Source organism: Brachybacterium sp. AG952, assembly GCF_004362645.1.
GTDB classification, from domain to species: Bacteria; Actinomycetota; Actinomycetes; order Actinomycetales; family Dermabacteraceae; genus Brachybacterium; species Brachybacterium conglomeratum.
Genome location: NZ_SNXV01000002.1, coordinates 510,024 through 620,278, shown reverse-complemented (window position 1 = coordinate 620,278; position 110,255 = coordinate 510,024). Strand labels below are relative to the sequence as shown.

Annotated in this window: 97 protein-coding genes and 2 pseudogenes (1 of these 99 only partly in view); 64 read left to right on the top strand and 35 right to left on the bottom strand. The window is 72.3% G+C overall.

Annotation, left to right across the window (positions count from 1 at the left end; all coding sequences use genetic code 11):
• Positions 1–90 precede the first annotated feature (90 nt).
• Positions 91–1,080 (bottom strand): annotated as a pseudogene (locus tag DEU31_RS08235) (IS481 family transposase).
• 285 nt (positions 1,081–1,365) lie between these two features.
• Here DEU31_RS08235 and DEU31_RS08230 point away from each other — a divergent pair.
• Positions 1,366–2,514, top strand: coding sequence for a hypothetical protein (locus DEU31_RS08230; RefSeq protein WP_133676763.1), 1,149 nt, complete (start codon positions 1,366–1,368; stop codon positions 2,512–2,514).
• 177 nt (positions 2,515–2,691) lie between these two features.
• Complete coding sequence (locus DEU31_RS08225; protein WP_208109974.1) at positions 2,692–3,450, top strand: hypothetical protein; 759 nt, start codon at positions 2,692–2,694, stop codon at positions 3,448–3,450.
• A 611-nt stretch (positions 3,451–4,061) separates the two neighbouring features.
• Here DEU31_RS08225 and DEU31_RS08220 read toward each other — a convergent pair.
• The gene (locus DEU31_RS08220) at positions 4,062–5,912 is read right to left on the bottom strand and encodes a DUF262 domain-containing protein (protein WP_133676762.1); all 1,851 of its coding nucleotides are present in this window, start codon (positions 5,910–5,912) and stop codon (positions 4,062–4,064) included.
• Between DEU31_RS08220 and DEU31_RS08215 the strand changes: the two genes are divergently transcribed.
• The 3 genes and pseudogenes from DEU31_RS08215 to DEU31_RS08205 all read left to right on the top strand — a co-directional run bounded on the left by DEU31_RS08215 (position 5,890) and on the right by DEU31_RS08205 (position 9,075).
• On the top strand, positions 5,890–7,662 hold the full coding sequence (locus DEU31_RS08215; RefSeq protein WP_133676761.1) for a sigma factor-like helix-turn-helix DNA-binding protein: 1,773 nt from the start codon (positions 5,890–5,892) through the stop codon (positions 7,660–7,662). The genes DEU31_RS08220 and DEU31_RS08215 overlap by 23 nt on opposite strands.
• Positions 7,663–7,690: 28 nt before the next feature.
• Positions 7,691–7,984, top strand: a pseudogene (locus DEU31_RS17315) (hypothetical protein); the annotation flags it as partial.
• 98 nt (positions 7,985–8,082) lie between these two features.
• Positions 8,083–9,075 carry a plasmid pRiA4b ORF-3 family protein gene (locus tag DEU31_RS08205; RefSeq protein ID WP_133676784.1) on the top strand — a complete coding sequence of 331 codons (993 nt, stop codon included), beginning with the start codon at positions 8,083–8,085 and terminating at the stop codon, positions 9,073–9,075.
• A gap of 100 nt (positions 9,076–9,175) precedes the next feature.
• Here DEU31_RS08205 and DEU31_RS16790 read toward each other — a convergent pair whose 3' ends face one another.
• The 4 genes from DEU31_RS16790 to DEU31_RS08190 form a co-directional block, all read right to left on the bottom strand.
• On the bottom strand, positions 9,176–9,340 hold the full coding sequence (locus DEU31_RS16790) for a hypothetical protein (RefSeq protein WP_166649429.1): 165 nt from the start codon (positions 9,338–9,340) through the stop codon (positions 9,176–9,178).
• A 131-nt stretch (positions 9,341–9,471) separates the two neighbouring features.
• Positions 9,472–10,062, bottom strand: a complete 591-nt coding sequence (locus DEU31_RS08200; protein WP_133676759.1) for a rhodanese-like domain-containing protein — start codon at positions 10,060–10,062, stop codon at positions 9,472–9,474.
• The gene (locus DEU31_RS08195) at positions 10,059–11,501 is read right to left on the bottom strand and encodes an MBL fold metallo-hydrolase (RefSeq protein ID WP_133676758.1); all 1,443 of its coding nucleotides are present in this window, start codon (positions 11,499–11,501) and stop codon (positions 10,059–10,061) included. Before DEU31_RS08195 ends, DEU31_RS08200 begins: the two co-directional genes overlap by 4 nt.
• A gap of 54 nt (positions 11,502–11,555) precedes the next feature.
• Complete coding sequence (locus tag DEU31_RS08190; RefSeq protein ID WP_133676757.1) at positions 11,556–12,443, bottom strand: sulfite exporter TauE/SafE family protein; 888 nt, start codon at positions 12,441–12,443, stop codon at positions 11,556–11,558.
• A gap of 141 nt (positions 12,444–12,584) precedes the next feature.
• On the opposite strand from DEU31_RS08190, the gene DEU31_RS08185 reads away from it, so the two are divergent.
• Positions 12,585–12,842, top strand: a complete 258-nt coding sequence (locus DEU31_RS08185) for a metal-sensitive transcriptional regulator (protein ID WP_133676756.1) — start codon at positions 12,585–12,587, stop codon at positions 12,840–12,842.
• A gap of 164 nt (positions 12,843–13,006) precedes the next feature.
• On the opposite strand, the gene DEU31_RS08180 is transcribed toward DEU31_RS08185, so the two are convergent.
• Complete coding sequence (locus DEU31_RS08180) at positions 13,007–13,246, bottom strand: hypothetical protein (RefSeq protein ID WP_133676755.1); 240 nt, start codon at positions 13,244–13,246, stop codon at positions 13,007–13,009.
• A 238-nt stretch (positions 13,247–13,484) separates the two neighbouring features.
• Between DEU31_RS08180 and DEU31_RS08175 the strand changes: the two genes are divergently transcribed.
• Complete coding sequence (locus DEU31_RS08175; protein ID WP_133676754.1) at positions 13,485–14,789, top strand: MFS transporter; 1,305 nt, start codon at positions 13,485–13,487, stop codon at positions 14,787–14,789.
• On the opposite strand, the gene DEU31_RS08170 is transcribed toward DEU31_RS08175, so the two are convergent.
• Positions 14,776–15,801: an NAD(P)H-binding protein gene (locus DEU31_RS08170; protein WP_133676753.1), complete on the bottom strand. Its 1,026-nt coding sequence runs from the start codon at positions 15,799–15,801 to the stop codon at positions 14,776–14,778. The two genes, DEU31_RS08175 and DEU31_RS08170, sit on opposite strands and share 14 nt — an antisense overlap.
• Positions 15,802–15,921: 120 nt before the next feature.
• On the opposite strand from DEU31_RS08170, the gene DEU31_RS08165 reads away from it, so the two are divergent.
• Positions 15,922–16,584, top strand: coding sequence for a CPBP family intramembrane glutamic endopeptidase (locus DEU31_RS08165; RefSeq protein WP_133676752.1), 663 nt, complete (start codon positions 15,922–15,924; stop codon positions 16,582–16,584).
• A 329-nt stretch (positions 16,585–16,913) separates the two neighbouring features.
• Here DEU31_RS08165 and DEU31_RS08155 read toward each other — a convergent pair whose 3' ends face one another.
• The gene (locus DEU31_RS08155; RefSeq protein ID WP_133676751.1) at positions 16,914–20,288 is read right to left on the bottom strand and encodes an exonuclease domain-containing protein; all 3,375 of its coding nucleotides are present in this window, start codon (positions 20,286–20,288) and stop codon (positions 16,914–16,916) included.
• A gap of 172 nt (positions 20,289–20,460) precedes the next feature.
• Here DEU31_RS08155 and DEU31_RS08150 point away from each other — a divergent pair, with 172 nt between their 5' ends.
• The 6 genes from DEU31_RS08150 (at position 20,461) to DEU31_RS08130 (ending at position 25,226) form a co-directional block, all read left to right on the top strand.
• On the top strand, positions 20,461–20,838 hold the full coding sequence (locus DEU31_RS08150) for a PH domain-containing protein (protein WP_062948362.1): 378 nt from the start codon (positions 20,461–20,463) through the stop codon (positions 20,836–20,838).
• 17 nt (positions 20,839–20,855) lie between these two features.
• Positions 20,856–21,032: a hypothetical protein gene (locus tag DEU31_RS16785; RefSeq protein WP_157998635.1), complete on the top strand. Its 177-nt coding sequence runs from the start codon at positions 20,856–20,858 to the stop codon at positions 21,030–21,032.
• A 64-nt stretch (positions 21,033–21,096) separates the two neighbouring features.
• A complete protein-coding gene (locus DEU31_RS08145; protein WP_133676750.1) occupies positions 21,097–22,173 on the top strand; it encodes an XRE family transcriptional regulator in 1,077 nt (358 codons plus the stop codon).
• A gap of 6 nt (positions 22,174–22,179) precedes the next feature.
• On the top strand, positions 22,180–22,725 hold the full coding sequence (locus DEU31_RS08140) for a hypothetical protein (protein WP_133676749.1): 546 nt from the start codon (positions 22,180–22,182) through the stop codon (positions 22,723–22,725).
• A gap of 101 nt (positions 22,726–22,826) precedes the next feature.
• The gene (locus tag DEU31_RS08135) at positions 22,827–23,279 is read left to right on the top strand and encodes a hypothetical protein (RefSeq protein ID WP_133676748.1); all 453 of its coding nucleotides are present in this window, start codon (positions 22,827–22,829) and stop codon (positions 23,277–23,279) included.
• A gap of 273 nt (positions 23,280–23,552) precedes the next feature.
• Complete coding sequence (locus DEU31_RS08130) at positions 23,553–25,226, top strand: ABC-ATPase domain-containing protein (protein ID WP_133676747.1); 1,674 nt, start codon at positions 23,553–23,555, stop codon at positions 25,224–25,226.
• A gap of 3 nt (positions 25,227–25,229) precedes the next feature.
• Here DEU31_RS08130 and DEU31_RS08125 read toward each other — a convergent pair whose 3' ends face one another.
• On the bottom strand, positions 25,230–26,642 hold the full coding sequence (locus DEU31_RS08125) for an FAD-binding oxidoreductase (RefSeq protein ID WP_133676746.1): 1,413 nt from the start codon (positions 26,640–26,642) through the stop codon (positions 25,230–25,232).
• A gap of 301 nt (positions 26,643–26,943) precedes the next feature.
• Here DEU31_RS08125 and DEU31_RS08120 point away from each other — a divergent pair, with 301 nt between their 5' ends.
• The 4 genes from DEU31_RS08120 to DEU31_RS08105 all read left to right on the top strand — a co-directional run bounded on the left by DEU31_RS08120 (position 26,944) and on the right by DEU31_RS08105 (position 30,567).
• Positions 26,944–27,594 (top strand): VOC family protein, encoded by a 651-nt coding sequence (locus DEU31_RS08120; protein ID WP_133676745.1) that lies wholly within the window; start codon positions 26,944–26,946, stop codon positions 27,592–27,594.
• 505 nt (positions 27,595–28,099) lie between these two features.
• On the top strand, positions 28,100–28,630 hold the full coding sequence (locus DEU31_RS08115) for a DNA starvation/stationary phase protection protein (protein ID WP_126985007.1): 531 nt from the start codon (positions 28,100–28,102) through the stop codon (positions 28,628–28,630).
• Between the two features lie 54 nt (positions 28,631–28,684).
• Entirely contained in the window at positions 28,685–29,569 is an 885-nt protein-coding gene (locus DEU31_RS08110) for a hypothetical protein (protein WP_133676744.1), read from the top strand.
• A 152-nt stretch (positions 29,570–29,721) separates the two neighbouring features.
• On the top strand, positions 29,722–30,567 hold the full coding sequence (locus tag DEU31_RS08105) for a hypothetical protein (protein ID WP_133676743.1): 846 nt from the start codon (positions 29,722–29,724) through the stop codon (positions 30,565–30,567).
• Positions 30,568–30,596: 29 nt separating this feature from the next.
• On the opposite strand, the gene DEU31_RS08100 is transcribed toward DEU31_RS08105, so the two are convergent.
• Positions 30,597–31,241 (bottom strand): dihydrofolate reductase family protein, encoded by a 645-nt coding sequence (locus DEU31_RS08100; protein ID WP_133676742.1) that lies wholly within the window; start codon positions 31,239–31,241, stop codon positions 30,597–30,599.
• A 173-nt stretch (positions 31,242–31,414) separates the two neighbouring features.
• On the opposite strand from DEU31_RS08100, the gene DEU31_RS08095 reads away from it, so the two are divergent.
• Positions 31,415–32,056, top strand: coding sequence for a dihydrofolate reductase family protein (locus tag DEU31_RS08095; protein ID WP_133676741.1), 642 nt, complete (start codon positions 31,415–31,417; stop codon positions 32,054–32,056).
• A gap of 101 nt (positions 32,057–32,157) precedes the next feature.
• Here the strand turns inward: DEU31_RS08095 and DEU31_RS08090 are convergent, their stop codons facing one another.
• Entirely contained in the window at positions 32,158–32,367 is a 210-nt protein-coding gene (locus DEU31_RS08090) for a CsbD family protein (RefSeq protein WP_133676740.1), read from the bottom strand.
• A gap of 108 nt (positions 32,368–32,475) precedes the next feature.
• A complete protein-coding gene (locus tag DEU31_RS08085) occupies positions 32,476–34,419 on the bottom strand; it encodes an aconitate hydratase (protein ID WP_133676739.1) in 1,944 nt (647 codons plus the stop codon).
• A gap of 309 nt (positions 34,420–34,728) precedes the next feature.
• Between DEU31_RS08085 and DEU31_RS08080 the strand changes: the two genes are divergently transcribed.
• The gene (locus DEU31_RS08080; RefSeq protein ID WP_133676738.1) at positions 34,729–35,826 is read left to right on the top strand and encodes a 3-deoxy-7-phosphoheptulonate synthase; all 1,098 of its coding nucleotides are present in this window, start codon (positions 34,729–34,731) and stop codon (positions 35,824–35,826) included.
• 21 nt (positions 35,827–35,847) lie between these two features.
• On the opposite strand, the gene DEU31_RS08075 is transcribed toward DEU31_RS08080, so the two are convergent.
• The gene (locus DEU31_RS08075) at positions 35,848–36,603 is read right to left on the bottom strand and encodes an NAD(P)H-binding protein (RefSeq protein WP_133676737.1); all 756 of its coding nucleotides are present in this window, start codon (positions 36,601–36,603) and stop codon (positions 35,848–35,850) included.
• A gap of 151 nt (positions 36,604–36,754) precedes the next feature.
• On the opposite strand from DEU31_RS08075, the gene DEU31_RS08070 reads away from it, so the two are divergent.
• The 6 genes from DEU31_RS08070 (at position 36,755) to DEU31_RS08045 (ending at position 43,258) form a co-directional block, all read left to right on the top strand.
• Positions 36,755–37,516, top strand: a complete 762-nt coding sequence (locus DEU31_RS08070; RefSeq protein ID WP_208109973.1) for a DUF5701 family protein — start codon at positions 36,755–36,757, stop codon at positions 37,514–37,516.
• A gap of 42 nt (positions 37,517–37,558) precedes the next feature.
• On the top strand, positions 37,559–38,992 hold the full coding sequence (locus tag DEU31_RS17150) for a DUF1990 domain-containing protein (protein WP_133676736.1): 1,434 nt from the start codon (positions 37,559–37,561) through the stop codon (positions 38,990–38,992).
• Positions 38,993–39,146: 154 nt separating this feature from the next.
• Positions 39,147–40,850: a carbon starvation protein A gene (locus DEU31_RS08060; protein ID WP_133676735.1), complete on the top strand. Its 1,704-nt coding sequence runs from the start codon at positions 39,147–39,149 to the stop codon at positions 40,848–40,850.
• Positions 40,847–41,110: a cory-CC-star protein gene (locus DEU31_RS08055; RefSeq protein WP_010549912.1), complete on the top strand. Its 264-nt coding sequence runs from the start codon at positions 40,847–40,849 to the stop codon at positions 41,108–41,110. The genes DEU31_RS08060 and DEU31_RS08055 overlap by 4 nt, the downstream gene beginning before the upstream one ends.
• Positions 41,101–42,162, top strand: coding sequence for an ArsA family ATPase (locus DEU31_RS08050; RefSeq protein ID WP_133676734.1), 1,062 nt, complete (start codon positions 41,101–41,103; stop codon positions 42,160–42,162). The genes DEU31_RS08055 and DEU31_RS08050 overlap by 10 nt, the downstream gene beginning before the upstream one ends.
• Before the next feature lie 55 nt (positions 42,163–42,217).
• Positions 42,218–43,258 (top strand): LacI family DNA-binding transcriptional regulator, encoded by a 1,041-nt coding sequence (locus tag DEU31_RS08045; protein WP_133676733.1) that lies wholly within the window; start codon positions 42,218–42,220, stop codon positions 43,256–43,258.
• Between the two features lie 4 nt (positions 43,259–43,262).
• Here the strand turns inward: DEU31_RS08045 and DEU31_RS08040 are convergent, their stop codons facing one another.
• From DEU31_RS08040 to DEU31_RS08030, 3 genes are all read right to left on the bottom strand, one after another.
• Positions 43,263–44,747: a DHA2 family efflux MFS transporter permease subunit gene (locus DEU31_RS08040; RefSeq protein ID WP_133676732.1), complete on the bottom strand. Its 1,485-nt coding sequence runs from the start codon at positions 44,745–44,747 to the stop codon at positions 43,263–43,265.
• A gap of 128 nt (positions 44,748–44,875) precedes the next feature.
• Positions 44,876–45,550 (bottom strand): response regulator transcription factor, encoded by a 675-nt coding sequence (locus tag DEU31_RS08035; RefSeq protein WP_133676731.1) that lies wholly within the window; start codon positions 45,548–45,550, stop codon positions 44,876–44,878.
• Positions 45,547–46,740, bottom strand: a complete 1,194-nt coding sequence (locus tag DEU31_RS08030) for a sensor histidine kinase (protein ID WP_243733776.1) — start codon at positions 46,738–46,740, stop codon at positions 45,547–45,549. The genes DEU31_RS08035 and DEU31_RS08030 overlap by 4 nt, the downstream gene beginning before the upstream one ends.
• 131 nt (positions 46,741–46,871) lie before the next feature.
• On the opposite strand from DEU31_RS08030, the gene DEU31_RS08025 reads away from it, so the two are divergent.
• Positions 46,872–47,366: a hypothetical protein gene (locus DEU31_RS08025; protein WP_208109972.1), complete on the top strand. Its 495-nt coding sequence runs from the start codon at positions 46,872–46,874 to the stop codon at positions 47,364–47,366.
• Here DEU31_RS08025 and DEU31_RS08020 read toward each other — a convergent pair.
• Together DEU31_RS08020 and DEU31_RS08015 are read right to left on the bottom strand one after the other, a co-directional pair.
• Positions 47,266–47,955: a response regulator transcription factor gene (locus DEU31_RS08020; protein ID WP_133676730.1), complete on the bottom strand. Its 690-nt coding sequence runs from the start codon at positions 47,953–47,955 to the stop codon at positions 47,266–47,268. The two genes, DEU31_RS08025 and DEU31_RS08020, sit on opposite strands and share 101 nt — an antisense overlap.
• A complete protein-coding gene (locus DEU31_RS08015; protein WP_133676729.1) occupies positions 47,952–49,226 on the bottom strand; it encodes a histidine kinase in 1,275 nt (424 codons plus the stop codon). Before DEU31_RS08015 ends, DEU31_RS08020 begins: the two co-directional genes overlap by 4 nt.
• A gap of 102 nt (positions 49,227–49,328) precedes the next feature.
• Here DEU31_RS08015 and DEU31_RS08010 point away from each other — a divergent pair, with 102 nt between their 5' ends.
• The 8 genes from DEU31_RS08010 (at position 49,329) to DEU31_RS07975 (ending at position 59,028) form a co-directional block, all read left to right on the top strand.
• On the top strand, positions 49,329–50,078 hold the full coding sequence (locus DEU31_RS08010; protein WP_133676728.1) for a GAP family protein: 750 nt from the start codon (positions 49,329–49,331) through the stop codon (positions 50,076–50,078).
• Positions 50,079–50,191: 113 nt separating this feature from the next.
• Entirely contained in the window at positions 50,192–51,091 is a 900-nt protein-coding gene (locus tag DEU31_RS08005) for a substrate-binding domain-containing protein (protein ID WP_133676727.1), read from the top strand.
• Positions 51,081–52,388 carry an alpha/beta fold hydrolase gene (locus tag DEU31_RS08000; protein WP_133676726.1) on the top strand — a complete coding sequence of 436 codons (1,308 nt, stop codon included), beginning with the start codon at positions 51,081–51,083 and terminating at the stop codon, positions 52,386–52,388. The genes DEU31_RS08005 and DEU31_RS08000 overlap by 11 nt, the downstream gene beginning before the upstream one ends.
• 182 nt (positions 52,389–52,570) lie before the next feature.
• A complete protein-coding gene (locus DEU31_RS07995) occupies positions 52,571–53,464 on the top strand; it encodes a hypothetical protein (protein ID WP_133676725.1) in 894 nt (297 codons plus the stop codon).
• Between the two features lie 283 nt (positions 53,465–53,747).
• On the top strand, positions 53,748–55,088 hold the full coding sequence (locus DEU31_RS07990; RefSeq protein WP_133676724.1) for an MFS transporter: 1,341 nt from the start codon (positions 53,748–53,750) through the stop codon (positions 55,086–55,088).
• A 72-nt stretch (positions 55,089–55,160) separates the two neighbouring features.
• Complete coding sequence (locus tag DEU31_RS07985) at positions 55,161–55,802, top strand: TetR/AcrR family transcriptional regulator (RefSeq protein ID WP_133676723.1); 642 nt, start codon at positions 55,161–55,163, stop codon at positions 55,800–55,802.
• A gap of 107 nt (positions 55,803–55,909) precedes the next feature.
• Complete coding sequence (locus tag DEU31_RS07980; RefSeq protein WP_133676722.1) at positions 55,910–57,247, top strand: DUF1343 domain-containing protein; 1,338 nt, start codon at positions 55,910–55,912, stop codon at positions 57,245–57,247.
• A 35-nt stretch (positions 57,248–57,282) separates the two neighbouring features.
• On the top strand, positions 57,283–59,028 hold the full coding sequence (locus DEU31_RS07975) for a glycoside hydrolase family 3 protein (RefSeq protein WP_133676721.1): 1,746 nt from the start codon (positions 57,283–57,285) through the stop codon (positions 59,026–59,028).
• Between the two features lie 62 nt (positions 59,029–59,090).
• Here the strand turns inward: DEU31_RS07975 and DEU31_RS07970 are convergent, their stop codons facing one another.
• Positions 59,091–60,353, bottom strand: coding sequence for an MFS transporter (locus DEU31_RS07970; protein WP_133676720.1), 1,263 nt, complete (start codon positions 60,351–60,353; stop codon positions 59,091–59,093).
• A 161-nt stretch (positions 60,354–60,514) separates the two neighbouring features.
• On the opposite strand from DEU31_RS07970, the gene DEU31_RS07965 reads away from it, so the two are divergent.
• From DEU31_RS07965 to DEU31_RS07920, 10 genes are all read left to right on the top strand, one after another.
• Positions 60,515–61,084 carry an XRE family transcriptional regulator gene (locus DEU31_RS07965; protein WP_029360294.1) on the top strand — a complete coding sequence of 190 codons (570 nt, stop codon included), beginning with the start codon at positions 60,515–60,517 and terminating at the stop codon, positions 61,082–61,084.
• A 97-nt stretch (positions 61,085–61,181) separates the two neighbouring features.
• Positions 61,182–61,739 carry a DUF488 domain-containing protein gene (locus DEU31_RS07960; RefSeq protein WP_133676719.1) on the top strand — a complete coding sequence of 186 codons (558 nt, stop codon included), beginning with the start codon at positions 61,182–61,184 and terminating at the stop codon, positions 61,737–61,739.
• The gene (locus DEU31_RS07955; RefSeq protein WP_133676718.1) at positions 61,736–61,951 is read left to right on the top strand and encodes a DUF2945 domain-containing protein; all 216 of its coding nucleotides are present in this window, start codon (positions 61,736–61,738) and stop codon (positions 61,949–61,951) included. The genes DEU31_RS07960 and DEU31_RS07955 overlap by 4 nt, the downstream gene beginning before the upstream one ends.
• A gap of 425 nt (positions 61,952–62,376) precedes the next feature.
• Positions 62,377–64,050 (top strand): hypothetical protein, encoded by a 1,674-nt coding sequence (locus DEU31_RS07950; RefSeq protein WP_133676717.1) that lies wholly within the window; start codon positions 62,377–62,379, stop codon positions 64,048–64,050.
• A gap of 6 nt (positions 64,051–64,056) precedes the next feature.
• Positions 64,057–64,359 (top strand): urease subunit gamma, encoded by a 303-nt coding sequence (locus DEU31_RS07945; RefSeq protein ID WP_010549931.1) that lies wholly within the window; start codon positions 64,057–64,059, stop codon positions 64,357–64,359.
• 9 nt (positions 64,360–64,368) lie between these two features.
• On the top strand, positions 64,369–64,716 hold the full coding sequence (locus DEU31_RS07940) for an urease subunit beta (protein ID WP_010549932.1): 348 nt from the start codon (positions 64,369–64,371) through the stop codon (positions 64,714–64,716).
• Positions 64,716–66,419 carry an urease subunit alpha gene (locus DEU31_RS07935; RefSeq protein ID WP_133676716.1) on the top strand — a complete coding sequence of 568 codons (1,704 nt, stop codon included), beginning with the start codon at positions 64,716–64,718 and terminating at the stop codon, positions 66,417–66,419. The genes DEU31_RS07940 and DEU31_RS07935 overlap by 1 nt, the downstream gene beginning before the upstream one ends.
• Before the next feature lie 5 nt (positions 66,420–66,424).
• A complete protein-coding gene (locus DEU31_RS07930; RefSeq protein ID WP_010549934.1) occupies positions 66,425–67,093 on the top strand; it encodes an urease accessory UreF family protein in 669 nt (222 codons plus the stop codon).
• On the top strand, positions 67,086–67,820 hold the full coding sequence (gene ureG, locus DEU31_RS07925; RefSeq protein ID WP_133676715.1) for an urease accessory protein UreG: 735 nt from the start codon (positions 67,086–67,088) through the stop codon (positions 67,818–67,820). Before DEU31_RS07930 ends, ureG begins: the two co-directional genes overlap by 8 nt.
• A complete protein-coding gene (locus tag DEU31_RS07920; RefSeq protein ID WP_133676714.1) occupies positions 67,817–68,515 on the top strand; it encodes an urease accessory protein UreD in 699 nt (232 codons plus the stop codon). The genes ureG and DEU31_RS07920 overlap by 4 nt, the downstream gene beginning before the upstream one ends.
• 7 nt (positions 68,516–68,522) lie before the next feature.
• Here the strand turns inward: DEU31_RS07920 and DEU31_RS07915 are convergent, their stop codons facing one another.
• A complete protein-coding gene (locus tag DEU31_RS07915; RefSeq protein WP_166649427.1) occupies positions 68,523–70,022 on the bottom strand; it encodes a PucR family transcriptional regulator in 1,500 nt (499 codons plus the stop codon).
• A gap of 152 nt (positions 70,023–70,174) precedes the next feature.
• Here DEU31_RS07915 and DEU31_RS07910 point away from each other — a divergent pair, with 152 nt between their 5' ends.
• The 5 genes from DEU31_RS07910 (at position 70,175) to DEU31_RS07890 (ending at position 77,727) form a co-directional block, all read left to right on the top strand.
• Positions 70,175–71,530 carry an MFS transporter gene (locus DEU31_RS07910; RefSeq protein ID WP_133676712.1) on the top strand — a complete coding sequence of 452 codons (1,356 nt, stop codon included), beginning with the start codon at positions 70,175–70,177 and terminating at the stop codon, positions 71,528–71,530.
• A 9-nt stretch (positions 71,531–71,539) separates the two neighbouring features.
• Positions 71,540–72,517: an agmatinase gene (gene speB / locus DEU31_RS07905; protein WP_133676711.1), complete on the top strand. Its 978-nt coding sequence runs from the start codon at positions 71,540–71,542 to the stop codon at positions 72,515–72,517.
• A gap of 75 nt (positions 72,518–72,592) precedes the next feature.
• The gene (locus DEU31_RS17310) at positions 72,593–76,075 is read left to right on the top strand and encodes a beta-galactosidase (RefSeq protein WP_166649426.1); all 3,483 of its coding nucleotides are present in this window, start codon (positions 72,593–72,595) and stop codon (positions 76,073–76,075) included.
• Between the two features lie 32 nt (positions 76,076–76,107).
• On the top strand, positions 76,108–76,995 hold the full coding sequence (locus DEU31_RS07895) for an aldo/keto reductase (RefSeq protein ID WP_133676709.1): 888 nt from the start codon (positions 76,108–76,110) through the stop codon (positions 76,993–76,995).
• A 231-nt stretch (positions 76,996–77,226) separates the two neighbouring features.
• Positions 77,227–77,727 carry an FBP domain-containing protein gene (locus DEU31_RS07890; RefSeq protein WP_133676708.1) on the top strand — a complete coding sequence of 167 codons (501 nt, stop codon included), beginning with the start codon at positions 77,227–77,229 and terminating at the stop codon, positions 77,725–77,727.
• On the opposite strand, the gene DEU31_RS07885 is transcribed toward DEU31_RS07890, so the two are convergent.
• The 8 genes from DEU31_RS07885 to DEU31_RS07850 all read right to left on the bottom strand — a co-directional run bounded on the left by DEU31_RS07885 (position 77,711) and on the right by DEU31_RS07850 (position 88,515).
• A complete protein-coding gene (locus DEU31_RS07885) occupies positions 77,711–78,346 on the bottom strand; it encodes a nucleoside/nucleotide kinase family protein (protein ID WP_010549938.1) in 636 nt (211 codons plus the stop codon). The genes DEU31_RS07890 and DEU31_RS07885 overlap by 17 nt on opposite strands.
• Positions 78,336–81,569 carry a UvrD-helicase domain-containing protein gene (locus DEU31_RS07880; RefSeq protein WP_133676707.1) on the bottom strand — a complete coding sequence of 1,078 codons (3,234 nt, stop codon included), beginning with the start codon at positions 81,567–81,569 and terminating at the stop codon, positions 78,336–78,338. The genes DEU31_RS07885 and DEU31_RS07880 overlap by 11 nt, the downstream gene beginning before the upstream one ends.
• Positions 81,566–84,244: a PD-(D/E)XK nuclease family protein gene (locus DEU31_RS07875; protein WP_133676706.1), complete on the bottom strand. Its 2,679-nt coding sequence runs from the start codon at positions 84,242–84,244 to the stop codon at positions 81,566–81,568. The genes DEU31_RS07880 and DEU31_RS07875 overlap by 4 nt, the downstream gene beginning before the upstream one ends.
• Before the next feature lie 4 nt (positions 84,245–84,248).
• Positions 84,249–84,725, bottom strand: coding sequence for a hypothetical protein (locus DEU31_RS07870; RefSeq protein ID WP_010549941.1), 477 nt, complete (start codon positions 84,723–84,725; stop codon positions 84,249–84,251).
• A gap of 18 nt (positions 84,726–84,743) precedes the next feature.
• Entirely contained in the window at positions 84,744–85,805 is a 1,062-nt protein-coding gene (locus tag DEU31_RS07865; RefSeq protein WP_010549942.1) for a hypothetical protein, read from the bottom strand.
• Positions 85,806–85,885: 80 nt separating this feature from the next.
• Entirely contained in the window at positions 85,886–87,031 is a 1,146-nt protein-coding gene (locus DEU31_RS07860) for an SPFH domain-containing protein (RefSeq protein WP_010549943.1), read from the bottom strand.
• Between the two features lie 46 nt (positions 87,032–87,077).
• The gene (locus DEU31_RS07855) at positions 87,078–87,566 is read right to left on the bottom strand and encodes a glutathione peroxidase (RefSeq protein WP_133676705.1); all 489 of its coding nucleotides are present in this window, start codon (positions 87,564–87,566) and stop codon (positions 87,078–87,080) included.
• A gap of 37 nt (positions 87,567–87,603) precedes the next feature.
• Entirely contained in the window at positions 87,604–88,515 is a 912-nt protein-coding gene (locus DEU31_RS07850) for a PfkB family carbohydrate kinase (protein ID WP_133676704.1), read from the bottom strand.
• A gap of 29 nt (positions 88,516–88,544) precedes the next feature.
• Between DEU31_RS07850 and DEU31_RS07845 the strand changes: the two genes are divergently transcribed.
• Positions 88,545–90,419: a penicillin-binding transpeptidase domain-containing protein gene (locus tag DEU31_RS07845; RefSeq protein ID WP_133676703.1), complete on the top strand. Its 1,875-nt coding sequence runs from the start codon at positions 88,545–88,547 to the stop codon at positions 90,417–90,419.
• On the opposite strand, the gene DEU31_RS07840 is transcribed toward DEU31_RS07845, so the two are convergent.
• Positions 90,413–90,889, bottom strand: coding sequence for a nucleoside deaminase (locus DEU31_RS07840; RefSeq protein ID WP_010549947.1), 477 nt, complete (start codon positions 90,887–90,889; stop codon positions 90,413–90,415). The two genes, DEU31_RS07845 and DEU31_RS07840, sit on opposite strands and share 7 nt — an antisense overlap.
• Positions 90,890–90,921: 32 nt before the next feature.
• A complete protein-coding gene (locus DEU31_RS07835) occupies positions 90,922–92,976 on the bottom strand; it encodes an NADPH-dependent 2,4-dienoyl-CoA reductase (protein WP_133676702.1) in 2,055 nt (684 codons plus the stop codon).
• A 71-nt stretch (positions 92,977–93,047) separates the two neighbouring features.
• Between DEU31_RS07835 and DEU31_RS07830 the strand changes: the two genes are divergently transcribed.
• Entirely contained in the window at positions 93,048–93,668 is a 621-nt protein-coding gene (locus DEU31_RS07830; protein WP_133676701.1) for an isochorismatase family protein, read from the top strand.
• Here the strand turns inward: DEU31_RS07830 and DEU31_RS07825 are convergent.
• Entirely contained in the window at positions 93,619–95,298 is a 1,680-nt protein-coding gene (locus tag DEU31_RS07825; RefSeq protein WP_133676700.1) for an HNH endonuclease signature motif containing protein, read from the bottom strand. The genes DEU31_RS07830 and DEU31_RS07825 overlap by 50 nt on opposite strands.
• 531 nt (positions 95,299–95,829) lie before the next feature.
• Between DEU31_RS07825 and DEU31_RS07820 the strand changes: the two genes are divergently transcribed.
• Together DEU31_RS07820 and DEU31_RS07815 are read left to right on the top strand one after the other, a co-directional pair.
• Entirely contained in the window at positions 95,830–97,002 is a 1,173-nt protein-coding gene (locus DEU31_RS07820; protein WP_133676699.1) for an AAA family ATPase, read from the top strand.
• An 8-nt stretch (positions 97,003–97,010) separates the two neighbouring features.
• Positions 97,011–97,508: a DUF1648 domain-containing protein gene (locus DEU31_RS07815; RefSeq protein WP_243733775.1), complete on the top strand. Its 498-nt coding sequence runs from the start codon at positions 97,011–97,013 to the stop codon at positions 97,506–97,508.
• 7 nt (positions 97,509–97,515) lie between these two features.
• Here DEU31_RS07815 and DEU31_RS07810 read toward each other — a convergent pair whose 3' ends face one another.
• Complete coding sequence (locus DEU31_RS07810) at positions 97,516–98,589, bottom strand: MerR family transcriptional regulator (RefSeq protein WP_010549953.1); 1,074 nt, start codon at positions 98,587–98,589, stop codon at positions 97,516–97,518.
• A gap of 145 nt (positions 98,590–98,734) precedes the next feature.
• On the opposite strand from DEU31_RS07810, the gene DEU31_RS07805 reads away from it, so the two are divergent.
• The 4 genes from DEU31_RS07805 (at position 98,735) to DEU31_RS07790 (ending at position 102,056) form a co-directional block, all read left to right on the top strand.
• Positions 98,735–99,775, top strand: coding sequence for a GNAT family N-acetyltransferase (locus DEU31_RS07805; RefSeq protein ID WP_133676697.1), 1,041 nt, complete (start codon positions 98,735–98,737; stop codon positions 99,773–99,775).
• A 93-nt stretch (positions 99,776–99,868) separates the two neighbouring features.
• A complete protein-coding gene (locus DEU31_RS07800) occupies positions 99,869–101,089 on the top strand; it encodes a beta-propeller fold lactonase family protein (protein ID WP_010549955.1) in 1,221 nt (406 codons plus the stop codon).
• On the top strand, positions 101,086–101,538 hold the full coding sequence (locus DEU31_RS07795) for an SRPBCC family protein (protein WP_133676696.1): 453 nt from the start codon (positions 101,086–101,088) through the stop codon (positions 101,536–101,538). The genes DEU31_RS07800 and DEU31_RS07795 overlap by 4 nt, the downstream gene beginning before the upstream one ends.
• A 44-nt stretch (positions 101,539–101,582) precedes the next feature.
• Complete coding sequence (locus DEU31_RS07790) at positions 101,583–102,056, top strand: DUF1992 domain-containing protein (RefSeq protein WP_133676695.1); 474 nt, start codon at positions 101,583–101,585, stop codon at positions 102,054–102,056.
• A 4-nt stretch (positions 102,057–102,060) separates the two neighbouring features.
• Here the strand turns inward: DEU31_RS07790 and DEU31_RS07785 are convergent, their stop codons facing one another.
• Entirely contained in the window at positions 102,061–102,954 is an 894-nt protein-coding gene (locus tag DEU31_RS07785; protein ID WP_133676694.1) for an RIO1 family regulatory kinase/ATPase, read from the bottom strand.
• 251 nt (positions 102,955–103,205) lie between these two features.
• On the opposite strand from DEU31_RS07785, the gene DEU31_RS07780 reads away from it, so the two are divergent.
• The 6 genes from DEU31_RS07780 to DEU31_RS07755 are packed head-to-tail and all read left to right on the top strand — an operon-like array spanning position 103,206 to position 109,778.
• Positions 103,206–105,560 (top strand): hypothetical protein, encoded by a 2,355-nt coding sequence (locus DEU31_RS07780; protein WP_133676693.1) that lies wholly within the window; start codon positions 103,206–103,208, stop codon positions 105,558–105,560.
• 59 nt (positions 105,561–105,619) lie between these two features.
• Positions 105,620–106,351 (top strand): VOC family protein, encoded by a 732-nt coding sequence (locus DEU31_RS07775; RefSeq protein WP_010549960.1) that lies wholly within the window; start codon positions 105,620–105,622, stop codon positions 106,349–106,351.
• The gene (locus DEU31_RS07770; RefSeq protein ID WP_010549961.1) at positions 106,348–106,719 is read left to right on the top strand and encodes a MauE/DoxX family redox-associated membrane protein; all 372 of its coding nucleotides are present in this window, start codon (positions 106,348–106,350) and stop codon (positions 106,717–106,719) included. The genes DEU31_RS07775 and DEU31_RS07770 overlap by 4 nt, the downstream gene beginning before the upstream one ends.
• Positions 106,720–106,767: 48 nt before the next feature.
• Positions 106,768–108,048: a sugar ABC transporter substrate-binding protein gene (locus DEU31_RS07765; RefSeq protein WP_133676692.1), complete on the top strand. Its 1,281-nt coding sequence runs from the start codon at positions 106,768–106,770 to the stop codon at positions 108,046–108,048.
• The gene (locus DEU31_RS07760) at positions 108,038–108,949 is read left to right on the top strand and encodes a sugar ABC transporter permease (RefSeq protein ID WP_133676691.1); all 912 of its coding nucleotides are present in this window, start codon (positions 108,038–108,040) and stop codon (positions 108,947–108,949) included. Before DEU31_RS07765 ends, DEU31_RS07760 begins: the two co-directional genes overlap by 11 nt.
• Positions 108,942–109,778, top strand: a complete 837-nt coding sequence (locus DEU31_RS07755; RefSeq protein ID WP_010549964.1) for a carbohydrate ABC transporter permease — start codon at positions 108,942–108,944, stop codon at positions 109,776–109,778. Before DEU31_RS07760 ends, DEU31_RS07755 begins: the two co-directional genes overlap by 8 nt.
• A 28-nt stretch (positions 109,779–109,806) precedes the next feature.
• On the opposite strand, the gene DEU31_RS07750 is transcribed toward DEU31_RS07755, so the two are convergent.
• Positions 109,807–110,255, bottom strand: the 3' end of a protein-coding gene (locus DEU31_RS07750) for an amidohydrolase family protein (RefSeq protein ID WP_133676690.1). Its footprint extends 1,051 nt past the window's final position; the window shows 449 of its 1,500 coding nt (coding positions 1,052–1,500); its start codon lies beyond the right edge, outside the window — the gene reads right to left on this strand; the stop codon is at positions 109,807–109,809.

Below are 110,255 nucleotides of genomic sequence, written 5' to 3'. Positions count from 1 at the left end.
GAACGCGCTGTTCGACGCGCACCGTGACGATCCCGAGTTCGGCTACCGGTTCCTCGCCGGCGAAGCCGCTGAAGCGGGCGAAGTGATGTGCTAGCTGTATGAGGTCATGACGTTGTCGACACGTTCGTGGACTCGGGTGGCCGGGGGCTGATCGGCGCAGGCGGTGTGCGGCCGATGATAGTTGTAATGGTGGACCCAGACGTTGATCGCTTCGCGCCACTCGTTCTCGGAATAGAAGGCGTGGGCGTAGAGGCATTCCTCAGAGAGGATCCGCTGGTAACGCTCGACTTTCCCGTTGTGCCTGGGCGTGTAGGGCCGGGTCCGCTGATGCCGCGACGCATGCGCGGTCATGGTGCGGACGAAGGTCTTCGCGCGGTAGTTGGAGCCGTTGTCTGTGACCACCCGGACCAGACGGGTGATGCCGTGCGCAGCGAAGAACGCCCTCGCCCGGCTGAAGAAGGCGATGGTGGTTGCTGCGGTCTCGTTCTCCAGAGCCTCGGTGTAGGCGAGGCGGGAGTAGCCGTCGATCGCGGAGTGCAGGTAGGTGTAGCCCACGCGCTTCTGACGCGCCCGTTTGCTGCCACGGCCGTGGAGTCGCCAGCCGCCACCGGCGGGGATCTGTCCGACCTTCTTCACGTCCAGGTGGAGCATGTGGCCAGGGAAGCGGGCGATGATCTTTCCCGGCTCGCGATTGTTCTCCCCGGTCGGGTCGAGGTCACGGCGGCGAGAGATCCCCAGCCGCTGCAGCCAGCGCCCGATGGTCCGGACGCAGTAGTGGTGACCGCGAGAGGCGAGCTCGAGGGTGATGCGACGGGCCGACTATTTGCGGTCTCGCCCCCAGGTGTCGATGAGCTCGAGGACCTCGATCGGCAGTCGCGAGGGTCGCCGCGCTGGGGCGCTGGCGCGGTCTTCCAAGGCTTCGGCACCGTCGTCGCGGTAGCGGTGGATCCACTTCGTCAGAGTCGAGCGGGCGATGCCAGCTTCGGCGGCGACGTGGGCGATGGGTCGGCCATCATCTTCGACACGTTGGACCAGGCGGAGTCTTCCTGCAGGAGTCAGCGGCGAATTACGGTGGGTCATGGAACGGGTCTCTTCCAGCAGATGGACGGCTTCAGCACCACCCATCGTGCCGGTCAGGGACCCGTTCCTTCATCCCGACCCCGTGACTACAACGTCATGACCCGCAACAATTAGAGCTGATCCAGAGGGCGCATGCGCTCGAACCGCGGTGCGCTGACGACGAGACGTATCAGCTCGGCGTCGTCCTCGCCGAGCTGGACGGGAGGGCGCCGTGATGGCAGTTGCGGCAGTAGCGCCACCGAACTGGGGAGATGCACCGGGAAGAAAGTCGCGAATCACGGTCGAATGTCCGCCCCTACCGGCATACTTCGAGACACCATCGCAGAACGAAGAAACAGAGGTGTGGAGATGGACGGGCTCGGCAGGATCCTCGCGAGCGAGACCAACGTCAGCGATCTGCTTGCCTACTTCACGGAGGAAGACCCGTCGCCCTGGGTTGAGCTCATTGGGAAGGCTCCTGCCCGGGTCATCCGAGAAGGTCGCGCCAGTACGGCGAAGCGGGCCGATCTCCTCCTGCAGGACGAGTCGGGCGCGACCGTCGGGGCGGTGGAAGTCAAGCTCGGCCACCACCTCAGCCAGGAGCAGTCCGACTGGTACACCACGACGTTCGAAGCGGACGTCCCGCTGCTGCTCGCATCGCTCGACCCAGTGGACGAGCGTGTCGAGCTCCCGGACCCGCGATGGTCCGCGCTCCTCCTTTCCGACCTCATGGGCCGGTGGACGGGCTCTTCGGTGCACGAGGTGGCAGTGCTTGCTGCTTCCGTGACAGCAATACTCACTGCCTGGTCGACTCAAGTCGCCGCGGTGAGCACGGGGATGGGGGGACGCGCGGAGGAACCGCTCGCAACGATCTCTGATCCCTTCCTAGGGCGCGTGCTGACCCGAGCTCTGGTGCCTGGCGTCCGCTCAGAGGGAGCCGAGGCGGTCTACACGGGCGTCACCTCAGGAGGAGGTAACCCCCTGCTCGCCGCGTGGCGCACCTTCCGGAACAGGCCCTCGGAGCATTGCGTCATCGCCGAAGTGCGCTGGCAACCCGAGCATCAGAACATGGTTCTCCGGTTCGGCGTCGACGTCGACGGCACGGGGCGTGAGGCCCGGGAAGCTGCCTGGCAGCTCGCGACCACCCTCGATTCGGCGATTCGCGCCGACGAGTTCGCCGCTCACCTCCATGAGATCGATCCGGAGCGCGCGGAACTGCTCGTCCTCGCAAAGCGGTCTGGGCGTCCGACGGCGAAGGGTGATTGGGGCGAGATTGTTCAAAAGGGGTTCGAGCGCGGTGACGGATCGCGCTACAACCCGGGCTTCCATCGCGACGGTGACACGCGCTTCGAAGCATCTCTGCGGATCGACACCACACGTGCTACCGGTCCCGACGTCGTGGCACTGCTCGGCCATGCGCTGGCGTACCTCAGGGAGAGGGAGGAACGGGCTTAGTGCACGGTGGCGCGGCCGGCCCATTGGGGTGGAGCCTCGTCGGCGGCCGGTACGGGCGCGGGCAGTGTGCCCGCATCACGTCAATTTCACCCTGCTCAGGGGGCAGGGACTCGCACTTCGACAGTCGGACTATGCAGTGCGGCGCCGAACGTCGGCCCCAGGTGCAACACTGGGTGCATGGCGAAACTTGCGAGGCCGGATGCGAAGTCGTTGGTGAAGTCGGTCTTCTCCGCAGCTGTGGATAAGCAGTACCCGGCAGCTGCTGCGAACGTCGCCCGCCTGCGTCGTGTACACCCGGACAAGTCTCCGTCCGAGCTGATCGCCCACTTGGACAAGTACTATCTGGGCGCCGTCACCACGACCGGGGCTGGTGCCGGCGCTGCCGCGATCGTCCCCAACGGTTGGGTGCAGTTTCCAGTTGCGGCTGCAGAACTCGTCACTTTCCTCGAAGCTTCCGTTCTGTACACACTGTCTGTCGCGGAGATCCATGATGTCCACGCGGAGGACGTAGAGCGGCGACGCCTGCTCGTGATGTCAGTGCTTCTAGGTGATGCGGCCGTGAAGAAGGCCGTGGAGCCGATCATCGGGCGCAGCGTTCCGTACTGGGGCCGTGCGATCGTGAATGTCATTCCGATGAGCGCCATTACGCGAGCGAACAAGGTGCTGGGCCCTCGCTTCATCACGAAGTACGGGACGAAGCAGGGCGTGCTCGTGCTGGGAAAGCAGATGCCCATGATGCTGGGCGTCGGCATCGGTGCTGCGGGGAACGGAGCATTCGGCTGGTTCGTCATCCGCTCTGCCCGAAAGATCCTCGGACCGCCGCCAGAGGAATGGCGACACGACGCCGGCGCGAGCGAAGATCTGGGCCCTGAGGAGCCCGTTGTGGGCGAGAGAGACAGCCTGATCGATGAGCCCCGTCAGACCGGGGAGAAGTAGGGAGACCAATGAGCGTGATGTGGGGAATCCACAACGACAGAATCCCGGCCGATGCACTGGTCGCCGGCAAGTTCATCTCCATCGGATGGGACGAGGTCGGTGACGCCCGCGAGATCGGAAACGAGGGCTGTTAAGGTAGGCTTGACTCTAGTGCAGTTGTACAACCAGAGAAATGTCGCCTTCTTTGATTCGAAAAAGAAGGCGCCTGGATCGGATGTGTGGGCCGCCGCGTTGGGTGCGTTTGTCGAAGCTGCGCGAGCCGACCTGCGGCTGAAGTCTATTGACGGTAGCTTATCTCGATAATTGTCGGAGACGTCGTGCATTCTTGAGAATTTCATGATGTCTCTGACCAAAAGGGCGTGCTGGCTATCGATCGCTTGCCAGGACCACTCACCTGGTCGGATTTAGGGGTGATGGAGGGTGATGCCGGCACCTCCGTCGGGTGGAAGACTACTGAGCGGGGGACGCGACGGTGCCTGGGTGAGGATCGGAAAGCTTGAACTGAAGATTGGCTGACGCGTTGACGAGGCCGCGAGAACGGGGGCGCTCTCCTTGACAGCTGGCCCGGCCGAGGAGTGTGGCGTCGTGCCGCTTGCCAGGGGTGCTGCCATTCAATCGTCCAGCAGTTCCACCCCGGAAGCTTCGATGCTCTCGTCGAGCGGAGGGATCGTCTCCGCTTGCGTCGCACTGGCGTGCGGTGCCTTCTCTGGCGGCTCGCTGAGACCGAATGCGCGCAGAATCCGCGTACGCAACAGACTGCGTCGCGTCTCGTAGAACATGAGGTAGTCCGCCGGGTCGTAGATCAGCTCAGGAAGGGCATTGCGGTCGAGATAGGCCGAGTATGCCTCTGGCGAGGTGTAGACCTCCTGAGCCCAGTCGAGCGGCATCTTCGCGCTTTTCGAGACGTTCTCCGACCCCTCGAGGAGTTCGAGGTTCGACAGGCCGTCGCGCTTCGCGAGGATCTCCTCGATCGTCCCGTCGTCAACGCCCGCGGTGCGCAGGGAGGCGCGGTTGAGACGGGCGCGGGGCACGATGTGATCGACGTGATGGATGTTCCGGGTGTTGACATGCGGGAACATGATCGCGAGGACGCCGAATGTCTCGCCGTCGCCGAACTCATAGTCCAGGATGGTCTCGATCAGCTCATCGGTGACGGTCAGCGACTTGCCCCGCCCAGCCATCATCGTGTCGATCTCGTCCACCGGGAATCCTGCATCGCCGTGTTCGAGGATCGTATTCCGCAAGGACTGGAGCAGCTGATCGAGACCGGATCCCCAGATGCCGGGGACGATCAGTGCACGAAGCACCCAGTTCTTCAACGCGGCGCGGTCTCCGGCGGCTGAGGCCGCTTCGCGATAGCTCTGGTCGAGACCGCGATGATGAACGTACTGCGCCAGGGGGATGACGATGCTGCTCGCCGTGAGCGATGTTCCGGAGAGGCCGAAGTCGCTCAGCAGCCCTACGGTGAGCCGGAGCGAGGCCGCGATCTCGTCCCACATCGCGTCGAGACGTGCCATGTTCGCGGCCGTGAAGTTCTTGACCTTGAATGCCACGTCCGGGACCCCGCTGAGCACGAGTCCGGTCTTGAGGATGAGGTCCTTGGAGAAGCGGAAGCCGATGCCGGTGGCATTCAGCTCATCCACCAGCCCATGGACCTCCTTGCGGGCATCACGGTTCTTCCACTGTGCAGTCGCGATGCTGAGCAGGAGGTCGCTGTAGGAGAGGACAGTCCCTCCGGAGTTCACTCGGATGAAGATGTCCAGCACACGCTCGATGTCCTGGTCGGCCTCCTCGAAGAAGTGCACCGAGTGCTCGGAGTGGACCTTCTCCGCCAGCAAGGACGCGATTTCCATCGCGTCGGTATCGTTCCCGAGGTCGCGCTCTGCGAGGACGCGCCACAGTCCCATGCCAGGTCCGGCTGAGAGCACGGCAGGCACCGGGAGCCAGTAGCGCGCTTCCTCCGGGTCGAGCGCAGCGAGTTGTGCCTCTGAGAGGAAGCGGAGGTCGTACAGCAGGCCTGCGGCATTCCCCGGGGCATGGCCATGAAGACTGACGTGGAGTGTCCGTGCTGGGTAGTTCTCGGGTATCCCGCTCCAGGCGTATTTCTTCTTCATGGCGTAGGTCCCGCGCAAGCCGATGTTGAGCGAAGTGAGGCGTTGCTGCCCGTCGAGCACGGCCACCACAGGCTGGTTCGGAGGCACCGCCCGCTCGGGATTGTGCCGCATGTCCAACTCGTTGTAGCTGTTGAGGAAGTCGTAGAAGCGGAACTCCTGTGCCGTGGCCTGCTCCACTCGCCACGAGAGGAAGCTGCCGATCGGATACCCCCGCATGATGCTGTCGAACAGGGCGACGACCTGCTGAGGCTTCCAGACATATTCGCGTTGGATCGCGGGCAGGATGAGATCCTTCCGCTCGATCTGAGCGAGGATCGCAGCGATCGTGGTTGCGGGCAAGTACGGCATCGGGCCTCCACGGGAGTTGGAATGCCCTCAGGCTATGGGGAGCAGAGCCACAAGGGGGCATCAAGAGAAGGATCCATTGCTTTCAGCATTTCATCGGTCCCGTCTGTCACACCCCGCCGACACACTCGTGGTACCACCTCGTGCAGTGCCACCGGAAGGGGATCCGATGTCCATCGACGCGCATGACGTTCCGCTCGCTCCTGCGAGCGCCGTTCCGCATCCGCAGCTCACTGAGATGGAAGTGCACCGGGCACTGGACCTCGCTCAGCAGGGCTTCGTCCCCAGCGAGATCGGGGAGATCCTCGATGTATACCCCGATTCGGTGGAGACCGCGATCGAGGAAGCCGTGCCGGGCGGGACTGCCGCGATTGCCGCCGCACTGAGGCGTCGGCTTCGGGCCTGGCGGCGTGAGCACGAGGACAGCGCCTGGTGGGAGGCCGAGGCCGTGTTCGGCATCCCGCATGCACACGTACTGCGGCTGGTGCGGGTGCCACGGGATCAGGAGCTCGGGATCGTCGCGCCGGGGGAGCCGGGCTATCTCGACACTGTCCTCGCAGGTATCGGGTGCAAAGACCTTCGTGCGATCCGCAGTGCTCGTCTCTACGCCTTCGGCGCGACCCTTCAGGAGATCGGAGACCTCTTCGGCGTCACCCGGGAGCGGATCCGCCAGATCCTCTCCCGGGACACGCCCTGGTCCAGCACAGACCTCAGTGCCGCCGCGAAGGTCCTCGCGCGAGCCCGGCGCGCCGAGCACGAGTCCGTCGCGGAGCTGTGGTCCCTGTCGAATCCTGTTGCGCCGCTCGACGAGGCGCCGGCAGCCCTTGGTCTCTCCGTGGAGCAGATGCGACAGCTCCTTGGTCGCCGGCGCTCCCGGCACGAGCCTGCCTTCGGTGCGCCCTGTGAAGCGACGCGGCGTACCGAGGAGGAGATCATCGAGGACCTCCGTGCCTTCCATGCCGAGACCGGCCGCACGACCTGCCAGGCGTTCACCGACTGGGCGCGAGAGCACGACGTCCCCGGTCACCAGACCGCCGCGATCCGCTTCGGCACCTGGAACGAAGCCCTGAAAGCCGCGGGGCTCAGCACCGACAAGGGGGCTCCGCGCAGTTCCTTCCGCGACGAGGACCTCTGGGCGGCGGTGATCACCGCCGTCCAGGCGCCCGATGGAGGGACCACTTTCCGAGCCGTCGAGGAGTGGCTGGCTCGGCACCCTGCAGCACCGTCGGGGGCGCTGGTACGGCAGCGGCTGTGCGGTCACGAGGGAGGCAGCTGGACCGAGACCGTCGCCACCGCCCTCGCCGTGCTCCACACGCCCAAGGGCTTCGACCCCGCCTGGGTCGAGGAGATCACCGCGCCCCGCGACTGGGAGACCCCGACCGACGACCCCGACCCCCTCGACCACGTGCGCGCGGCGATCGATGCCCTCGGCCCGAGGATCACCACCTCTCGGTATAGAGCCTGGGCCCGAGCAGAGGGCCGCCCCACCTTCATGACTCTGCAGCGACGCTCCGGGAAGCTGTGGAGCGAGCTCCTCGCTGAGGCGGGCGGCGAGCCCAACGCACCGAAGGTCAAGAACCGCAGCCGCGCCGAGGTGGGGGAGTACATGACCCGCTTCCTGGCCGAGTACCCCGAGGGCAGCTCAACCGACTATGGCACCTGGTCACGGGCGAACGCGGCCCCCTCTCGCTCCACCGTCGTCGACCGATTCGGGACCTGGAACTTGGCGGTCGAGTCCTGCCGGGCGCGCTGACTGAACCCGTCCTCTCTAGGATCACCCCATGCCATCCACCGAGGACACCGAGGACGACATCCTCGCCCGCTTCCGCGAGATGACCGCAGGCCTGAACCACGAGGTGTTCGGCGACGCGACGACACCCGTCGACCGCCGCCGCCCGCAACCGTCCACGGGCAAGGTCCTCACGGTCCGCGTCGACCTCCACCGCTCCTCTCCGCCGATCTGGCGGCGCCTCGAGCTGCGCAGCGACCTCTCCCTCGAGGACGTGCACACCGTACTCCAGACCGCCTTCGACTGGGCGGGCTACCACTCGTGGCGCTTCGCGGCCGGCGGCGCCCCGTTCGACGACGGGGCTCAGCAGTTCCTGTGCGAGTTCGACGTCGAGGACGGTGAGGACCCGGATGGGATCCCCGCCGGCGAGGGCCGCTCGGCGAGCTGCTCCAAGCCGCAGGCGACACCCTGGAGTACCTCTACGACTACGGCGACGGCTGGGATCTCGGGATCGTCGTCGAGTCCGTGCGAGAGGCGGGGGAGGGCGACGCCCCGGCCCGGGCCACGGGCGGGAGCCGCGCAGCACCGCCCGAGGACTGCGGCGGCCTGCGGGACGAGGAGGACCTGAAGACCCTCCTGGAGGACCCGGCGTTCTTCGACGTCGCGGCCCTGGACCTGGAGCTCTGGTCGGGCACGACGATGCTGACCGTCCCGGAAGACGACGTCGTGCCCGCGCTCCTCGTCGAGCCGTTGACGTTGGTCGGCCGCGCCCGCGCCGGCCAGGACCTGATGGACCGAGCTCTGCTGCTCGGCGCCCCGCTCGCCCTGCTCCCGGACAGCGCAGTCGAGTCGGCCTTGCGTGCCCTGACCTGGTTCCTCGATCGGGCCGGCGCCGAGGGCGGCCTCCCGCTGACCGGCGCCGGCTATCTCCGTCCTGCCGACGTCGAGGCCGCGAGCGCGGTCCTGCCGCAGATGGCGGACTGGATCGGCATGAACGACCGCGAGGTCCACGCCGTTCCGCTGCAGATGTTCCGGACCTCCCTGCAGCGCGCCGGGATCCTGCGGAAGCACAAGGGCGCCCTCCTGCTCCCCCGACGCGCCAGGGCGTACTACCGGGCCGGCAATGTGCGAGAGCTCTTCCTGGGCTCCCTCGTCCCGAGTAGGTACGAGACCGAGGAGCTCGCCCAGGTGGTGCTCCTGACCTACGTCGCGACGATGAAACCGGGACTGCCGCTGCCGATGGTCGAGATCGCGCGCGTCCTCACCGCGATCATCGGACCGAGCGAGTCCGGCCCCGTCACGGCCGGCGAGATCCTCGACCTGCCTGCCTGGCATCTGCTCGCCAACACCGGCACCGTGACCTCGCGGCTCAGCGAGCGGGGCTTCTGCTTCTCCCCGGAGGCGACTTCCCTTGCCCGTGAGGCGCTGACCCGCTGAGCCGCGGTGTCGGGTCAGGGGGCCGGCGAAGCGGATCGTGTAGATGCAGGTCAACGGCCAGAACGCGGTCGCCCTGCGAGAGGGCGAAGCGGTGGCGGCCTCAGCGACCCAGCAGCCGGGCGAAGAAGCCCTTCTCCGGGGCCGCCTCGGCGTGGCCGGGGCAGCGGTCGGCGGGGCGGACGTCCTTCATGACCTGGTCGACGTGCTGGCCGCAGCCGGCCCAGGTGGTCTTGCCGCAGGTGTTGCAGGTGGTGGCTCGGCACATGGCGTGCTCCTTCGGTGAGAGGGGTGTGAGCGGGGTGCGGGGCACGGTCCGGCGCGCCCCGCGGAGGGGGAGGCCGCCCGGCACCGGAGCGGCGGGCTCCGGCGCTGGGCGGGTGACCTCGGCGGGTGGCCTCAGCGCGCCGCGACGACGCCGGGCACCAGGGCGGTCTCGACGGTGGGGGAGTCGGCCGTGCGGTTCCACGGCATCCTGGCGAGCACCGCGGCCATGGCGCAGGTGTCGCTGAGCGCCGAGTAGGTGAGCCCTGCGCCGATCGCGCCCGCGACCAGGCCCAGGCGCCGGTGGACCAGCTGCCCGGCGAGGGTGCCGGCGAGCACCAGGGTGCCTGCCGTCATCCGCACCTGGCGGTCCATCGCCCAGCGGCCGCCGCTGCGGTTCACGCCGCCCACGGCGTCCTGGTAGGCGGCGATGCCGCCGTCGAGCACGTCGATGCCCTCCAGGCCGGACTGCTGCAGCGCCTCACAGGCCTTCCCGGCGCGGGCGCCGGAGCGGCACACCAGCACCACGTGCTCGCCCATGCGGCCGGCGAGCGTGTCGGTGTGGGCGGTGAGCAGATCCAGCGGCACGTTGTGGGAGCCGGGGATGTGGACGGTCTCGAACTCGCCGGGGGTGCGCACGTCGATCACCATCAGCTCGGGGTCCGTGCTGAGGCGGTGGGCGAGCTCGGCAGGGGTCACGGTGCGCGTGGTGGGGGTGGCGGTCATCGGGCGTCCTCTCCGGCGGTCCCCAGGTCGTTCTGTGCGGCGGCCCAGCGGGACCAGCCGGCGTAGCTGCCCTCCAGCTCCACCACGTCGTAGCCGGCGCGGCGCAGAGCGGCCGCGGCCACGGAGTTGCGCAGCCCGGACTGGCAGAAGGTGATCAGGCGCCCGGCGTCCTTCGCGGGCAGGTCGCCGGGGTGGAAGAGCACCTTGCCGGCGGAGAGCTGGTCGGCGTCGTCCACCGTGCCGGCGGCGTGCTCGGTGCGCGTGCGCACGTCCAGCAGGTGCGCATCCGGCTCCTGCGCGCGCAGCGCGGCGAGGTCCGCCGGGGCCACGGTGGCGGGGGCGGACAGCTCCAGTCCGTCCAGGGAAGGGATGTAGCCGGTGAGCGCGTCCACGCCCACCCGCACGAAGTGGTCGCCGTAGGCGGCGGCGGTGGCCGCGTCGGGCGCGAGCACCACCAGCTGGGCGTCGTCGGCCTCGGGGTCGAAGGCCCAGCCGATGTGGGTGGCGGCCTTGCCGAGGGAGGGGATCGACAGCGCGCCGGGCACCGTGCCCGCATGCACCTCCGCCACGGGACGGGTGTCCACCAGGGCGAGGGAGCCGTCGGCGAGGCCGCCGGAGAGCTCCTCGGTCGCCACCTCGCGCGGGGCGGGGCGCTCGCCCAGCAGGGCGGGGCCGTCGGTGTTCTGCCGCTTCATGCGGGCGAAGTAGGCGTGGGCGTCGGGCTGGCCGTCCAGCAGCTCGTCGATGAAGCCCTGCTCGTCGTCGTTCTCCAGGAACGGACCCCACCAGGCGAACCTCCGCTCGTAGCCCACCGTGGTGGAGGGCAGCGCGCCCAGCGCCTTCCCGCAGGCGGAGCCGGCGCCGTGGCCGGGGAACACCTGCACGTGATCGGGGAGGGTGAGGAACGCGCTCTTCAGGGAGGCGAACAACTGCTTCGCGCCGGCGAAGCGGGTGTCCTCCATCCCCACGGCCTCGTCCAGCAGGTCCGGGCGGCCCAGGTCCCCGGAGAACACGAAGTCGCCGGTGAGGAAGTAGCCGGGCTCGTCGGCGAAGGCGCCGTCGGTGACCAGGTAGCTGAGGTGCTCGGGGGTGTGCCCCGGGGTGTGGCGGGCAGTGACGGTGATGTTGCCCAGCCGGATCGACTCGCCGTCGTGCAGGCGCTCGGCCTCGAAGCCGTACTGCCAGTCCTCGCCGCCCTCGCCGGAGACGTACGCGGTGGCGTCGGTGGCGGCGGCGAGCTCGCGGGTGCCGGAGAGGAAGTCGGCGTGGATGTGGGTCTCGGCCACGGCCGTGATCGTCATGCCGTGGTGGGCGGCGAGATCGAGGTAGACCTGGATGTCGCGCCGCGGATCGACCACCAGCGCTTCCTTCTGCGCCTGACAGCCGATGAAGTAGCCAGCCTGGGACAGGTCCTCGTCATAGATCCGTTCGAGAAGCATCGTTCCTCCAGTGGGTGTGCGGGATGGACAGCGGATGGGATACCCCCGAGGGTATCAGGTACCCCGGGGGGTATGCGAGGCGGGTCGGGCGGTGCGCAGCGGACAGGACGACACCGGCATCCAGCATCCGGCGGCGAGCAGGGCGAGAAGCGCCACGACTCCGCCGACGACGGCGCCGGCGGCGCCCGGGAGCTCCTGCACGAGGACGAGAGCCCCCATCGCGAGCACGAACACCCCGAAGCCCGTGCGCAGCGCCCGCTCGGGGAGATGGCCTGCCGCTCGCGCGCCGAGCAGGGAGCCGAGCACGGCCGCCAGCGTCACCCCGCCCACCAGGGCCCAGTCCAGCGAGACGGAGGTGAGATAGCCGGCGAGTCCTGCGAACGACTTCATCGCGATGACCACCAGCGACGTGCCCACGGCGACCGGCATCGGCAGTCCGGCCAGCAGCGCCAGCGCGGGCACCACCAGGAAGCCGCCGCCCGCGCCGACGAGCCCGGTGGCCAGGCCCACCGCGAGCCCCTCGAGCACGATCCTGCCCGCGGACGGCTCCCGGCTCGGCCCCTCCTCCGCGGGCGCGCCCCGCCGGCCCCGGAGCATCGCGACCGACGTCGCGATCATCATCAGTGCGAACGCGACCATCAGCACCGTGCTCGGGATGTGTCCGCCGAGGAGCCCGCCCAGGAAGGCCCCGGCCGTCCCGGCGGCCCCGAAGCTCACCCCGGTGCGCCACCGCACCCGGCCGGCGCGGGCGTGACTGACGGCGCCGACGGCCGAGGTCACGCCGACCACGACGAGCGAGGCGGCGATCGCCTCCTTGGCCGGAAGCCCCGCCACGTAGGCGAGGATCGGCACCGTCAGGATCGAGCCCCCGCCGCCGAGCAGCCCCAGGGAGACTCCGATGAGCACGGCCAGCAGCAGGGTGAGCGCGAGGGTGGGTGTCACGAGGGGCCTTTCGGGAGGTGGGTCGGAGGCTCGCGGCGCGACCGCCTCCGTCGCCGAGACTGCCATATACCCCGGGGGGGGTATGCAAGACACCCCTGGGGGTATAATCTGGGGTGTGTGGACCGACCCGAGGAGAGCGCCATGGACCTGAACCCCGATGACATGACACCTGTGATCAACCGCCTCAAGCGCGCCCAGGGGCAGCTCGCGGCCGTCACCCGGATGATCGAGGAGGGCAAGGACTGCAAGGCCGTCGTCACGCAGCTCTCCGCCGTCTCCAAGGCGCTGGACCGCGCCGGCTTCGCGATCATCGCCAGCGGCATGGAGCAGTGCATGACCAGCCCGGAGAAGGACCTGGACCGCAAGGAGCTCGAGAAGCTGTTCCTCACGCTCGCATGAGAGGCGGGGCGCGGCGCGCAGTCGCCCGGTGCCCCGCAACGCCCCATCGGCAGCCGCTCCGGGATCGCCTCGCCGTCCTCCCGCTGTGCCGGATGCCGACATCGCCTCGGAGCGCCGCGTCGGGGAGCGGCGGCCGACGTGCTCTCCCCGGGATCAGCCCTCCCTCACTCCTCCTCGTCCTCGTCGCTCTCCACGTTCCACCAGGCGCCGCAGTCCTCGCACGCCCGGTCGCTGAAGACCAGGACGCACCCCTGCCAGTGGACCCACGGCGGATCCTCCTCGGCGAGGCGCGGGTCCGGACCGCCGAGCGGATGGTGGGTCACCTGGCCCGACCCGCACACGGGGCAGGTGCCGCGCGGCTGGTCGTACGGCTCCGGCGGCTCGTCGCCGAGGATCGTGATCATGGGGTGAGAGTAGGGCGGGGATCCGACAGATCATCGTCCCCCACCCGACCGGCGCACTTCCCGACGAGAACGGGAACACGGCGAACCACACCGCGGCCCGCACGATTCCGGACGAGGGTTGCATATCCGCCAACCAAGAGGCGTAGATTGCAACGGGCGATCGACTCCCGGCGCCCCGCAGTGCAGCGGCCCGCCGGGGCCGGCATCCCTGTCATCTCCTCGTGATCGGCTAGGCCCCATGACGACCGGCTCCACGGAGACCGCCGCGGAGGATACGTTCCCCGTCCCCACCGGCGCGCCGCCCGCCCCCGCGGAGGTGCGCGAGCCCGCCGAGAGGCCCCTCGGCCGCGCAGCCCTGCTGCTGCACGGCGTCGGACTGATCCTGATCGGGCTGAACCTGCGCATCGGCGTCGCCGCGATCGGACCGGTGATCGGCGAGATCCGTGCCTCGCTGGGCCTGTCGGCGACCGTCGTGAGCCTGCTGACCACGATCCCCGTGTTCGTGTTCGGGGCGTTCGCGTTCCTCACCCCGGGCCTGACCCGGCGGCTCGGCATGCACCGACTGCTCGGGCTCGTGCTGCTGGTCCTCGCGACGGGGAACCTGCTGCGGCACGAGCCGAGCATGACCGCCCTGTTCGCCGGCACCGTGCTCGTCGGCTCCGCGATCGCGGTGGGGAACGTCGTGATGCCCGCGGCGATCAAGCAGGACTTCGCCCACCGCGCCGGGCTGATGATGGGCCTGTACACGATGTCGCTGTTCGTCGGCGCGGCCTTCGCCTCCGGGCTGACCGCGCCGCTGCTGCCGGTCCTCGGCGGCAGCTGGCGCGCTGCGCTGGCGATCTGGGCGCTCCCGGCCGGACTGGCCCTTCTCGTGTGGCTGCCGCAGCTGCTCCGCTCGCCCGGACGCCTGCGCTCCGGCAGCGCGGTCGCCGACGCCCCGGTCGACCACGGCCGCTCGCCGCTGCGAGCGCTCCTCACCGACCCCACCGCCATCGCCGTCACCGGGTTCATGGGGCTGCAGAGCGTCAGCTACTACACGACGGTGACCTGGGTGCCGACCATCCTGCAGGACGCCGGGATGGACGTCACCGCCGCCGGCGGCATGATCGCCTTCTCCGCGTTCCCGGCAGCGCTCGCCGCCCTGCTCGCGCCGACCCTCGCGGCGCGGATGCGGCCGACGTGGCTGCCGCCCGTCGTGGCCGTGCTGCTCCTCGCCGCCGCCTATCTCGGGCTGATCATCGCACCCGCGAGCGGAGCCGTGGCGTGGATGACGGTGCTGGGCCTCGGGCTCGGCGCCTCGATCAGCCTCTCGCTGACGTACATCGTGTGGCGCTCGCCGACCACGCACCTCACCGGCCAGCTCTCGACGGTGTCGCAGGGCTTCGGGTATCTGGTCGCCGGGTTCGGCCCGCTCGGCATCGGCGCGCTCCACGGCGCGACCGACAGCTGGACCCTGCCGCTGATCGTGCTGTGCGTGGTGCTGGTCGGGCAGCTCGTCGCCGGGGTCGTCGCCAGCCGGCCCGTGCACATCAGCCCTGCTTGAACTCCAGCACTCGCTCCTGACCCTCGCCGTTGGTCGCCCAGGAGGGATCGCCGGGCATGACCGCGAGCGGATCCCGTTCCCGGGGGCTGCGGCTCACGTCCGGTGCGGCCAGGCTGCGGCGCAGGGCCTCGTCGATCGTCACCCGCGTCGCATGGCCGTCCGGCAGCAGCTCGGAAAGCCATCGCTCGTCCCGCGCGACCATGTCTTCGCGCAGGCTCTCCATCAGCGCGGTGACCGTGGGGGCGGGGATGTCGGAGAGCCACGATCCCACCGCCGTGACCAGGGCCTGGGGCATCACCGGTACCGAGAACCCGGGCCGTTCCTGGTCCGTGAGCTCGAGGACCTTCTGGACGAGCTGCGGATAGGCGATGACCTCGCCCCCGCCGATGTCGTACACGCCGTGGGCGCTCTCGGTGGTCACGGCCGCCCGGATCGCGGCGACGGCGTCGACTACGGCGATCGGCTCGACCAGATGGTCCATCCAGTCCGGGAACACGGTCACCGGGAGGCGGTGGGCCAGCTGGGTCATCAGCTCGAAGCTGGTCGAGGCCGCGCCGAGCACCACTGCGGCCCGCAGGCCCACGAAGCGGCACCGCGCCGCGGAGAGCTCCTCCTCGACCTCGAGACGGGAGGCCAGGTGCTCGGAGAGCTCCTCGCGGGGGATGTCCGGGATGATGCCCGAGAGGTAGACCAGGGCCTTCACCTCGGACGCGTCGACGGCGGCGCGCACGCGCCGGGCGGCGGCGCGATCCACCTTCCGGAAGTCGTCTCCTCCCATGCCGTGGACCAGGTAGACCACTGCCTCCAGCGCCGGGTCCGCGGCGATCGCGGCACGCACGGAGTCGTCCTCGGTCGCATCCAGCTCGACCCTGTCAACGGCGTCGCCCCACCAGAAGGCGTCGAGCTTGTGCAGATCCCGGGCCCCGGCGACCACCTGGTGTCCGTCCTCCAGCAGTGCGGGGATCAGCCGGCTCCCCACATACCCCCCGGCTCCGATGACGAGAACGCGCATGATCTACCTCCGTGTCCGTGCTCCCGTGCCGCGAGCCGTGCCTCAGGTGTATACGAGCCGGCGCCCTCGAGCAAGACCCGCCTCGCCCCGGCGCGGCGAGCGGCCTCGTACGCTAGGCGCATGAGCCCCGATCGTCCCGCCTCCCGTCCCGGCGCGTGGTGGGTGGCCGGCCTCGCCGTCGTGGTGGCTGCGCCGCTCCTGGCCGCGTCGCTGCGCGCCGAGGGCGGGGGGCCGGGGACCGTCGCCGGCTGGGCACTGGGAATCGCCCTGACCTGGACCGTCGGCGGGCTGCTGATCATGCGCCTGGCACCTTCGGATCTCGCCGGCCGGGCCCCGGGGCGCGCACCGAGGGTCGCGGTGGCCGCCGCGGGCGTCGGCCTGGCCGCGGCCTCGCTGGCGGGCGGTCTGGTCCTGGCCGGTATCCCGGCCACTGCCCCGTCGGTGGCCGGCCCCGTCGCCGCAGCGGCCGACGGACGCTGGGGTGTGCTCGCGGTCGCGCTGGTGGCGGGCGCCGCCGAAGAGGTGTTCTTCCGCGGCGCGCTGCCTCGGCTGCTCACCGGCTCGGCCCGCTGGGTGGTCCCGACCGCGGTGTACGCCCTCGTCACGCTGTGCACCGGCAGCCCTGCTCTCGCGGTGATGGCCCTTCTGCTGGGACCGGTGGCGATGTGGGCCCGCGAGACCTCCGGCTCACTCGCCGGGGCGCTCTTCGTCCACGCCCTCTGGACGCTCACCATGGTGGGACTGTTCCCCGCCGTCGTCGTCCGTGTCGGCATCGCGGGCTGAGGCGTCCAGCCGCTCGAGGCGAGCGAGTCGGTCCGCGGCCTGACGGCGGCGCTCGTCCTCGGGGCGCTCCCACCATGCGGGGCCGCGCTCTCCGAGGCCTTCCTTCGCGAGCTGGACGCGGTCTCGAGCTGAGCGGACGCTCGCCGGGTCGTCGTCGTGGCCGGCGCGCCCGATCTGGGAGCGGGCTCTGCCCAGATGGCTCTTCAGCGCCCGGACCACGTCGGCGTCCAGCGCCGGGTCCGTGCGTCGCCATCTCCGTCCCCGGATGACCAGGTAACGGTCGTCGTCCTCCGTATCGTCCACGTCAGGCCTCGCCTCGTCGCTGCGGTTCATCCCACCCACTCCAGGAACTCCTCCGCCGTGATCACCGGCTTCTCCCACCTCGCCGCGTTCTTCGCCTTGCTCGACTGCGAGCCGGCCTCGGCGACGACCAGCACGTCCGTCCGGGTCTTGGTGAGGGTCGGGACGGCCCGGAGCCCGCGCGCCTCGGCCATGGCGTGCAGCTGCTCCTTCTCCAGCCAGCCGTGCCGGGGCGAGTGGACGGTGCCGGAGAAGCACACCCGCGCCCCCGGCACGAGCACGTCGGCCGCAATGGTCGGGCCTGTCGCCTCGAAGCCCTCGGGCAGCACCCGCACCCCGAAATGCTCCTCGACCCCGCGCAGGCGCTCGAGGACCTCCTGATCGGGGGAGAGGACCCGCTGCCAGGTCCCCTCGAGCAGGTGGGCGAGCACCTCGGCGGCGTCGTCCTGCGCGCCGAGGTTCCCGCCGACGACGAAGCCCGTCGGGGCGCTGGTCCCCGTCGGCCCCGTCGTGCGGGCGAGCAGATAGCCGTGCCCCGCCACGACCTGCCGGAACGCCATCCCGTTGCCGGGCAGCTCCTGTCCCGCGGCCCGCACGCGCCGCACCGCGTCGCGCACCGCCCGGGCCCGCTCGAGCGCTGTCGGCGCGTTCAACCGGGCGCGCTCGCCGGCGCCGAGCAGACTGCCCGGGACCTCGAGCCCGAGCGGCACCGGCTCGACGATCCCGTTGCGCTTGAGCTCGAAGTCGACGTGGGCGAGCTGACGGTCGATGTGCACGCCGACGGGCACCCGCCCGGCCAGCAGCGCCGACAGCGCCGGCCACGCCTCCGTCAGCAGCGGCGCGAGCTGCACGTCCCGCGTGGTGATCCCGAACTCGTCCCGTGCGGAGAACAGGTCGGAGGTGGGGTTCACGACGGTGGAGACCTCGTCGCCGTCGTCGGTGACCACCGCGATCTCCACCGGCCGTGGCCGCCAGCGGTCCCCGGTCGTGCCGACCGTCAGCACCGACAGGTACGCCTCGCCGAGCGTCTCGGTCCCGGACGTGCCGCTCGCGAGATAGCGCCGCACGCGCTGATCGGTCTTCAGGTCCCGCGGGAGCACCTCGCGCTTCAGCACCAGCCCCTCGAGGCTCGTGCACCGCGACAGCGCCACGTACAGCTGGCCGTTGGCGAAGGTGCCGCCGGTGAGGTCCACGACCACCCGGTCCAGGGTCTGTCCCTGCGACTTGTGGATCGTGATCGCCCAGGCCAGCTTCATCGGCAGCTGCGTGAACGTGCCGATCACCTGATGCACCAGCGCACCGCCCTCGACGCTGGGGCGCGTGATCTCCCAGGTGTGCTCGCGCACCTGCTCGGTGCGGCCGTCGCGCAGCAGCACGGTGACCACGGTCCCGTCGGAGTCGGCGCCGATCGCGGTGATCCGGCCGAGCGTCCCGTTGACCCAGCGATCGAGAGGGTCGTTGTTCAGCAGCATCACCTGCGCGCCCACCGCGATCCGCAGCGTCTCCTCGGTGGGCTTCTCGAATCCGTCGGTGTCCCCGCTGGTCTGCGCGGTGAAGGTCTGCACCGGGGCGGGCAGGCGCTCGAGCATCTGCCGGTTCCGCGCGCCGACGATCCGGTTGGTGGTGGCGAGGGTCAGCCAGAACTCGTCCAGCCCGGGCTCGAAATCGGGATGCGTCCGACGGTTCAGCTCGCCCCGCGCCTCCTCCAGCAGCGTCCCTTCCCGCACCGCGTTCAGCAGGTCCACGAGCTGGTCATCGCCCTGCTGGCGGAACACGGTCGACAGCTCCACCACTGGGAAGGTGTCCTCGTCGAAGGAGTGGGCGGAGAAGAAGAACGGGGTGCCGTAGCGCTCCTCGATCCAGCCCGCTTCGTGATCGGTCACCACCGGCGGCAGCTGGTACAGGTCGCCGACGAGCACCAGCTGCACCCCGCCGAAGGGCGTGCCGGGCCGGGGTCCGTACAGCTCGAGCGCCGCGGTGAGCGCATCGAAGAGGTCCGCCCGCACCATCGACGCCTCGTCGATGATCAGCGTGTCCAGCTCCTTCAGCGCCTTCGCGAAGCGTCCCGGGTAGTAGGAGCCGCCGCGCACCTGCTCCTCGGTGACCCCGAGCGGGAAGGAGAACAGGCGGTGGATCGTGTACCCGTCCACGTTCAGCGCCGCGATGCCGGTGGGTGCGACGGTGATCGTGGAGCGGTCGGTCTGCTCGAGATAGTGCCTGATCAGCGTCGACTTGCCGGTGCCGGCCTTGCCGGTGAGGAACAGGTGATGGCCGGCGTGCAGATGCTCGAGCGCGGCGGCGAACTCGTCGGTGATCACCAGCGGGGGCGACGACGTCTCGGCGGATGCGGAGGCTGCCGACGGGGTAGCGGGCGCGGGCTGCGCCGGCGGCTCAGTGATCATGGGAGGGGCCGGTGCCGCGGAGGGCGCGGGCCGGGCCGACGAAGCGCAGGGTGCCGCCGATGCCTCGGCCTCCAGCCCCATCGCCGCTCGGTACTGCGCCACGAGCTCGGCCTTCAACCGCCCACGGTCGCCGACGGGGATGCCCTGCTCGCGCGCCCACGCCCGGATCGCGGTGGGGGATAGGTCCACCTCCGGGGCAGCCGGCACCGCTCGGCGCGGCATCGCCGCAGACGATGACGTGGGCCTGAGCGCACTGCTGGGCGAGGACGGGACCGGCGGGGAGGCCTGCGCTGCGGGAGCCGGGCGCGCAGACTGCGGCATCGCAGTCCCCGTCGGCCCCTGCGGAGGAGCCGGCGCCGGGGGCGTCCGGCCCGCCACTCCACCCCGCAACGCCCGCGAGGCGGTCAGCGGGGCGTCGTACCCCGTCTGCCGGTCCATCGCGAGATACCGCTCGAGCAGCCCGGCCGCCGCATAGGCGTCACCGAGCGCGGAGTGCGCCTGCTGATGCGTCACCCCGAGCGCCGCGCAGCACTCGGCGAGCGTGCGCCGCCGCAGGTGGGGAAGGTAGACGGTGCTGCCCTGCAGCGTGCAGTAGGTGGACACCTGCGGCATCGGCAGCGAGGCCCGGGCGAACTCCGCCTGGAGGAAGGCGAGGTCGAACTCGGCGTTGTGCGCGACGAGCACCAGTCCCTGCAGTGCGGTGCCGATCTGGACGGCGAGGTCCGCGAAGCGCGGGGCGCCGGCGACGTCCGCGTCGGTGATGCCGTGGATGTGCGTGGCGCGCACCGGCCCGCCCGGGTGGAAGCGCGTCACCCACTGGTCGATCGGCCGGCCCTGCTCGTCGGCGCGCAGGATCGCGAGCTCCAGGACTCGCTCACGCTCCGGATCCAGTCCCGTCGTCTCCACGTCGATCACCGCGAAACGAGGAGCCCCCGACGGGGTGGGAGGCGGCGTCGCGGACGACGCCGAGGCGCGGCCGCGGAAGCGATCGAGCAGTCCCACGAGGATCCTCTCCGGGCAGGGATGGTGATCGCTCGATCATCTCAGGGACCAGGGACAGAGGAGGCGCTGTCCGTGTGGGGACCATCGATGATTCGTCCGTCCCCACCTGGCGCTATCTTCGATCTCGTCACCGCGGCGCACCGGCGCCGCCGGGGGAGATGAGGAGAAGAAGTTGGACGCATCGGTATCGGCGATCACGTCGTGGACCTTCGTCGAGGAGTGCCCGATCCCGCAGGACGTCACCGCCCTGCTCGTGCCCGAGGAGCGGGCGATCGCGGCGTACAAGACGTTCCGCGACTCGGCCGTGTTCACCACGAAGCGGCTGATCGTGCGCGACGCCCAGGGGATCCGAGGCAAGAAGGTCGAGATCTACTCGCTGCCCTACTCCGCGATCAACATGTGGTCCTCGGAGAACGCCGGCACCCTCGACCTCAACGCCGAGATCGAGCTGTGGACCCGCGCGGGCCGGATCAAGATCGCCGTCGGCAAGCACATCGACGTGCGCCGACTCGACCTGCTGATCGCGAACGCGGTGCTGCGCTCGTCCTGAGCGCGGCGGGACGGTCGGTGGGTCGAGGCCCGGCTCGCCGCCCGTCGAAGGGAACGCCGTCGCTGGCGCGAGAGCTGCTGGGAGTGGTCGAGGTCGAGCGCACCAGGGGTTCCGGGGAGACGTACACCGTCATCGAGTACTCGGCGCAGGTGCAGGAGCTTCTTCTGGCGCTGTACCGGGACGGGAACCTCTGACCCCCCGCGTGGCCTCGTCCACATAGCGATTGGGATAATCCCAATCGGGGCGTACGGTAGAGGCATGACGACGATCGGCGGCCGTGTCGGTGCGGCGATGCACGGCGCAGGGATGCAGCAGAAGGAGCTCGCCCAGCGCGTCGGGATGACTCCCGACGCGCTCTCCCGTGCGCTCCGCGACCAGCGAGGCTTCGCTGCTGTCGAGCTCGCCGCCATCGCAGAGGTGCTGGATGCGGACGTGCACGAGCTGATCACCGGGGCGCCGGATCCTCATCGCCTTGTGCTCGCCGCGCGCCATTCCTTCGACCACGACACGGGGGCGCGCAGCGTCGCCGGCCTCGACGAGGACCACTCCCTGCTCGCCGACGTGCGGCTCGCCTACGCGCAGATCTCGCCGGTGCGAGCGCCTCTCGAGCTCCCGTCGGACGTCGAGGGGATCCGGCGCCTTCTCCATCCCGATTTCGTGCGGCCGTTCGTCGATCGTCTGGCGGAGATCGAGGTCGACGTGGTCCGGATCGATGGCCCCAGTACCGCCTATTCGTTCCTCGTCGAGGAGCGGGCGGTCATTCTGCTGCCCGAGAGCGGCAACTGGTTCCACGAGAACTGGTCGCTCGCCCATGAGCTGGGACATCTCGCGCTCAGGCACGAGGGCGTCGTCCCGGGCACCGCGCTCGCCGATGTGAAGGAGCGTGAGGCGAACGCCTTCGCCGCCGAGCTGCTGCTGCCTGCCGTCACACTGCAGCAGATCGACTGGGCAGAGATCCGTCCTGCAGAGGTCGCCGAGCTCGTCTGGACCTGGGGCATCTCCACCGGTGCTCTGTCACGGAGGCTGAAGAAGCTGGAGCTCACCCCGTCGGCCGAGGTCGCCGAGGTCCTGACGTGGAGCACGCAGAAGCTGCTGCGCCGACATTGGACCGGGGCGAAGGTCGGCGATCCCATCACCCGGCGCATGCGGGACGCGGGGGAGCGACACTTCCCGACCTGGCTCCAGGAGGCGCACCTCGAGCAGATCGCGGAGGGTGCTGTCGGCAAGGGGACGCTCGCGTGGATGCTCGGCGTCCCCGTGACGTCCCTCGAGGTGGACGAACCGGCGGCCGCCGAGGAGCTCTCCGACGACGCGCTCGCCGCGCTGATCGGCTGATCACCGGTGACCGACGCGCCCCTGCTGTTCTTCCACGACACGTCGGTCCTCGTGAACTTCCATCGCCCAGGGCTGATCCCTGTGCTCGGACCGCTCCTGCGCGAGAACGTCCGCTGGACGGGGTCGATTCGCACCGAGTGTGCGAGGAAGGAGCAACAGCTGGAGCTGCCCGGACTGGTCGACGCTGCGGATCGCCTCCTGGGAGAGCCGCTCCTGCCTGAACCCTCCGAGCACCTCTCGATCCGACAGCTCCGCCGCCAGATGGCATCGCCGGGAGACCACCCCCAAGAGCATCTGGGCGAGGCCGAGTCGATCACGCTCATCCAGAAACGGAGGCTCCGCGCGGTATTCGTGACGGACGACCGCGCGGCCATGTCCTGGGCGAAGCCGATCGAGTGCGTCGGAACATGGCGTCTGCTCCGTCTGGCTCGCAGGAGGGGCCTCGTCACGATGGAAGAGGCGAAGGCGCTCTGGCAGGAGTTCGTCGGCGCGGGCGGGACGCCACCGTCGACGATCCGTACGCTGAGTCAGTTCGTCGCCACGTACGAGTGACCACGAGCGATGCGCGGCGTTTGTACAGCCCGTCGCCGGCCTCCCGGATCCCGTCGGTCCCACGCCGTATCGTGACGCTGTACTCGACGAGGGGAGCAGCGATGGCGGCGAAGAAGAGCGCACAGGTGGAGACCAAGGGCGGCGGGCTGAAGAAGGCGATCTCCTTCCTCGGCATGGCCACGCCGTTCGTGATCCGGCTGGTTCAGATACTGAGGGACAACCCCGAGGTCTGGGACTACGTGAAGGAGCAGCTCGAGAAGCTGAGGCGCCACGACAAGGCCACGCCCGAGGCGATGCTCGCGACGCTCGATGCCCTCCGCGAGCAGGTCACGCTGCTGACCGAGTCGGCCGATGACGAGCAGGAGGCCGCGAAGGCGGCCGCTTGGTCCGCGAAGCTCGACTCCGCCTCGCGCGCTGCGCAGCTCCTGGCCGCTCCGGGCTCGACCGCCAAGCAGCGCAAGACCCTGAAGAAGCAGATCGACTCGCTGCGCCAGGACATCTTCGCCGCCTACGTCACCGAACTCGACGAGGACGCCAAGTCCGCGAAGAAGTGACGGCCCCCGGGCCGGAGACGCAGCCGTCTCGAGAGGCAGCAGCGTCCCGGTCTCCTCGTGCACCGAATTCCCGCACAGGAACGGGAAGTTCAGGGTGCGCTGATAGTCCTTGAGCTGCTCGAACTCGCCGCGGAGGAACAGGTCGCCGCCGTCGAGGACGAGCACGTTCTCCTCCTCGGCCCGGGACTGGTCGGTGAGCGTCGAGTACGTCGCGACGTTGTTCTCGTGACGACGGCCGTCGGCGGGGCATGCGCACCCCTAGCATGGCCGGCGATGACCTCCGACTCCGCCCGCCTCTCCCAGCTCCTCGCCTCGCTCGACGGCCGCGGCTACGGCTCCTACAAGCAGCTGCGCGGCAGCTACGATCTGGGATCGTGCCGGCTCGTGATCGACCACGTGCAGGCCGACCCCTTCGCGCCGCCCTCGCTGATGCGCCTGGTCGTGGACCGGGCCGCGGCAGGCTTCCCGGAGGACCTCCTCGCCGACCGGCACGGACGCGTCGCGACCTCTGACTTCCTGGCGCGGGCGCTCGCCGAGGCCGCCTCGCACAGCGGCGAGCGGGTCAGCGTCGGCGCCCCGGGGCAGGAGGTGCTCGAGCGCACCACCATCGCCTTCACCGAGGACGGGATCGAGGCGCGCCTCGCGGCCGAGCTGCCCGCCTCCGGTCGCCGCATCCAGGGCCGACGCGCCGCGCGCCTGCTGACCGAGGACCTGCCCCGGGTCGCCGAGGCCGTCCTGTTCCACGCCCGCCACGACGCGGAGGCGCTGCGCGCCCATGTCGCCCTCCACCGCGACCAGGAGGCGCTGCGCGACCGGCTCGCCGCACGGGGGCTCGTCGCCTTCGTCGGCGACGGCGCGATCCTGCCCCGCCGTGCCGGGGACTCCGACCTGCCGCTCACCGAGGGCGCGATCCCCTTCGAGAGTCCGGCCTCGCTGCGCGTCGAGATCGACCTGCCCAGCGGCCGACGGGTCAGCGGGATGGGCATCCCCGAGGGGGTCACCGTCATCGTCGGCGGCGGTTTCCACGGCAAGTCCACGCTGCTGCGCGCCCTCGAGCGCGGCATCCACCCGCACGTGGCGGGCGACGGCCGCGAGTGGGTGATCACCCGGGCCGATGCCGCGGCGATCCGCGCCGAGGATGGCCGCGCCGTGACCGGCGTCGACATCTCTCCGTTCATCAGCGGGCTGCCCTCGGGGACCGACACCCGCTCTTTCACCACCTCGAACGCCTCGGGCTCCACCTCGCAGGCCGCGTCCCTCGTCGAAGCGGCCGACGCCGGCGCGTCGGCGCTGCTGATCGACGAGGACACCTCCGCCACGAACTTCATGCTCCGCGACGCGAGGATGCGCGCGCTGATCCCCGCCGAGCGCGAGCCGATCACCCCGTTCGTGGACCGCGTCCGGCCCCTGCGCACCGAGCGCGGGGTCTCCACCGTGCTCGTCGCGGGCGGCTCCGGCGCCTTCTTCGACGTCGCCGACCACGTGATCGCGATGGACTCCTACGTCCCCCGCAACGTCACCGCCGAGGCCCGCGCCCTCGCCGAGGAGGCACCGCGCGCGACCGGTCCGGTGTTCACCGCGCCGCGGCCCCGGATCCCGGACCCGGCCTCCCTCCGCCCGGCGGGCGCCCGCAGGCCCGCCTCCGCTCGCGGCCGCGACACGATCCGGCTCGGCCGCGAGCACCTCGACCTCTCCGCCGTCTCCCAGCTGCTCGCTCCCGCGCAGACCCAGGCCGTCGCCCACGCTCTGGACCGCCTTGCGGACCTGCTCGCCGAGGACGGCCCGCTCCCGCTCGAGGACGCGGTCCAGGTGCTCGTCGACCGGATCGAGCACGGCGGCCTCGAGACCCTCTCGCCCCACCGGGGCCACCCCGGACATCTCGCCCGGCCCCGCGCGCTCGAGATCCACGCCGCAGTGAACCGGTGGCGGCAGCTGCGGCTGGCCTGACCGCTACGGCGCCACGTTGAGGGTGCGGCGGAACATGTTCCCCGGGTCGTAGACCTGCTTGACCCGCTGCAGGCGCCGGTAGGTCTCCGCCCCGTACGCCTCGCGGGTCACCTCGGGCACGGGCCGGGTCCGCTCGATGGAGCGGAAGTTGACGTACTCGCCGCGCTCCCGCAGCCGGGCGAGCTCGGCCGCGGCCCGCTCGGCGAAGGCGCGGAAGCGGGCGTCCTCCCCGGGGTCCTGCCAGGCGAGATGGATCGAGACCATGAGGCGCCCGCCGCGGTGCGGGAAGGCGGTCGCCCCCTCCGGCACGCGGGCGAACGCCCCGCCGAGCAGATGCAGTTCCAGGCTTGCGCCCGGCCCGGGCAGCGCCTCGGCGACGGCGGCGAGAGCGTCGAGCACCTCCTCGTCCAGGCGGCGGAAGCTCGCGTTGCGCCACAGCCCGCGCGCCCCCGTCGGCACCGCCTCGCTGCGCGCACCCTGCCAGGCCTCCCAGCTGACAGGCCCGCTGAGCTCGCGGTCCGGCGGCAGCGCGCGGCGCAGCGCACCGATCAGCGTCTCGCCGCGGGCGTGGTCCTCGTCGATCCAGACGCTGTGGATCGCGAGCCACGGGTCGTCCCCGAGCCCGTCCTCGGGCGGAGGCGACGCGATCGAGACCACCGCGGCGAGCTCGTCGGGCAGGTCGCGGCTCCAGCGCTCGAAGGCGCCGAGCGCGCGCCGCCACTGCGCCCGTCGGTAGTACAGGCTCGCTCCGAGCACCGTCTCCGGCGTCGGCACGGCCCGGTAGGTGAACGCGGTGACCACGCCGAAGTTCCCGCCCCCGCCGCGCAGGGCCCAGAACAGGTCCCGGTGCTCCTCCTCGCTCGCGCGCACTCGTCGGCCGTCGGCGAGGAGCACGTCGGCGGCCTCGAGCCGGTCCAGGCTGAGCCCGGCCTTCCGCGACAGCCAGCCCACCCCGCCGCCGAGGGTCATCCCGGCGATGCCGGGGGAGGGGACGGTGCCCAGCGGCACCGCGAGCCGGTGCGGCGCGGTCGCGGCGTCTACGTCCCCGACCCGCGCCCCGGGCGCGGCCGTGACCAGGTGCGTCGCGGGGTCGATGGCGACCTCCCGCAGCGCGCCGAGATCCAGCACGATCCCATCGTCGACGGTGCCGAGCCCCGCGACGGAGTGCCCGCCGCCGCGCACTGCGAGCGGCAGCCCCGTCTCCCGCACGGCCTCCAGCACGGGCAGGGCGTCGTCGATCGTCGCGGCGCGCACCACCAGATAGGGGAAGCGCTCCTCGCGTCCGTTCCACACCGCCCGCGCCGCGTCGTAGTCCGGATGGCCGGGCACCACCACCTCGCCCGCGACCCGGTCGCGCAGCCGGTCCAGGGCCGCGCGCGATTCCGGGATCGGATCCTCGCCCGTCTTCCATGTCATGGCTTGGCGACCTCCTGGAATGGTGGGCGAACAGGCCGCCCACGACCAAGGAAGGGTGCCGGGACGCATCGCCCGGGCACCCTCCGTGGACTGTGCCTGACCAGCGGGCGTGCCGCCCGTCGGCAGGCGGGTGGAGCTGATCTCGACGGTACTGCGCGGCGAGGAGTAGGGCAACGGGCCTCCCGCTCGTGGTGCCTGGGCACGTCGACGCCTATGACCGCGCCGACGCGGCCGATGCTCATCCCGGCCGCGCGAGGTGGCAGGCTGGGCACACCCGCCCCACCCCGGACGAAGGAGCACCATGTCCGTCCCCCATCTGCTCGACCACATCGTCATCGCCGGCCCCGACCTCGCCGAGACCGTCGAGTGGTTCCGCGAGCTCACCGGCGTCACCCCCGCACCCGGCGGCAGTCACCCCACCGGCACCGCGAACGCCCTGGTCGCCCTCACCGTCGGCGGCGAGCGACGCCCGCACTACATCGAGCTGATCGGCCCCGACCCGGAGCGCGAGGGGGAGGAGCTGCCGAAGACCTTCAGCATCAACCGGCTGAAGCACCCCACCCTGATCACCTACGCCGTGCACCCCGAGGGCATCGACCAGGTCGCCGAGCGCTCCCGCGCCGCCGGCGTCGATCCCGGCCCCGTGGAGGACCTCTCTCGCACCACCGCCGACGGCGAGCTCCTGCAGTGGCGGCTCACGCAGGCCCGCGCCCCGCGCAACTACGGCGTGCCCTTCCTCATCGACTGGGGCACCACCGAGCAGTCCGGCCTCACCGACCTGCCCACGATCGAGCTGGTCTCCTTCGAGCGCATCGAGGTGAGGCCCGAGCCGCTGCAGAAGGCGCTGGCCGCGCTCGACCTCGGCGACGGCGTCGCTCCGGTCCACGAGGGTCCCGGCTCCCGCTTCGTGCTGCAGCTGCGCACCGAGGACGGGCGCGAGATCGAGATCTGAGACGGTCGACGGCCGCCCCGGCATCGTCCCGCCGCGGGTACGTGCCGCATCTGGTCAGGTGATGGCGTATGGCGTACCGCTACGCCTATATAGGCGTACTGGTACGCCACACGCCAGTACTCGACCATGGCTCGAGGACCAGGGCGCGAGGAACGGGGCTCGAGGCCCAGGGTGCGAGGACCGGGGCTCGAGGCCCAGGGTGCGAGGCGCCGGGCTCGCAGCTGCGGCCACGAGCCGAGGCGCGCGCGGCACCGGAAGCACAGGCACGCGGCTCGGAAGCAGTGGGCCGGGCCTGCACGGCACTGCCCCCCCCGCCCGATCAGGACGCGCCGTCATTCCTGCCGTGCCGGATCTCGGCCCTCCTGCGGCGCCCGCCGGCGGGCGCCACCTCGACCGCTCGGCCCGGAATCTTGCCGTCCCCGGTGCCTCTGATTAGCGTGCCGAGCAGTGACCGCGGTCCGCGGACCTCGCGGATCGCACAGGTCATCGACAAGGAGGACCTCTCATGAACGACACCGTCACCGTCCCCGATCCGGCCGGATCCACGCGCACCGGGCGCGAGAACGCCGAGCAGGGCTTCCTCGCCCCCGCCGCACTCACCAAGAATCTCCAGGCCGTCCTGGTGGACCTCACGGCCCTGCACCTGGTGGGCAAGCAGGCGCACTGGAACATCGTGGGCCCGAACTTCCGTGACCTGCACCTGAACCTCGACGAGGTGGTCGCCATCGCCCGCACGAGCGCCGACGACGTCGCCGAGCGCATGCGCGCCCTCCACGCCGCGCCCGATGCCCGCCCGGCGGTGGTCGCCGAGCAGAGCACGCTGCCCGAGTTCCCCCAGGGCGAGGTGCTCACGCACGATGCGATCGACCTGATGACTGCGTCCATCGAGGGGACCGTGGGCACGATGCGCTCGGTCCACGACGAGGTGGACGAGGCGGATCCCACCTCCGCGGACATCCTGCACGGGATCATCGAGAAGCTCGAGCAGCAGGCCTGGTTCCTCAGCGCGGAGACCCGCACCCCGAAGGAGCGCTGACCCTCACGTAGTCGGCGATCGCCACCGGCACGGCGCGCCGTCATCATGGACGTCATGAGGGAGACGCACAGCTCGCGAGACGACCACCCGGTTCCCGACGACCTGTCGGTCGTCTTCTCCGCCGCCCCGGCACCGGAGGCCGAGGACGCCGCGCCCGCCGACGCCGCCGCGCTCACCGGCTGGCCGTGGTTCCTCCCCCAGGACGGGCTGCGGCACGAGGACCTGGTCCATGCGGTCGACGAGGACCCGCGGGACGCGGCCGAGTCGCTCGCACGGATCCCGCTGGTGCGCAGGGCTGTGACCCTGCTCGAGCACATCGGCTCCGGCCGTCCGCTCACCTCGGAGGGCGAGCTCGACCCGGCCGACGTGCGCGCCCTCGCCGTGGCCATGGACCTCGACCTCGACGAGCAGGAGCCGGTCTCGATGCGCGAGATCGGGGCGATCGTCGGCCCCTGGAACTCTCTGATCGCCGGGAAGTGGCTGAGCGTCAGCGGCGGCGAGGTCGTGCCGGGAGAGGGGATGGTGCCCGCGGCGGCACGGTCCGAGGACCCGGCGGCCTTCGTCCGCTTCGCCCGCGCCGTGATCGTGCTGCTGGTCCTGGAGAGCCTCGGCCAGGGCGGCGAGGAGGGTGGGCTGTTCGGCGGCTCGGACACGTTCACCGCCCTGCTGCACACGGTCGCGCCCGACGGGCTCCTGCTCCCGGCCACGATCCGCATCGCCCTAGATCAGGGCCTGGTGCCGGCCGATCCCGCCGGCGACCCGGACATGGACGAGATCAACCGGTACTGGCAGGCGGAGCGCGACCTCGGCACGCTCGCCGCCTACGGGCTGCTGCACCGGGAGCCGCTCCCGGACTGGCAGGCGGTCCGGTATCTCGGCACCGTCGAGGTCCTGGTCGAGGCGTACGGCGCGCTGGAGATGTTCGAGGAACTCGACTGAGCGTCGACGTGGCCGTGCGCCCCGTCCCCGGTCGGCGTCGGCGGGCATGGGGACCTCTCCCCATCGCCAACTCGCTCGGCGCTCCCTAGCATCGACCCTGATCGCGCTCGGAACTGCGCGACCATGACGGAGCAGGGGAGAGGAACGCGGCGATGAACGCCTTCTGGGGTGCGGACACCGATCAGCTGGAGCAGCACGCGACGGCGATGCACACCGCCGCGCAGCGGCTCGTGGAGCTCCAGGAGCAGCTCTCCTCCCTGGTGATGGACGAGGCGATCTGGCGCGGCAGCGACGCGGACTCCTTCCGTGAGCGCTGGCAGTCCGACGCGCTGCAGGCCTCCGAGCGGGTAGCGGGGGACATCGACACGAAGGCGGACGAGGTCCAAGGGCACGCCTCCGAGCAGGACGGCGCCTCCGGCGAGGGAGGCATCGGTGGTGCTGTCGGCGCAGCCGGTGGTGCGGTCGGTGGCGGATTCGGTGGTGCTGTCGGTGGTGTGGCCGGCGGCGCGGTCGGCGGTGGCATCGGTGCCGGTCTCGGCAGTGCGCTCGGCGGCGCTGCGGGGGAAGCCGTCGTCGGCCTCGGGGGCGGCGGCATCGGCGAGATCCTCGGCGGCCCGGCCGGAGGCCTCGAGGGCGGCCCCGCGTTCCCGCCCATCGGCGGTCCGATCTCCGCCCCGCTCCCGGAGGGCGGCCTGAGCGGCGGTCCCGCCTGGGGGCCGGTCGACGGCGGCTTCCTCGAGGGTCTGGGGGATCCGCTGGCGGGGGGTCCGGCATTCGGTCCGATCTCGGCTCCGCTTCCCGACGGTGACTCCATCGAGGTTCCGGAGATCCCGCTGCCGGATGGTCCGGTGTTCGGTCCGATCTCGGCTCCGCTTCCCGACGGTGACTCCATCGAGGTTCCGGAGATCCCGCTGCCGGATGGTCCGGCATTCGGTCCGATCTCCGCCCCGCTCACGGGCGGACCCATCGGCGACGCGATCGGGTACCCCCAGGACTGACGCCGACGGCGTGACGACGCGGGGCGCCGTCACCGCCGCCAGAGGAAGCAGTGCTCGACGCCGCTCGGCGCCATGACCTTCTCCAGGTGGAAGCGGTCCTCGAGCTCCTCGGGTCGCTCCCACAGACGCAGCCCGTGCCCGTACTCGACCGGCGCGATCGAGACGTGCAGCTCGTCGATCAGGTCCGCGTCGAGGAACTCCCGCACGGTGGTGACCCCGCCGCCGATCCGCACGTCGAGCCCGCCCGCGAGCTCCTTCGCCCGCGCGAGGGCCTCCGCAGGCGAGGCGTTCACGAAGTGGAAGGTCGTCTCGCCGACCACCAGCGGCTCCCGCTCGTAGTGGGTGAGCACCACGACAGGGGTGTGGAACGGCGGCTCCTCGCCCCACCAGCCGATCCACCCGTCGTCGGTCCAGGGGCCGCGCTGGTGGCCGAACTTGTGCCGTCCCATGATCTCGACCCCGATCCCGTGGTCGAAGTCCCGGGTCAAGCGGTCCTCGAAGCCGCGGGTGCCGACGCCGGGCTCATGGGAGGGGAAGCTGGCGGTGGCGAAGCCCCAGCCCAGCAGCGCCATGGGGTCGACGTGCCCGAAGGGCTGCTCGAAGGTCTGGTCCTCGCCGGCGCCGATGCCGTCGCGGGAGATGCCGAAGTTCTGCACACGCACACTCTGGGTCATGGGGGAGTCCTCTCGGAGGCGGTCTCCATGGTGCGCCTCGCAGCGCCGCCTGTCACCGGTCCCGGCCCGTCGATCCTCACGAGCCTGCGAAGAAGGTTCCGTCCCCGCCCTGGCCCCTGCCGCCCTGTCGGCGGAGACTCGACCTCCACCATCCCGCCTCGAGAGGACCGATGATGAGACTGACCGTGAACACCTTCCTCACCCTCGACGGGGTGATGCAGGCGTCGGGAGCCGCCGACGAGGACCCCTCGGACGGGTTCACCGCCGGCGGCTGGCAGGTGCCGTACACCGCCGACGCCGACTTCGGCGAGATCGTCACCTCCTGGCTCGAGACCCCGCACACGGCGCTGCTGGGCCGGACCACCTTCGAGATGTTCCGTGCCTTCTGGCCGCAGGTCGACGACAGCGACCCCGTGGCACGGGCCATCAACCACACGCGGCGCTATGTGGTCGCCCATGCCGGCTACGAGCCGGACTGGGGCGAGACCACCGTGATCGACAGCGCCGACCCGCTGCCCGCGATCGCCCGGCTGAAGGCGGAGGGGGAGGGGGAGCTGAAGATCAGCGGCAGCGCGCAGCTCGCCGCTGCCCTCCACGAGGCCGGGATGATCGACGAGTACCACCTGATCGTCTTCCCGGTCGTGGTCGGCGGCGGCAAGCGCCTCTTCGCCGACGGGTCACCGCCGCGCGGCTTCGCGGTGCGCAGCACCCGCACCACCGCGAGCGGCGCCGTCCATCTCGTGCTCACCCCCGAGCCGTTCCGGACCGGCGAGTACGCGGTCGAGGACGGGCAGGAGGTCACCCGGCTGGAATGATGCGCCCGCGGCGTCGACGCCGGAGCGCACGACGAGGGCGGCCCCACCAGGTGGGGCCGCCCTCGGTGACTGCCGCGCGTCGGGCCGCGGCCCGGCGCCGATCAGTCCTTCTTGTCCTGGCCGCGCAGGCCGTCGAGCGCGCCCTTGGCGGTGTCGCGGGCGTCCTGGAGCTTGTCCTTGGCGTCGGCCTTGCCCTGCTGGGCCTGGCCCTCGGCCTCGGTCTCCTTGTCGCCGGTCAGCTTGCCGAGGCCCTCCTTGGCCTGGCCGCCCAGCTTGTCCTTGCTGTTCTCGAACTTCTCGTCGGTGCTCATCGCGGACCTCCTCGGTCGAGTGGACGCACGGCTCCCGTGCGATGCCTCGAGCCTACGCGCCGACCCTGCGCGCCGTCCGACCCTCCGGTCGATCGGCCCGGCCCGGCCTCACAGGTCCTGCGCGGTCAGCGGGATCCGCCCTCCGGCGAGCACCATGTCCACCTGCCGCGGCGAGAGCCGGTGGTGCAGCCCTACGTCCTTCCCGCCGATCCGTGCGGTGAGCGCGGTGCCGGCCCGCAGCGCCGCATGGATCCCCTCGAGCACCACCTCGGCACCGACCTCGATCCCGTCGTGGTCGGCGGGGTCGTCGAACTCGAGGGCGAGGATCCCGAAGTTCGCGAGGTTCTGCCAGTGGATGCGGGCGAAGGACGTCGCGATCACCGCGCGCAGCCCCAGGTGGCGGGGCGCGATCACGGCGTGCTCGCGGGAGGAGCGCTGTCCGTAGTTCTCCCCGGCGATCACTACGTGCCCTGCCTCCGCCTCCTTCGCCCGCTGCGGATAGGTCTCGTCGATCCGGGTGAAGGAGAACTCGGCGATCCTCGGGATGTTGCTGCGGAAGGGCAGCACTCGGGATCCGGCCGGCATGATCTCGTCGGTCGAGACGTCATCGCCCATCACCAGCAGCGCCGGCACCCGCAGATCGTCCTCGATCGGCGTGAACTCCGGCAGCGTGGAGATGTTCGGGCCCTTGACGAGCGCGACCTGCGCGGCCTCCTCGGGCGGCAGCGGCGCCTGCAGCATGTCGTCGATCCGCGCGAAGCGCTCCGGCATCGCCGGGCGCGGAGACGTGATGCCGTGGCTGTCCTCGAGGGTGCGCGGATCGGTGATCACGCCGGTCAGCGCCGCGGCGGCCGCGGTCTCGGGCGAGCACAGCCACACGGAGTCCTCCTCGGTGCCGGAGCGCCCGGGGAAGTTCCGCGGCATGGTGCGCAGGGAGTTGCGGCCGGTCGCGGGGGCCTGCCCCATCCCGATGCAGCCCATGCAGCCGGACTGGTGGATGCGGGCCCCGGCGGTGACCAGCGAGGTGAGCCAGCCGCCGGTGATCAGATCCGCGAGCACCTCGCGGGAGGTGGGGTTGATGTCGAGGGACATCCCGGGCGCGGCCTGCCGCCCCTCGAGGATCTCGGCCACCACGGCGACGTCCCGCAGCCCCGGGTTCGCCGAGGAGCCGACGACGACCTGCGAGACCTCCTCCCCGGCCACCGACGCGACGGGCACGACGTTCCCGGGGGAGGAGGGCCGGGCGATCAGCGGCTCGAGGGCGGAGAGGTCGATGTGCTCGGTGCGGTCGTAGCCCGCGCCGTCGTCGGCCTCGATCCGCGTGAACTCGCCGCCGCGGCCGACGGAGTCGAGATAGTCGCGCGCCGCGTCGTCGGCCGGGAACACGGTCGCGGTCGCGCCGAGCTCCGCTCCCATGTTCGCGATGACGTGGCGGTCCATCGCGGTCAGCTGCGCGAGCCCCTCGCCGTGGTACTCGATGATGCGGCCCACCCCGCCCTTCACGCCGTGACGGCGCAGCATCTCCAGGACCACGTCCTTGGCGCTGACCCAGGCGGGCAGCTCGCCGGTGAGCTCCACGCCCCAGATCTCCGGCATGGTCACGTACAGCGGCTGGCCGGCCATCGCCATCGCGATCTCCAGACCGCCCACGCCGATCGCGAGCATCCCCAGCGCCCCGGCCGCGCAGGTGTGCGAGTCCGAGCCGATCAGGACCGCTCCGGGGCGGCCGAAGTGCGCCTGGTGCACGGGATGGGAGACACCGTTGCCGGCCTTCGAGAACCACAGCCCGAACCGCCGGGCCGCCGACTCGAGGAAGAGGTGGTCGTCGGGGTTCTTCCAGTCCGTCTGCAGCAGGTTGTGGTCCACGTACTGCACGGACAGCTCGGTGCGGATCCGGTCCAGGCCCATCGCCTCGAGCTCGAGCATCACCATGGTGCCGGTCGCGTCCTGGGTGAGGGTCTGGTCCACCCGCAGCCCGATCTCCTGCCCGGGATCGGCGCCGCCCTCGACGAGATGGTCGGCGATCAGCTTCTGGGCGACGTTGCGCGGCATGGATCCGTCCTCCTCACGGGTCGGACCGCCGGCGAGGCCCGTCGGCGGACCTGCCCCCACCGTACGCGGGACCCGCGCTGCTGTCCGCTCCTCGACTCCCGGGATGGCGCGGGCGCCGGAGACGTGTATGGTCCCTCCCATGCAGAAGCGTTGGCAGTTCTATGCGAAGTCGGCTCCGGAGGGGCCGGCCGCCGTATAGCGCCACCGACCCTCTCCAGAGCCGACAAGGGCAGAGCATCCGCTCTGCCCTTCGCCATTCCCGGCGGGCTCTGCAGCAGCGGGTCCGCCCCCACCCGGAGGACAGGACCCATGACCCTTCTCGCCACCACCCCCGCCCCTGCCGACACCGACGTCGCCCCCGACCGCCACGTCGCGGGCTTCACCGCGCTCCCCACCCCCGCCGAGCTCCGCGCCGAGATGCCGCTGACCGGCGTCTCCGCCGCCCAGGTCGCCGCGCACCGCGAGCAGATCCGCGACGTGCTCACCGGCGCCGACGACCGCCTGCTGGCCGTCGTCGGCCCCTGCTCGATCCACGACCCGGAGGCGGGGCTCGACTACGCGCGACGCCTCGCGGACCTGCGCGCCGAGATGCAGGACGACCTGCTGCTGGTGATGCGCACCTACTTCGAGAAGCCGCGCACCACCGTCGGCTGGAAGGGCCTGATCAACGACCCGCACCTGGACGGCTCCCACGACATCGCCGCGGGCCTGCGCACCGCCCGCGCCTTTCTCCGCGACGTCACCGCGCTCGGCCTGCCCGCCGCGACCGAGTTCCTCGAGCCGATCAGCCCCCAGTACATCGCCGACCTCGTCAGCTGGGGCGCGATCGGGGCTCGCACCACCGAGTCGCAGATCCACCGCCAGCTCGCCTCGGGACTGTCGATGCCGATCGGGTTCAAGAACGGCACCGACGGCGGGATCCAGGTCGCGCTCGACGCGCTCAGCGCGGCGTCCGCGCCGCAGTCCTTCCTCGGCATCGACGCCGACGGGAAGGCGGCGCTGGTCGCGACGACCGGGAACCCCGACCTCTCCCTCATCCTGCGCGGCGGGTCGGGCGGGCCGAACTTCGCCCCCGCCCAGGTTGCGGAGGCCGCGGGTCGGCTGGAGGCGGCGGGACTGCCGCAGCGCCTGATCATCGACGCCTCCCACGCCAACAGCGGCAAGGACCACGTGCGTCAGCGGGAGGTGGCAGAGCTGCTGGCCGAGCAGGTCGCGGCAGGCGGTGCCGCGATCGCCGGGATCATGCTCGAGAGCAACCTGCTCGGCGGTGCGCAGAAGCTCGATCCCGAGGTCGGCCCCGTCGGGCTCGTCCGCGGCCGCTCGGTGACCGACGCCTGCATGGGCTGGGACGCGACCGAGGAGGCGCTGCGCGAGCTCGCCGCCGGGGCGCGCCGCCGACGGGGCTGAGCGCCTCGGCCTCCCGGCCCCTCAGCCGCGGCGGTCCTCCGAGCCCAGCCACTGCGCGAACGTCATCTCGCCGACCCTCGCGGTCGCGGGATCGCCGCGCAGCGCCCCGGAGGCCAGTCCGCGCCAGTAGGTGCCGGGCAGGCGCAGCTCGAGCACGCGCCGGGAGATCCTGTCGTGCGCGTACTGGCGGCGGATCATGCCGGTGAGGGTCTCCTCCTCGGGGCCGATCAGGTCCGGGGCGCGCCGGGAGGGGCCGTCCTCCGCGAGATCCACCAGGTGGTGCCCGACCTCGCGGGCGGCGACCGGCCGGGAGAGCATCCGCGGGGCGAGGGTCAGCGGGCCGAGCGTGGTCTGCGCGATGATCTGGCCGGCGAACTCGTGGAACTGGGCGGCGCGGGCGATGGTGTGCGGCAGCGCGGAGGCCTCGACCAGCCGCTCCTGGGCGAGCTTGCCCGCGTAGTAGGCGGCATCGGCCGCCTCGAGTCCCACGATCGAGAGCACGATGTGGTGGCGGGTGCCGGAGCGATCCTCGGCCTCGAGCAGGTTCCTGCTGGTGGCGGTGAAGAACTCGGTCGCCTTCCGTGCGTTCTGGGTGCCGATGTTGAGGGCGTCGATGACGACGTCGGACCCCTCGAGCGCGGCGTCCAGCCCCTTCCCTGTGAGCACGTCGACGCCCTCGCGGCGGCTCAGCACCGCCGTGTCATGGCCGCGCTCGTGGGCGGCTTCGGTGATGCGTCGTCCGACCATGCCGGTGCCCCCGGCGATCGCGATCCTCATCCTGACCCTCTCCTCGGTCCCGGCGCTGCCGCCCACTCTTCCCTACCCGGCCCCGCCCGTCGAGGGGACCGAACCCCCGCGCGCACACTTCGGCGTCCTGTGCGTGACCTCAGACCGCCAGAGGCGCTGAGGTCACGCAGGGAGCGCAGAAGTGTGCACCGCCTCCCGCCGACCACTGCCCGGCAGCATCGCGGCGGGGAACATTCCCGTCAACGCCCGCGTTGTCCCTGGCCCGTCTCATCCCGCCCGCCGCGTCCTCCGAGGAGCTCCCATCACCGCCTCCACAGCCCTGCCTACCCTCGCCGCCCAGGCCGAGCGCCTGATCGACCTGGGCCTCCACACCCTCGCAGGGCTCCCTGCCGAGGCCCTGACCGATGCCGCGACCCGCGCCGGCGCCGACCGCACCGACGCGCTGCTCGCGATCGACCCCGCCCTCGCCCCGCCCTCGTCCCTCGCCCCGCTCATGCAGCGCGGCGAAAAGCTGGGCTTCGTCGTCGAGGACATGACCGACGTCGACGCCTTCGCCCCGACCGGCTTCGACCTGCCCGACGCACCGCTCTATCTCGTCCAGGCCCCGGACCGCGGCGACGAGTTCGAGAACGTCTCCCCGGCCGAGGCGCTCGACTCGATCACCGCCGCCGGCCGCAGCCCGCTGCTGCTCACCGAGGGGCTGCTCTGGGTGCTGCAGGTCCCCGAGGTCCTCGAGCGGAACCACTGCTTCATGACGATCGGCTCCCGGATCCGCACGGCGAGCGGCCGGCTCGACTCGCGCACCCCCGCGCTGTGGATCAGCAACGGCACCGGCCGTGACGGGAAGGAGCGGAAGGATGCGCCGAAGCTCGGCTGGTGCTGGTGGAACAACCGCCACACCTGGCTCGGCATCGCCTCGGCGGGTGGACGCACGGCCGGCTGAAAGACCTGGAGCCCGCCAGGCGCCGCGAGTAGCCTCCGCATCATGGACGACGACGAGACGCCCACCTGGTGGCAGGAGCATCACGCCTTCCTGCAGCAATGCGCCGAGGAGGGCGAGGTCGATGCCGGCCCGCCCTTCTCCCCGCAGCTGCTCGACCTGCTCGCCGACGTGGAGCGCACCTTCGCCGTGACCGGCGCCGACACCCCGCCCTGGCCCGACCCGCATCTCGGGCCCGACGGGCAGGACCTCCCCGTGCGCGAGGAGGAGTACAGCCGTTGCCTCGACCCCGGCAAGCACAGGATCCTCGCCGCGCGCGCCGAGGCCTGGGCCCAGGTGCTCGTCGCGAAGGGCTGGGCCGAGCGCGAGGAGATCGCGGACAGCGCTGCCCTGACCTGGCTGACCGACCCGCTGGTCACCACTCACCGAGCGACGGTTCTGCGCCCGCACCGACCGGGCGCGCAGCCCCTGCTGCTGGTCCGCACCGCGCCCGAGGAGGCGCCGGGGAGCGTCGACCTCACCTCCGGCGACGCGGTGCTGCACAGCGTCGTCGTCGGCCTAGGCGATCCGCCGCTGGCGGTGGAGACCGTTCCGGACTGCGGCTGCGACGCCTGCGACACCGGCTCCCGCGACCTTCTCCAGCAGCTCGACCAGTCGATCCTCTCGATCGTCGACGGCTCCTACGAGGTCGAGATCTCCCCGCGCGGACGCAGCGACCGCTCCTCCTTCGGCGCCTCGGCCGGCGCCGGCGTCGACCAGCCCGAGGCGAACGCCGTCCTCAGCGCCGACCCCTGGGCCGAGGGGTGGTTGCCGCGACCGATGGATCCGATGCTGGACCCGGAGGACGCCGCATGGGCGGAGGAGATGCTCCGCGAACCCTGGCCCTCCCGTCTGCTGGACGCGGTGATCTGGGCGCTCCCTATCCCGCTCGCCCGGCGGCTCGACGCGCTCCGCCCGGGCCGCGCGGGGACCGTCACCTCCCGCGCGTACATCGCCCTCGCGGAGGAGCCCGTCACCGTCCCCCTCGACGCTCTGGAGAACCCGCCGCCGGGGTTCCGCCGCCTGCACCGCAGCACCGTGCTCGTCGGCGCGGACCTCGAGGACGCGCGGGCGCGACTCTTCCGCTGGGACCTGCACCGACGCGCCGGGCTCGGGGTCTCCGCGTCGCACACCCCGCTGCGCGAGGGCGCCGAGGTGCATCTCCGGATCGGGGCGGGACCGCTGCAGGTCACGGCACCGTGCCGCGTGCTGCGGGTGATCGACGAGCCGGACCGCGCCGGCTTCGCCTACGGCACCCTGCCCGGCCATCCCGAGGCCGGCATCGAGCAGTTCCTGCTGACCCGCAGCCCGACGGGCCTGGTGCGCCTCCATCTCGACGCGGTCTCGCGTCCTGCCGCCTGGTACGCGCGTCTCGGCGCCCCCGCGGCCCGACTCGTCCAGGCCCTCGTCACGACGCGGTACCTGCGCGCGCTGACCTGATCGCCGCTCGAGCTCCACCCGTTGGACGGGCCCCTGCCCTAAAGTGGACCCACGCGCTCGACGAGGACGCGGAGGAGCCGGGGACGAGGCCGCCCCCGTCCCCGCACCACGGCGGACGCGCTTCCCCGCCCCCCGCCCCGAAGGACGACTCCTCGTGAACTCCCTGGTACTCGCCATCGTGGGAGTCGGCATGATGATCGCCGGCTACCTGCTGTACTCGCGCTATCTCTCCAAGAAGGTGTATCGGCTCGACGCCGGCTTCCGCACCCCCGCCCATGAGCTGCAGGACGGGGTCGACTACGTCCCCACCAACAAGTTCGTGCTGTGGGGCCACCACTTCACCTCCGTCGCCGGCGCCTCGCCGATCGTCGGCCCCGCCGTCGCCGTGATCTGGGGCTGGGGCCCCGCCTTCCTCTGGGTCACCCTCGGCACCGTGTTCTTCGCGGGCATGCACGACCTCGGCGCCCTGTGGGCCTCGACCCGCAACCGCGGCCAGTCCATCGGCACGCTCGCCGCGAAGTACATCGGCCGCCGCGGCAGCCGGCTGTTCCTCGTGGTGATCTTCCTGCTGCTGCTCATGGTCAACACGGTCTTCGCCGTGGTGATCTCGGGGCTGCTCGTCTCCACCCCGTCGGCCGTGATCCCCACCTGGGGCGCGCTCGTGGTCGCGGTGCTGGTGGGGCAGGCGATCTACCGCCTGAAGTGGAACCTGCCGATCGTGTCCGTGGTGGGCGTGGTCGCCCTGTACAGCCTGATCCTGCTCGGCGACCGGTTCCCCGTCGCGCTGCCGGAGGGCTTCCTCGGCATCGGCGCGGAGCCGTTCTGGATCCTGGTGCTGTTCCTCTACGCGGGCATCGCCTCGATGCTGCCGGTGTGGGTGCTGCTGCAGCCGCGCGACTACATCAACGGCCTGCAGCTGTTCGTCGGCCTGTTCCTGCTGTACGGCGCGGTGCTGATCTTCCGCCCCGAGGTCGTCGCCCCCATGCTCAACCAGGCCGTGCCCGAGGGGACCCCGGGCATGATGCCGCTGCTGTTCGTCACCGTCGCCTGCGGCGCGATCTCCGGATTCCACGGCATCGTCTCCTCCGGCACCTCCTCCAAGCAGCTGGACAAGGAGACCGACGCGCGGTTCGTGGGCTACTTCGGCGCGGTGGGCGAGGGCCTGCTGGCGCTCGGCGCGATCATCGCGACCACCGCCGGCTTCCGCACCCTCGCCGACTGGGAGGCGGTCTACTCCGCGTTCAACGAGGGCGGGGTCGAGGCGTTCGTCGCCGGCGGCGGCTCCATCCTGAACGCGGGCTTGGGCATCCCGACCTCCCTGTCCGCGACGATCCTCGCCACCATGGCGGTGCTCTTCGCCGCCACCACCATGGACACCGGCGTGCGCCTGCAGCGCTTCGTGGTCCAGGAGATCGGGCAGATCCTGGGCCTGCGGCTCGGCACCTTGGTCGCGACCGCGATCGTGCTCGTGGTGTGCCTGGCGCTCGCCTTCGGCGCCGGTTCCGGGGGCACCGGTGGCATGGTGATCTGGCCGCTGTTCGGCACCACGAACCAGATCCTCGCGGCGCTGACCCTGGCGATCCTCGCCGTGATGCTCACCCGCAAGCGTCGCCCGGTGCTGCCGGTCCTGCTGCCGCTGCTGTTCGTGCTCTTCGTGAGCGTGTTCGCGCTGCTGGTGCAGGTGGGGCAGTACGCGGCCGAGGGCAGCTGGCTGCTGCTGGTGCTCGACGTCATCATCCTCATCGCCGCGGTGTGGGTGATCGTCGAGTCCGCGATCGCGCTGACCCGCGCCCGGACGGAGCCGCCCGAGGTCGAGGGCGCCGACGAGGAGCCGCTCGAGGACTCCTCGGTCCGATGACGGCCTCGTCCCGCCTGCGCGCCCTGGCCGAGGGGCTGCACGAGTTCTACGTCGGCCCCTACCGGCGCACCTTCGCCCGCGCGCAGCGGGACGAGGACGACCTGTTCCGCATGCTCGTGATGAGCGAGATGCTCGGCGTCCCGAACCCCGCGTCCTATTACACGGCCGAGCTGCTCCCGGTCCTCTACGACGGCTTCCACGACTGGCACCGCAGGATGGGGATGGAGCGCTCGCCGCTGGAGGAGTACCGATGCTGCTGAGCCTCGCGCAGTCCCGCCGCGTGCTGTTCCTCGGCGGGAAGGGCGGGGTCGGCAAGACGACCATCGCCTCGGCGGTCGCCCTCGACGCCGCCCGGTCCGGCAGGCGCGTCCTGGTCGTCTCCACCGACCCCGCCCACAACCTGGGCCATCTGTGGGAGCGGCGCATCGGCGACCGGGTCACGCCGCTGGCCGACGGGGCGGGCGGCGGAGCGGTCCACGGCATCGAGATCGACCCCGACGCGACCACCGACCAGCACCTGCGAGACGTCGCCACGACCCTCAAGCGGCTGATGCCTCGCACCCTCCACGGCGAGGTCGACAAGCACATGGACCTCTCCCGCCGCTCCCCGGGCACCCACGAGGCGGCGGTGCTCGAGCGGATGACCGAGCTGGTCGAGCGGGGGCGGGAGGAGTTCGACCTGGTCGTCCTCGACACCGCCCCGAGCGGCCACACCGCCCGCCTGATGGCGCTGCCGGAGGTGATGACCGCCTGGACCGACGGGCTGCTCGCCCGGCGGGAGAAGTCCGCCCGGCTGGGCGCGGCACGGCGTGGACTGGAGCGGCGCGGACCCGGCCGACGAGGGGAGGGCGACCTCGGCGCCTCCGTGCTCGGCTCCACCGCGCCGCGGGACCCGCTCGAGGAGCGGGACGAGGAGATCCGTGCGATCCTGCTGCGCCGCCGCGACCGGCTCGCAGCGCTGCGCGAGACCCTCACCGACCCCTCCACGACCTCCTTCGCCATCGTGCTGGCCGCCGAGCGGCTGCCGGTGCTCGAGACGATCGAGCTGCACGAGGAGCTCACCCGGACCGGCGTCCACGTCGGCGCGCTCGTGGTGAACAAGCGCTCGCCCTCGGACCGCGGGGACTTCCTCGCCCGCCGCCGCGCGGTGGAGGGGGAGCATCTCGCCACCCTCCACTCCGCGCTGCCCGAGGTGCCGTGCCAGGAGGTCCCGCTGGGGGAGGAGGACGTCGTCGGCCCCGCGGCACTCGCCCGCTTCGCCGGGCTGCTCGCCCCCGCGACCGCCGACGGCCCCGGGCCGCGCCGCGGCTAGACTCGCGGGACCCGCGCCGGACGGCGCGAGGAGACGTGCCGAGGAGGACCGCCGCATGACCAGTGACGACGGCGGTCGGCCGCCGCGCGGCCCCGTGACCCTCGCGGACGTCGCCCGCGAGGCCGGCGTCTCGATCGCGACCGCGTCCTTCGTGCTCTCGGGCCGCGGCGGACTGCGCTCGGCGGGCTCCGCCGAGACGAAGGCGAAGGTGCGCGCCGCCGCGGAGCAGCTCGGCTACGTCCCCAACCGGCACGCGCAGGCCATGCGCACCGGCCGCGGCGGCGGGATCGTGCTGGCGCTGGGCACTCTGGAGGACCCCTGGGGCGTGCAGCTCGCCACCCGGGTCCGCGACCGGGCCCTGGCGCACGAGCTGTCCACCCTGGTCCTCGCCGACGAGCGCTGGTACGAGTACCTCCTCGGTGCCTCCGCCGACGCCGCCCTCGTCACCAGCATCGACTTCGTCCCCGAGGGGCCCGAGCAGATGCGGCGCCTGGCCGGCTCGACCCAGACGGGGCTGGTGGCGTTCAGCGCACAGATGGAGCCCGAGGGCTTCGACGTGGTCTCCTCCTCGCCGCTGCCGGCCATCGCCCGCGCCTACGCGCGGCTGCGCTCACGGCACGAGCGGGTGCACCTGCTCGCCCCGGAGGTCGACCGGCCCGGCGGCGTCCTCGCCCATCAGCGCACCCGCGCCTTCCTCGAGGCGGCCCGCGCCCACGGCGACGACGCCGAGGCGCTCGTGCACGTCGTGCCCGAGGGCAGCCACGACACCTACCGCGCGGCGCTCGACTGGCTCGCGGACCCGGACCGGCCGGGCGCGGTCGTCTGCTTCACCGGCTACCAGGCGGTGGCGCTGCAGCTCGCGGCCGAGCGGGCGGGCCTGTCGGTCCCGGACGACCTCGAGTTCGTCGCGATCGGCGACATCCCCGCCGGCTCGGAGTTCTTCGGCCCGATCAGCGTCTACGGCGTCGAGGACGTCTTCTCGCGGCTGGCCGGGATCCTGGTGGACCGGGCGGTGGACCGCACCGACCGGCCCGGGACCAAGCACGTCTTCGACTGGCGCTTCTTCCCCGGCACCACCACGGCCGACGACGCCTGAGCGGTCAGGCGGCCTGCGGCCGCCGCAGCGTCGTCGCGAGCAGCGCCGCGATCGAGCACATCACGCCGCCGGCGACGAAGGCCCAGGTCGCGCCCGAGGCCTGGGCGAGCTCGGCGCCCGCCCCGGACTCCGCCGCGACCGCCGCGCCGAGGGTCAGCAGCGCGATGAACACCGCGGTGCCGAGCGCCCCGGCGAGCTGCTGCAGGGTGTTGAGGATCGCGGACCCGTGGCCGTACAGCTCCTTCGGCAGCGCACCGAGGGACAGCGCCATCAGCGGCGTCATCACCATGGACATGCCGATCCCGAGCGGCACGTTCAGCGCGATGACCAGCCCCTGTGTGGCGTCGCCGTCCAGCAGCAGCATCGACGCCCAGCTCACCAGCGCCATCAGCGCCGCGCCGGGCAGCACCAGCGGCAGCGGGCCGACCCGGTCGTAGAGCGCGCCGACCAACGGCCCGAGCAGCCCCGACGCCGCCGCGCCGGGCAGCATCGTCAGCCCCACGGCGAGGGTCGACATGCCGAGCGCCCCGGTCATGTACAGCGGCAGCGCCACGACGGTGCCGAGCATCGTGGCGAAGCACAGCAGGATCACCAGCAGGGAGACCAGGTAGGTGCGCACGGTCAGCGGGCGCAGGTCCAGCAGCGGCTCCTGGCCCCGCGCGCGCATCCGCACCTGCCGCGCGGCGAACACCGCGAGAGAGAGCAGGCCCGCGGCGGCGGCGAGCAGCGGCACCAGGCGCGCATGCCCGTCGACGATCGCGCTGATCGAGGCGAGGGCGTAGATCACGCCGCCGAAGCCGATCGCGGAGAGCACCACGGAGAGCACGTCCAGGCGCACCGCGCGCGGCTCGGTGTAGTTGCGGATGAACAGCAGCCCGATCACCAGTGCGACCACGATGATCGGCAGCATCATCACGAACAGGTGGTGCCAGGTGCCGTGGGCGAGGATGGCGCCGGAGATCGTCGGCCCGAGCGCGGGCGCCGCTGAGATCACCACGCCCACCAGACCCATCACGAGGCCGCGGGAGCGCAGCGGGACGAGCGCGAGGACGGTGGTCATCAGCAGCGGCAGCACCATCGCGGTGCCCGCCGCCTGGATCACGCGCGCCCCGAGCAGCACGGGGAAGCTCGGCGCGAGGACGGCCAGCGCCGTCCCGGCGAGGAACAGCGCCATCGCCAGGAGGAACACCGAGCGCACCGACAGGCGCGTCATGAGGAAGCCGGTGGTCGGGATGACCACGGCCATGGTGAGCATGAAGCCGGTGGAGAGCCACTGCGCGGTCACGGCGGTGATCGACAGATCCTCCATCAGCACCGGCAGCGCGACCGAGAGCAGCGTCTCGTTGAGGATCATGACGAAGGCGGAGACCACGAGCACGGCGATGATCGGCGTGACCCGAGTCGTCGCGGCGGGCTCGGGGGCGGAGGTCGAGGGGCCGGCGTCCACGGCGGGCAGCTCACCGGTCGGGGTGGGGGAGGGGGCGTGCATGGCTGGCGCGCTTTCGTCGAGTGCGGTCCGACGGGCCGGGACCGGAGGCCACCCGTCGGAGGGGCGGCGGACGAGGTCCGGGCCCGCATAGATCGTCCCATGCGGCCCTGCTTCTCGTCACCGTGATATCAGGGACAGGGAGGCGGCTCGCCGGGGCGGACCAGACCCGACTCGTAGGCGAGGACCACCAGGCGGGAGCGGTCCCTCGCGGCGAGCTTCGCCAGCAGGCGGCTGACGTAGGTGCGGGCGGTGGCGGGGGAGAGGAACAGGGCCTGCCCGATCTCGTCGTTGCTCATCCCGCGACCCACCAGCGCGAGCACCTCCCGCTCCCGCGGCGTGAGGCCGTCGAGCAGCCCCGGCGAGACCCGGGAGGCGAGGCGCTCGCCGAGCTGGGCGAGCACGGTGGTGGTCACGGCGGGGGAGAGGAGGGAGTCCCCGCCCGCGACCACCCGGATCGCCTCGCGCAGCGCCGAGGGGGCGACGTCCTTGAGCAGGTACCCGGCAGCGCCCGCCCGGATCGCGGCCAGCACGTCCTCGTCCTCGTCGAAGGTGGTCAGCACCACCACCCGCACCGCGTCCAGCGTCGGGTCGGCGGTGATCCGCGCGGTCGCGGCGATGCCGTCGAGCTGCGGCATGCGCAGGTCCATGAGCACCACGTCGGGTCGCAGCTCCCGCACCCGGGACAGCCCCGAGCGCCCGTCGGACGCCTCGCCCACCACCTCGATGTCGCCGTCGCGCTCGGCGAGGGCACGCAGTCCGGTGCGCACCAGCTCCTGGTCGTCGACCAGCACGATCCGGATCATCGCTCCTCCTCCAGACGTGCGGGCAGCTCGGCGCGCAGTGCGAAGCCCTCCCCGGGAGCGGTCCGCACCTCGAGGGAACCGCCCAGCAGCCGCACCCGCTCCCGCATCCCCTCGAGGCCCACGCCGCCGTGCGCGAGGTCCGCGGCGCCGCGGCCGTCGTCGGCGATCTCGAGCCGCAGGCTCCCCGCCTCGAGGCGCGCGGAGACCGCGAGCTCGCCCGCCCCGGCATGGCGCAGCGCATTGGTCACCGCCTCCTGCACGATCCGGTGGGCGGCGGCGTCCACGGCGGGGGAGAGCGCCCCGCCGGGCACGTCGACCTGCGCGTCGACGGCGAGCCCCGCGGCGCGGGCGGGGGCCAGCAGCACGGGCACGTCGGCGAGGGAGCCGACGAGCCTCCCCGCCGACGCGGCGCCGTCCTCCTCGCGCAGCAGGCGCACCATCGCCCGCAGCTCCTGCAGCGAGCGGCCGGCCTGTGCGCGCACCTCTCCCACAGCCTGCGCCGCCGGTGCCTCCTCCTCGCCGAGCGCATCGGCGGCGACCCCGGCGTGCAGGGAGATCACCGCCAGGGAGTGGCCGACGGTGTCGTGCAGCTCGCGGGAGATCCGCTCCCGTTCGGCGCGCAAGCGCAGCTCGGCCTCGGCCCGGGTGCGCTCCTCGTGCAGTCGCGAGATCTCCTCCTGCTGCGCGGCCTGCTCCCGCAGCGAGCGCACGGCGACGCCGAGCGCGACCGCCGTCGCGAGCAGGCCCAGGTTCGTCATCGCGTCGGTGCCCAGGATCGTGCCCAGCGGCTGCGGGTCGTCCCGCACCCGGAACAGCACCGAGACCGCGAGCACCACGGCCCCGGTGCCGATCGCCCAGCGCGCCCGCCCCTGCTCCGCGGCGGAGAACAGCGCCCCGACCACGGGCAGGGCGATCCCGATCGTGGGCAGCCCGGCCGTGTAGTACGCGAAGGTGCCCAGCGCGCTCAGCAGCAGCACCGGCACCGGCAGGGGCCGACGCAGCAGGAGCACCGCCCCGAACCCGGCCGCGAACAGGTGCGCGAGCGGGGTCGGGTCCTGGCCCGCGGTCGCCTGGACGATCGCGATCACGGAGGAGAGCACCAGCCACACCCCGAGCGCGAGCAGCGCGTCGCCGCTCCGCGGCGCGAGGGGGCGCCGCGTGCCGGTCAGGTCCTTCGGGGGCTGGGCCACGACCCCAGCCTAGGAGCGCCGCCGCCGACGCACCTCCTCCCCCGGGCGCAGTCCGCTGTCGCCTGACGACGTACCCCTCTCGCGCCGCCGGGCCGATGCCGCGGCCGCGGCCCCGGGGCGAGCATCGAGGCATGAATCTGTCGCACGTCCGTCCTGTCCTCGTCCTGGTCCTCGGCCTGATCGCCCTCGCCCGCCCGCTCGCGAGCATGGTCGTCGAGCAGTCGGGCCACGATCTCGGCGCCGCACCCCGCCTCCTGCTCACCGCCGCGATCACGCTGGTCTGGGTGGCGGCGGTGGGTCTCTCCCGCGCACCCCGCCCGGTCCTGACCCTGGTGCTCGCCGGCCTCGTCTACGCCGTCGCGGCGATCGTGCTCAGCGGGATCCTCTCCCCGCTGCTGCTCGGGCACCTGGCCGGCCCGCTCGCCCAGCCCCTCGCGATCGTGCCGATGCTCGTGGTCAACGCACTGTGGGGTCTGGTCGCCGGCCTGCTCGCCCTCGGCGTGCGGCACCTGCGCGGCGCAGGGATCAGGAGCCCCGGTGCTGCTGCCACCACAGCGCCGCCTGCACCCGGGAGTCCAGGCCCAGCTTCATCAGCGCATGGGAGAGATGGGACTTCACGGTCGTGATCTCGACGAACAGCTCGCGGGCGATCTGCTGGTTCGTCAGCCCCTGCGCGACCAGCGCCAGCACGTCCTCCTCCCGCCCGGTGAGCGCGGGCTCCGGGGTGGCGGGCGCCGGGCCGACGGGCGGGGCCTCGTCGGCTGCGCCGCCCTCCCGGCCCCGCAGCGCCGAGAGCACGGTGCGGGTCGCGGCCGCCGAGAGCACCGCGTCGCCGCGGTGCACATCCCGCACCGCAGCGAGGATCCGCTGCGGGTCCTCGGACTTCACGAGATAGCCGTCGGCCCCCGCCGCGAGCGCGCCGAGCACGAACTCGTCGAGGTCGAAGCCGGAGATCACCAGCACGCTCGCCCCGGTCTCCCGCAGCCGCGGCGTGATCTCGATGCCGGTCGCGCCGGGCATCCGCACGTCGGTGAGCACCACGTCGGGGCGGTGGGCGCGGGCGGCCTCGAGGGCGGCGGGCCCGTCGGCCGCCTCCGCGACCACGGTGATGTCCGGGGCGGAGCCCAGCAGCGCGACCATCCCCGAGCGCACGGCGGGATGGTCCTCGGCGACGACCACCCGGATCGGTGCGGCGGGGGCGGAGGAGGTGTTCATCGTCCGATCATCTCCGTCCGCGGGGCCTCGTCGGCGGATCCGCCGCTCGACTCCCCGAGCCCGTGCAGCGGAAGCACCGCCTCCACCCGCCACCCCGGGGACCCGTCGGCACCCGGCTCCGGACCTGAGCTCGCCGTCCCGCCGACCGCGAGCGCCCGGTGCGCCAGAGCCGCACGACCCAACCCGGCGCCCAGCGCCTCTGCGCCGTCCCGGGCGTTGACCAGCTCGATCCGCACTGCGCCCTCCCGAATTCCCGCCGTGAGCCGGATCGGCGCTCGGCCGTGCCGCACCGCATTGGTCACCGCCTCCGCCCCGATCCGCAGCGCCGCGGCCTGCACCGCGGGCCCCACCCGGGCGGGATCGGTGAGCGCGGGCGCGATCTCGACCTGGGCCGATGGGTCTCGCGCCCGCAGCCGTGCGGCGAGGGAGGGCCAGTCCAGGGTGGCGCTCGGCAGGGTGCCGGTGCCCTCGTCGGCGAGCACCCCGATCATCGAGCGCAGGTCTCGCAGCGCGGCCTGGGCGGAGGAGCGGGAGGCGGTCAGGGAGCTCTCCCGCGCCTCGCGGTCCTCGAGCGAGGCGGCGAGGGAGGAGTGGAGGGCGACGGCGCTGAGATGTCCGGCGATGACGTCGTGCAGGTCGTGGGCGATCGAGCGCCGCTCCGCCTCGACGGCCTGGGCGGCCCGGCTCGCGGCGAGCTCGTGCTCGAGGCCTGCCAGGCGCTCGGCCGCGCCGCGCGCCTCCCGGTGGTGGCGCACCTCCCAGCCCCACAGCAGCGGCGTGCTCGCCATCAGCCCCGCGATCATCGCCACGAGGAACACCGCCGGTCCCGGCAGGCCCCCGAGCAGCGCCGCGAGCATGGCGGTCCCCGCGGCGGCGAGCGCGATCACGGTGCAGGTGCGCGCCACCCGTCGCGAGCCGTGCATGACCGGCACGAACAGCGCCTCGAACAGCAGGAAGTAGGCGGAGATCTGCCCGCCGCCGATGATCTCCGCGGTCGCGAGCGGCCCGGCGACGACGAAGGGCACCAGCGGGCGGCTGCGTCGCCAGCACAGGCTCGCGCAGGCCGCCAGCAGCAGCGCGGCCGAGACCCCGCGCGACCACTGCGCGCCCTCGCCGAGGAACCCTGAGTTCGAGACCCCGGAGAGGGCCAGCCCGACGACGAGCGCCGCATAGATCCCCGCGGTCAGCAGGTCGCGCCCCGTGATGCGCGGCGCACCGACGGCGGCGGTGACGGGGGCGGCGGAGGCGTCGGCGCGGACGTCGGCGGGCATGGGGCGAGCCTACGCGGCCCCGCCCGCCCGGCCCCCGGCCTCCGCCGGGTCTCGTCCCAAGGGAGGAGGACCGGCGCGCTCCCCGCCGCGCACGATGGAGCCATGGACCAGCTCGCCTCCCTCGCCGGCCCGCTCGGGCTCGTGGTGCTCGCCCTCGTCGACTCGACCTCGATGGGCACCCTCGTCATCCCCCTCATCCTGCTCGTGGTGGGGGAGGGCGGGGCCCGCCGCGTCGCCGGGCGCACCCTGCTGTACCTCGCGGTGATCGGGGTGTTCTACCTGCTGCTCGGTGTGGCGCTGCTCGCCGGCCTGCTCCCGCTCATGGAGCGCCTCGGCCACCTGCTCGCGGCCCCGCAGACCATGGTGCTGCTCGCCGCCGCCGGGGCGGCCCTGCTGTGGTGGTCCTTCCGACTCGACCCGAAGGCCATCGCCAAGCGCGGCGGGGACCCGGAGGCGTCCGCGCGGCGATGGACCGCCCGCGCCCGCCGCGCCTCGGGACGGCCCTCCGCGCTGGTCCCCCTCGCCCTCGGAGCGGGCCTGATCGAGGCGGCCTCGATGATCCCCTATCTCGCAGCGCTCGGGATCATCGCGGACATGGGCATCGGCCTGCCCCGCGGGGCGCTCGTGCTCCTCGGCTACTGCGCGGTGATGATCCTGCCGGCGCTCCTGCTGTGCGGTGCGCGGGTGCTGCTGGGGGAGCGCGGCGACCGATTCCTCGAGCGGGTCCACGACGGGGCGGTGCGCCACGCGAGCGGCGCCTTCTCCTGGACGGTGGGGATCATCGGTGTGATCCTGCTGCTGAACACCGCAGGTCCGGCGATCGGCTGGCTGACCGGGGGAGCCATCGCCTGACCTCGTGCGAGGGCTCTGCGACGAAGAACGGGACATCGCTGTGACCAGCGTGTACTCTGCTACCTTGTGGTCATTTCGGCCGCAATGCCCGTTTCTCACGGAGGTGCCTGCCGATGGTCGCAGCGAACTACGACGACGCCGCACCTCCGGTCGCCGCGAGCCGGGGCGGGGGCGTCGTCCTGGCGCTCAGCAGCCTGGGTGATCCGTGGGGCGTCCAGCTCACCAGCCAGGTGCGCCAGGACGCGCTGTGCACGGGCCTGTCCACGCTGGTCCTCACCGACCCGCGCTGGTACGAGCACCTCCTCGGCGCCGAGGCCGACGCCGCGCTGCTCACCGCGATCGATCTCGAGCAGGACGGTCCGCGCCGCGTGCGCAGCCTCTCCGACCGCACCCGCAGCGGCCTCGTCGCCTTCAGCGCGCAGATGGAGCCCGAGCGCTTCGACGTGGTCAGCTCCAGCCCCGTCCCCGCCGTGCATCACGCCTATGCCCGCCTCCGCGCCCGCCACGACCGCGTCCACCTCCTCGCCCCCGATCTGCGCTCCCGGCCCGGCGGCGTGCTCAGCATGCCCCGCGTCGCCGCCTTCGTCGACGCCGTCGCGGTTCACGACGACGCTCCGGCCGAGCAGCACATGCGCCTGACCCCCGAGGGAACCCGCGGCACCTTCGAGATCGCCCTGGACTGGCTGAACGGCCCCGACCGCCCCTCCGCCGTCCTCTGCTACACCGGCTACCAGGCCGTCGCGCTCCGTCTCGCCGCGGCGCGGGCCGGGGTGGAGGTCCCGGAGGAGCTCGAGATCATCGCCATCGGCGACATCCCCGCCGAGGCCGAGCTTCTCGGCCCGATCAGCTACTACGGCGTCGACGACGTCTTCGCACGCCTGTCCGGGGTGGTCGTGGACCGCGCCGTCGAGCGCGGCGACCGCCCCGGTCGCCTGCACCGCTTCGACTGGGAGTACTTCCCCGGCACCACCACCCGCGACGACGAGACCCCCAGGAGACCCGATGACCGCTGAGACCGCCCGCCCCGCACGCACCGACTGGACCCTGCCCGGCCTCGCGCTCGCCGACCTCACCCTCCCCGTCCCGCTGGACCACGCCGACCCCGCCGGGCCCCGGATCGAGCTCTTCGCTCGCCTCGTCGCCCGGCCCGGCGGCGAGGACCTCCCCGTCCTCGTCTACCTCCAGGGCGGGCCCGGCTCCGAGGCGCCGAGGCCCCTGGACCCCGCCTCCCCGCCCTGGCTGCCGCGCGCCCTGCGTGAGCACCGCGTGCTCATGCTCGACCAGCGCGGCACCGGCCGCTCCACCCCCGTCGGGCCCGACGTCCCGCTGCCCGAGGGCACGATCCCCGGCGCCCGCACGCTGCGCGAGGCGAGCCCCGCTCAGCAGGCCCGCTATCTCACCTTCTTCCGCGCCGACGCGATCGTGGCCGACGCCGAGCTGCTGCGCGAGGCGCTGGACCTTCCGCGCTGGTCGCTGCTGGGGCAGTCCTTCGGCGGGTTCACCACCCTGCGCTATCTCTCCGCCGCCGCGGACAGCGTCGAGAAGGCCCTGTTCACGGGCGGTCTCCCCACCGTCGGCCCTCACATGGACCAGGTCTACGCCACGACGTGGGAGGGCATGATCGCCCGCTCCGAGAGGTACTGGGCCCGCTTCCCCGGCGACCGCGACCGCTTCCGCCGCCTGGCCGACGAGGCCGCCGCGGGCCGGCTGCGCGCCCCGGGCGGGAGGCACATCGGCGTCGAGTCCCTGCGCCGTCTCGGCCACCTGCTCGGGGCCTCCCAGGGCGCCGAGCGCCTCCACCTCCTGCTGGACCTCGACCCCGCCTCGCCGGCCTTCGCCCACGACCTCGCCGCGGCCCTGCCCTTCTCCGGCCGGAACCCGCTGTACGCCGTGATCCACGAGAGCTGCTGGGCCGACGGGGTCGCCACCCGCTGGGCCGCGGACCGCACCATGCCCGCCGCGGTCGCGGAGGACCCGACGCTCCTGGCCGGCGAGCACATCCACCGCGACCTGTTCGCCGAGGACCCCGAGCTCGCCGTGTGGGCCGAGGCCGCGGACGTGCTCGCCGAGCACGAATGGCCCCGCCTCTACGACGAGCAGGCCCTGCGCGCGGCCGAGGTGCCCGGCGCCGCCGCCGTCTACTACGACGACGCCTACGTCCCGCGCGGTCATTCGATGACCACCGCCGCGCTGCTGCCCGGTGTGCGCACCTGGGTCACCAGCGAGTACGAGCACAACGGCCTGCGCGCGAGCGGCGAGGGCGTGCTCGACCACCTCCTCGACCTCGCCACGGGGCTGCGCGCCGCCTGACCTCCGCCCTCACCCCCTGATCGGCAGAAAGGGGACTCCACCGGCACGCCGCGGCGCTGAGCTCCTCGCCGTGCCGCTGGAATCCCCTTTCTGCAGGGGCCCGCCGTTCCTCCCCACGCCGCCCCGTCCACCTCTCTCGCCTGCCGGCCCCGTCGAGATCGAGATCCGGGGACGCTCCGGGAATGGATCCGCGCTCCCCGCTCCGTCGACGCCTGCATGTCTGGACCACCGCCGACCTGCGCGCGGCCGGTGTCTCCCGGCACCGGCAGCGGCGCCTCGTCGCCGACGGGGCGCTGCGCGGATACGGCGGCGGCTGGTTCGGCGTCGCCGAGACCCCGGACGACGTGGCCGGTGCGCTCTCCCGGGGCAATCGCCTGACCTGTCTCTCGGCGGCGCGGATCCTCGGGCTGTGGACGCCGGACCTCGGTCCCGACGTGCACGAGACCTCCCGCCGCCCCACGAGCGAGGAGCATGCAGGGGTGGTCTCGAGGCACCGTCCAGCGCTTCGTCGCTGGCCGGACGACGAGCCGGTGCTGCCGCTGGATGCGGCTCTCTCCCACGCCCTCACCTGCCTCGATGCCGACTCCGCTGCGGTGCTCCTCGAATCGGCCCTCGAGCGCAGGCTGCTCGTCCCCTCGCAGGTCGACCTCCTGCTCGCCGAGGCGCCCGCCCGTCGACGGCGTGCGATCGGTCGGGTCAGCGCGCTCGCGGGCTCCGGGTCCGAGACCCGGGTGCGTCGGTACCTCGAGCGGCGCGGGGTGCGCGTGCGGGAGCAGGTGGCCGTGTTCCGGGGAGGGCGGGTGGATCTGCTCGTCGGCGACCGTCTCGTCATCGAGTGCGACAGCGTGCGCCACCACGGAGAGCGGTCCCGGTATTACGCGGACCGGTCGAGGGATCGGGAATCCCTGATCGAAGGCTGCCTGGTGCTGCGGCTGACCTGGGAGGACATCTGGCTCCGCTGGGAGGAGACCAAGGGAGCGCTGGACACGCTGATCAGGCGGCGCGTGCATCGGGGGCAGCGCATCGGCGGGGCCGGCCTGCAGGAAGGGGACTCTCACGGCACGCCGCGGCGCTGAGCTCCTCGCCGTGCCGCTGGAGTCCCCCTTCTGCCGACGCCACCCCGCCGGGCTCCTCGCCGTGCCGCTGCACGCCCGATCCTCCGACGCCGCCTCTGTGATCTCCCGCACGCCGTCCAGGAGTCTGCCCAGGCGACGACTTCTCGTCAGCCACACAAAACAACCACTGGTCAAGATCTGGTCGACGTATTAGAAGGCGTCCACTAATAATGTCCGGCACGGCCACGCCACGATCCCGCACAGCAGCGCGGACGGCGGGCCTCGACCAGACGAAGGAGTCCGCGTGAGCACACAGGCGCCCGCCCCGGGATTCGCCCCCGACCCGACGATCGACCCCGTCGGCAGCCCGAACCTGATCGGCCCGAAGCTGCCGATCCCGCATCTCGGGATCGCCTTCGACAAGCCGCGCCCCTGGTGGTTCGTGCTCGGGATCATGCTGGGCCAGCTCGGCATCTTCATCGCCCTGATCGGGCCGGCGACCGTGTCGATCCAGATCAAGGCGAGCCAGCTCGCGAGCAGCCCGGCGGAGGCCGCCTCGATCACCGCCTTCGCCGTCGCGCCCGGGGCGCTGGCCGCGGTGATCTTCAACGCCCTCGGCGGCCGCATCTCCGACCGCTCCACCAGCCGCTTCGGCCGCCGTCGCCCCTGGCTGATCATCGGCGCCCTCGGCATGCTCGTCGGCCTCGCGCTGATCGCCCTGGCGCCCGGTGCGGCGCTGATGGCAGTGGGCTGGTTCCTCGCCCAGGCCGCCGGCAACCTGGCGCTCGCCGCTTACGTCGCCTCGATCGCCGATCAGCTCTCGCCCGCGCAGTACGGCCGCGCCTCCGGCCTGGTCGGCATCGCCGGCAACCTCGCCGTGATGATCGCAACCTGGCTCGCCTCCGCCTTCGCCGGGAACATGCTCGCCCTGTTCCTCGTGCCGGGCCTGATCGGCATGGTCCTCGTGCTGGTCTTCGCCTTCATGCTCCCCGAGCCCGTGCTGCGCGAGAACCGCCTGCCCTTCAATCTGCGCGAGCTCGTCCTCACCTTCTGGCGCAACCCCGTGAAGTTCCCCGACTTCGGCCTCGCCTGGGGCGGCCGCTTCACGATCATCCTCGCCTCCTTCATGTTCACCACCTTCCGGGTGCTGTACATGGAGAACCACCTCGGGCTCGAGCCCGGCGACGCCGTCCGCGCCGTCGCCACCGGCGTGACCATCTACACCGTCACCTCGATGGTCGCGAGCCTGCTGGCCGGCTGGCTCTCGGACGTGCTGGGCCGGCGCAAGATCCTCGTCGCGGCCTCGATCCTCATCTTCGGCCTGGCCACCTACCTGCTCCTGCACGCCGACACCGTCACCGCCTTCTACGTGGTCGAGGCGATCATGGGCCTCGCGTACGGGACCTACATCGCCGTCGACCTCGCGCTCGTCCTCGAGGTGCTGCCCGACCGCGAGCAGGCCGGGAAGGACATGGGCGTGTTCAACATCGCCAACGCCCTCCCGCAGTCCCTCGCCCCCGCCTTCGGCGGCTTCCTGCTGGCGAACCTCGGCGGCGGCACCGACTTCACGGCGCTGCTGGTCGCCGCGCTGGTCGCCGCAGTGATCGGTGCCGTGCTGACGATGTTCATCCGCGGCGTGAAGTGACGGCCGGCCTCTGAGGGCGGGGCTCCTCCCGGCTCGTGGAACACTGTCCTTCGACCCTCTCGAAGGAGCGCCATGAGCACGACGGAGCCCCGCCCCGGCCGCCGACGACCCGGCAGGCCCCGCGGCCAGGACTCCTCCGTGGTGCGTGAGGCGGCGCTGGGCGCCGCGATCGACCTCATCGCCGAGCACGGCTACGCCGCCACCTCCATGGCGCAGGTCGCCGAGACCGCCGGGATCTCCCCCTCCGGCCTCGCCCACCACTTCCCCTCGAAGGCCGCGCTGCTGGGCGCAGTCCTCGACCATCGCGACTCCATCGACACCCTCCCCGCTGCGGAGGGCGCCGGTGCCTGGGCCGTCTTCGACGGGCTGGTCGAGCTGGCCCGCGTCAACGCCGGACGCCGCCAGCTCGTCGCCCTGTACACCACCGTGATCGGGGAGGCCGTCGGCCCGGACCATCCGGCCCACGACTGGATGCTCCGCCACTTCGAGGTCTCGCTCGCACTGCTCGAGGACGCCGTGCGCGAGGGGCAGCGCACCGGCGAGATCGCCGCCGACGCCCCGGCCCGCCACATCGCCCGCACCACCATCTCCCTGATGGACGGGCTCCAGGTGCAGTGGCTCCTGGACCCCTCGGTGGACATGCCCGCCGAGCTCGGACGCTATGTCGAGGAGCTCCGACGCCGCTGGGGGACGGGCCCCGCCGAGCTCTCCTGACACCTGCAGCGGACCTCCCCGAATCGGTTGTGACCCGCACCACGCCCCGGTAGCGTGGTTGATCGCGCCTGTGCGCCACGATCCGACGACGACGACGGAGGTCCCCCGTGAACCCTGCACCCTCGCCCCATCCCGCCGCGCAGTCGGCCCGTCCGGGACGACGCCGCGTGCTCGCCTCCCTCGGCGCGCTCCCCGCCGGCGCCGTCCTCGCCGGTGCGGCCTCCGCCCAGGCCGCCCCCTCCCGGGGGAAGAGGGTCGACGGGGACTTCCGCCTGGGCGTCGAGAACCTCCTCGAGCCCGCCGCCCTCGAGACCCTGCGCGACCAGCGCGTCGGCCTGATCACGAATCCCACCGGCGCGGACCGCGCGCTGCGCTCCACGATCGACCTCCTGGTCGAGGCGCAGGGGACCGGCGGCTTCACCATGGCCGCCCTGTTCGGGCCCGAGCACGGGGTGCGCGGCGCGGAGCCCGCCGGAGGCGCCGTCGGCGACTACATCGACGAGAAGACCGGACTGCCGGTCCGCTCCCTGTACGGCGCGACCCAGAAGCCCACCCCGGAGATGCTCGCCGACGTCGACGTGCTCGTCTTCGACATCCAGGACATCGGCGCCCGCTTCTACACCTATATCTGGACCCTCTACTACGCGATGCAGGCCGCGGGCGAGAACGACAAGCGGTTCGTGGTGCTGGACCGGCCGAACCCGCTGGGCACCGACATCGAGGGATTCGTGCTCGAGCCGGAGCTGTCCTCCTTCGTGGGGCTGCGCGAGATCCCCCAGACCCACGGCCTCACCGTCGGCGAGCTCGCCCGCCTGTTCAACGGCGAGTTCCTGAACGGCGAGGTCACCCTCGAGGTGGTCGAGATGAGCGGCTACGACCCGGAGGCGCCGCCCGTCCAGGAGCTGCCCTGGGTGCTGCCCTCCCCGAACATCCCCACCCCGGACACCGCCGTGGTCTACGCCGGCACGGGGCTGATCGAGTCGCTGAACATCTCCGAGGGCCGCGGCACGACCACGCCCTTCCTCTGGTTCGGCGCCCCCTTCATCACCGAGGCCCAGGTCGACCAGATCATGGAGACCCTCCGCGCCGCCGAGCTGCCCGGCGTGCTCTACCGGCCGATGTTCGCCACCCCCACCACCTCCAAGCACGCGGGCGTCTTCTGCGGCGGCCTGCAGCTGCACGTCACCGATGCCGCCGCCTACGAGCCCGTCCGCACCGGCATCCACGTGATCGCCGCGCTGCTGCGCACGGTGGAGGAGGTCGACTGGCGCGAGGGCGAGGACTGCCGCACCGAGGACGACGTGTGCTGGATCGACAAGCTCACCGGCACCAAGCGCACCCGTCAGATGCTCGAGGACGGCGAATCCCCCGAGGCGATCGTCGCGGCCTGGCGCCGCGAGGCGAGGCGCTTCGAGGTCACCACCAAGCGCTACCGCCTGTACTGAGCACGCCGACGTCCCGAGAACCCCAGGAGATCCCCATGTCATCCCTCTCCCGCCGCGCCTTCACCGCGGCCCTCGCCGGCACCGGCGCCGCCGTCGCTCTGCCCGTCGCCGCCCAGGCCGCGCCCTCGAAGGGCCAGGCCGACCGGATCGAGGAGATCCTCGCCGGCATGAGCGTCGAGCAGAAGATCGGCCAGCTCTTCGTCGCCGTCGGCTACGGCTCCCGCGCCGACCAGCCTCATGCCTCGAACACCTCCACCACCGGCGTGGACACGATCGCGGAGATCGTCCGCACCCACCACGTGGGCGGGCTGATCTACTTCGTGTGGAGCGAGAACCTCCAGAGCATCGAGCAGGTCGCGACGCTCTCCAACGACGCGCAGGACGCGGCGCTCGAGAGCGGCGGGATCCCGCTGATCATCAGCGCCGACGAGGAGCGCGGCGTCGTCTACCGCCTGCCCGCCCCCGCGACCCCGCTTCCCGGGCAGATGGCGCTCGGGGCGACCGGCTCCCGCGCCCATGCCCGCAAGGCGGGGGAGATCGTCGGCGGCGAGATGCGCGCCGCCGGCCTCCACCAGGCCTTCTCCCCGGTGGTCGACGTGAACGTCGAGGCGCAGAACCCCGTGATCGGGGTGCGCTCCCTCGGCGCCGACCCCCGCGCGGTCTCCCGCCTCGCCGCCGCCCAGATCAAGGGCCTGCAGGGCGCGGACTGCTCCGCCGCCGCCAAGCACTTCCCCGGCCACGGCGACACCGCGACCGACTCCCACCTGGGCCTGCCGGTCATCGACCACACCCGCGAGGAGCTCGACACCCTCGACCTGCCGCCCTTCGTCGCCGCGATCGACGAGGGCATCGACTCGATCATGACCGCGCACATCGTCGTGCCCGTGCTCGACGACTCCGGCGTCCCCGCCACGCTCTCCCGCCCGATCCTCACCGGGCTGCTGCGCGAGGAGCTCGGCTTCGAGGGCGTGATCGTCACGGACTCCCTCGCGATGGAGGGCGTGCGCACCCTGTTCGGCGACGACCGCGTCCCGGTCGAGGCGATCCTCGCCGGCGCCGACCAGATGCTCATGCCGCCGGACCTCGTCGTCGCGATCGGCGGGGTGCGCGACGCGGTCGCGAGCAGGGAGATCACCGAGGAGCGGCTGGATCAGTCGGTGCGGCGCATCCTGGCCCAGAAGCTGCGCCGCGGCCTGTTCGACGACGTGCACGTGGACGCCGCCCGGGCCGAAGGCGCGATCGGCACCTCCCGCGCGCTCGCGACCGCGGAGCGCATCGCCGAGGACTCGATCACCCTGGTCACCGCCGAGGACGGCGCGCTCCCGCTCGCGGACGGAGCGACGGTGCTGGTCACCGGCTCCGCCACCGCAGCGAAGCTCGAGGTGGTGGTCGACGCGCTGACCTCGCTGGGCCATGCCGCGACAGCGCTCGCCGGCGCGACGCCCGAGCAGGCCGCCGAGGCCGCGTCCGCGGTCGACACGGTCCTCGTGCTCACCTCGTCCTCCGGCTTCACCACCCCGGCCGCCCAGGTCGCGCTGGTCGAGGCGCTCGCCGCGACCGGCACGCCCGTCGTGCACGCCTCCCTGCGCAATCCCTACGACGTGGTGCACGTGGGGGAGGTGGCCGCCTCGCTCGCGGCCTACGGCAACGCCGACGCCTCCCTGCGCGCGCTCGCCGGCGTGCTCGCGGGCGAGGTCAAGGCGCGGGGGAAGCTGCCGGTCGCGATCCCCACGGCCGACGGGACGGGGGAGGCCTTCCCGCTCGGCCACGGGCTCGGCTGAGCCGGCCCTCGGCCCTCCTTCTGCAGAATCGGAACTCCAGCGGCACGGCGCGGCGCTGAGCCTCAGCGCGTGCCGCTGGAGGCCCCCTTCTGCTGATCCATCGTGTCGGCGGCCTCGCCGTGCGCCCGCGCCTCGGCGGCCTCGCGCGCCAGGCGCCGGCGGCGGGCCTTCACCCAGCCGGAGGTGAAGACCGCCCCCGTCACCGCCAGCACCACGACCATCACCGCGATCACCACGGTGAAAGTCGCCTGCAGGGAGACCAGCGAGATCAGCGCCGAGGAGGTGATGATCCCCAGCGCGTTCGCGGTGCGGAGCAGCGCGAACACCTCGGCGCGGTGCTCGGGCGCGACGAGCCGGTCCAGCACCAGGGAGTAGTAGGTCGCCAGCGGTGCGAGCACCGCGCCGACCAGCAGCGCGCCGACGATGGTCGCGGCGACCGAGTGGCCGAAGCCGACGATCGCGACGCCGAGCGCGGTCACGCCCAGCCACACCAGCACGGTGCGGCGGCGCGGCTCCCGGTTGTGGATGCTCACCCACACGCCGCCCGCGACCGAGGTCACGCAGATCGCGACGGGGAACAGCGCACCCCAGGCGGCCGGCATGCCGAAGGAGACAGCGAGGGAGACCGCACCGATCTCGATCGCGGCGATCGCGGCGGCACTCGCCCCGCCGCACACCAGCCACAGCACGATCATCGGGCTCAGGCGCAGCGCGCTGCCGCGCTGCTCGGGGCCCGGTGCGGTGGCCGAGGGGATCGACGGCAGCAGGAGCAGCGGCGCCGCGCCCAGCAGCACCATCGCCCAGGCGGCGAGCTGCGGGGAGATCCCGCCGAGAGCGGCGGCGATCACCGGCGAGGCCACGAAGGTGACCTCGTTCAGCGTGGCAGCGATGCCGAGGGAGCGGGGAAGGCGGCTGGCGGGCACGAGGTGGTTGAGCACCGCGCGCAGCGTGCCGTAGGCCGCGCCGTTGACGAGCCCCGCGAGCGCCGCGCCCGCGACGACCAGGGCGAAGGGGGCGCCGAGCCCGGCGAGCACCGCGATCGCGATCAGCGCGAGGGTGCGCAGGCCGATGAGCGCGCGGACGAAGGGGACCGGGGCGAAGCGTCGGCCGAGCCGGGAGAGCGGGACCGCGCCGAGGACCTGCGCGATCGTCATCGCGAGCATCATCGCGGCGCCGGCAGAGGCGCTGCCGGTCAGCGGCAGGGCGATGAGGGAGAAGGCGATGGGCGCGGCGGCCTGCGGCACCGCGAAGGTCCCGTACGAGCCGAACCAGCGCAGCAGACGAGCCTCGGGCCGGGCGGTCGCGGGGGTCACGGGCGCGGTCATGGGGAACCTCCTTCAGGGCGCAGGGGAGAGGGGCGGCAGGGCACACCGGCCGCTACTGCGCAACATAGTGCGCAACGCCGAGAATGCGCAATATAGTTCCCGTCACCCCGGTCGGCGATAGGCTTCCGGGCACGGAACGCCCGAGCGACCAGGAGGCCCCGATGAGCGGTGGGATGCGCCCGGCCGTGGTCGAGCGACTCGGCGAGCGGATCCGCGCCGCCCGCCAGGAGCTGGACCTCTCCGTCGGCGCGCTCGCGGAGGCCAGCGAGGTCTCCCGCCGCATGCTCACCCAGATCGAGCTCGGCCAGGCGAACCCCTCCGTCGCGATCCTCGACCGCATCGCCGCCGGGCTCGGCACCACCTTCGCCGCGCTGATGGGCGTCGGCGCCGACGACGCCCCCGACGGCGTGGAGATCTGGTCCACCGACGCCGGCAGCTGGGCCGTGCTGCTGGGCGCCGTGGACACCGACGCGCTGTCGGTCGAGACCTGGAAGTGGAAGCTGGTGGGCGAGGACTGCTACGAGGGCGGCTCCGGCATCGCCCTGCCCGGGATCATGCACCACGTCATCGAGGGCGCCCTCGAGATCGACGACGCCGACGGGCTGCAGGTGATCGAGGCGGGCGGCTCCGCCCGGATCGCCTCCCCGGGGCCCTACCGCTACCGCGCCCGCGACGCGCAGGCGGCCGTGTTCTTCTCCGTCGCCCTGCTGCCGCGGCCCGGGCGGGGCTGAGCCGATCACCGGCGGCGGCCGGGGCAGGGGAGGGCTCACGATCCGCCCGCTGGAGAGCCGCGCCGAGGCATGATGGAGGCAGACGAAAGGAGGCGCGATGGCCGGCACGATCTGGACGATCGGGCATTGGACCTGCCCCGAGGAGGTCGTGCTCGAGACCCTCGGCGGCGCCGGGATCGACGAGCTGGTCGACGTGCGCCGCCTCCCCGGCTCCCGCCGCAGCCCACAGTTCGACGCCGAGGAGATGACCCGCTGGCTGGGTGAGGCGGGCATCGGCTACCGGCGCCTGGCCGAGCTCACCGGGCGCCGTCCGAAACAGCGGGACGTGGACCCGGAGCTGAACGCGGGCTGGCAGAACACGAGCTTCCGCAACTACGCCGACCACACCCTCGGTGAGGAGTACGAGGCCGGGATCGCGCAGCTCACCGCGCTCGCCGCGGAGCATCACGTGGCAGTGATGTGCGGTGAGCCGATGCCCTGGCGCTGCCACCGGCTGCTGATCTCGAACACCCTCGTCGCACGCGGCTGGGAGGTCGTGCACCTGCGCGCCGGCGCCGCCACCGTCGAGCACGAGCTGGGCGCCTGGGGCGCCCGACCCATCGTCCGCGAGGACGGTACCGTGATCTATCCACCGGAAGCACAGGAGGAATCATGAGCACCGAGTTCGCCGTCGGCGACCACGTCAGCTGGGACTCCGAGGCCGGCCGTGTCACCGGCACGATCACGAAGGTCCACACCGCAGATTTCGACTACAAGGGGCATCGACGCCGCGCGAGCGAGGACGAGCCCCAGTACGAGATCGCGAGCGACAAGACCGACCACATCGCCGCGCACAAGGAGTCGGCCCTGCGCCCCCTCGCGGGCTGAGCTCAGCCAGCGAGCCGCCGACCCGGTACTGCCGGGCCCAGCACGGCCAGTGCGTGCCGGTGTTCCGCTGCCTGACCAGCAGGTGGAGATCCTCCAGCGTCGAACCTGGCACGAGGCAGCCGCCATAGAGCTCTGGGCGACCCCGGTCCAGCTCTCGCAGCCCCAGGGCACTTGGTGCAGCACCGCGCGTCGCCTGCACGAGCGCGGGTTCTGCGCCCCCGAGGAGGAGCCTTCGACCACACGCTGCTGCGCTCGGAGCTCATCGAACGGGAGTCGACGCGGGCCCGCTGATCCAGGCTGAGACGACCGGTCACGGAACGGTCACGGGTACCCCGGGGTGCCGAGCGCGACGCAGCGCTCTCCTACGGTGCCGATGTCCCTCGCAGGCGGCCCTTCGCCTGCGTCCCGCGGAGATCGGAGAGCACATGAGCGTCGATGCCGGACCGAGCACCTTGACCCCCGCGGTCGACCCGCAGGCGGCCTCCGCGCAGGCCGCGACCCGCGAGAGCCTCGAGGACTACACCCTGCGCTTCGCGCCCCGCTCCTATCGGCGCTGGGGGCCTGGCGTGGTCGCCACGAGCGCGCTGGGCGGGATCGCGTATCTCGCGGACTTCTCCATCGGCGCCAACATCGCGCTCGCCCACGGCACCCTGAACGGTCTGATCGGCATCGGCGTCGCAGCCGGGATCATCTTCCTGACCGGGTTCCCGCTGGCCTACTACGCCGCTCGGTACAACCTCGACCTCGATCTCATCACCCGAGGATCCGGCTTCGGCTATCACGGCTCGGTGATCACCAACCTGATCTTCGCGTCCTTCACCTCCATCCTCTTCGCGCTGGAGGGGGCGATCATGGCGCAGGGCCTGTACCTGGGCCTCGGGATCCCGCGCTGGCTCGGCTACCTGATCTCCACCGTGATGATCTTCCCGCTGGTCATCTACGGCATGAAGACGCTCGCCCGGCTGCAGGTCGCCACGACCCCCGTGTGGCTGGTCCTGATGGTGATCCCGGTGATCTACCTGGTGATCTCCCATCCGGAGTCGGTGGAGACCTTCTTCGCCCACACCGGCGAGGCGGGCGCGGGCATCTCCTTCGCCTCCGCGATGCTCGCCGCCGGCGTCTGCCTGTCGCTGATCGTCCAGATCGCCGAGCAGATCGACTACCTGCGATTCATGCCCCCTCGCACCGCGGCGAACCGGCGCGCGTGGTGGACGGCGACGATCCTGGGCGGGCCCGGCTGGGTGCTGTTCGGAGCCGCCAAGCAGATCCTGGGCATGTTCCTGGCCGTCTACCTGATCTCCACCGTGCCCGGGGCCCGGGAGATCGCCAACGAGCCCGTCCAGCAGTTCCTCGTCACCTACGAGCAGCTGATCCCCGCGTGGCTCGCGCTCGTCCTGGCCGTGGTGCTGGTGGTCATCTCGCAGGTGAAGATCAATGTCACCAACGCCTATTCGGGTTCGCTGGCCTGGACCAACGCCTTCACCCGCGTCACGCGCCGCTATCCCGGGCGCCTGGTGTTCCTGGGCGTGAACCTCGCCATCTCCCTGGCGCTGATGGAGGCGAACATGTTCTCCGTCCTCAACGGGATCCTCTCCTTCTACGCGAACCTCGGAATGTCCTGGATCTGCGTGGTCGCGGCGGACATCGCGATCAACAAGTACCTGCTGAAGCTCTCCCCGAAGCATCCCGAGTTCCGACGGGGCATGATCCACGACTGGAATCCCGTCGGGGTGGTCTCGATGATGCTCTCCGGGGGCATCTCCATCGCGATCTACTTCGGGGTGTTCGGGGAGGCGGTCCAGCCCTTCTCCCCGCTGTTCGCCGTCGGGATCGCCGTGGTGGCCACACCGCTGATGGCGATCCTCACCCAGGGCCGCTACTACCTGCGTCGCACCGACGACGGCATCGACCTGCCGATGTACGACGAGGACGGCAATCCGTCGGGCGAGACGCTCGAGTGCGCGGTGACCGGGATGGAGTTCGAGCGCCCGGACATGATCGCCTCCGCGGTCCCTGGGCCGGACGGGAAGGTGCAGTACGTCAGCTCCCTGGCGCTGGCCACCGACCGCACCGGCGAGCACGTCCTGCCGAAGGAGTGAGGCCGCGTGCGCTTCACCCCCGGTGACACCGAGAAGCTGCTCCTCGCCACGGCCGGAATGATCGCCCGTGAGCGTCTCGCGCGGGGCGTGCTCCTGAACCATCCGGAGACGGTGGCGCTGCTGTCCTGCTGGGTGATCGAGAGGGCCCGCGACGGTGCGTCGGTCGAGGAGCTGATGGTCGCCGGACGTGAGGTGCTGCGCCGCGACCAGGTCATGGACGGCGTCGCCGACATGCTCGCCGACGTCCAGGTCGAAGCCACCTTCCCCGACGGCCGCAAGCTCGTCACCCTCCACCACCCCATCGCCTGAAGGAGCCCGATGAGCCCGCACGACCCCGACCTCGTCGGCCCCACCGGCCCCGGCGCGATCCGCGTCCGCCCCGGGACGAGGGTCCTCAACGAGCGCCCCGACCCCGCGGACCGTGCCGAGCTCGTCCTCGAGAACACCGGCGACCGCCCCGTGCAGATCGGCTCCCACCTGCATCTCCCGGACGCCAACGCGGCACTGGTCATGGACCGTGAGGCCGCCCGCGGCTTCCGCCTCGACATCGCCGCCGGCACGTCGCTGCGCTTCGAGCCGGGGGCCTCCCGACGGGTCGCGGTCGTGCGCCTGGGCGGGCGGGGCCGGGTCCCCGGCCTGCAGATCCGCGTCGGGAGTGCGCGCTGATGGCCCGGATCAGCGCGGAGCGCTACGCCGCCCTGTACGGCCCGACGGTCGGGGACCAGGTGCGCCTGGGCGACACCGATCTGTGGATCGAGATCGAGGAGGACCGCACCGTCGGCGGGGAGGAGGCAGTGTTCGGCGGCGGCAAGTCGATCCGCGAGTCCATGGCCCAGGGCATCTCCACGCGGGCCGACGGCGCGCCGGACACCGTCATCACCAACGCGATCGTGCTGGACCACTGGGGCGTGGTGCGGGCCGACGTGGGGCTGCGCGACGGTCGCATCGTCGCGCTCGGCAAGGCCGGCAACCCCGACGTGCAGGACGGCATCCATCCCGCCCTCCGCATCGGCCCCTCGACGGACGTCATCGCGGGGGAGGGGCGGATCCTCACCGCAGGCGCCTTCGACACGCACGTGCACCTGCTCTCGCCGTCCCAGATCCACGAGGCCCTGGCCACCGGGATCACCACGATCGGCGGCGGCGGCACGGGCCCGTCGGAGGGCTCCCGCGCCACCACCGTCACGCCCGGCGCCTGGCACCTGGGACGCATGCACCAGGGCCTGGACCACCTGCCGGTCAACGTGCTGCTGCTGGGGAAGGGGAACACCGTCTCCGCCCCAGCGCTCGCCGAGCAGGCGCTCGCCGGGGCCGCTGGGTACAAGGTCCACGAGGACTGGGGCGCCACCCCTGCTGCGATCGACGCCTCCCTGCGCGCGGCCGACGAGCACGGGCTGCAGGTAGCGCTGCACTCCGACTCCCTGAACGAGGCCGGGTTCGTCGAATCGACGATCGGCGCGATCAGCGGCCGCACGATCCACGCCTTCCACATCGAGGGGGCCGGCGGCGGCCACGCCCCGGACATCCTCGAGATCGCCGCGCTGCCCCACGTGCTGCCCGGCTCGACGAACCCCACCCTCCCGCACACCGTGAACACCGTCGCCGAGCACCTGGACATGCTCATGGTGTGCCACCACCTCAAGGCCTCGGTGCCCGAGGACCTCGCCTTCGCCGAGTCACGGATCCGTGCCACCACGATCGCGGCCGAGGATCTCCTGCACGACATGGGCGCCCTGTCGATCACCTCCTCGGACGCGCAGGCCATGGGGCGCATCGGCGAGGTGATCACGCGCACCTGGCAGGTCGCGCACGTCATGAAGCACCGGGTCGGGCCGCTCGGCGGCTCCCTCCCCGCGGACAACCAGCGTGCCCGCCGCTACATCGCGAAGTACACGATCAACCCCGCGATAGCCCACGGCGTCGACGCGCACATCGGCTCCGTGGAGCCTGGCAAGCTCGCCGACCTCGTGCTGTGGGATCCGCGCTTCTTCGGGGTGCGCCCGGAGCTGGTGCTCAAGGGCGGGATGATCGCCTGGGCGGCCCTCGGCGACCCCAACGCCTCGATCCCCACCCCGCAGCCGGTGCTGCAGCGCCCCGCCTTCGGCGATGCCCTCGGGGCGCACCTCTCGGTCTCCTTCGTCGCGCCCGCCGCGGTCGAGGACGGCCTGCGCGAGCGACTGGGCCTTGTCCGCGACCTGCTGCCCGTCGCCGACACCCGCGAGGTCACCAAGGCGGACCTGGTGAACAACGACGCCCTGCCCCGCATCGACATCCGCCCCGACACCTTCGAGATCCGCATCGACGGGGAGCGGGTCGAGCCCGCCCCCGCGAGCACGCTGCCGCTCGCCCGGCTCTACCAGATGTTCTGAGCCCGATGAGCATCCTCGCCTCCACGACGATCGCCATGCTGCTGGCGGACTCCCGCCTGCCCGCCGGGGCCCACGTCAGCTCCGGCGCGCTCGAAGCCGCCCTGCGCCACGGTCTGGACCCCGCCGCGACCGGTGACTACCTGAGCGGGCGCATGGCCACGATCGTCCCCGTCGAGGCGGGCACCGCCGTCGTCGCGCGCCACCTGGCCCGGCACGGCGGCGACCTCGACCGCCTCCACCGAGAATGGGCCGCCCGCACGCCCAGCCGCGCCCAGCGCGAGGTGACCCTCGCCCTCGGCGACGGGCTGCGGCGCCTGGCGGACCAGCTCTGGCCCTCCTCGATACCTGCGCCGCCGCCGGGCGCCGCCCGTCGGCCCCGCCCGATCGTGCTGGGCCTGATCGCCGCGGCCGCCGGTCTCGACGCCGAGGACCTGGTGCGCCTGGTCGCCTACGACGACGCGCAGACCGTCGCGGCCGCCCTGCTGAAGCTCGAACCCGGCGACCCCCGTGAGGCGACCGCCCTCGTGATCGCGGCCTGCGCACGACTGGAACCGCGCGTGGCGGAGCTCGCCGCGCTCACCGACCCGGCGCGCATCCCGTGCGCCGGGGCACCCCTGATCGACGGCTGGGCGGAGGCCCAGTCGCAGCTGCCGAGGAGGCTCTTCCGTGCCTGACACCACTCCCCACCGCTCTCTCCGCCTCGGGATCGCCGGCCCCGTCGGCACGGGCAAGAGCTCCCTGATCGCGACGATCTGCCGGGCGCTCGCCGAGGAGATCCGCCTGGGCGTGATCACCAACGACATCTACACCGACGAGGACGCCCGCTTCCTCCGCTCCGCCGGGGTGCTCGACGCCGAGCGGATCCGTGCCGTGGAGACCGGCGCGTGCCCCCACACCGCGATCCGCGACGACGTCACCGCCAACCTCGCCGCCGTCGAGCAGCTCGAGGCGGATTTCGACCCGCTGGACGTGGTGCTCGTCGAGTCCGGCGGCGACAACCTCACCGCGACCTTCTCCCCGGCGCTGGTGGATGCGCAGATCTTCGTGCTCGACGTGGCCGGCGGCGGCGATGTCGCTCGCAAGGGTGGGCCCGGCATCGGCCGCGCGGACCTTCTCGTGGTCAACAAGATCGACCTCGCCCCGCACGTCGGCGTCGACGTGGTGCAGATGGTCGCCGATGCGACCGAGGCACGCGAGGGGCGCGCGGTGCTGGCGCTGTCCCGTCACCGGGAGGACACCGTCGCGCAGCTGCGCGACTGGGTGCTGGAGGTCCTCGCCGCCCACACCGCCGGCCACCACGTCCCCCAGGACCCGGGCCCGATGGCCCCGCACTTCCACGCCGACGGCCAGAAGCACACCCACGACCACGACCACCCGCACGAGCACGCCCACGCCCGATGACCCGCATCGCCGTCTCCAGCGCAGGCGACGGCCCGGTCCGGGTCACGACGACGCCCGGTCTGCTCCAGGCCCGCACGGTCTCCCGCGGCCCGGACCGGGCGCACGTCGCGCTCGTCGCCGGCGGCGCGATGCTCGTCGGCGGTGACCGCCTCTCGGTCGAGATCGAGGTGGGGGAGGGGTGCGCGCTCGAGCTCGAGGACGTGGGCGGCACCCTCGCCTACCCCGGCGAGGGACGGCGCAGCACCTTCGACGTGACGATCCGCCTCTCGGCCCGTGCGCGACTGGTCTGGCGCTCCCACCCCTTCGTCGTCGCGGACGGAGCGGCCGTGGAACGCACCGTCGCGATCACGCTCGGCGACGGCGCGGTGCTGTGCCTGCGCGAGACCCTGGTGCTCGGCCGCACGGGGGAGCGCGGCGGGGCGCTCCGCTCCCGGCTCCACGCCCGCTCCGCCGACGGCGATCCGCTCCTGCTCGAGGACCTGGACCTCGACGGCGCACGGCCCGTCGCCGGCGTGATGGGACCGCACCGGGTGCTCGACAGCGTGCTGATGCTCGGCGCGCGGCCGGAGGCTGCTCGGACCGACGGCGCCGTGGTCCTCGACCTGGGGACGCCCGGCGCCCTCGCCCGCGCCCTCGCCCGCGACGCCCACTCCACCGGGCTGGACGCGTTGATGGAGGACTGGGCCTCGCCATGACCGGCCCTCAGGGCATCCCCTCCAGCGCGCGCCGCGCCTGCAGGGCGAGCCACACCTGGGCCAGATCACCGCTCTCACCCAGGTCCGCGTCGATCAGCTCCTCGATGCGGCGCACCCGGTAGTGGACCGTCTGGCGGTGGACCTGCAGCGCCTCGGCGGTGCGCTGCCACGAGCGGCGGTGCTCGAGGAAGGACTCCAGAGTCGGCACGAGGGTCCCATCGTGCTCGGCGTCGTAGCGCAGCAGCGCCCCCAGCCGGTGCTCGACGAGAGCCCGGGCGTCGTCGCGGTCCGTCGGTCCCAACGCCGGGCTGGTCTCGCCGTAGCGCACCAGGGAGGTGCCCGACCGTCGGGCCATCCCCAGCGACCATGCCGCCTCGTGCGCCGCGTCCGCATAGCGCTGGTCGCGGAGCACCGGCCTGCTCGCCCCGATCGCCGCGGTGCTGCCCAGCGAGTCGCCGACCGCGCGCAGCGCGTGGGTGCCCCGGGGGACGATCGCGAACGTGAGCCCCGCCCGGGTGACGGTCGCATTCGTGATCTCCCGTCGCCACAGTCCGATGTGCAGATCGTGGATCCTCTGCGGGTCCTCGCAGGTCACCGCGATGACCTGGGTCCGAGCCGCATGCAGGCCGTGCTCCGCCAGCGCCCGTGCGGAGGCGGCGGCGCGGGAGTTCCCGTCCAGCACGCTCGCGGCGTGGTCCGACCGGGTGCGACGCCGGCTTTCCAGCGCGAGATGCGTGTGGGACAGCTCGAGCGCGACCACCGTCGCCGCGTGCTGGAGCAAGGTCGTGTCCGGCAGGAAGGCGGAGGTGCCGGTGACGGCGAGGCTGGCCGACTCCCGGGTCGGGACCGGGACGACGTGCACCGCGCCCCCGTCCTCGAGCGGCACGATCCGGTTCCCGGAGGACAGCAGGCCGCGGCGGGACCGGATCGCGGCGGTGACCTCGGCCGGCGGTGCGTCGTCGCGAGGGTAGTAGGCCCAGCCCGTGAACGAGTCGCAGACGTCCACCCGGCACTGCAGCACCGACGAGAGCGTCTCGCGGGTGGAGGAGCGCTCCACCTCCGTGCCCGGAGCGCGACGGATCGCCTCGTAGATCCGCGCGGTGCGCATGATCCGCTGCGCCTGCTCGGGCTGGTTCGACTCCGCGACGGTGCGGGAGATCGCCGCGAACGGCATCGGGTACCGGATCCACAGCACCGGCAGCCCCAGACGGTCGGCGGCCTCGACGAACCCTGCGGTCAGCGGAGGGCAGTGCATCTGCTCGCCGATCGCGAGCGCGCTGATCCCCACCTGTGCGAGCCGTTCGAGGACCTCGATCTGCTCGTCCTCCGCTGCGGGGAAGCTCATCCCGTTGGTCATCATCAGGTCGCCGTGGGAGACCCAGCGCCAGGGCTCGGGGAGGTCGGTGGTGTGGGTCCAGACGATCCTGCGCTCGAGCCCGGACGCCCCGGCGTGGACGCGCAGGGTCAGGTGCGGGATCTGCACGAGCTCCTCGACGGAAAGCGGCATGGGGGCTCCTCGCGAACGACGTCGGTGTTCATACATTCACACGAACCGGTCCGGTCGGCATCGTGCGATCGCCACCTGGGCGTGGCCGCCGTCACGGAGCAGGATCTCTCCCACCGCCGGGTACCTCCCGGCCTCTCCCTCAGGAGGACCCGATGGCCACGTCCCCAGGCCTGATCGACGACGCACCCCTGACGTCCTTCCACAAGCGTCTGACCTTGTACTCGTCCGGCGGGCCGTTCATCGACGGCTACGCCATCGCCATGATCGGCTTCACCTGGGCCAGCATGGGCACGGCGTTCCCCGTCAGCACGGCCGAGAAGGGCCTCGTGGCCGCTGCCGTGCTGGTCGGCATCTTCGTCGGCGGCGCCGTCTTCGGCTGGGTCACCGACCGCGTCGGCCGCCATGTCATGTACATCGTCGACCTCCTGGCCCTCGCCCTTTTCTCGGTCCTCACCCTCTGGGTGACCGACGTCTGGCAGCTGATCGCGCTGCGCTTCGCTATCGGCATCGCCATCGGCGCCGACTACCCGATCGCGACCTCGCTGCTGGCCGAGTACCTGCCCAGGAAGCACCGCGGGAAGATGCTCGGCGCCACCTTCGTGGTCTGGGCGATCGGCGCCACCGCCGCTCCGATCGTCGCCATCGCCTGCGGCGCCCTGTTCGGGGGCGACGCCTGGCGGTGGATGCTCGCCAGCACGGCGCTGTTCGCGATCGTGACACTCCTGTTCCGCCTCGGCACTCCCGAGTCGCCGCGCTGGCTGATGAGCAAGGGGCGCGTCGCCGAGGCCGACGCCGCGATCAAGAAGGTCTTCGGCCCCCAGTACTCCACAGCGGATCTCGGCGACGGGGAGCAGGACGGCCATGTCCCGCTGCGAGCCCTCCTGCGCGCCCCGTACCTGCGCCGGCTGGTGTTCGTCTGCGTGTTCTGGATGTGCCAGGTCATCCCCATGCTGTCGATCTACTCCTTCTCCTTCGACGTGCTCGCCACCGTCGGACTCGAGGGCAACGGCGCCGAGGTGTTCCTCGCCGCGCTCTTCGTGGTCGGCGGCATCCCCGGCCTGCTGCTGGTGGACCGCATCGGTCGCAAGGCGCTGCTGGTCTACTCCTTCGCCGGCATCGCCGTGATCTGGGGGATGGCCGGGCTCGTGCCGGGACTTCCGATGATGGTGATCTTCGCGGCGGTCTGCCTGTTCGCCTTCCTCTCCGGGTCCTCGAACTTCCTCGAGATCGTTATCCCCAACGAGCTGTTCCCCACCCAGGTGCGTGCCACCGCCGTCGGCATCGGCACCGCCGCCAGCCGCATCGGCGCCGCCATCGCCGTCTATCTCATGCCGTTCCTGCTGGCGTTCGGGATCAACTGGGTGCTGCTCGCCGGCGCCGCGGTCTCCGTGGTGGGCCTGGTGGTCACGCTCTGGCTCGGCGAGGAGACGGCCGGGCGCAGCCTGAACGACACCTCGACCGGCGCGATCCCCGCCGTTCCCGTATCCACTCCCCGCACCTCTGCCTGAGGAGGCACCATGTCCATCCGCGTCCCCGAGCCCGTCGGCCCCGTCGACGGCACCCTCGTCCCCCGCTTCGCCGGCGAGTCCACCTTCGCCCGCATCCCGCGCCTCGACGCGGTCAGCGACTACGACATCGCCGTGTTCGGCGTCCCGTTCGACGGCGGCACCTCGTACCGTCCCGGTGCACGCTTCGGCCCGCTCGAGGTGCGCACCTCCTCCCGCCACCTCCGGCCGGCCTTCCACGTCGAGCTCGACGTCGCCCCGTTCGGTGCGTTGCAGGTCGTCGACGGCGGCGACGTCGCCTGCACCCCCTTCGACATCACCACCGCCATGGGGCAGGTCGAGACCTTCGCGAACGAGCTGCGCGGGGAGGCCGACGACCGCCGTCTCATCGCGATCGGCGGCGACCACACCATCGCCCACCCCCTGCTGCGCAGCGCCGTGGCCAAGCACGGCCCGGTCGCGCTGATCCACTTCGACGCCCACCTCGACACCTGGGACACCTACTTCCACACGCCCCTCACCCACGGCACCGTCTTCCGCCGTGCCTTCGAGGAGGGCCTCCTGCTCGAAGACAAGTCCATCCACGTGGGGATCCGCGGCCCGATCTACGACCGCATCGATCTGAAGCAGGACGCCGACTTCGGCTTCAAGGCGATCCGCTGCAGCGACCTCGACCGGATCGGCGTCGAGGCCGCGGTGGATCAGGTGCGCACGCGCGTCGGTGACGCCCCCGTGTACCTCTCCCTCGACATCGACGTGCTCGACCCGGCGTTCGCCCCCGGCACCGGCACTCCGGAGGCGGGCGGGCTGAACAGCCGCGAGCTGCTCGCCATGCTGCGCGCCCTGGACGGACTGAACATCGTCGGCGCCGACGTGGTCGAGGTGGCTCCGGCCTACGACCATGCCGAGACCACCACCGTCGCCGCCGCGACCGTCGTCTACGACCTCATCGCGCTGATGACCAACCACGAGCTCGGCCGCACCGCGTGACGGACGCACCTGCTGTGAACCGCTTCACAACCTGCTAGCGTCGGAGGCTCCCCGAGCTCGATGAGGAGCCCTCCCATGACGTCGTCCCGCCCCGACACCTCCGCCCGCCCCGGCCTGACGAGGAAGTCCTTCCTCCAGCTCAGCGCCGGGGCGACGGCGGCGCTCGCCGCCGCCTCCGCCCTCCCGCCGCGTGCCGCGGCCGCACCTGCCGCCCCGGCCGCCCCGTCGGCCGGCGATCTCGTCTTCCCCGGCAACGACGGCCGCGCGCACACCGTGACCTGGGACGATCGCTCGTTCCGCGTCGACGGGGAGCGGCTGCTGATCTTCTCCGGCGAGATCCACCACTGGCGCGTGCCCGCCCCCGCGCAGTGGCGCGGGCTGCTGCAGGTGCTGCGTGCCGCGGGCTTCAACGCCGTCTCCTTCTACTTCTTCTGGGGGCTGCACCAGTCCGAGCAGGGCGGGCCCTTCGACTTCTCTGGCATCCGCGACCTCGACCTGCTGCTGACGATGGCGGAGGAGGAGGGGCTGTACGTCATCGCGCGCCCCGGTCCGTACGTGAACGCCGAGATCTCCATGGGCGGCCTGCCCGCCTACATGACCAAACGCGAGGCCGGCCTGCGCTCGACGGACCCGGAGAACCTCGCCGACTCCCTCGCCTGGTTGAGTGCGATCAACGAGATCATCGCGAAGCACCAGGTCACCGACGGCGGCGGCAGCGTGCTGATGTACCAGGTGGAGAACGAGCTGATCGCCGAGGACCCGGCCCGCTCGGAGTTCCTGCGCACCCTCGCCGACCACGTGCGCACCACCGGCATCACCGTGCCGCTGTTCCACAACGACTACAACCTCGGCGGCCGCTTCGCGGACGTCGAGGCGCACCACCTGGACTTCTACGCCTACGACCACTACCCGCTGGGCTTCAACGCCGCCGGCGCCCGCGCCGTGATCGGGGAGTCCGAGGCGCAGTACCGCGAGATCAGCCCCGACTCGCCGCAGTTCATCACCGAGTCGCAGGGCGGCGCCTTCACCCCCTGGGGCGCGCAGTTCGACGCGACGAAGGCCTACGAGTTCACCGATCCCGCGTTCACCCGGCAGTGGGGCGTGCGCAACCTCGGCAACGGCGTGACGGCCTTCAACTACTACATGGCCTTCGGCGGCACGAACTGGGGCTGGACCGGTTCGCCGTCCTCCGGCTTCACCAGCTACGACTACGGCGCCGCGATCACCGAGGACCGCGCCCTCACCGAGAAGCTCGCCGTGCAGAAGGAGGTCGGGGCGCTGCAGCAGGCCGTGCCCCAGATCGCCTCGATGACCCCGGTGGCCGCCCCTGCCGTCGCCGAGCTCGAGGGCGGCGCGGTCCGCGCCTACCAGCGCATCGCGATCGACGGGGAGGCCTCCGCGACCGACGACGGCGCCCCGCGCCTGCTCGCCTTCCGCCTCGCCGACTCCAACGACGAGACCGACACCCGCTTCACCACCGCGATCGTGCTCGGCGACCCCGGCGACGCCCCGGAGGAGGGCCCGACCGTCGACGACCGCGACGCGGCGATCACCTACGAGGGCGCCTGGGAACAGGTCGAGGACGCCACCGCCTCCGGCGCCACCCTCACCCGCACGACGACCGCCGGCGCCCGCGCCACCTGGACCTTCACCGGCACCGGCGTCGACGTCATCACCGCCACCGGCACCGACCACGGCACGGCCCGCGTGCTCGTGGACGGGACCGAGCACGGCACCTTCACCTCCCACGTCGACACCGAGCAGAACAAGCCCGCCCAGGTCGTCTCCTACGAGGTCCGCGACCTGTCGGGCGGCGAGCACACGATCACGATCGAGGCGACGGGCGAGCCCGCGGACGGCGGCACCGGCACCGTCGTCACCCTCGACGCCTTCGACCTGCCCGGCACCGGCGGCGACGGCGGCACCGACATCCCCGAGGGCGTCACCGGCTGGGCGCGCGTCCCCCAGCAGGAGGGGGAGTTCCTCCGCCTCCACGGCCGCGACGCCCTCGCCCTCGTCGCCGACGCCGTGATCGGCGGGCACGGACTGCTCTACTCGACCCTCGCCCCCTTCGGGCCGACGCTCTCCCGCCGCGGCGGCCACCTCCAGCACCTGATCGGCCACGAGGACGACCCGGCCGAGCTGGTGCTCCGCTACGCCGCGGAGCCCTCCGTCACCGCCCCGGCCGTGGTGGCGACCACCTGGGACGAGGCGGCCGGCCAGCTGCGCCTGAACCTCCGCCCCGGCGCATCACCCCTCCAGATCGACATCACCGGCACCCCGCTCACCTCCGACGGCCCCGGCGCGGAGAGCCTCCTGGCCCTGCGGGTCCTGGGCCGCAGGGCCGCGGCGACGACCTGGTTGCTCCCCGCCGGCGAGGGGGAGCACGTGGCGATCGAGGGCGCCCCGCTCGCCCGCACGGCGCGCCTCGAGCGCGCCCATGCGGAGCTCGTGCTCGGCACGACGGAGCGGGCCGAGGTGCGCATCGACGCCCCGGACCGTATCCGCCAGGTGCGCGTCGGCGGCCGCTCGCATCCGGCGCACGACGGCATCGCGGAGCTCACCCTCCCTGCCGCCCCGACGCCCGCCGTCCCCGACCTGCACCTCCGCATGGCCGAGGAGGCGCCCGAGGTCGAGCCCGGCTACGACGACTCGGGATGGACGCCCGCCGACTCCACCGCCGGCAGCACCCGCTTCCAAGGGCCGGGCCGGGGCGGCGTGGTCCTGGACTGCAACCACTACGGCTTCCACGAGGGCTCCATCTGGTACCGGGCCCGCTTCACCGCCGGCGAGGGCCGCGAGCTGGTGCTGCGCGGCAACGGCGGCACCGGCCAGCCCGCACAGGGGAAGGCGCCCGCCTTCGGCCAGGTCTGGGCCGACGGCGCCTACGTCGGCGCCTTCCCCGCGAACGGCGCCGACCAGACCCTGACCCTCCCGGACGGCGTCGCCGCCCCCGGCGAGGAGACGGTCCTCGCTGTCGTCGTCCACACCCTCGGCCAGAACCTCGACTGGTCCGACGACGGCCTGTCCAAGCAGAACCGCGGCCTGTTCGACGCGGTGCTGCCCGCCGACGGCCCGATCGCCTGGCGGATCCGCGGCGCCGGCGCCGTCGATCCCGAACGCACCCTCTACAACGTCGGCGGCCTCCACGGCGAGCGGCACGGCTGGCACCTCCCGGAGCACGACGACGCGGAATGGGAGGAGGCCGCGACCCTCGTCGCCGACGCCCCCGGCATCCGCTGGTACCGCGCCCGCTTCACCCTCTCGACGCCCGACGGTGTGGACGTCGGCCGGCGCCTCGCGCTGCGCTCGCCGCGCTTCGAGGACGGCCGCACCGATCACTGCCAGGCGGTGCTCTACGTCAATGGCTGGAACACGGGGGTGTACATCGGCGACATCGGCCCGCAGAGCGAGTTCACGATCCCCGCCGGGTTCCTCGAGCCGAACGGGAAGAACACCCTCGCCCTGTGGGTCGCGGCGAAGGAGGCCGGCGCCGGCCCCGAGTCGATCGAGCTGGTCACGGCCTTCAGCCGAACCGGGGCGGCGGTCGAGCGCTGACGCCGGGGCCGGGTGGGCATACGCTTGCTCGCATGAGCGCACCCACCCGCCGCCTCGGCTCCCTCACCGTCTCCGCCCTCGGCCTCGGCGCCATGCCCCTGTCGCAGGGGCGGGGAGAGCCCGCCCCGCACGACCGCGCCATGGCGACGATCCACGCCGCCCTCGACGCCGGCATCACCCTGCTCGACACGGCGGACATCTACGCCCCGTCCTGGGACACGATGGGCCACAACGAGCAGTTCGTCGGCGAGGCGCTGCGCAGCTGGGACGGCGACGCCTCCCAGGTCGTCGTCGCGACGAAGGGCGGCATCACCCGCTCCTCGGGCGAGACCTGGGGCCGCGACGGCTCGCCCGCCTACCTGCGCCGGGCCCTGGAGAACTCCCTCACCGCGCTCGGCATGGACAGCGTGGACCTCTACTACTGGCACCGACCCGACCGCAGCCTCCGCTACGCCGAGGCCGTCGAGACCCTCGCCGGCTTCCAGCAGGAGGGGCTGATCCGCGAGATCGGCATCTCCAACGCGAACGTCGAGGAGATCGACGTGGCCCGGGAGGTGCTCGGCGAGGGAGGGCTCGCGGCCGTGCAGAACGAGTTCTCGCCCACCTTCTTCCACACCAGCCGGCGCGAGCTCGCCCACTGCGGCGAGCACGGCATCGGCTTCGTGCCCTGGTCGCCCCTGGGCGGAACGGGCGGCGGCGCGGCCGCGGTGGGGGAGCGGTTCCCGCAGATCGCCCGGATCGCCGCGGAGCACGGCGTGAGCCCCCAGCAGGTGGTCCTCGCGTGGGAGATCGGTCTCGGCGAGCATGTCCTGCCGATCCCGGGCGCGAGCCGCCCCGAGTCGATCACCGACTCCGCCGGGGCGCTCTCCCTCGAGCTGTCCGACGAGGAGCGCGCGGAGCTCGACCGGATCATCGCCTGAGGACGATCGGGTGACCTGACAGATATCCCCTCGCGCCGGGCCGACGAGGGGCGTACGGTGGCGACCGTCCACGTACGGAGAGGAGTCGGCATGCCCACCGCGCATGCAGGGAGCGAGGCGGCCCGAGCGGCCTGCTCGGTCTGAGCCCGCGCGCCCTCGAGCGCGCCGTGACGACCACCCCCGACTTCAGCACGCCCCGATGCGGGAGCGTGCCCTCTGCGAGGACACCGCATGAACACCCTCACCGAATCCCAGCTCCGCGACGCCTTCGTCAACGCCTCCAAGGGCGAGGCGAAGCGCGCGATGATCCCCGACCTCGACCAGGTCGACTTCTCCCGCCTCGACTACTTCGGTTGGCAGGACGCGAAGAAGCCGCGCCATCACTACGTCGCCCTCGAGCTCGACGAGGAGGTGGCGGTGCTGCTGCTGCGCGGCCCGGAGAACCCGCCGGCGAAGAAGATGCTGTGCGCATGGTGCGAGGACATCGTCGACGGCGTGCACGCGGCGAGCTTCGTCGCCCCGCTCGCCGGCGCGTCCGGCCGACGCGGCAACACCGTTGGCACCGCCATCTGCGCGGACTTCCGCTGCTCGCGCAACGTGCGCCGCGAGCCGAGCTCCTTCGAGGTCCGCTCCGAGGACCCGGCGCTGCTGGCGTATCACCGCGAGCAGAAGATCGCCGGCCTGCAGGAGCGCTCGACCGCGTTCGTGCGCACGGTCATCGAGCGGAGCTGACCCCCACCACGACGTCCGCCCGGTCGCGGGTGCCCGCGACCAGGCGGGCGTTGTCCTCGTCCGGTCCGAGCGCCCAGTCCCGCGCCGCCTGCGGCGACTTCCCGAAGCGCTCGTGCCGGGCGATCAGGCGCTCGTGCCGCAGCTCCTCCGGCACCTCGACGAACCAGCAGGCATCCAGCATCGCGCGGACCTGCGCGAACGGCCCGTCCTCGAGCAGCAGGTAGTTCCCCTCGGTGATCACCAGCGGCACCTCGGCGCGCACCTCGATCGCCCCGGCGAGCGGCTGCTCGAGCTCCCGCTCGAACATCGGCACCCACACCGGAGCGTCGCCCGGACGCTGGGTGCGCAGCCGCTGCAGCAGCGCCACGTAGCCGCCGGCGTCGAAGGTGTCCGGGGCGCCCTTCCGCGTGAGCCGTCCCAGCCGCTCGAGCGCCGCATCGGCCAGATGGAACCCGTCCATCGGCACGAGCACCGCCCGCTCGCCGAGCGCCTCGACGAGCCGCTCGGCGAGCGTCGACTTCCCCGCCCCGGGCGCGCCCGCGATCCCCAGCAGCCGCCGGGATCCCGAGCGCAGCGCCTCGTCGACGAGCGTCAGCGCGGCCTCGACCTCAGCGCTCACCGAGCTCCACCTCCACGATCTCCCCGCGCAGCGGCAGATGGATCAGCACCCGCGAGGGCGCGAGCCCGGCCGCCGCGAGGGCCTGCGAGTACGCCGCCATCTGCCCGAGGTACTTCTCCCGCACGTGCTCCACCGGGTGGTCCCCGGGGTAGCTCTTGTGGTCCACCAGCACCACCTGCCCGTCCGGCAGGCGCAGCAGCGTGTCGATCCAGCCCTCCATCACCTGGTCGTCCTCGTTCCACCAGGTGATCGGCTGCTCGGTGAGCTCCTCCGCGCCGGGCAGCTCCGCGGCGAGGAACCCTGCCCAGGCCTCGCCCGCCTCGATCAGCACCGACGGCTCGACGGCCCGGGCGACCGCCCACCGCTCGACGAGCCGCGCCGCGGCCGCCCGGCGCTGCGCGTCATCGAGGTGCGCGAGCGGCATCGCGAGATAGGCGTGGATCGCCTCGCCGACGCGCTCCCACTGCGGGCCGCCGCCGGTGACGAGGCGCCGCCCGATCCGTCGCGGCTCCGAGACCGTCCCGGCGACGCCCTCGGAGCCCACTCCGGAGGCCTGGAAGCGGGCGGCGAGCTGAGCGGCGCTCTCGTGCTCCGGCCGGAGCGGTATGTCGGTCGCCGAGAGCGGATCAGCGACGGACGGCAGGGACCTCACGTCCTGCCTCATCAGGTCATCGACGTTCACCCGCGTGATGCGGGCCGGGAGGGGATCTGACGCTCCGTCGACGTGGATCGCCTCGTCGTCCCAGCTCACCAGCGGCGCGTCCCCCTCGATCAGGGCGTCCAGCGCGCTGCGAGGGCCACCGATCGCGAGCACCGAGGTGCTCGCCGCCCGGGTGAGGGCGACGTACTGGAGCCGCCCGGCCTCGTCGGCCTCCGAGGAGGCCCTCCGAAGCGCGAAGTCAGACTCGGCGAGATGATCGGCCGTCTCCGACGGGACCTTCAGCTTCGGCCAGAACAGCAGATCACGGCCGGCGAGCGGGGCCGTCACGTCGACCTCGTCGGGGGAGCGCACGAGCACGCCCCAGGTCTGGTCCCACTCCTTCGCGTCCCTGGTCAGGTGCGTGACCACGTGCTCCCACTCGAGGCCCTTGGCAGCGTGGATCGTCCCCACCCACACCGCGTCGGGCAGACCGGACAGGTCGGGTCCGTCCTCCCACGCGTCGAGCTCCGCACGGAGCCCGGTGAGCGTGATGGGGGAGCCCTCGGCGCGGCGGCGATTCGTCGTCTCCCGGGCGAGCGCCCGCAGTGCGTCGAGTGAACGGAGTCGGGAGCCCTGCCCGCTCCAGCGCTTGATCCGCTGCGGCAGGTCGAGGGCGTCGATGAGCGCGCTGATCATCTCCCCGGGCGTGTAGGCGATGCAGGCCCGGCGCACCGCGTGGAGACCGGCGAGGGTGCGGTCCTCCCACCAGCGCGCATACACACCGCGTCGGGTCTCCCGGTCCGGAGCGGACATGAGCTCCTCGAACCAGGTGCTGTGCGCCCGGTGGTCCTCGAGCAGCGTCACGAGCTCGGTGAGCGCGAGGGTGTCGGAGGCATCGAGGGTCACCGCGAGCGCGGCACGGACCAGCTGCGCCTCCCGGGTGGAGAGCAGGGAGTGGGCCGCGCCGGCGGTCGGCACGCCACGGTCCTGCAGCGCCGCGACCACGGCCTGCTTCTGCGTGTTGGTCCGCACCAGCACCGCCGTGCTGCCGGGGGTGAAGGCACCCTCGTCGATCCGCTCCCGGATCTGCTCGCCGATCATCGCGGCATGCTTCTCGGCGGAGACCACCCGGTTGTCGTCCTTGGTCGCCTGCCACACCTCGAGCACGCCGCCCTCGGCCTTCGCCCGTCGCTGCTCGGGGATCGCGAGGGTGATCTGCTCCTCGCCGGTCCCCTCAGGGTCGAACACCCGCGTGAACACGGCATTGGTGAGCTCCACCAACCGTTCCTTCGAGCGCCAGGAGTGAGTGAGATTCCGGATCCGTCCCGTGCCGAACACGGTGTCCCCACGGCCGAGCGCCGCGATGATCTTCTGCATCAGCCGCGGGTCGGCGTCGCGGAAGCCGTAGATCGCCTGCTTCGGATCGCCCACCCAGATCTTGTCCTCGACCAGCTGCGACAGCTCGAGGAAGAGGGCGAGCTGCACGGGGGAGGTGTCCTGGAACTCATCCACCGCGAGCAGCCGGAAGCGGGAGGCGACCGACTTCTGCACGCGCGGGGACTCCTGCAGCAGGCGGAGCGCCCGCACCTCCTGGTCGATGAAGTCGATCAGGCCCAGGTCCCGCTTGTACAGCTCGTAGGCGTCCAGGGACTCCGCAGCGGTGTCGAGGACCAGGGCGATGAGGTCGTGCACGTCCTGCTGCCAGGCGCCGCACGCGGTGAAGGACTCGGCGATCTCCTCGCTCAGCGGGGCGAGGGTGCGCTTGGCGACGGCACCGAACGAGCCCGCGGCGATCCTCATCCACTCCGACCACGGCGCCCGGTCGAGATCGGCGAGGATGCGGCGCGAGCGGCGCAGGGCCTCGAGGTCCTCCGCCGTCCTGTTCAGGCTCCTCTTCGCGATCGGACCGCCCGGGATCGGCTCCCCGTCGGGAGTGCGGGAGGCGTCGAGGTCGGCGGCGAGCTCCTGGATCCGGGCATCCAGCAGATGCAGCCAGCGTGAACGCTCGTCCGGCCCCTGCTCCGGCAGGCCGGCGCTGTCGCAGTACTCCTGCCAGGACGTCTCGATCGCGGTGCGCAGCGCCTCGGCGCCAAGAAGATTGGTGCGGGCGGCGTTCGCGAGGATCCGCACCTGGCCGCGCCAGGAGGGGCGGGGACGGTGGCTCGTGTCCTCCTCGTCGCCGTCGTGCTCGGTCCGGGCGAGGAGGTCGCTGTTCTCCTCGCCGCGTACGGCGGCAGTGCGGGCGATCGCGGCGGAGAACGCGGCCTTCTGCGTCGTGTCGTCGAGGACATCGACGTCGGGGGAGATCCCAGCGTCCATCGCGTAGTCCTTCACGATCCGACCGGCCACGGAGTTGACGGTGCCGATCACGGCGGAGTCGATCCCGCGAGCCTCCTCCACGAGCGCCCGATCCAGCAACGTCGAGCGGACCCGGGCGGTCAGCTCCTCAGCAGCCTTCACGGTGAAGGTGGTCGCGATGACCTCCGACGGGTCGAGCCCCTCGGCGATCAGATCCGCCAGGCGCTGGGTGAGCGCAAAGGTCTTGCCCGATCCGGCCGAGGCGTTGATCAGGGTGAAGCTCATGAGTCGTCGCCTCTCATCCCGCACAGCAGCGAGAACTCGCAGTAGTCGCACCGGGCGTCGACGACGAGCGAGCCCTGGGAACGGGCCGCCTCGCGCGCGCTCGCGTAGGTCTTCTTCGCCGCCGACCGCGGAGTGGAGAGGTCCTGGTCCGCATCGAGCAGGATCTGCCCGCTGCGCGCATCGACACGGCCTGAGCCGATCTCGTCCAGGGCCTCGGCCATCCCGGCGGTGCCCCGCGACCAGAGGTCCTCGATGTCCAGGACGGGACGGCCGTGGGGGTCCAGGGCAGGGTTCGCGGAGACGAACTCGCCCTGCGAGAGCAGGAAGTACCCCACATCCGTCCCCTCCTCATGCAGCGCGTGCGCGTAGGCGGCGAGCTGGAGGGCCTCACCGGCCTCGAAGAGCTCGGGGTACTTGCGGGCGGCGTAGGTCCACTTCAGGTCGATCACAGTGGGGCGACCCTCCGCGTCCTCCGCCTCCACGTCCCGGTAGCCGACGAAGGGCACCGTGACGTCCCCCTGCTGCAGATGCAGGACGAGAGGCTCCTCGAAGCGGGACTCCACCGAGGTGATCACCAGACCGGCCGCGCCGAGGCGGTCGAAGAACGTCGCCAGCGAGCGCACCGTCCGCTCCCGCACGTCGGCGAGCTCGACCTCGCGTCCGGGCAGCAGCAGCTCCGAGGCCAGCCGCGGCACCTGCGTCTCGATCTCCTGCCGGATCCGGTCGGCCGACGGACGCCGGTCACCGCTGCCGACGAGCTGCTCGACGACGGCGTGGACGAGCGTGCCGATCATCCGGTTCCCGGTCGGGACGGTGGCGACCGAGGCTGCCCGGATCTGCAGCCCGTTCTTGTACGTCCACTTCTGCCGGCATCCCAGCAGGTCCTCGGCCTGGCTGTAGGAGAGCCGCGGGGGCAGCAGGTGCCGTGCGGGCTCCACCTCCTTGGCGAGGTCCGTCGGCAGCGGGGCGATCCGCGACGGCCTCGGGACCTTGACCCCTCGCCGAGCTCCGGCCAGCGCGAAGCCGTCCGTCCGGAGCGTCGCCTCGGGGGAGAGCCGGATGCTCTCGAGCACGTCCTCGACGCCCTGCCCGGGGGCGGCGCGTCCTGCGGCGAGGTGCGCGAGCAGGGCGTGCGGGGCGGTCGGCTTCTCGGCGCGGCGCCGGGTGCGGATGACGATGATCCGCTCGGCGCCGTGCAGCCCGCGCAGCCCGGCATCGGTGTCGAGGGCTGCGAGCTGGGCGGGCGGCAGGAGCCGAGCCCCGAGCCCGTTCAGCGCCTCGACCTCGGCGGCGTCCCAGGTCACCCCGGTGGAAGCGTCATCGCGGTCCGCTCCCCACCACAGAACATCCCCGCCGACGGGCAGCAGCTGAGCGGGTCGGGAGCTGATGCGCCAGCGGGTGGTCGCCTCGGGGCGGGCGAAGGGGGAGCCGGCACGTCCGCCCGCGGACTCGACCATCTGGGCGAGAGCCCGCTCACGGAGCACTGTGCCGGGATCGAGCTCCTCCAGCACCTCGAGCAGCACCTGCAGGTGGGTCGACGCCCGGCTCAGGGAGGGATCTCCCTGTCCCAGTGCGCGCAGGCGCTTCCCGAGCGGCGCGGTCACCTCCCGCACGCGGGCCGGGGTGAGCTCCTCGGGGGCGATCGGAGCGGTGACGAGCGCGGAGAGCGCACGGAGCATCTCCAGGCCGCTCTCGGAGATCTCGCCGTCGGCCTCGAGCCCGGCCATCGCCTCCTGCCAGGCGGTCCCGCCGGTCCCCGGCTCCTGCGCGAGCGCGTCCAGCAGCACGCTGCGTGCTCGCGCGGGGATCAGACCCACCTGCTCCCGTCCGCCCTCGGGCGCGTCCATCACGCGCAGATCGAGGAAGGCGGCGAGCTGCTGCACGTCGACGGGTGCGACGGCGAGGGAGAGGAAGAGCGGCAGGATCTGCAGGGCAGTGCGGTCGGCGGCGGAGTCCGCGACTCCGAGGGCAGGAAGTCCCCTCCGGTGCAGCTCCTGGTCGAGGAGCACGGTGTCGGCCCCGGCGAGGACCTGCAGCGGCGATCCTTCGCGGCCCGCTAGCATTCGGGCGGCAGTCTCCGCCGCGGTCCACTCGTCCTCCGCCTCGACGAGGACCAGTTTGGGCCGTCCCTGCTCCCCGGCCGCTGCATGCTCCATCGTGACTCCGGCGGTCTCGAGCAGCTCGAACAGTCGCGGCCACAGCCCTGGCAGCGATCCCGGGTCTTCGTGACAGCACAACGACTCGATGCCAAGAGGCCAGGTCACCTCTTCGGAGAGGACATCCACAAGCTCGCGCAGATCGTCGGCCGCCCCCGCGGCGAGGTCGGGCGCCGCCGCCTCGACAGTGCACAGCGCCGTGATCCGCTCCGGGGCGGCGTCAGTCGCCTCCAGTCGAGCGCCCGCGGTGATGGCCGCGTCCCTCCAGGCCAGGACGGTCGAGGCCGTCGTCCAGGGGTCCACGGAGAAGGACGCGCGGAGCCAGGGATGATCCGCCTCGGCGATCCGGCGTGCATACTGCGCCACCCGCACCGCCGGCTCGACCGCGGGCCGCGTCAGCCCCAGCCGTCCCTGCAGCAGCTGCACCAGGCCGCGCGGGCCGAGCCGCGCGATGCCCGCGGCCCCGCCGCCGTCGGCCCAGGCCGCACCGTCCAGGGACCAGCCGAACTCGATACGCATGACCTCACAGTAGGCGAGAGGCCTGACGTTCCCGCCGCATCTCCCACACCGCGCCGACGCGGGCCGCGAGCGGGACCGGCAGCAGCAGCCCGAGCGCCCCCAGCGCCCCCGCCGCCTCGGGGCCGAGCAGCAGGACCGGCAGCACCAGCACCGGCAGCACCGTCCCGGTCGCGATCGCCACGAGCGCGAACACCGCCGCGGACCGACTGGGCCGGCGCACACGTCGGACCATCCCCGGGAGCATGACCAGGTCGCACACCGCCGCCCCGGCCCACACCACGACCGCGATCACCCCGATCGCCCGGACCCCGAGGAGCAGCGGGCCGTCGACGCCGTCGTCCGTCGGCCCCGACATGATCGACGGGATCAGGAGCATCAGCATCGCGATCAGCAGCAGCACCCCTGCCGCGGCGAGGCCCGCGAGCACGCCCCACAGCACCAGGCCCGCGAGGGCCAGGCGGCGGTGCGGCGTCGGCTCCATGGCCGGAGCATAGGCCGCTCACCGGTTGAACGGATCGTCCGGCCGGATCCCCCAGGAGAAGCCACGCTCGTGGAGCACCTCGCCGGAGGGATCGGGCGCGAGCACCAGGTCCTGCCCCTCGCCGGTGACGTGCAGCGTCCCATCGGCCTGCTGCTCGACGGTCAGTGTGAGCGTCTCGCCCTCGTCCTCGAGGTACTCCTGCACGGGCTGCCCCTCCTCTCGCAGGTCCTTCAGCGTCAGCTCGATCGTGCCGTCCTCGCCGCGGGTCCAGGAGCCGGCGCGCAGCGTCCCGTCGGCCGTGCGCAGCTGCGCCTGCGCGGCCCCGCCGTAGGAGATCGAGCCGAGCGCGAGTCGGCTCCAGCGCGTGTCCTCGGAGAGCTGCGCGGCAGGCTGAGCGGTGTCCCCGGCGACGGCCCACACCCCGGCCGGCGCCGACTCGTCCACGCTCCGCGGCGGGTACATCGTCGTCACGCCCCACAGCACCAGGCCCGCGATCACCGCGGCGGCGACCGGCCCGGCCACCGCCCCGACCCGCTCCGCCGGCCGCCACGGCACCAGACGCGGCCGCGGCGCCTCGCCGATCTCCCCGCGCCCCAGCACCGCGCGCCACAGGCGCGGCATCCACGGGATGAGCACCAGCAGCGACATCGCGATGTACACGGCCGACGGGGTCTTGACCATCACGTCGTAGCCGATGTTCAGCACCAGCACGAAGCTCATCGAGGCCGCGCCGATCAGCGCGCCGAGCACGACCGTGCGCCGCCACAGCAGCGCGAGCCCGGCCCCGAACTCGGCGAGGCCGGAGAGGAACTGGAAGACGGGGGAGAAGGCGACCATCCGCCACAGCAGCCCCATCGGGCTCATCTCCCCGTGGGCGATCAGGGCGTCTCCCGCATCGGAGAACCCGAACTGGCCGAACACCAGCTTCGCGGCGCCGTAGTACATCAGCACCAGCGCGAGGGCGAGCCGCACCCCGCCGTGCGCCCACCATGCGAGCGTCACCCCGGCGGTGCGGGCCAGGCGCTTCTCGGTGGAGTAGTCGGCGGGGGCGGGGTCGGTGCGCTCCTCGGGAATGCTCATGCCCCCACCACATCGCATCGTGGCGGGGGCATGATCGGTCTGCGGTATCGACCGCGTACGACCTTCGGCGAGGCTCGGGCTCAGCCCTGGTTCGCGCTGCCGGGGTGCGCCCACGGCGGCACGTCGCCGCCGGGGTAGCCGTCCGGCACCTGCTGCTGGGCCTGCCGCTGCGCCTCGCGCGCCTTCTGCTCGGCCTCCTGGCGGGCCCGCTGGGCGCGGGCCTCCTCGCGCTGGCGCTGCTGCTCGGCGGAGGCGCGCTGGCGCTGGACGGAATCCGCGGCGTCAGCGTTCTGGCTCGCCTCGGCCGCGGCCTGCGACTGCAGCATCGCCGAGCGGATCTCCTCGCCCATGGAGCCGACGGAGCCGGGGTTGCTGGGCAGGTAGAGCACGTTGGAGCGGCCGTTGCGGGCCACGTCCTGCATGGTGTCGAAGTACTGCGTCATCAGCAGCAGCTGCTCGGCGGAGTTCTCGATGCCGACCTTGCGCAGCATCTCGTACTGCTCCGCGATGCCCAGCGCGATCGCCTTGCGCTGGGCGGCGACGCCCTCGCCCTGGAGGCGCTTGGACTCGGCCTCGGCCTCGGCCTGGGTGACGCGCTTGATCTTGTCCGCCTCGGCGAGGGACTGGGCGGCGACCCGGTCGCGCTGGGCGGCGTTGATGGAGTTCATCGAGTCGCGCACCCGCGAGTCCGGGGAGATGTCCTGGACCAGGGTGTTGATGATGTTGAAGCCGAACTCCTGCATGCGGGCCGAGAGGGTGTTCTCGACGCTGCGGGCGATGTCGTCCTTCGACTCGAAGGCCGCGTCCAGCTCGAGGCCCGACAGCGCCGAGCGGACGGTGTCGAAGACGTACGAGCGGATCTGCGCCTCGGGGTTGGACAGCTTGTAGTACGCGTCGACGACCTGTTCCTCGCGGATGCGGTACTGGACCGCGACGGGCACCGTCACGAAGACGTTGTCCTTGGTCTTGGACTCGATGTTGACCTCGAGCTGCTGGACGCGCAGCGAGACCGGCTTGGTGGTGCTGTCGATGAACGGCGTCTTGAAGTTCAGGCCCGCTTGCGCGACGCGGCGGAACTTCCCGAAGCGCTCGACGATGATCGCCTCCTGCGTGTGCACCGTGAACATCAGAGAGGTGCGCAGGCCGCCGAACAGCAGCGCGGCGAGGATCGCGAGCACGACGAGAATCACGACGAGCACGACGATGGTGATGACGAGGCCTTCCACAGGGACCCCTTTCGAGTGGGAGGAACGTGTGGGACACGCTACCAACTCACCGGAGGGACAGCTCCGCCTCGATCCTGCGGGCGATGCGGACGGGCGGCACCGGCGGGGCGAAGCGGCGCACCACGTGCCCGTCGGCGGAGACGAGGAACTTGGTGAAGTTCCAGGCGATCCTCCCGCCCATCACCCCCGGTCTCTGCGCGCACAGCCAGCGCCACATCGGCGGGGCGTCGGGCCCGTTCACGTCGGTCTTCGCGAACAGCGGGAAGGTCACCGAGAACTGGGAGGTGCAGGTCTCCCGGGTGTCCTCGTCGCTGCCGGGGTCCTGGTGGAACTGGTCCGAGGGGAACCCCAGCACGCTGAAGCCGTGCGGGGAGAAGCGCTCGTGCAGCTCCTGCAGGCCCCGCAGCTGCGGGGTGAAGGCGCACTGGGTGGCGGTGTTGACCACCAGCACCGGGCCGCCGCGGAACCCGCCGAGGTCCACCGGCTCGCCGTCGATGCTCGTCGCCGAGAAGTCGTGGAAGGTGCGGTCGTCCATGATCTCCTTCCCGAGGCCGTCCTTACGCCATCGTAGGTCAGGAGAGGAACTCGTCCACCTCTGCGCGCGAGGGGGCGCTCTGCGGCCCGCGCCGCGTCACCGCGATCGCCGCGGCGGCGTTGGCGCGGGTCGCCGCGGACTCCCAGTCCGCGCCGAGCGCGCGCTCCGCGAGCAGCACCCCGGTGTGGGTGTCGCCGGCGCCGTTGGTGTCCACCGGCGTCTGCGGGAAGGCGGGGATCTCGGTGCCGCGCCCGTGATGGAAGACGTGGCATCCCCGCTCCCCGTCGCGCACCACGACGACGGCGCCCGGCCGCAGCCGCCGCCGGATCGCCTGCGGGGTGTCCTCGAGGTGGTCGAGGTCGGTCAGCGCCCGCGCCTCGTCCGCGTTGGAGGTCCACACCGTGGTGAGTGCGAGCATCCGGTCCTGCAGCGCGCGGGGGAAGGAGGCGAAGGGGTCGCCCGGGTCCAGCACCACGTCGACGCCCTCCTCGAGCCCCTCGAGGAACTCCAGCAGCGGTTCCCGGGTCGGTTCGAACAGGCTGTATCCGGAGACGCACACGAGGTCCCCGGGCCGGGGCGCCAGCCGCGCGAACGACTCCGCGGTCACGTCCCGCTCCGCCCCGTACACGGTGAGGAAGGTCCGCTCGGCTGACGGCTCCAGCAGCACCACGCAGTACCCGGTGTCGGCGTCCTCGCGCGGGACGTCCGAGACCGCGACCCCGTCGGCCCCCAGCACCTCGCGGATCAGGTCTCCGTTCGGGCCGGTGCCGTGCGCGCCCCCGTGGACCGCCTCCGCCCCGGTGCGCGCCGCAGCGAGCAGCGTGGTCACGGCCCCGCCGGCGTAGCGCCTTTCGGTGCGGGCGTTGGTGTTCCCGCCGCGCGCGGGCAGCGCGTCGACCTCCAGGATCACGTCGACGAGGGCCTGGGCGGTGTGGAGCACACGGGACATGGCCCGAGTGTAGGTGGGAGCATGGCCCGATGGCCCCCGCTTCCGCCCGCCGCCGCACCCCCGTCATCATCGTGATCGCCGCGCTGGCTGTCATCGCCCTCGCGCTGGGCGGCATCGCCTTCTGGCGCTCCACCGCCGACGACGGCACGGACGCCGCCGAGCAGCTCGCCGGCACCCTCGCCGAGGGCGGCTCCGACCTCGACGCCGAGGTGCTCGGCGCCCTCCGCGACGCGGGAGCGACCCCCGAGGTCACCCTCGCCGATGCCGGCGAGGCCCAGGACGACAGCCGCACCGCCACCTACGACTGGACCTGGACCCTCCCGGACGACGCCGGGACCTGGGAGTACACCACCACCGCCACCTTGACGAAGGGCGAGGACGGCTGGGCGCCGCAGCTCACCCCCGCGGCCCTCGGCCCCGAGCTCGAGGACGGCGAGACGCTCGCCGTGCGCTCCGTCGACGACGAGCTCGGCACCATCACCGATCGCGACGGCACCCAGCTGTACGGCCCCCGCGACGTGAAGGTCCTCGGCCTGGACAAGTCCCAGCTCTCCGCCGACGAGCTCGACTCCTCCGCCCGCGACCTCGCCGCCGCGCTCGGCACCGACGCGGACCGCTACGCCGAGAGCGTCGCCGGCGCCGGCGAGGAGGCCTTCGTCCCCGCACTTACGATCCGCGTCAGCGACGAGGGGGAGTACGACCTCGCCAAGGCCGGGCAGGTCCCCGGCTTCCACGCCCTCGAGGAGCAGCGCCCCCTCGCCGTCGAGCGGGACTACGCCCCCGGCGTGCTCGGCTCCCTGCGCGAGGCGACCGCGGAGGACGTCGAGAAGTCCGGCGGCGAGATCCAGGCCGGCGACCAGGTCGCGACCGGCGGCGTCCTCGCCGCGGAGCAGGACGCGGTCCTCGGCACCTCCGGCCTCGAGATCGTCGCCACCGGCGGCGAGCACGAGCGCCTGCTCCACGAGGTCGCTCCCGTCGCCGGCACCACGGTGCGCACCACCCTGGACGACGACCTGCAGCGCCGCGCCACCGCCGCGATCGCCGACGAAGACTCCCCGTCGGCCGTCATCGCGCTCAGCGCCTCCACCGGCGACGTGCTCGCCGCGGCGCTCGGCCCGACCGGCCAGTCCTATCCCGTCGGCCTCGTGGGCCAGTACGCGCCCGGCTCGACCTTCAAGACCGTCACCGCGCTGTCGCTGCTGCGCGCCGGCGTCACGCCCGACACCGAGCTGCAGTGCCCCGAGACCGCCTCGGTCGCCGGACGCTCCTTCAAGAACGCCGACTCCATGGACCCCTCCCTGTTCGGCACCATGCCGCTGCGCTCGGTGATCGCGCACTCCTGCAACACCGCGCTGCTGCTGCAGCACGAGACCGTCTCCCAGGCCGAGCTCGCCGACGCCGCGACCACCCTCGGCATCGGCCAGGAGGCCCCGGCCGGGCTCGACGCCTTCATGGGCTCGATCGACCCGGCCGACGAGGGCGTCGAGCACGCCGCGGCGATGATGGGCCAGGGCCGCGTGCTCACCTCCCCGCTCGCCATGGCGACCGTGCTCGCCTCGGTGCAGAACGGCTCCACGGTCACCCCGCGGATCCTCGCCGACGAGGACCAGGCCGCCCCCGAGGTCCCGACCCCGCTCACCGAGGACGAGGCCGCGCAGATGCAGGAGATGCTGCGCGGCGTGGTCACCGACGGCAGCCTCGACGATTTCGCGGACCTGCCCGGGGAGCCGGTGATCGGCAAGACCGGCACCGCCGAGTACACGAACGAGGAGGGCGAGCTCGCCCTGCACTCCTGGGTGATCGTCGCCCAGGGCGACCTGGTCGTCGCCGCCTTCGTCGAGGACGGCAGCTACGGCTCCGTCACCGCTGGTCCGATCGCCCGGGAGGTGCTCGCGGGTCAGTAGGCGGTGCGCCCCTCGTGGGCGAGCCACGCGTCGAACGGGGCGACCGCGTCCGCGTGCCGGTGCTGCTCGACGGGGAGCACGGCGTGGCGGCCCGGCCGGGCGAAGTAGTCGTAGAAGGCGGAGTCGTCGAAGCCGGCCCGAGCGGCGTCCCCGCGGCCTGCGGCGAACACCACGAGGTCCAGCCGCGCCCAGAGCGCCGCGGACAGGCACATCGGGCACGGCTCGCAGCTCGAGTACAGCACCGCGCCACGCAGCTCCGGCGATCCGCTGCGCGCACAGGCCTCCCGGATCGCGGCGACCTCGGCGTGGGCGGTGGGATCATTCGTGGCGGTCACCCGGTTCACGCCCTCGACCAGCTCCCCGCTCGTCAGGCGCACCACGGCGCCGAACGGACCGCCGCCGTCGGCGACGTTGGCGGTGGCCAGGGCGATCGTGCGCTGCAGGGTCTCGGTGGGATCGGGATGGTCCATCGCGGGCCTCCTCGGGGCCGGGACCGCCGAGACTACAGCCCCGCCGCGACCTGCACGGCCTGGCGGATCGCCCGCTCCGCGTCGAGCTCCGCGGCGACGTCGGCCCCGCCGATCACGTGCACCCGCGGCGCCCGGCCGCGCCGCTCGGCGATCACCTCGTCGGCCAGCGCGTTCACGCTGACCTGCCCGGCGCACACCACGACCGTGTCGACATCCAGCACCCGCGCCTCGCCGTCCTCGGTGATGTGCAGGCCCGCCTCGTCGATCCGCTCGTAGGTCACGCCGCGGTGCTGGATCACGCCGGCATGGCGCAGCTCCGCCCGGTGCACCCAGCCCGTCGTCCGGCCGAGCCCTGCGCCGATCCGCGTCTCCTTGCGCTGCAGCAGGTGGACCTCGCGCCGCGCCTCCTCGCGCGGACGGGTGATCACGCCGCCGCGCTTCTCGTCGGCGTCGACCACGCCCCAGTGCTCCCGCCAGCGCCCGACGTCCAGCGTGGGGGAGGGGCGCGGCGCGGTGAGGTACTCGGCGACGTCCACGCCGATCCCGCCCGCGCCGATGATCGCGACCTTCTCGCCGGCCTCGGCACGGCCCTCGAGCAGATCGGCGTAGCTGATCACCTCCGGCCCGCCGCTCCGTTCCAGAGCGATCTCCCGCGGCGCGACGCCGGTGGCGACGATGACGTCGTGGAAGCCCTGCAGCTCGGTCGCCGTCGGCCGCATCCCGAGCCGGATCCCGACGCCCGCCGCGGCCAGCCGCATCCGCCAGGACTGCAGCGCCTGCGCGTAGTCCTCCTTGCCCGGGATCCGTGCCGCGAGCCGCAGCTGCCCGCCGATCTCGTCCGTCGCCTCGTAGAGGGTGACGATGTGGCCGCGCTCGGCGGCGGCCAGCGCCGCCTCGAGCCCCGCCGGGCCCGCGCCGACGACGGCGACCTTCCGGATGCGGCGTTCGATCACCGGCGTCAGCACCAGCTCGGTCTCGTGGGCGGCGCGCGGGTTCACCAGGCAGCTCGCCCGCTTCCCGTCGAACACCTTGTCCAGGCAGGCCTGGTTGCAGGAGATGCAGGCGACGACCTGTCCGGCGCGGCCGTCCGCGAGCTTGTTCGGCAGCTGCGGATCGGCCAGCAGCGGGCGCGCCATCGAGATCAGGTCCGCCTGCCCGGAGGCGAGCACCTGCTCGGCGACGTCCGGGTCGTGGATGCGGTTCGAGGCGACCACGGGGACGCCGACCAGCTCGCGCAGGTGCTGGGTCTGCTCCGCGAAGGCGGCGCGCGGCACGGAGGTGACGATGGTGGGCACTCGGGCCTCGTGCCAGCCGATCCCCGTGGAGAGCACGTCCACCCCGGCGCGGACCAGGGACTGCGCGAGCGCGGTGGTCTCGGTCCAGGTCTGCCCCTCGGGCACCAGGTCCAGCAGGGAGATGCGGTAGCTCAGCAGTGCGTCGTCCCCGATCGCGTCCCGCACCGCGGCGGTGATCGCGAGCGGCACGGCGCGCCGGCCCTCGGAGGTGCGGCCCCAGCGGTCCCGGCGATGGTTCGTGGCCGGGGCGAGGAACTGGTTGAGCAGGTAGCCCTCGCTGCCCATGATCTCGACGCCGTCGTAGCCTGCGTCGACGGCGCGGCGGGCCGCCTCGGCGAAGTGGTCGATGGTGCGCTGCACCCCGCCCCGGGTGAGGCGTCGGCTGCGGAACGGGGACAGCGGCGACTTCCCGCCGCTCGGCGAGGCGGACAGCGGGTGGAAGGCGTAGCGGCCGGCGTGGAGGAGCTGCAGGACGATCCGTCCGTCGGCCTCGTGGACCTCGCGGGTGATCATCTCGTGGGCGCGCAGGGTGCGGGTGTCGGCCTGGGAGCCGCGCGGGGTGAGGCGGCCGCTGCGGTCGGGGGAGAAGCCGCCGGTGACGATCAGCCCCACGCCGCCGCGGGCGCGCTCGCCGAGATAGGCGGCGAGCTTCTTCGCGTCCGACGGGTCGTCCTCGAGTCCCGTGTGCATCGACCCCATGACGATCCGGTTGCGGACCTCGAAGGGGCCGAGGTCGAGCGGGGAGAGCAGGGATCGGTACCGCGACGCTGCGGAGTGCTGAGGAGAAGACATGCCCGCGATTCTGCCAGCTCGCCTGCGTACGCTGGAACGGACCGGTCCCACACTGCTGCGAGGAGCCCCCGATGACGACCCGCCTGCTGATCATCGTCGATGTCCAGAACGACTTCTGCGAGGGCGGTGCGCTCGGCGTCGACGGCGGCGGCGCGGTCGCGGAGCGGATCGCCGAGGTCGTGCGCGAGCACGGCGGGGACTACGACCGGATCCTCGCCAGCCAGGACTGGCACCGCGGGGACACCGACAACGGCGGGCACTTCGCGGTGCCGCCGGCCGCGCCGGACTTCGTGGACACCTGGCCCGTGCACTGCGTCGCGGACACGGAGGGCGCGGCGCTGCATCCGGCGATCGCAGCGGTGGAGGACCGGGTGGAGGTCGTGCACAAGGGGCACGGCGTCCCGTCGTACAGCGTGCTCGAGGGGATCGTGATCGGCACGGGCGAGTCGGTGCAGGCGCTGGTCCCCGGCTGCGAGATCGACGTGGTGGGCCTCGCCTACGACTTCTGCGTGCGCGCCACGGCCCTCGGCTCGCGCGAGGCCGGCGCATCGGTGCGGGTGCTGCGGGAGATGACGGCCGCTGTGCATCCCTCGGGCGTCGCGGAGCTCGAGGAGGAGCTGGCCGCGGCGGGTGTCGAGGTGGTCAGAACGGTGGATCGCCGAGATCCGGCGGCGGGTTCCCGGGAGGGATGATCTTCCGGCCGGCGGCCTTCGCGAGAGCGGCCCGTCGGTCCTCGGCGACGCGTTCCGCGCGGGGTCGGGCCTGCTCCTCGGCGTGGAGGCTGCGGGCCTCGGCGGCGAGGCGCTCGTGCTCGGCGGCGGCATGCTCGAGGAGCCTGACCGTGTGCGGGGTGAGCAGGTCGGTGGCCTCCTCGGTGGTGGTGCGCAGGTCCTCGCCCAGGGTCCAGTGCGTGATGAGCGGCCGGGCGGGCGCGCTGTCGTCGACCGGCTCGCGGGTCGGATCGATCAGGCGGGCGGTCTTCATCTGGTGGTGCTGCCAGCACAGCCGGTGAAGGTTCGCCAGGGAGGTGGGCCCGCCGCGCTCGGGGTGCTCGTGGTCGTACTCGAGGATGTGGTCGTCCTCCGCGGCGGTCGCGGTCGGGCGGGTGCAGCCGGGCGCTGCGCAGACGGGGTGGCGCAATCGGAGCTGCAGCCGCATCGCGGCGCTGGGCCGGTAGGTCTCGGGCAGCACGGGAAGATGCGTGCCGCGGACTGCATCGGTGAGGATCCGGGTCCAGACGCTCTCCCCGGCCGCGAGGTCCCGGGCGAGCTCGGCGGGGATAGGGGTGGTGCCCTCGAGCATGGCGGGTGCGTCGTCCTGTCCGAGCAGCGTCATCACCGGCACCGTGACCAGGAGCTTGTACGGCGAGGCCGTCTCCTGCACCGGGGCGGTGTCCAGCACGGTGTGGGCGAGGATCGCGTAGCGCAGGGTGCGCAGCGAGAGCGGTGCGCCGCGCTCGGCGAGGTCGCCGTCGAGGTCGAAGGGCAGCGGCCCCTCGGTCCCGTCCACGAGGGCGGCGCGCTGGGCTCGCTGCACGTCGCGGGCGGCGACGTCGAGCCGGTGGGCGAGCCCCTTGATCTCGAGGATCGGGCCGGTGACCAGCAGCGAGGCGGTGCCGGTGGTGGAGTCGACGTCGACGATCTCCACATCGCGGCTCTGCGAGGGCGGGGTCGGCAGGGCGCCGGCGGTCGCGAGCTCGATGGCGAGTCGGAGGTGCCGGGAGAAGGTGTCGAGGGAGACGGACGGCAGCTCGATCGTCGCCATGTGAGCGTCGACCTGGGCGGCCTGCTCGTCGGTCAGTCGCCGCACCCGCCGCAGGAGCATCTGATGCATCGCCTCGGTGAGATCTCCGCGGCGCAGGTACTCGAAGGTGAGCGGCATGATCTCGACCGCCCGGTGCGCATCGAGCACCTGGCTCCAGGCCTGGTTGTAGGTGCAGCGAAGTCCGGCCGCGACCTTCAGCGCGGTCATGTCCGCGTCCTCGGGACGGCCCTGCACCTCCGGGTCCTCACGGAAGAAGGTCTTCAGCAGCCGCAGGTGATGGGCGTACAGCCGGGCACGGGTCAGCGCGGTGCGGTGCAGCGCCATCACCCGCCCGGACTCGACAGTCCCCTCGCCGACCTCCTCGAGGATCCGCTCCGTGGTCAGCGGCCGACGGGCGCGGGCACGCCATGCGGGCAGCTCCGGGACCGTCGCGGGTGGGAGGAGGGCGCCGGACGATGGCGACGAGGCCGAGGCAGGGTGGACAGGGGCGGGATAGGACGCAGCGGCCTGCTCGGACTGCTGTGCCGCGCTGTCGCCGGGCTGATCGAACTCGCCCATCGTGCCCCCTCCTTCCTCGGCCCGGGAGAATGCCGGATCGCTCCATCGTGTAACACCTCCAGAATATTCGTGAAGGTGCCACCGGGGAAGAGTTGGAGCGCAATCGGGATGAATCTGTGGATAACCTAGTTGTGTGGAGGGGAGGTCGGGGTGGCAGGCGTGGGTGTGTGGATGGGCGGGCTCGACTGTCGGGCCTGTGTGGTAGGGCGTGTCTGCTGGTGGTGCGGGTGCGCGTGGAGCGGTGGGTGGGGCTGATGGGCTGGCGCACGGGCGGGCTGGTGGTGGCCTGGTGGGGGTGCGGTGGAAATGGATCGCGGGGCGTTGCCTTGAATGCTATTCGGGAATCGATGGAGTGACTATTGCGGAATGGCCATCTCTGTGAATGCGGGGGAGTGCTCCGTCGGTCAGTCGTCGTACAGTTGTCGGCTCCCGTCGGCCGCCTCGTCGAGCCGGGCGCTGCCGAGCGGGTCCGCACTGCCCCGTCCCCGCGCCGCCCTGTACATACACCGACACACACGGCACGATGGCTCCATGACGAATCCCTTCACCCCGGGCTTCGGCCTGACGCCGATCATCCTCGCGGGCCGCGACATCGCGATCGACGAGTTCGCCGCGGCGCTCGCCGGCACCGTTCCCGAGGCGCGGGCGATCCTCATCTCCGGCCAGCGCGGCGCCGGCAAGACCGTGCTGCTCACCGAGTTCCGCGAGCTCGCCCTGGAGGCGGGCTGGATCGACCTCAGGATGCACACCTCCTCGACCTCGCTGCTCGAGGAGCTGCGCGGCCAGGCCATCTCCCGGCTGCGCGAGATCGATCCCGAGGCGGAGACCTCCCGCCTCACCTCCGCGCGCGTCATGAACGTCTCCGCCCAGCGCGACATCGTCCACCGCTACGAGGGAGAGGGGGAGCCGCTCACCGTCGTGCTCGACCGTCTCGCCGCGCTCGCCGAGGCCGAGGGAGGCGGGCTGCTGATCACCCTCGACGAGCTGCAGTCCGCCGACCGCGACCAGCTCCACGCCCTGACCCAGCACGTGCAGGACCTCATCGGCTCCGGGCACGCCGTCGCCTTCCTCGCCGCCGGGGTGCGCACCGGGGTCGATGCGCTGCTGGACCACGAGCGCACCACCTTCCTGCGCCGCGCGCACCGCCTCGAAGTGGGCAGCGTCGACGTCGGCACCGCCGCCGAGGCGATCCGGATGACCGTCGCCGACACCGCGAAGTCGATCACCCCGGAGGCCGCGGTGCTCGCCGGAGAGATCTCCCGCGGCTACCCCTACCTGATCCAGCTCATCGGCTCCAAGGCCTGGCAGAACAGCGGCGACGCCGAGGTGATCGAGGTCGAGGACGTCCGCGGGGCGCGGGACACCGTCGTCGCGGCGATGATCAAGAACGTCCACGGCCCGGCGCTGCGCGGCCTCAGCGCCCGCAAGCGCGAGTACCTGCTGGCGATGCTCGAGGACGAGGGCCCGTCGGCCGTCGGAGACATCGCCCGACGCATGGGCATCGACCCGCGCAACCAGTCCACCTACCGCGAACGCCTCATCGAGGACGACCTGATCCGTCCTGCCGGGCGCGGCTTCGTCGAGTACTCGCTGCCCTATCTCGACGAGGCGCTGCGCCACGAGGAGCGCGAGGGGGTGGGCTCGGACATCGAACCCGATCGCGGGGTGCGGCGCTCGCACCGGGCCCGGACGAACGCTCGGTGACGGACACCATGAGCACGATTCCCAGCACGCCCCGGCGCCCCGCCCGTACCTATGCCACCGGTCCGGTCACGAGGGCGCTGCGGTGGTTCACGGTGATCGCGGCGCTGGGCGTCACGGCGTGGATCCTGGTGCGCTACTCGTCCCTCCCGGGCACGGTCGCGATCCACTTCGACGCCGGCGGGCAGGCTGACGACTGGGGCCCGCGCTGGTCCGTGCTGGTGCTGGCCGCGGTCATGCTGCTGCTCTCGCTGGGAACGGCGGCGCTGTCGACCCGCCCGCGCTGGTTCAACTATCCGCTCGAGACCACCGAGCGCACCGCCCAGGCCGTCTACCGCGAGGGGGAGCGGCTGATGGTCTGGACGGGGCTCGGGATGCAGGGCGTCTACGCCGGGATCTCGTGCTCGCTGCTCGGGTCCGGAGGGGCCGCGCTGCTCGTCACCGGTCTCGTGGTGATGGTCGGTGCGGTGGTCCTCGGCATCGTTCGCGTGGTGCGCGCGGCGCGCTGAGGCCGGTTCACACCCGAGCCAGTGCCACGCCCACGTTGTCGGGGCCGCCGGCGGCGAGCGCGAGGTCGATCAGGTGCGCGGCCAGGGCGTCGAGATCCTCCGCCTCGGCGGCGGTGAGCGATTCGGCGAGGGCCGACGGGTCGACCACGGCGTGCAGCCCGTCCGAGCCCACGAGCACCAGGTCGCCGGGCTCCAGCCGCCGCACCAGCAGGTCCGGGGCCGACGGGGCGCCCGCGGCGAGAGCCCGGTTCAGCACGCGTCGGTCCGGATGGGAGGCGGCCTCCTCAGGGGAGAGGCGGCCCGCCTCGAGCAGGGAGCGCACGTGGGTGTGGTCCTGCGTGACGTGCTCGAGCCGTCCCGCGCGGACGAGCATCGCGCGCGTGTCGCCGAGGTGGGCGATGTGGAGCCGGTCCCCGTCGAGCACGGCGGCGGTGAGGGTCGAGCCGGACTCGCCCTGTGTCGGCACCAGCGCCTCGGCGGCGGTCCAGGCGGTCTCGAGGGCATGCAGCGGGGCGGCCGACTGGGCGGCGAGCGCCCGTTCGAGCGCGTCGGCGAACGCTGCGAGCATCCGCGCGGCGAGGTCGCCGGCGCCGCCGAAGCCGTCGGCCGCGGCGAGCAGCGAGCGCCCGACAGGCAGGTCCCGGACCAGCACCGCGTCCTCCTGGGCGGTGCGCTCGAGGCCGATGTGCAGCGCCGAGGCGCTGCGGGCAGGGGTGGTCGTGGTGGTCATGGCGTCCTCCGTGGGGTGCTGCCCGAGCGACGAGGCGAGGTCGCGGACGGCGGTGGCGCGGGAGAGGGCGTCGGCCTCCTCCTGCCGCCACCAGGAGCGCAGCTCCGTCGCGGCGGCCGCGCCGTCCAGGTCGCACAGCACTCGGATCCGGGCGAGCCCCATCCCCAGTCCCCGCAGGGCCGCGATCAGGCGGGCACGGCCCACCTGGTCGGTCCCGTAGGAGCGGTAGCCGGTCGAGGGGTCGACGCGGCGCGGCACCAGCAGCCCCGACTCGTCGTACAGCCGCAGTGCCTTGGGGCTCAGGCCGCTGCGCGCGGCCAGCTCCCCGATGCTCAGCAGGCTCTCGTCCATGCGTTCCTCCGTCGTGCCTCGCCCGGTCTCGGGCACCGGGTCCGTCCCGGCGCGGACCACGCTGGGCCCTGCCCCGAGGGGAGGGTCAAGGAGGCACGAGGATATTTCGTCGACCGGTGGTCCCGCGCCGTGGTGGACTGCGCGCATGCAGCTGACGATCCGTCCCCTGGACGCCTCCTCCGACCTGGAGCTCGAGCAGTACCGCGCCCTCGAGCAGGCGCTGGACGACCATGTCTACGGCGGTCATCAGGAGGAGAGCCTCGCGCAGCTGCGCGCCGGCCTCGAGGACACCCCGTACTGGTCGGTGCGGCGCTGGATCGCGCTCGCCGAGACGCTCGAGGGCGGGGAGATGCTCGTCGGCCGCGCGATGACCTTCACGCCGCAGCAGGAGAACCTCGAGTCGATCTCCGTCGGCGTCGCCGTGCATCCCGCGCACCGGGGGCAGGGCATCGCGACCGCGCTGGTCGAGGAGGCGCTGCTGCCCGCGATCGCGCAGTCCGGCCGCAGGCTCGTCGAGGCGTACGGCGAGATCGAGGCGGGCGTCGACCCGGAGGATCCCGCCCACCCCGTGCACCGGATCGCTGCCCGGCTCGGCGTGAGCCGCAAGAACCTCGCTGTGTGCCGGGCGCTGCGGCTGCCGCTGGACCCCGCCCGGCTCGACGCGCTCGAGGTCGAGTCGGCGCAGAAGCGCGGCGAGTACCGGATCGAGCAGTGGGTCGGGGAGATCCCCGAGGAGCACCTGAGCGCCTACGGCCGGCTGCTCACCCAGCTCGAGATCGACGAGCCCGACGAGGAGGTCGAGCACGAGCCCGCCGAGTACACCCCCGAGCGGATCCGCGTGAGCGAGCGGCGGATGCGCGAGGCGGGCACGATCCGGATCCTCGCGGTGGCTGTCGCGCCGGACGGCGAGTTCGTCGGCAACTCCGAGGTGCACGTGCACGAGGCGCCCGGCAGCACGCTCGGCTATCAGGAGAACACCCTGGTCATGCCCGAGCATCGCGGGCACCGGCTGGGCCTCGGGCTCAAGGTCGCCACCCACCGCCAGCTCGCCGAGCGCGCCCCGCAGCTGCGCTCGCTGGTCACCTGGAACTCGCACGTGAACCCGTGGATGATCCAGGTCAACGAGAAGCTCGGGTATGAGCTGCTCTTCCACGAGGTCGTGATGCAGGGCAGGCGGACGGGCTGAGCGACACGCCTGCCGAGCGCGCCTGACCCCATCACCCTGCTCCGCCCCGTAGGTTCATGCCTGAGGAATCGGGCAGAGCGGTCAGGGGGAGCCGTGGAGGCGAAGCATCGCAGGAAGCCGCCGAGCCGCGGCCGCAGCTCGCACCAGTTCACCGTGGCGATGGCGATCCTCTCGCTCGTGCTCGCCGGCGGTGCCGTCACGGGGCTCGGCACCTCGATGCTGCGTCCCGATGACGCCGCCTCTCCCGCCGAGGCGGCCGTGCACGATCCGATCGGCGACCCCTCGAACACGACCCGGCTCGTGCACCGCGACCGGATCACCGGGGACATCTCCCCGAAGTCCGTGGTCGCGAGCCCGGCCGGGGACGTCATCGCGAACAACATGATGTACAACCACACCTCGACGCTGTACGACGCGAGCAGCCTCGAGCTCGCCGCGACCGTCCGCGACACCGTGGACCTCGCCGAGTTCGGGTTCCCGGACAGGGCCGGGGAGACGACGGGCGCGCCGGTCGAGGCGGTGTTCTCGCCCGACGGGAGGTTCGCCTACGTCTCCCAGTACTCGCTCAAGGGACCCGGGGCGGGGGAGACCGCGACCGACGACTGCGCCGCCGGCGATGCGATCGGGAACAGCGCCGTCTACCGCCTCGACCTCGAGACGAAGGAATGGGACCAGGTCATCGAGGTGGGGCGGGTCCCGAAGTTCATCTCCCTCTCGTCCGACGGCTCCGTCGCGCTGGTCTCGAACTGGTGCGACTCGAGCGTCTCCGTCGTCGACCTCGACAAGGGCGAGGAGATCCGGCAGATCCCCGTCGACTCCGCGCCGCGCGGCTCCGTGGTGCTGCCCGACAACCGCACCGCCTATGTCACCGCGATGTACGCCGACGAGCTGTATCGCGTGGACCTCGAGACCGGCGAGAGCGAGCTCGTGCTCGAGACCGGCCGCAAGCCCCGCCACCTGGTGCTCTCCCCGGACGCGTCCCGCATGTACCTCACCGAGTCCGGGGACGATCGGCTGCTCGAGCTCGACACCGCCACCGGCGAGGTGCTGCGCGAGGTCGCCACCGGCCGGGAGCCGCGCACCATGGCGATCTCGCCCGACGGGCTCGCCCTGTACGTCGTGAACTACTACGCGAACACGGTGACGAAGTTCGATGCCGAGACGCTCGAGGAGATCCAGACCGTCGAGGTGGGCCAGAACCCGATCGGCATCACCTACGAGCCCACCCACGGCCGGGTGTGGGTCGCGAACTATGCCGGGTCGATCGACGTCTTCGACGACACCGCCCCGCGTGATGGCACGATGGAGCCATGAACGCCCACGCCGTCGTGACGGCCTCCCGCGAGATCGCCGCCCCCGCCGCCGCCCTCTTCGACCTCATCGCCGACCCGGCCGAGCAGCCGCGCTGGGACGGCAACGACAACCTCGCAGGCGCCGAGGCCGGCCAGCGGGTCCGCGCAGTCGGCGACGTGTTCGTCATGACCAACCGCAACGGCGGAGTGCGCGACAACCACGTCGTCGCCTTCGTCGAGGGTCGCGAGATCGCCTGGCGCCCCGCGCCCCACGGGGAGCAGCCGGCGGGCCACCAGTGGGGCTGGGTCCTCGAGCCGCTCGAGGACGGACGCACCCTGGTCACCCACGTCTACGACTTCTCCGACCTGCCCGCCTCGCAGGAGGCGCGTCTCGCGAAGGCGCGGCAGATGACGCCGGAGAAGCTCATGGCCTCGATCGACCGCCTCGCGGAGCTCGCCGAGGGCTCGTGAGCACGCCGTCGGAGCCGCCCGTCGACCCGAGGAGCCTCGGGCCGATGATGGACCCGGACGTGGCCCGCATCGAGTCGGCGATCGAGGCGGCCGCGCGGCGCGGCGACTTCGACGACCTGCCCGGCGCCGGGAAGCCCCTGGACCTGCCGGACACCCATGACCCCGACTGGTGGGTGAACCAGCGCATCGCGAGCGGCGACATCGACTCCGAGGCGCTGCTGCCCGTCGTGGTGCTGCTGCGCAAGGAGTACGAGCGCCGCGACGAGACCCTCGCCGCGCTGCCCGACGAGAAGGCCGTGCGCGAGTACGCCGCGGACTTCACCGAGCGCGTCCACGAGGACCGGCGCGCGAACCCCTTCCAGAAGATGCTCGCGCCGGCGTGGGACGGGGACGACGCGGTCGCGCGCTGGCAGGAGGTGCGGGCAGCGGGTCCCGCCGTGCCGTCGGCCCCCTCCCCGCCGGATGCCGCGCCGCCGGCCCGGCGCCGGCGGTGGTGGCCCTTCGGCCGACGGGGGTGAGCTGTCAGCGCCACCCGCGCCAGGCCGCGGCGACCCACTCCTCGGGATCGGCGGCCGACGGCGGGGCGCCCTGCACGGCCAGCCAGGTGCACATCGTGCGGCAATCGCGGTGCAGGAACTCGGTGCCGTGCGGGTTCGCGATCAGGTCGATGGTCTGCGGGACGTCGATGATCACCGGATCCGGATCCGCCATGCGCGAGTCGGCCAGCACGTTGTACGGCGAGAGGTCGCCGTGGACGAGGCCCAGGGCGGCCAGGTCGATCACCGCCTCCCGCATCAGGCGGGCCCAGCGCTCGGCGCTCGCGGGATCGGGGGAGGTCTCCTGGAGACGGGGCGCGGCGACCGCGCCGTGCTCGTCGTCGGTGCCGATGAACTCCATCAGCAGCTCGGTGCCGACGATCTGCACCGGATAGGGGACGGGCAGCCCCGCCTCCCACAGACGGCCGAGCACCTCGAACTCGGTGCGCGCCCACTGGCCCGCGGCGACCTGCTTGCCGAAGGCGGTGCCCTTCTTCATCGCGCGGGCCTCGCGGGAGTCCTTCCCGCGACGACCCTCGGCGTAGGCGCTCGAACGGTGGAAGGTGACCTGGTCGGGGTCGCGGTAGCGCTTGGCGACCAGGAGCGACGCCTCGCCGGGTGCGCCGGTCAGCTGCTCGGCGGGCAGGGCGCGGTCGATGAGGAAGGCGTCGGCCTCCTTGCCGGTCTTGAGGATGCCGAGCTCGGTGTCGATCGCGCCGTCGTGCTGCACCACCCAGTCGGGGAAGGGCTGCGGGCCACGGTCGAGGGTGTGGGCGGTCTCGGGCCAGGTGGACCAGCGCTGGTCCTCGTCGAGCTCGGCGAGGGAGAGGGAGTACATCGAGCGTGCGAAGAAGTCGTCCGGGTCGAAGGACGTGGTCATGTCAGGGTCTCCTGAGGGAGGGCGCCCGCTCTCAGCGGTGCGCGAGGGAGGGGAGGACGGCAGGGGTCAGCACGGTGACGCTCATCTGGTCCTCCTTCCCTCAGGGCCGGCCCGGGAGGCGCGGCGATGGGGTGAGCCTATGCGGGGCGGCGCTGCCGGGCCAGCGAATTCCGGCCGACGAGTTCGAGGCTCTGACCTGCGGAGTGTGGAGAACTCGAGGTGCCCTGTCGGAAGTGTGGTCGGGTGTGCGCATGACTGCTGCGTGTCCCGTGCTCCGTCCGTCCCGTCGTTCGCTGCTGCTGTCCGGGGCGCTGCTCGGCACGCTCGGGCTCGCGGGGTGCGACGGAGTGAGCCTGCCGTGGAGCACGCCCCGTGCCACGGTGACGCTGGCGCCGATGACCACCGCCGCTGAGCTGCAGCCCGAGATGCCTGTCTACCGCGAGGACTGGGGGATCTCTCCCAGCTCGGAACGGCCGATGGCGATGCTCGTGCATCGTGAGAGAGCGCTCGAGGCCGATCTGCGGGCGGTGACGCTCGAGGAGCCGGAGGGTGTCGCCGTCCCGATCGATCCGCTCACCACGGGCCTCGTCATCGACGGGCACGGGAAGACGGTGCGGGTCTACGCGAGCCGCGTCGTGGATGCCGCGCGGCGCACGGTCATGCACACGTCGACGGACTTGGTGGAATGGGGGAGCGTGGACGTGGACGGCGGGATCGGCGCCGCCCTCGTCGCAGCGGGCGACGGACTCGTCGCGACCTCGCAGCGGGACGGTGAGCTGCAGGTCTGGGACGTCTCGGACGATGGGGCGGCGACTGCCCTCACCCCGGTCCCGGTGCCCGAGGGGCAGAAGTGGTCCGTGCAGGCGGTCGGTCGTGCAGACGATGCGGTCCTCGTGGCCATCGATCGGAAGGGGACCTCGGAGGAAGCGGCCGTCGTCGTCTCCTCGTCCGACGGCGGCGTGACGTGGAGCGCCCCGACGCCGCTGCCCGGCGACGCGGACCAGAAGTCGGTGCATGCGATCTTCGCGCAGGACGGCGCGTTCGTGCTCGTCGGGTCATGGCGAACGGCGGTCGACTGGGACGAGCACACCCGCACCTCTCGCGCGGCGGCGTGGACGGGTGCCGGTGCGGAGGGCCTGCACGCCGAAGAGGTTCCCTTGCCGCGGTGGGGGCTGGAGAACTTCCATCAGCACGACGGCCGTGGCGAACTCGACCCCGACACCCCCATCGACTTCACCGACCTCTCGGCAGGTCGCCCGGTGCGCTCGCCGGACGGATCGGAGATCAGCGTCCCGACCTGGTGGGGTGATGACATGCGGATGCTCCGCCGCGACGCCGACGGCACCTGGTCGGCTGGAGAGCCGAAGGAGTATGTCCCGGCCTATGTTCTCGAGGCGGTCGGGGATGCGACCGGGACGATCTTCCGGGAGAACGGCCGGGTGTACGTCCAGGAGGCGGGAAGCAGTGAGGAGGCAGGGCTGCGGGTCGATCCGGCGCGGGGACTCTCGGTCGCTTCGGCGGCGACCGGCACGGGGCTCGCCGGACGGATCACCTGGACCACCTCCACCATCGACCGAGGCGCTGAGCAGATCAACTGGCGGTCTCCGACCTACGGCACGGCCTTCGGAGCTGGCGAGGGCGACCAGCTCGTACGACGGAACGAGTCCCTGCTCGGGACCGCCAAGCCCCGGTCCGTGCACATCCATCGGCTCGACGGGGACCTGACGCTGTGCACGGGGGTCGTACCGGTGGGCGATCCCCTGGCTGAACCCGGGTTCGCCGTCGAGGCGAGCACCGATCACAGCACGTGGCAGAGCGTGACGGGACTCCCTCGGTCCGAGAACGACGTGGCGGTGGGCGAGGCGAGCACGGTCGACGGCGTGCACTACCTGCCGGTCGCTGAGTGGATCTTCCCTGAAGACGGGGGTCCCTCGGTGCTGACCCCGAGGCTGTACAGCTCGACCGACGGGATCGCCTGGGAGGCCGTTCCGCCTCCCGTGCCGGACCATCCGGAGCCGGAGAAGGCCGCGCTCGGCGCCCATGTCGATGTGATGACCTCCGTCGATGGTGTCCTGATCGGCCTGGGGTCCGTGATCGATGCCCTGGACGAGTGGAGCCCGGTGACCTTCGTGCAGGACGGGGAGATCTGGCGGACCGTGCCGCTCGACGGCGCCGTGCGCGGCGTCTCGATCGCAGGGGTCGGCGACGACGGGGTCCATGGCTCCGTGGCGGGACGTACGGGGCGCTGGAGCCTGACTGCGGACGGCACCCTCACGGAGACCTACCGCGCCGACGACCGCGGCAGGCGCGGCCCGGCGCTGGACCTGGGGGAGGGGGCGCTGCTCGCGGGAGGGTGGATCGACGTGCCCGCCGGCACCGAGGGGGATGATGGCGAGGTGGGGATCGGGGCCTGCCTGTGGGCGAGCCTCGATGGAGGCGAGAGCTGGCAGGCGACGATGCTGCCCGGGCAGGAGGGGCGCTTTCCCGATGTCCACGTGCGCGCGCAGGGTGACGACGTGCTGGTCATCCTCGATGATCCCGACGTTCCACATGGGTACTGGATCAGGGGCGCCCGAGCCGACGTCCTCGGCGAGGAGGGCGAGTGAGGGGCGACGCGACCTGACCGTCCTTCCCGCTTGAGCCGGGGCGGCCATAGGGTGGCGGGATGTTCCTCGAGAACCTCGGCATCGACGCCCTGGACCCGCAACGCCTGGGCCGCTTCTGGGAGACGGCCCTCGGCACCACCACCCTCACCGATGCGCCCGACATCTTCGAGACCAGGCTGAGCATCGACGGCGACGCCTACCTCGACCTGTGCTTCGCCCGCGTCCCGGCACGCAACGTGGCCCCGCAGCGGCTCCATCTCGACCTCCGCGGCGGCGCCGAGCGAGAGGCGATCGCGCAACGGCTGCGGGAGCTCGGCGCGAGCGACCTCGACATCGGGCAGGGCGAGGTGCCGTGGATCGTGCTCGCCGACCCCGAGGGCGGGGCGTTCTGCGTGATGGAGGAGCGGGCGGCGTACGTGGGTACAGGGCCGATCGCCGCCCTGCCGCTGGACTCCGCCGACCCTGCCCGCGATGCGGAGTTCTGGGCCTGGCTGAGCGGCTGGACGCCCGCGCCGGGCGTCGCGCCGCGCACCCTGCGCCATCCCTCGGGACGAGGACCCCTGCTCGAGCTGTGCCCGGAGCCGGCACCGAAGCGGCTCGGGGCCAAGAACCCGATCCACCTCGACGTGCGGCTCGAGCCGGAGGACGATCCGGACGCCGTCGCGGCCGGGATCGCCGCACGGGGCGGCGAGGAGTTCTTCGCGAACTGGGGCGAGCTGCCCTGGCGAGTGTTCCGCGACCCTTCCGGGAACGAGTTCTGCATGCTGCCGGCCGTGGGAGCGGGCGCATGAGCCGCGGCCGCCGCACTGCCGGATTCCTCGGCGCCCTGCTCGCAGGGGCGGGGACGCTGCACATCCTCCGACCCGAGCCCTTCGACACCATCGTCCCGCCCGCGCTGCCGGGACCCGCACGCGGATACACCTATGCCTCGGGCGTCGCCGAGCTCGCCGTGGCGGGGCTGCTGGCTGTTCCCCGGACCAGGCGCCTGGGAGGAGCTGCGGCGGCGGCGCTGTTCGTCGCGGTGTTCCCTGCGAACGTGCAGATGGCGTACGACTGGCGCCGTGCCCGGCCACGGAAGCGGATGATCGCCGTCGGTCGCCTCCCGCTGCAGGGCGTGCTCATCGCGCAGGCGCTGCACGTCGCACGGAACGGACCGTGAATGGGTTAACGTGGCCGCTCGTGTGATCGGACGGACAAAGGAGTTCACGTGACGTCCAGACGAACCTTCCTCGGCCTGGCCGGGGCGGCGGGCGCGGCGGCGCTCGCCGGGTGCTCGTCGGAGCCCGAGATCGACGCCGCCCTCGGCCCGCCGGCGACCCCCGATACCGAGGACGAGATCACCTTCGGGATCTGGGACAAGGCGCAGGAGCCGGCGATGCTCGAGATCGTCGACGCGTTCCACGCCCACTACCCGGGCATCGGCGTGAGCATCTCGACCACGGCCTTCGGCCCCTACTTCGAACGGCTCCGCATCCAGGCGCAGGGCGACGACCTGCCGGACGTGTTCTGGATCAACGGCCCGAACTTCGAGCTGTACGCCTCCCACGGGATGCTGCAGGACCTCGGCGAGCTCGAGGGCTTCGACCCGGCGAACTACCCGCCGAACCTCGTGGAGCTCTACACCTACGACGGCACGCCCTACGCGGTGCCCAAGGACTTCGACACCATCGCCCTGTGGTTCAACCGGGACCTGCTGCACCGGGCCGGGGTGGACGAGCCGACCGGCAGCTGGTCCTGGGACGAGTACCGCGACGCCTCCGAGGCCGTGACCCGGGCGCTGGGCGGCGAGCAGATCTGGGGCAACCCCGGCGGGGTCGCGAACCAGGCCATGATCTACCCGCTGATCAAGCAGGCGGGCGGGTACGTCCTCTCCGAGGACAAGACCCGCTCCGGCTACGGCGAGCCCGCGGCGATCGAGGCGTTCCGGTTCCTCGACGGGATGATCCGCGACGGGATCGCGCCCGACGTGCGGTACACCGCCGAGAACGAGCCCAAGAACCTGTTCTCGGGCGGTCGTGCGGCGCTGTACCTGTCCGGGAACTGGGAGGCGGCCCTCCTGCAGGATTCCCCGGTGCGCGAGCAGCTGGGGGTCGCGCCGCTGATCCACGGCGCCGAGGAGGCCAACGTCATCCACGGCATCGGTTGCGCCATGTCCGCGCGCAGCCGGCACAAGCCCGCGGCCTCGGCGTTCCTGGCGTTCCTCGGCTCCGAGGAGGCGCACCGCATCCAGGCGGAGGCGGGCGCGGCCAACCCCGCGTTCCTCGGCACGAACGACGCCTACGTCGACGCGATCCCGGAGTTCTCGCTGGACGTGTTCGTCGACGCGGCGGAGACCGCCCGGGCCTATCCCGCCAGCCAGAACACCAGCGCGTGGCTGCAGCTCGAGGAGCTGCTGTTCCCGAAGATCCTCGGCGGCGACGGGCGGCTCGAGGCCACGGCCGCGGAGCTCGCCGAGCGCATGGACGGAGTGCTCGCCGATGAGTCATGACACCTCGCACGACACCTCGCGCCGACGCCGCTCGCGCGACGGCCTGTGGCCGCTGGTGTTCCTCGCCCCGCTGATGATCGGGGTGATCGTCTTCTACTTCTGGCCGATCCTGGCCACGTTCCTGAACTCCTTCTCGAGCTTCGGCCCCTTCGGCGACCGCAGCTTCGCCGGGCTGGAGAACTACCGCGCGCTGCTGTCGGACACCTTCGTCCCCCGCGCCGTGCTCAACACGGCGATCTACACCGCGATCGTGCTGCTGGGCATCCCGATCGCCGTCGGCGTCGCCTCGCTCATGAACCAGAAGGGCCTGCGGCTGACGCGCTTCTACCAGGTGCTGTTCTTCCTCCCGGCCGTGTCGATGCCGGTCGCGGTCGCGCTCGTGTGGCGGATGATCTTCAACCAGGAGTTCGGGGTCGTCAACTGGGCTCTCTCGCTCGTCGGGATCGAGGGCCCCTACTGGATCACGGCGCCCTGGTGGGCGCTGCTGGCCGTGTCGATCGTCGGCCTGTGGGCGAGCCTGCCGCTGGCGATCATCATCCTCTCCGCCGGGCTGCAGGGGATCCCGTCGGAGCTGTACGAAGCCGCGCAGCTGGACGGCGCCGGCACGCTGCGGCAGTTCCGCTCCGTGACCGTGCCGCTGCTGACCCCGAGCATCTTCTTCCTGACCATCATCACGGCGATCAACGGGTTCCAGCTGTTCGACCTGCTGTTCGCGATGATGGGGCAGGCCAACCCCGCGATGGCCGACACGCAGTCGCTCGTCTACCTCTTCTACTCCGAGGCGTTCCGACAGAACGACCAGGGCTACGCCTCGGTGATCGCGCTGCTGATCCTGCTGATCATCGGGGTGTTCACGCTCCTGCAGTTCCGGATGCAGAGGAGGTGGGTCCACTATGAGTGAGCGCAGGACCCGGACCGCGCGGCCCCGCTGGGGCACCCACCTGGTGCTGCTGCTCGGCGGGCTGGTGATGGTCTTCCCGTTCCTGTGGCAGCTGAGCATGTCGCTGTCCACGCAGGCCGAGGTCACCTCGGTCCCGCCGAGCTGGCTGCCGGCCGAGCCGCAGTGGGGGAACTATCCCGCGGTGTTCGAGCAGGTGCCGTTCTGGAACCAGTTCCTGAACACGGCGGCGGTGACCGGCGCACGGGTGATCGGCCAGCTGCTGCTGTGCGCGCTGGCCGGCTACGCCTTCGCCCGGATGGAGTTCCGGGGGAAGAACCTGCTGTTCGCGCTGGTGCTGTCGATCCTGATGGTCCCGTACCAGATCTACCTCATCCCGCAGTACGACATCATCCAGGAGCTGGGCTGGCTCAACACGGTCGCCGGCATCGCGGCGCCGGGCATCTTCAGCGCCTTCGGCACCTTCCTGATGCGTCAGCACTACCTGGGCATGCCGCGCTCCCTCGAGGAGGCGGCGCGGCTCGACGGCGCGAGCCCCTGGCAGACCTTCTGGCGGATCATGTTCCCGCTGTCCGGCCCGGCGCTGAGCGCGGTCGCGATCCTCACGGCGCTCGCCTCCTGGAACGACCTGATGTGGCCGCTCATCGTGGCGACCTACGACGACCGCACCACCCTCGCCGTCGGCCTGTCCACGCTGCAGGGCCAGTTCACCACCGACTACCCGGTGATGATGGCCGCGGCGTTCATGGCGATGCTGCCGCTGATGATCCTGTTCATCGTGCTGCAGCGCCGGGTGGTCGAGGGGCTCGCGCACTCGGGTATGAAGGGCTGAGGCATGAAGGGCTGAGCGCCGCCTCCGTCTAGCGCTGCGACTCGAGGCGCCCGGCGACCACGGTCGCGAGCGGGTCGACGGTGCGCAGCCGCGCCGCGGCCTCGCGGGCCGCGGCCTCGTCCATGAGGCCGTCCGCGCCGGCGGGGACGTCGGCGAAGAGGTCTTCCGCCTCGTCGAGGAGGACGATGTCCGCGCGGCCGCCGACGGCGAGGGTCCCGACCCCGTCGGTCGAGGCGGCCAGGGCCTCGCGCGGCTGGAGCTGCTGGGAGGGGTGCCAGGCGGGGCGCTCGTCGGCGCTGCGATGCACGGCCGCGGCCATCGCCAGCCACGGATCCAGCGGAGCGACCGGCGCGTCGGAGCCGAGGGCGAGCTCGACGCCGGCCTCCCGCAGGTCGCGGAGGCGGAAGGCCTGTGTTCCGTGGCCGGGCCAGATCGACTCGGTCGCGTCCCGGTCGTCCAGCAGGTGCGCGGGCTGGA

What these genes read in the sequence shown, in the direction of transcription:
- speB (WP_133676711.1), top strand. Translation starts at nt 71,540, where the DNA reads ATGTCCATCCGCGTCCCCGAGCCCGTCGGCCCCGTCGACGGCACCCTC.
- DEU31_RS08050 (WP_133676734.1), top strand. Translation starts at nt 41,101, where the DNA reads ATGCTGCTGAGCCTCGCGCAGTCCCGCCGCGTGCTGTTCCTCGGCGGG.
- DEU31_RS07880 (WP_133676707.1), bottom strand. Translation starts at nt 81,569, where the DNA reads ATGAGCTTCACCCTGATCAACGCCTCGGCCGGATCGGGCAAGACCTTT.
- DEU31_RS07775 (WP_010549960.1), top strand. Translation starts at nt 105,620, where the DNA reads ATGTTCCTCGAGAACCTCGGCATCGACGCCCTGGACCCGCAACGCCTG.
- DEU31_RS07815 (WP_243733775.1), top strand. Translation starts at nt 97,011, where the DNA reads ATGAGCACGATTCCCAGCACGCCCCGGCGCCCCGCCCGTACCTATGCC.
- DEU31_RS07960 (WP_133676719.1), top strand. Translation starts at nt 61,182, where the DNA reads ATGGCCGGCACGATCTGGACGATCGGGCATTGGACCTGCCCCGAGGAG.
- DEU31_RS08045 (WP_133676733.1), top strand. Translation starts at nt 42,218, where the DNA reads ATGACCAGTGACGACGGCGGTCGGCCGCCGCGCGGCCCCGTGACCCTC.
- DEU31_RS08005 (WP_133676727.1), top strand. Translation starts at nt 50,192, where the DNA reads ATGGTCGCAGCGAACTACGACGACGCCGCACCTCCGGTCGCCGCGAGC.
- DEU31_RS08120 (WP_133676745.1), top strand. Translation starts at nt 26,944, where the DNA reads ATGTCCGTCCCCCATCTGCTCGACCACATCGTCATCGCCGGCCCCGAC.
- DEU31_RS08095 (WP_133676741.1), top strand. Translation starts at nt 31,415, where the DNA reads ATGAGACTGACCGTGAACACCTTCCTCACCCTCGACGGGGTGATGCAG.
- DEU31_RS07830 (WP_133676701.1), top strand. Translation starts at nt 93,048, where the DNA reads ATGACGACCCGCCTGCTGATCATCGTCGATGTCCAGAACGACTTCTGC.
- DEU31_RS08040 (WP_133676732.1), bottom strand. Translation starts at nt 44,747, where the DNA reads ATGCACGCCCCCTCCCCCACCCCGACCGGTGAGCTGCCCGCCGTGGAC.
- DEU31_RS07910 (WP_133676712.1), top strand. Translation starts at nt 70,175, where the DNA reads ATGGCCACGTCCCCAGGCCTGATCGACGACGCACCCCTGACGTCCTTC.
- DEU31_RS17310 (WP_166649426.1), top strand. Translation starts at nt 72,593, where the DNA reads ATGACGTCGTCCCGCCCCGACACCTCCGCCCGCCCCGGCCTGACGAGG.
- DEU31_RS08085 (WP_133676739.1), bottom strand. Translation starts at nt 34,419, where the DNA reads ATGCCGCGCAACGTCGCCCAGAAGCTGATCGCCGACCATCTCGTCGAG.
- DEU31_RS08165 (WP_133676752.1), top strand. Translation starts at nt 15,922, where the DNA reads ATGAGCCCCGATCGTCCCGCCTCCCGTCCCGGCGCGTGGTGGGTGGCC.
- DEU31_RS08135 (WP_133676748.1), top strand. Translation starts at nt 22,827, where the DNA reads ATGGCGGCGAAGAAGAGCGCACAGGTGGAGACCAAGGGCGGCGGGCTG.
- DEU31_RS08230 (WP_133676763.1), top strand. Translation starts at nt 1,366, where the DNA reads ATGTCCGCCCCTACCGGCATACTTCGAGACACCATCGCAGAACGAAGA.
- DEU31_RS07865 (WP_010549942.1), bottom strand. Translation starts at nt 85,805, where the DNA reads ATGAGCATTCCCGAGGAGCGCACCGACCCCGCCCCCGCCGACTACTCC.
- DEU31_RS07870 (WP_010549941.1), bottom strand. Translation starts at nt 84,725, where the DNA reads ATGGAGCCGACGCCGCACCGCCGCCTGGCCCTCGCGGGCCTGGTGCTG.
- DEU31_RS07940 (WP_010549932.1), top strand. Translation starts at nt 64,369, where the DNA reads ATGAGCCCGCACGACCCCGACCTCGTCGGCCCCACCGGCCCCGGCGCG.
- DEU31_RS07760 (WP_133676691.1), top strand. Translation starts at nt 108,038, where the DNA reads ATGAGTCATGACACCTCGCACGACACCTCGCGCCGACGCCGCTCGCGC.
- DEU31_RS08035 (WP_133676731.1), bottom strand. Translation starts at nt 45,550, where the DNA reads ATGATCCGGATCGTGCTGGTCGACGACCAGGAGCTGGTGCGCACCGGA.
- DEU31_RS07770 (WP_010549961.1), top strand. Translation starts at nt 106,348, where the DNA reads ATGAGCCGCGGCCGCCGCACTGCCGGATTCCTCGGCGCCCTGCTCGCA.
- DEU31_RS08145 (WP_133676750.1), top strand. Translation starts at nt 21,097, where the DNA reads ATGACGACGATCGGCGGCCGTGTCGGTGCGGCGATGCACGGCGCAGGG.
- DEU31_RS08015 (WP_133676729.1), bottom strand. Translation starts at nt 49,226, where the DNA reads ATGCCCGCCGACGTCCGCGCCGACGCCTCCGCCGCCCCCGTCACCGCC.
- DEU31_RS07780 (WP_133676693.1), top strand. Translation starts at nt 103,206, where the DNA reads ATGACTGCTGCGTGTCCCGTGCTCCGTCCGTCCCGTCGTTCGCTGCTG.
- DEU31_RS07755 (WP_010549964.1), top strand. Translation starts at nt 108,942, where the DNA reads ATGAGTGAGCGCAGGACCCGGACCGCGCGGCCCCGCTGGGGCACCCAC.
- DEU31_RS07795 (WP_133676696.1), top strand. Translation starts at nt 101,086, where the DNA reads ATGAACGCCCACGCCGTCGTGACGGCCTCCCGCGAGATCGCCGCCCCC.
- DEU31_RS08115 (WP_126985007.1), top strand. Translation starts at nt 28,100, where the DNA reads ATGAACGACACCGTCACCGTCCCCGATCCGGCCGGATCCACGCGCACC.
- DEU31_RS08100 (WP_133676742.1), bottom strand. Translation starts at nt 31,241, where the DNA reads ATGACCCAGAGTGTGCGTGTGCAGAACTTCGGCATCTCCCGCGACGGC.
- DEU31_RS08200 (WP_133676759.1), bottom strand. Translation starts at nt 10,062, where the DNA reads ATGACCGCCACCCCCACCACGCGCACCGTGACCCCTGCCGAGCTCGCC.
- DEU31_RS08125 (WP_133676746.1), bottom strand. Translation starts at nt 26,642, where the DNA reads ATGACATGGAAGACGGGCGAGGATCCGATCCCGGAATCGCGCGCGGCC.
- DEU31_RS08180 (WP_133676755.1), bottom strand. Translation starts at nt 13,246, where the DNA reads ATGATCACGATCCTCGGCGACGAGCCGCCGGAGCCGTACGACCAGCCG.
- DEU31_RS07820 (WP_133676699.1), top strand. Translation starts at nt 95,830, where the DNA reads ATGACGAATCCCTTCACCCCGGGCTTCGGCCTGACGCCGATCATCCTC.
- DEU31_RS07835 (WP_133676702.1), bottom strand. Translation starts at nt 92,976, where the DNA reads ATGTCTTCTCCTCAGCACTCCGCAGCGTCGCGGTACCGATCCCTGCTC.
- DEU31_RS08110 (WP_133676744.1), top strand. Translation starts at nt 28,685, where the DNA reads ATGAGGGAGACGCACAGCTCGCGAGACGACCACCCGGTTCCCGACGAC.
- DEU31_RS08000 (WP_133676726.1), top strand. Translation starts at nt 51,081, where the DNA reads ATGACCGCTGAGACCGCCCGCCCCGCACGCACCGACTGGACCCTGCCC.
- DEU31_RS07995 (WP_133676725.1), top strand. Translation starts at nt 52,571, where the DNA reads ATGGATCCGCGCTCCCCGCTCCGTCGACGCCTGCATGTCTGGACCACC.
- DEU31_RS07935 (WP_133676716.1), top strand. Translation starts at nt 64,716, where the DNA reads ATGGCCCGGATCAGCGCGGAGCGCTACGCCGCCCTGTACGGCCCGACG.
- DEU31_RS07975 (WP_133676721.1), top strand. Translation starts at nt 57,283, where the DNA reads ATGTCATCCCTCTCCCGCCGCGCCTTCACCGCGGCCCTCGCCGGCACC.
- DEU31_RS07895 (WP_133676709.1), top strand. Translation starts at nt 76,108, where the DNA reads ATGAGCGCACCCACCCGCCGCCTCGGCTCCCTCACCGTCTCCGCCCTC.
- DEU31_RS08105 (WP_133676743.1), top strand. Translation starts at nt 29,722, where the DNA reads ATGAACGCCTTCTGGGGTGCGGACACCGATCAGCTGGAGCAGCACGCG.
- DEU31_RS08090 (WP_133676740.1), bottom strand. Translation starts at nt 32,367, where the DNA reads ATGAGCACCGACGAGAAGTTCGAGAACAGCAAGGACAAGCTGGGCGGC.
- DEU31_RS07930 (WP_010549934.1), top strand. Translation starts at nt 66,425, where the DNA reads ATGAGCATCCTCGCCTCCACGACGATCGCCATGCTGCTGGCGGACTCC.
- DEU31_RS07970 (WP_133676720.1), bottom strand. Translation starts at nt 60,353, where the DNA reads ATGACCGCGCCCGTGACCCCCGCGACCGCCCGGCCCGAGGCTCGTCTG.
- DEU31_RS08080 (WP_133676738.1), top strand. Translation starts at nt 34,729, where the DNA reads ATGACCCTTCTCGCCACCACCCCCGCCCCTGCCGACACCGACGTCGCC.
- DEU31_RS07855 (WP_133676705.1), bottom strand. Translation starts at nt 87,566, where the DNA reads ATGGACGACCGCACCTTCCACGACTTCTCGGCGACGAGCATCGACGGC.
- DEU31_RS08075 (WP_133676737.1), bottom strand. Translation starts at nt 36,603, where the DNA reads ATGAGGATCGCGATCGCCGGGGGCACCGGCATGGTCGGACGACGCATC.
- DEU31_RS07845 (WP_133676703.1), top strand. Translation starts at nt 88,545, where the DNA reads ATGGCCCCCGCTTCCGCCCGCCGCCGCACCCCCGTCATCATCGTGATC.
- DEU31_RS08170 (WP_133676753.1), bottom strand. Translation starts at nt 15,801, where the DNA reads ATGCGCGTTCTCGTCATCGGAGCCGGGGGGTATGTGGGGAGCCGGCTG.
- DEU31_RS08225 (WP_208109974.1), top strand. Translation starts at nt 2,692, where the DNA reads ATGGCGAAACTTGCGAGGCCGGATGCGAAGTCGTTGGTGAAGTCGGTC.
- DEU31_RS07850 (WP_133676704.1), bottom strand. Translation starts at nt 88,515, where the DNA reads ATGTCCCGTGTGCTCCACACCGCCCAGGCCCTCGTCGACGTGATCCTG.
- DEU31_RS08195 (WP_133676758.1), bottom strand. Translation starts at nt 11,501, where the DNA reads ATGCTTCTCGAACGGATCTATGACGAGGACCTGTCCCAGGCTGGCTAC.
- DEU31_RS07890 (WP_133676708.1), top strand. Translation starts at nt 77,227, where the DNA reads ATGAACACCCTCACCGAATCCCAGCTCCGCGACGCCTTCGTCAACGCC.
- DEU31_RS07805 (WP_133676697.1), top strand. Translation starts at nt 98,735, where the DNA reads ATGCAGCTGACGATCCGTCCCCTGGACGCCTCCTCCGACCTGGAGCTC.
- DEU31_RS07950 (WP_133676717.1), top strand. Translation starts at nt 62,377, where the DNA reads ATGAGCGTCGATGCCGGACCGAGCACCTTGACCCCCGCGGTCGACCCG.
- DEU31_RS08130 (WP_133676747.1), top strand. Translation starts at nt 23,553, where the DNA reads ATGACCTCCGACTCCGCCCGCCTCTCCCAGCTCCTCGCCTCGCTCGAC.
- DEU31_RS07825 (WP_133676700.1), bottom strand. Translation starts at nt 95,298, where the DNA reads ATGGGCGAGTTCGATCAGCCCGGCGACAGCGCGGCACAGCAGTCCGAG.
- DEU31_RS08185 (WP_133676756.1), top strand. Translation starts at nt 12,585, where the DNA reads ATGGACCTGAACCCCGATGACATGACACCTGTGATCAACCGCCTCAAG.
- DEU31_RS17150 (WP_133676736.1), top strand. Translation starts at nt 37,559, where the DNA reads ATGGACGACGACGAGACGCCCACCTGGTGGCAGGAGCATCACGCCTTC.
- DEU31_RS07920 (WP_133676714.1), top strand. Translation starts at nt 67,817, where the DNA reads ATGACCCGCATCGCCGTCTCCAGCGCAGGCGACGGCCCGGTCCGGGTC.
- DEU31_RS08055 (WP_010549912.1), top strand. Translation starts at nt 40,847, where the DNA reads ATGACGGCCTCGTCCCGCCTGCGCGCCCTGGCCGAGGGGCTGCACGAG.
- DEU31_RS08175 (WP_133676754.1), top strand. Translation starts at nt 13,485, where the DNA reads ATGACGACCGGCTCCACGGAGACCGCCGCGGAGGATACGTTCCCCGTC.
- DEU31_RS07965 (WP_029360294.1), top strand. Translation starts at nt 60,515, where the DNA reads ATGAGCGGTGGGATGCGCCCGGCCGTGGTCGAGCGACTCGGCGAGCGG.
- DEU31_RS07955 (WP_133676718.1), top strand. Translation starts at nt 61,736, where the DNA reads ATGAGCACCGAGTTCGCCGTCGGCGACCACGTCAGCTGGGACTCCGAG.
- DEU31_RS07785 (WP_133676694.1), bottom strand. Translation starts at nt 102,954, where the DNA reads ATGACCACGTCCTTCGACCCGGACGACTTCTTCGCACGCTCGATGTAC.
- DEU31_RS07985 (WP_133676723.1), top strand. Translation starts at nt 55,161, where the DNA reads ATGAGCACGACGGAGCCCCGCCCCGGCCGCCGACGACCCGGCAGGCCC.
- DEU31_RS08010 (WP_133676728.1), top strand. Translation starts at nt 49,329, where the DNA reads ATGGACCAGCTCGCCTCCCTCGCCGGCCCGCTCGGGCTCGTGGTGCTC.
- DEU31_RS07915 (WP_166649427.1), bottom strand. Translation starts at nt 70,022, where the DNA reads ATGCCGCTTTCCGTCGAGGAGCTCGTGCAGATCCCGCACCTGACCCTG.
- DEU31_RS07840 (WP_010549947.1), bottom strand. Translation starts at nt 90,889, where the DNA reads ATGGACCATCCCGATCCCACCGAGACCCTGCAGCGCACGATCGCCCTG.
- DEU31_RS16790 (WP_166649429.1), bottom strand. Translation starts at nt 9,340, where the DNA reads ATGTGCCGAGCCACCACCTGCAACACCTGCGGCAAGACCACCTGGGCC.
- DEU31_RS07810 (WP_010549953.1), bottom strand. Translation starts at nt 98,589, where the DNA reads ATGGACGAGAGCCTGCTGAGCATCGGGGAGCTGGCCGCGCGCAGCGGC.
- DEU31_RS08020 (WP_133676730.1), bottom strand. Translation starts at nt 47,955, where the DNA reads ATGAACACCTCCTCCGCCCCCGCCGCACCGATCCGGGTGGTCGTCGCC.
- DEU31_RS08025 (WP_208109972.1), top strand. Translation starts at nt 46,872, where the DNA reads ATGAATCTGTCGCACGTCCGTCCTGTCCTCGTCCTGGTCCTCGGCCTG.
- DEU31_RS07790 (WP_133676695.1), top strand. Translation starts at nt 101,583, where the DNA reads ATGATGGACCCGGACGTGGCCCGCATCGAGTCGGCGATCGAGGCGGCC.
- DEU31_RS07875 (WP_133676706.1), bottom strand. Translation starts at nt 84,244, where the DNA reads ATGCGTATCGAGTTCGGCTGGTCCCTGGACGGTGCGGCCTGGGCCGAC.
- DEU31_RS08220 (WP_133676762.1), bottom strand. Translation starts at nt 5,912, where the DNA reads ATGCCGTACTTGCCCGCAACCACGATCGCTGCGATCCTCGCTCAGATC.